A 114542-nucleotide genomic window follows, 5' to 3' on the forward strand; every position below is an offset into this window, starting at 1 on the left:
CGGCTTTGAGCGTGATGCGCGCAAAGGCCTTCTTGCCCGCCTGACAGACATGGCTCGAACCCACCTTGAACAGGAAGCCGCGATCGACCACTTCACCGTCGACGCGCACACCACCCGAACCCAGCAGGTCACGAGCAACCGCAGCGTTCTTCACCAGACCTGCCTTATTAAGGACGGATGAGATCGGCATATCTTCAGCAGACGCCAGCTCGACCTCCGGCAGGTCCTCCGGCAGCTCGCCATCTTTCATGCGATTGCCAGCGGAGCGGTGTGCATTGGCAGCCGCCTCCTCACCATGGAAACGCGCAACGAGCTCTTCAGCCAGCTTGATCTTGATGTCACGCGGATTCGCACCCTGCTCGACGTCACGCTTGAACTGCTCGATCTCTTCCATGGAACGGAAGCTGAGCAGCTCGAAGTAACGCCACATCAGCGCATCGGGCATGGAGACGAGCTTGTTGTACATCACGCCCGGCGCTTCCTGAATACCGACGTAGTTGCCCAGCGACTTGGACATCTTCTTCACGCCATCGAGACCTTCCAGCAACGGCATGGTGACGATGCACTGAGACTCCTGGCCATAGGCGCGCTGCAGCTCGCGCCCCATCAGAAGGTTGAACTTCTGATCGGTGCCACCCAGCTCGACATCAGCCTTCAGCGCCACGGAGTCGTAGCCCTGCACCAAGGGGTAGAGGAACTCATGAATAGCAATGGGTTGATTGCTGGTGTAGCGCTTGTCGAAGTCATCGCGCTCGAGCATGCGCGCCACCGTGTACTGCGAGGCCAGACGAATGAAGTCAGCCGGTTTCAGCTGATCCATCCAGGTAGAATTGAAGGCGACTTCGGTCTTGGCCGGGTCGAGGATCTTGAAGACCTGCTGTTTATACGTCTCGGCGTTATCCAGCACCTGCTCGCGAGTCAGCGGCGGACGGGTAGCGCTCTTGCCACTCGGATCACCGATCATCCCGGTGAAGTCACCAATAAGGAAGACCACCTGGTGACCGAGCTCCTGGAACTGGCGCAGCTTATTAATAAGCACGGTGTGACCGAGATGCAGGTCCGGCGCAGTAGGGTCGAAACCCGCCTTGATCCGCAGCGGCTGACCACGCTTGAGCTTTTCGATCAGCTCAGCCTCAACCAGAACCTCTTCCGCACCGCGCTTGATCAGCGCCAGCTGCTCTTCAACCGACTTCATAAAATGACTCGCAATAACCGTATTCAGAAAGGGAACCAACCATACAAGAACGCCGACAAATCACAAGTTTTGCTCAGCGTGAGACAACCCAGGCGTCGATGATTGTCTGCAGGGTTGCCTCAGGGCGGTTTTGGTTATATTTTATACAGTTAGTGCATATTCATCATGCTCTTCTTTTAATTTTCGCCTTTTCACTTCAAAAGCAGCCCTATGACCTCTACATCTAAAGCGCCGCCACTCTATCCAAAATCCCATATTCTGGCAGCGAGCGGCGTTGCCGCGCTGCTTAGCCTGGCTCTGCTGGTGTTTCCTTCGCGTGAAGTCGAAGCGCAGAAGACCTTCCTCGACCTTGATCTGGGCAACGATGCCGAGATGGTCCTGCAGGAAAAGGACGATCTCCGAGCGGGATTGCCAGTCCCAGGTGCCGCCTCGCCATTCGCCGATATCGAGCAAGGCACCGACACCGCCGATAACAGCGCAGAAGACGCTGACGAAGCCTCCTTAGAAACAGCCGACACCACTCCTCCCTCCGATCCCAACCACCACAACATCACGGTCAGTAACGGCGACACGCTTTCTACCGTGTTTGCCAAGGTTGGCCTGAATGCCAACGACCTGCATGAAGCGCTCAATAGCAGCAAAGACGCGAAGCAGTTCAGTCGCCTCAAAGTCGGCCAGGTGCTGGACTTCGAACTGAACGAAGAAGGCAAGCTCAAGAGCCTGCAGAGCAAGCTCAGCGACCTGGAAACCATCCGCCTCAGCCGCACCGACAAGGGTTTCGACTTCCAGCGCGACCAGGTCAAGCCGGAAGTGGTCACGGCCTACAGCCGCGGCGTGATCAACAGCTCGCTGTTTCTCTCGGCCAAGCGTGCCGGGCTGTCGCATAACCTGACCATGGAGCTGGCCAACGTATTCGGCTACGACATCGATTTCGCCATGGATATTCGCGAAGGCGACGAGTTCGAAGTCATTTATGAAGAGAAGGTGGTGAACGGCAAACGCGTCGGCACTGGCGACATTCTCTCCGCGCGCTTCACCAACCGCGGCAAGACCTACACCGCCGTGCGCTACACCAGCAAACAAGGCACCACCAGCTACTACAGCGCCGATGGCGAAAGCATGCGCAAGGCCTTCATTCGCACGCCAGTGGACTTCGCTCGTATCAGCTCGCGCTTTTCCACCGGTCGCAAGCACCCGATCCTGAACAAGATCCGCGCGCACAAAGGCGTCGACTATGCAGCTCCGCGCGGCACGCCGATCAAAGCGGCAGGTGATGGACGAGTAATGCTGGCAGGCCGCAATGGTGGTTACGGCAATACCGTGATCATCCAGCATGGTCAGCGCTATCGCACTCTCTACGCACACATGCAGGGCTTTGCCAAAGGTGTTCGTAACGGCGTCAACGTCAAGCAGGGGCAGATCATCGGGTACATCGGCACTACCGGCCTGTCCACCGGACCTCACCTGCACTATGAGTTCCAGGTCAATGGTGTCCACGTCGACCCACTCAGCCAGAAGCTGCCGATGGCAGATCCGATCGCTGCGAGCGAGAAGCAGCGCTTCATGCAGCTCAGCAAACCGCTGATGGCACGTATGGACCAGGAAAAAGCCACCATGCTGGCCGCTAATCAGCAGTAAGCCATGCCTCTCTATATTGGCGTGATGTCCGGTACCAGCCTGGACGGACTGGACATCGCGCTGATCGATCAGGGTCAGCGCCCCAAGCTGATCGCCACACTCTACCGCCCCATGCCAGAACAGCTGCGTTGCGAGCTGCTGGCGCTGTGCGCCTCGGGCGATGACGAGCTGGCTCGGGCGGCCATTGCCGAACAGCACTGGGTCGAGCTAGCTGCCGCCGCTATCAACGAGCTATTGCTGCAACAGAACCTGACCGCACAACAGATTCGCGCCATAGGCAGCCACGGCCAGACCGTGCGCCATGAACCCGCACGCGGCTTCACCATTCAGATCGGCAACCCGGCACTACTGGCCGAGCTCACCGGCATTTGCGTGGTCGGCGATTTTCGTCGTCGCGATGTAGCCGCTGGCGGCCAAGGCGCCCCCTTGGTGCCCGCCTTTCATCATGATCTGTTCGGCAGCAGTCAGCGCCAGGTCGCCGTGCTGAATGTCGGCGGCTTCAGCAACCTCAGCCTGCTGTCCCCCGGAAAGGACGTTCTGGGATTCGACAGTGGCCCCGGTAACGTGCTGCTCGATGCCTGGATTCAGCATTGCCAGGGTCTGACCTATGACCGTGACGGCGCCTGGGGAGCCAGCGGTAAGGTGCAGCCCGAGTTGCTGGCGCGACTGCTGAGCGACCCGTTCTTCGCCACTCAGGGCCCGAAAAGTACAGGCCGCGAACTGTTCAACCTCGAGTGGCTGCTTGGCCACCTACAAGCCCTTCCGGCGCTGCCCAGCGAGGACGTCCAGGCCACGCTGGTCGAGCTCACCGCATGCAGCATTGTCACCGCCTTGCGCAACGTACAGGCACATACAGACGTCCTGCTGGTGTGCGGCGGCGGCGCCCATAATGCCTGTCTGATGAAGCGCCTGAGCAAAATGCTGAGTAACACCCAGGTGAGCAGCACCGAGGCTGAAGGCGTAGATCCGGACTGGGTCGAAGCCATGGCTTTCGCCTGGCTGGCCCATTGCGCACTGGAAGGTATTGCCGGCAATCGTCCGAGCGTGACAGGCGCCAGAGGCCTGCGCGTACTCGGCGCCATCTATCCGGCCTGAAGCACTGCGCACAAACGAAAACGCCGCGCATAGTGCGCGGCGTTTCTTGCCAGGCCAGGCCTCAGATCGAGAAGGACGAGCCGCAACCACAGGTGGTGGTGGCGTTGGGGTTCTTGATCACGAAGCGCGAACCTTCCAACCCTTCCTGATAGTCGACCTCGGAGCCCGCCAGGTACTGGAAGCTCATGGCATCGACCACCAGGCTCACACCCTCGCGTTCGACGATGGTGTCATCTTCGGCCACATCCTCATCGAAGGTGAAGCCGTACTGGAAACCCGAGCAACCACCGCCCGTGACGAACACGCGCAGCTTCAGGCGCGGATTACCCTCTTCATCGACCAGATTCTTCACCTTGCTGGCCGCGCCTTGGGTGAAGTGCAAGGGGGCAGGGGTGAAGGTTTCGACGCTCATGCTATAACTCCCGGCGCCATGCGCCACACTGCGTTAGCAGGGTCATGAAAACAACCTGCGTGCCTGGCCGTCGACAACGACAGCCTGCTAGACGCGCATTATCCGCTTGCCCTACAAAATTGGTCAACTATTGCTCGACTTCCAGCGCAGCCGGAAGCTCGAGCGGTCGCTCGCCATCCTTGAGGTGGCAGAGACGCCCTTCGATCTGCGCCCCCCTGGCCATTTCCATCAGGCCGTAATGCAGGTTGCCGCGTACCCGCGAACGGGCGCCCAACTCCAGATGACCAGTGGCGAACACATCACCATTGACCTCTCCGTCGATCACGATATGGGGGGCACGTATCTCGCCTTCAACTACGCCACCAACACTGACGCGTACCAGCCCCTCGGTGGCCAGCAGATTACCGCTGACCCGACCATCCACCTGCACGGCGCCCTGGAAGCGCATGTCGCCTACCAGCTCGGCACCAGCGGCGATCAGGCTGGTCTTGCCGCTGAAGCGCTGCAAGTCGGGTTTGGTCTTGTCTTTACTCCACATGGGTGGCTATCGCTCCTGTTTTTATCCATTCAAATGTACGGCTCAGCGGCTTGTCGCCCTGGACCTCTGCCTGAACCTTGACCTGGCGCGGCTCGAAGCCATCAGGCAGCTGCAGTTCGCCGAAGCGGCCGGCTCCGGGGAAAGACTGGAAGTGCTTGAAGGAGAACGGAATGCTGCTCTCGCTCACCTGCTCTGAAAGCGCCGCCAGTTCCAACGTCGCCGGTTTGCCGTTCTGCTGACCTTCCACGGTGATACGCAAGCGCCCCTGCAATGCCTCATCACTGGCACCGACTCGGCTCATCAGCAACTTGTAGCGAAAGCGCTGCGGCACGTCCGTGGCTTGCAGCTCGAAGGTGCGGATGCGCAGGCCTTCGCGACGACTGGCAGGCGCCAGCACGCCTTTGTAGAAGGCCAGGTCCTGTTGCTGCTTGAAGATCTGTTCCTCCAGCAGCTTGATGGTCTGTCGGTTCTGCTCCATGGCCTGCTGGGTGACCTTGTCGCTACTGCCGACAACGGCCAGGCGCTGGCGCAACAGCTCCAGCTCCTGCTCCTGCTCGGCAACGCGGGTCAGCAGTGCATGTGCCTCCTCGGACGTCTGCTGCGGCTGCGCCTGCGGCCAATACCAACCCAGGGCAAAAGCCAGCGGGATGCACAGCACCAGCAGCAACAGACGCCAGCGGCGCCTGCGCTCGCTACGCGGATCGCTGAGGCGAACCTCCCAGCCCGGTGTCACGGCAACAGGGCCGCGTGCGACAGGCCGAGGCGCTCGTCGAGACCGAAGAGAATGTTCATGTTCTGCACGGCCTGACCAGAGGCGCCCTTGACCAGATTGTCGATCACCGACAACACCACCACCAGGTCGCCGCCCTGTGGACGGTGCACGGCGATGCGGCATACGTTGCCGCCGCGCACGCTACGGGTTTCCGGATGGCTGCCGGCCGGCATCACGTCGACGAAAGGCTCGCCGGCGTAGCGCTTCTCGAACAGCGCCTGCAGATCGACCGAGGTATCGGCCACGCGCGCATAGAGGGTCGCGTGGATGCCGCGAATCATTGGCGTCAGGTGTGGGACGAAGGTCAGGCCGACATCATTGCCCGCCGCCTGGCGCAGCCCCTGGCGAATTTCCGGAAGGTGGCGGTGCCCCTTGACCGAGTACGCCTTCATGCTCTCGCCGGCCTCACAGAACAGCGAGCCGACACTGGCGCCACGGCCAGCGCCGCTGACGCCGCTCTTGCAATCGGCGATCAGGCTACCTGCATCCGCCAACCCGGCCTCGAGCAGCGGGATCAGTCCGAGCTGAGCGGCAGTCGGATAGCAGCCGGGCACGGCGATCAGACGCGCCGTCTTGATCGCCTCGCGATTGACCTCGGGCAGCCCGTACACCGCCTCGCTCAGCAACTCGGGCGCGCCGTGCGGCTGGCCGTACCACTTGGCCCACTCCTCGGCGTCCTGCAAGCGGAAGTCGGCGGACAGGTCGATCACTCGCGTTCCCGCAGCCAGCAGCTCGCCGGCCAGGGCATGCGCCACACCGTGCGGAGTGGCGAAGAACACCACATCGCAGGCACCCAGCGTGGCGACATCCGGGACGCTGAAGGCGAGATCCGGATAGTGGCCGCGCAGGTTGGGATACATCTCATCGACGCGCAGGCCGGCTTCGGAGCGGGAAGTGATCACCGTCACCTCTGCCTGCGGATGTTGCGCCAGCAGACGCAGCAGTTCGACACCCGTGTAGCCCGTGCCGCCGACGATACCGACCTTGATCATCACATGCCCCTTTGCAAAAGCCATTGGAAAGCTGCCGATGATAAAGCCGCATCGGCCAAGCTCCAACCACGGAGGTGACGCCAGCCATCAGCAGCCTCTACTATCGAGGCCATTTTTCAGCGTGGGAAGCGAAAATGCTCTATCTCTGGCTCAAGGCTCTGCACATCATCGCCATGGTCTGTTGGTTCGCCGGCCTGTTCTACCTGCCGCGCCTGTTCGTCTATCACGCCATGAGCAGTGACGCGGCCAGCCACGAACGCTTCTGCATCATGGAGCGCAAGCTGTATCGCGGCATCATGATCCCGTCGATGATCGCCACGCTGGGTCTGGGTATCTGGTTGCTCAGCCTCAATTCGGCGTACTACCTCACGCAAGGCTGGATGCACGCCAAGCTCACGCTGGTCGTGGCGCTGGTGATCTATCACCACCTGTGCGGCGCTCAGCTCAAACGTTTTGCCCGCGGCGGGAACAGCCGCAGTCACGTGTTCTATCGTTGGTTCAACGAAGCGCCGGTGCTGGCCCTGCTGGGCATCGTCATTCTGGTCGTCGTCCGCCCCTTCTGAGGAGTTCGCCATGTCTCTGCCTGCCCTGCTCGAACAACGCCTGCGTCTGCCCCTGGTGGCTGCACCGATGTTTCTGGTGTCCAACCCGGCGCTGGTCAGCGCCTGCTGCAACAGTGGCATCGTCGGCAGTTTCCCGGCATTGAATCAGCGAGACAGTGCCGGCTTCTGCGCCTGGCTCGAAGAGATCGCAGCCAGCCTCACGACTGACGCCGCACCTTATGCCGTCAATCTGATCGTTCACCACAGCAACCCACGCCTGCAGGCGGACCTGGCCATCTGCGTGGAACGCCGCGTGCCTATCGTCATCACCAGCCTGGGCGCGGTGAAGGAAGTGGTCGACGCCGTACACAGCTATGGCGGCCTGGTGTTCCATGACGTGACCACTCGCCGCCATGCGGAAAAGGCCGCCGAAGCCGGCGTGGACGGCCTGATTGCCGTGGCCGCCGGTGCCGGCGGCCATGCCGGCACCTGGAGCCCCTTCGCGCTGCTGGCGGAGATTCGTCAGTTCTTCGACAAGACCGTGCTGCTGTCCGGCTGCCTCAACCACGGCCATGAGATTCTCGCTGCCCAACTACTCGGAGCCGATCTCGCCTATATGGGTACACGCTTCATCGCCACTACCGAGAACAACGCATCGGCCGACTACAAGGCGATGATTCTCGGTGCCCAGGCCGCCGATATCATCCACACGCCGGCAGTGTCCGGCATCCCCGCGAGCTTCATGCGCCAGAGTCTGGAGCGGGCCGGCTATGACCTGAAGCAGCTGCAGAACAAGGCCGACGTCAACTACGGCGAAAAACTCAAGCCGGTGGACGACGAGGCCAAGGCCTGGAAGACCGTCTGGTCGGCCGGCCAGGGCGTCGGCGGCATCGACGATCTGCCCTCGGTGCAAGAGCTGGTGGCGCGACTCGACCGCGAATACCGCGCCGCGCTGACACGCAGCCAGCGACTGGGACAACGCTGGCCACGATGAAACGCCGTCACCTGCTCGGTCTGGGAGCGCTGGGCCTGCTTGGCGGCTGGGCGCTGCGTCCGCATGACCGGGGGCAGGCACATGACGCCTACTTCGCCGCGCTCAATCGACAGCTGCAACGCGACAGCGAGGGTGCACCAACCCTGCTGCTCGACCTCGACCGACTCGACGCCAATGCCGACCTGCTGGCGACTCGGCTCGCCGGCCGCCTGCAGCTGCGCCTGGTCGCCAAGTCGCTGGCCAGCACCGGCCTGCTGGAGTACCTGGCCAAGCATCTGCAAACCCAGCGTTTCATGGTCTTCAATCAGCCGCAGCTGGATCACCTGGCAAGAAACTTTCCCCAGGCCGACCTGCTGCTCGGCAAGCCCATGCCGGTCGCGGCGGCGCTGAACTTCTATCGCCAGTTGCCGCACCATTTGGATTTCGCTCCCGGCCGCCAGGTGACCTGGCTGATCGACAGCCAGCAGCGCCTGCTGCACTACGCCGAACTGGCCAAGGCGCTGGGTCGGCCGCTGCGTATCGCACTGGAAATCGACATCGGCCTCGAGCGTGGCGGCTTCGCCACGCCACAGGCTCTGACGCAGGCGCTGCATCAGCTGCGCCAACTGCCGACTCTGCAGCTGCAAGGGCTCATGGGGTATGACGCCCATGTCGCCCACAACCCAATCTGGCAAAGCCAGACCCAGGCATTCAATGAGGCGGATGCACGCTACCGCCAGTTCATCGCTAGCGCGCAGGCATTCACCGGGCTCTGGCCGAAGGAAGCGCTGCTCAACGGCGGCGGCAGTCTGACCTACCCGCTGCACGTCCAGCAGAACAGCGCGCTCAATGAAGTCGCCGTCGGCTCTGCACTGCTCAAGCCGGCAGAGTTCGACACGCCACTGCTGCAGGCGCATCAGCCGGGGCTATGGATCGCCAGCCCGGTGCTCAAGGCCGTCAAGGGCGCCCTGCCCTACCTGCAGCCGCTACAGCCGGTGCTCGAAGCCTGGAACCCCAACCGGCAGAACGCCTATTACCTCTACGGCGGCCGCTGGCCGGCGCAGCCGATTTCCCCCGCAGGGCTCGACTACGACGAGCTATACGGCCGCAGCGCCAATCAGGAACGCCTGATCGGCAGCCGCGGCACGCAACTCAGCACTCAGGACTGGGTATTTCTGCGCCCTGCGCTCAGCGAAGGATTGCTGGGTGATTTCGGCGAAATACGTCTACTACGCCGCGGCCAGCTGGTCGGCCGCTGGAGCACAATAGGCAACGCCTGAAAATGCTCCGCCCCTGCGCTTCAGGCCGCTTGTATATTGGCCTCGCGGCACTCTAGGCTTACGCCTCGCCTGCTGCTGAACGGGCACTTCACTCACTCCCCTTCCGCCGACAAGGAAGCTCGCATGAATCAACCGCGCTACAAGATAGTGTTCGACGGCCAACTGATGCCCGAGGCCTCGTTGGAAACGGTCAAGACCAACCTGGCCCGCCTGTTCAAGAGCGACCTTGCTCGCATCGACAGCTTGTTCAGCGGAGCCCCGGTGGCACTCAAGCGTGATCTGGGCGAAAGCGAGGCTGAGCAGTATCTGACCGCCTTACAGAAGGCCGGTGCAAAAGTGCGCAAGGAGCTGGACCAGACAGCCAACCTCAGCCTGGTGCCGACCGAAGCGGAAACCGTGCAGGCCGAACAGGCCGCGGCCCCCACCATGACCTGCCCGAAATGCGGCCATGAACAGGCCAAGGCGGCCGAGTGTTCCGCCTGCGGCATCATCATCGAGAAATACCTCGCGCGCCAGGCGCAGCTGACCGAAACCGCGCCCGCGCCAGCCTCCGCCCCAGTTGCGGCTGCGGCATCGCCCTATGCACCGCCGCAGGCCAGCGTCGCCGAGCAGTTACCGCAATACTGCGAACTCAAGGTATTCAGCGTCAACGGCCGTATAGGCCGCGTGCGCTATCTGGGCTGGACCATGGCCATGCTGCTGTGCATGCTGCCACTGATGCTGCTGTTTGCCGGTGCCTCGGCCATGTCCAGCGTTCTGGGCACCCTGATACTGGGCGTCGCGGTGATCGCCATGATCGTGATCGGCGTGTTCATCGGCGTTCAGCGCCTGCACGATATGGGCTGGTCTGGCTGGCTGTGGCTGCTCAATTTCGTGCCATTCGTCGGCAGCGTCTTCGCCCTGCTGATGCTGATCATCCCCGGCACCCAGGGTGTCAACCGTTACGGCCCACCGCCACCGCCGAACAGCACTGGCGTCAAGTTACTGGCCTGGTTGTTCCTGCTGGTACCAGTGACCGGCATCGTCGCCGCCATCGCCATTCCTCAGTATCAGGGCTATGTAGAGCGCGCCAGCGAGTATCAGGAGCAGTAATCCCCCGACCATGCGCAGCTATGCACTGATCACCGGCGCCTCCAGCGGCATCGGCCTGGCCCTGGCCGAAGCCCTGGCGCGCCGGGGGCGCAATCTGATCCTGGTGGCGCGCCGACGTGACGCCCTGGAAAGCATTGCCTACGAACTGGCCCAGCGCTTCGGCGTCGAGGTGCTGTTTCGCCTCTGCGACCTGAGCGAGCCGTTGCAGTTATCTGGCCTGCTGTTGGAGCTGGAAGAAGGTCAGTGGCACGTCGACCTGCTGGTGAACAACGCCGGTCTGGGTTGTGCTGGTGCCTTCCTCGAACAGGACTGGAGCCGCGAGCAGGAGCAGTTGGAGGTCAATGTGCTGGCACTGACCCGCCTAAGCCACGCACTCGGCCAGCGCATGGCCGAGCACGGAGCCGGGCAGATCCTCAACGTCGCCTCGCTTGCCGCCTTCCAGCCAGGCCCTTGGATGAGCAGCTACTACGCCAGCAAGGCCTATGTGCTGCACTTTTCCGAGGGGCTGCGCGAGGAGCTGAAGGGTCGCGGCGTGCGCGTGTCGGTACTCTGCCCGGGGCCGACGCACAGCGCCTTCTTCCGCGCGGCGCAGATGGACGTCACGCGCCTGGCTGGCAGCAAGCTGATGATGAGCGCCGAGGAAGTCGCACTGATCACCGTTCGCGCGCTGGAAAAGAACCGCGCCATCATCATCCCCGGCTGGCGCAACCGCCTGCTGGCCCTGAGCCCGCGCCTGGCACCACGCTGGCTGGTGCGTAAGCTTAGCGCCCGCCTGACCCGCCCCTTCACCGGCGCCTGATCAACCCGCGTTGACCGTTCGCCCATCCGCCCACGCGCGCAACGCAGCCAGACGCTCGGCCATCACCACCGACAGCGGCGCGGTGCCCTGCAGCGCGCGCAGCACCAGCGACTGATCGACCGCCTGCTGTTGCGCCTGACCGGCGTACAGCGCGCTGACCACCGCCTGCTCGATCTCAGCTCCGGAATACCCCTCACTGGCCGCTGCCAGTTGCGCCAGATCGAAACCGGCAGGCTCGAGCTCGCGGCGCTGCAGGTGGATACGGAAGATCTCGGCACGCACCTCGGCACTGGGCAGGTCGACGAAGAACAACTCATCGAAACGCCCTTTGCGCACCAGCTCCGGAGGCAGGCGGTCGATGGCGTTGGCCGTGGCGACGACGAACACCGGCGCCTTGCGCTCGGCCATCCAGGTCAGCAGCGTGCCGAGTACGCGCTGGCTGACGCCGCCGTCATGGTCACCGCTGGCCAGGCCCTTCTCCACTTCGTCCATCCACAGCACGCAGGGCGCCATCTGTTCAGCCAGACGCAGCGCCTCGCGCAGGTTGCGCTCGGTCTCGCCAAAGAACTTGTTGTACAGGCAGGCAAAATCCAGACGCAGCAGCGGCAGGCCCCAGAGTCCCGCTACGGCCTTGGCGGCCAGACTCTTGCCGCCGCCCTGCACGCCCACCAGCATCACGCCTTTCGGCGCATCCATCAGCTTGCCTTCGAGAAAACCGGCCTGGCGCTCGCCCAACCAGCGCTTGAGATTGACCAGCCCGCCGACTTCGGCAAAACGCGCCGTGTCGTACTCGAAACTGAGCACGCCCTCCAGATCCAGCAGTTGGAACTTGGTCTTGTTTAGCTCGGGGATGTCCTCCTGAGTGATCGCCCCGTCATCGCAAATGACGTTGCGCGCCAGCGCTCGCGCCTCGGCATGACTCAGGCCGCGCAGGTTCTTCACCACCTGCTGCAGCGTCCGGTTGTCGGTGCGTACCCGCGCCCCGCGATTGCCCTCGCTCCAGCGCGTCGCCTCGTCACGCACGATGCTCAGCAGTTCGTCCTCCGACGGCAGCGCGAGACTGAAGCGGGCGGCGAAACGCTGCACTTCGGCCGGCAGCTTGAGCGCATGCGACACCAGCACCAGCGTCGGCTTGTGCGCCGCCTCGCTCATGGCGATTTCCTTGAGCAAACGCACCAGCCGAGGGTTGTCATCGAGGAAAGGATGCAAGTCGCACATCACGTAGAGGTTCGGCTGCGGATCGGCCTTGATCAAGCGCAGCGCCGCCTCCGGCTCCAGGGTTGGCGACTCGTCCACCGGCGCCCCACCGAAGCCCAGGCGCTGCAAACCTTCGGTGACCGACCAGGTATGCAGGCCGAGACCGCGCCTGACTGCCAGACCGGTCAGGGTTTCCAGCACGCGCAATTCATCCCAGGACTCGATGACCACCAGTTTGACCTTGGAATCCAGCACCAGGCCAAGATCATGAATATCGTTCTTCAACACCCGCTCCTTGTGAAGTTTGGCCAGCCAGGCAAGCAGGGTTACCATCCGCGGTTTAGCAGAATCGGGAGCTCACAGCATGGACCGTCTGAACACGCAGATCGTCGCCGGAGGCCTCGCGCCGTGCAAGTGCTGAAAGCGCACCGCGTGACAGTCGCCGCCATTGCCATCACTGCCAGCGTCCTACTGGCGAACCGACCGGCAGTCGCCACCGAGATCATCAGCGATCCGCTGCCCGGCGGCGGCCAAGGCCCCGACATGGTGGTTATACCCGCCGGCGAGTTTCGCCTGGGCGATGCCAGCGGTCGCGGCAACGACAACGAGCGCCCACCGCGTACCATCGTCTTCGCCCAACCTTTCGCCATGGGCCGCTACGAAGTCACCTTCGCCGACTGGCAGAAATATGCCGAAGCCAACAAGCTGCCCATGCCCGACAACGAAGGTTGGGGCCTTTCCGCTCAGCGTCCGGTGATCCACGTGTCCTGGCGCGACGCTCACGCCTACGCCCAGTGGCTGTCACGCGAGACTGGCGCGCGTTATCGCCTGCCCACCGAAGCCGAATGGGAATATGCCGCACGCGGCGGCAGCCACAGCTACTACTGGTGGGGCGAGGAACTCGACAGCGATGAACGGGCACCTCGTGCTCATTGCCGTGGTTGCGCCAGCTCACGCCTGCTGCGCAACAAGACGGCGGCCGTCGGTCAGTTTCCGGCCAATGGCTTCGGCCTGTACGACACGGCAGGCAATGTCTGGGAGTGGACGGCCTCGAACTTCACCCAGCACTTCGACGGCAGCGAAACACAGAGCGCCGCCCTGCTCGACAATAGCCCGCGCGTGGTGCGCGGCGGCGCCTGGAACAGCGGCCCGGTCTACCTGCGCAGCAGCATGCGCGACCTCAAGCAACCGCATCATCGCGACTATGCCCTGGGGTTTCGCGTGCTGCGCGAGCTGCCCTGAGCGCGGACGCTCGCGCAACTTTGCAGTAGACTAGGGCGTCGTTCCACCCGGAGGTGCCCCATGGCCAGCGAACGCCAGTATTCCCCCGTCGACCGCCTGCTGCTGCAGGCCGATGCCGCCCTGCGCACCCTGCTGCCCTTCAGCGGCGCCTCGGGTCGTCCCTCGCCCGCCATCGTGCAGAACGAGAGCGAGATGAGCAGTGATGAGTCCCGTCATGTCGCCGGCCTGATGCGCATCAACCACACCGGCGAAGTCTGCGCCCAGGCCCTCTACCAAGGCCAGGCACTGACTGCCAAACTGCCGGAGGTGCGCAGCGCCATGGAGCATGCGGCCGATGAGGAAACCGACCACCTGGCCTGGTGCGAGCAACGCATTCGTGAACTCGGCAGCCACCCGAGCGTACTGAATCCGCTGTTCTACGGCCTGTCGTTCGGGGTTGGTGCCGTCGCTGGTCTGGTCAGTGATCGGGTCAGCCTTGGCTTCGTCGCCGCCACCGAAGATCAGGTGTGCAAGCACCTGGACGAGCACCTGGAGCAACTGCCCGAACACGACGCCAAGTCACGGGCCATCCTCGAACAGATGCGCGTCGACGAACAGCAGCATGCCAATAGCGCAATGGCCGCTGGCGGCGTGCGCTTCCCGGCGCCTGTCAAATTTGGCATGACCTTGCTGTCGAAGGTCATGACCAAGAGCACCTACCGCATCTGAAACGAACAAGGGCGCCAATCGGCGCCCTTGTCGTCTGCAGCGAAGCTGTTCAGCCCAGCTCGATGATTTCGTAATCGTGGCTGATGTCGACACCAGCACGGCCCAGCATGATCGAGGCCGAGCAGTACTTCTCCGCTGAAAGCTCCACCGCGCGCTTGACCTGGGCTTCTTTCAACCCACGCCCCTTGACCACGAAGTGCAGGTGGATCTTGGTGAATACCTTGGGCTCCTCGCCAGCGCGCTCGGCGTCGAGGAACACTTCGCAGCTTTCTACCGGCTGGCGGCCCTTGCGCAAAATACTCACTACATCGAAGTTGCTGCAGCCACCAAGCCCGATCAACAACATCTCCATAGGCCGAATGCCGAGGTTACGGCCACCGGCTTCGGGTGGGCCATCCATCACCACGGCATGGCCACTACCGGACTCGCCGAGGAACAGAGCTTCACCGGCCCATTGCACACGCGCTTTCATCGATCTTGGCTCCCAGAGTGGAAAAGGTCCGCAGATTAGCACAGGCGAACTGCAGGCTGATGTGCTCTAAATGGGGTAAAGTTCCCCAGGATTATGTTACTCAGGTCGCAAAACGCGCCCTACCTCCCCCCCTCCTGTTAAGCTGACGCCGGATTGCTGGCACACTGGTACGGATAACCAATAAGAAATTGCCTGCGGGACAAAGGCCTACCATTTATTTTTTCCGGGACTCGGGCATGGTTGCTATCACCCTTACACCTAAAATCAAGAACCTCGACAAGCTTCTCGCGCACTGTCATCGCCGCCGCTACACCGCCAAAAGCACCATCATCTATGCGGGCGATCGTTGCGAAACGCTGTTCTTCATCGTCAAAGGCTCGGTCACCATCCTCATCGAAGATGACGACGGCCGGGAAATGATCATTGCCTACCTCAATGCCGGGGACTTCTTCGGCGAGATGGGCCTGTTCGAAAAAGAAGGCACGGAGAAGGAACGCAGTGCCTGGGTGCGCGCCAAGACCGAATGCGAGGTCGCGGAAATCAGCTACACCAAGTTCCGCGAACTGACCCAGCAGGACCCGGACATTCTGTTCGCCCTGGGCAGTCAGATGGCCGAGCGTCTGCGCAACACCACACGCAAAGTCGGTGATCTGGCCTTCCTCGACGTCACTGGTCGCGTTGCGCGCACCCTGCTCGACCTGTGCAAACAGCCGGACGCCATGACTCACCCGGACGGCATGCAGATCAAGATCACCCGTCAGGAAATCGGCCGCATCGTCGGTTGCTCGCGCGAGATGGTCGGTCGCGTACTCAAGTCCCTGGAGGAACAGGGCCTGGTGCACGTCAAAGGCAAGACCATGGTGGTGTTCGGCACGCGCTGAACCAGCCCCACAAAAAAGCCGGCTTGATTGCCGGCTTTTTTATGCGCGTTATTCGGGGTCGGTACCGATCACTGCGGGCCGGCCACGCTCGGGAAAGAACAGACGCTGCAATTCGCTGCCCGGACTTTCCGCACGCATGAAGGCTTCACCGACGAGGAAGGCATACACCTCGTTGATTTCCATCAGCTCGACATCGGCGCGATTGAGAATGCCGCTCTCGGTCACCACCATGCGATCACGCGGGATGCGCGGCAGCAGGTCGAGGGTGGTTTCCAGGCTGACATCGAAGGTGTGCAGGTTACGGTTGTTGATGCCCACCAGCGGCGTGTCCAGGGTATTGAGCGCACGTTCCAGCTCATCGCCGTCATGCACCTCGACCAGCACGTCGAGGCCGAAATCCTTGGCCACCGAGGCCAGCTCGGCCATGCGCACGTCATCCAGGCAGGAGACGATCAGCAGCACGCAGTCGGCGCCAAGGGCACGAGCTTCGACGATCTGGTACGGATCAACCATGAAATCCTTGCGGATCACCGGTAACGCACAGGCGGCGCGCGCCTGCTGCAGGTACTGATCGGCGCCCTGGAAGAAATCGATGTCGGTCAGCACCGACAGGCAGGTGGCGCCACCTGCCTCGTAACTGCGGGCGATATCGGCGGGGACGAAGTCGGCACGCAGCACGCCCTTGCTCGGCGAGGCCTTCTTGATCTCGGCGATCACCGCCGGCTGCTTGCGTGCCGCCTGCTCCTGCAGCGCGCGGGTAAAACCACGCGGAGCATCGGCACTACGCGCGGCGGCCTCGACCTCGGCCAGGCTGACCTGAACACGGCGCGCCGCCACTTCCTCGAACTTACGGGCGACGATCTTCTCCAGTACGGTTGGTACGCTCACCCTTCGTTCTCCTGTTTGAATACCGCAGTAAAGGACACCAGCTCTTCCAGCTTCTCGCGCGCCAGGCCGGTGTGCAGGGCATCATGCGCCAGCTGCACGCCTTCGCGCAGGCTGCTGGCATGATCGGCGGCATACAACGCCGCACCGGCGTTGAGCACGATCATGTCGGCGGCCTTCTGACCGTTTTCGGTCTTGCGCCGACCCAGCGCATCACGGATCAGCTCCAGCGACTGCTCGGCGTTGTCGACGGTCAGACCGATCAGGCTCTGGCTCTTGATGCCGAAGTCCTCCGGCTGGATGCGGTACTCGGAAACCACGCCGTTGTTCAACTCGGCGATGAAGGTCGGCGCGGCCAGGCTGACCTCGTCCAGGCCATCCTGGGCGTGCACCACCAGTACATGCTCGCTGCCCAGGCGCTGCAGCACTTCGACCATAGGACGGCACAGCGCCTGGCTGAATACGCCGATCACCTGATGCCTGGCGCCGGCCGGGTTGGTCATCGGGCCGAGCATGTTGAAGATGGTGCGCAAGCCCAGCTCGCGGCGCGGGCCGATGGCATGCTTCATCGCGCCATGATGGGCCGGAGCGAACATGAAACCGACACCCACGCTCTCGACGCAGCGCGCCACCTGCTCGGGCTTGAGACCCAGGTAAACGCCGGCAGCCTCGAGCAGATCAGCACTGCCGCTCTTGCCGGAGACCGCGCGGTTACCATGCTTGGCCACCTTGCCGCCGGCCGCCGCTACGACGAAGGCCGCTGCAGTGGAGACATTGAAGATATTCATACCGTCGCCGCCGGTGCCACAGGTATCGACCAGGCGCTCGGCATCGATCACCACAGGCGCGGCCAGCTCGCGCATGACGCTGGCGGCACCGACGATCTCGTCGATGGTCTCGCTCTTCATGCGCATGCCCATGAGGAAAGCGCCGATCTGCGCGTCGGTGCACTGGCCGGTCATGATCTCGCGCATCACCGCCTGCATTTCCTCGGTGCTCAGATCGAGCTGAGCGACGATCCGATTGAGGGCTTCCTTGATATTCATGCGCGCACGCCTCCGGTCTGCTTGAGGAAGTTGGCGAACAGTTCGTGGCCCTGCTCGGTGAGGATGGACTCGGGGTGGAACTGCACGCCCTCGACGTTCAGAGTCTTGTGGCGCAGGCCCATGATCTCGTCGACCGAGCCGTCTTCATGCTGGGTCCAGGCTGTGATTTCCAGACAGTCCGGCAGGGTTTCGCGCTTGACCACCAGAGAATGATAGCGGGTCACGGTGAGCGGGTTGTTGAGGCCGGCGAACACGCCCTTGTCCTCATGGAACACCGGGCTGGTCTTGCCGTGCATCACCTGACGCGCACGTACCACGTCGCCGCCATAGGCCTGGCCGATGCTCTGGTGACCCAGGCAGACGCCGAGAATCGGCAGCTTGCCAGCGAAATGCAGGATGGCCTCAATGGACACGCCTGCTTCGGTCGGCGTGCAGGGGCCGGGCGAGACGACGATGCGCTCGGGCTTGAGCGCTTCGATCTCGGCGATGCTCAGTTCGTCGTTACGCACCACCCGTACATCGGCACCCAGCTCACCCAGGTACTGCACGACGTTGTAGGTGAAGGAGTCGTAGTTGTCGATCATCAAAAGCATGGTACGGCTCCTCTTATTCCTGGGCCTGGACGGCAGTCTGTTCGGCTAGCGCAACGGCGCGGAACATGGCGCGGCGCTTGTTCAGGGTTTCTTCCCACTCCAGCGCGGGCACCGAGTCGGCAACGATGCCGGCACCGGCCTGCACATGCAGCTCGCCGTCCTTGATCACCGCAGTACGGATGGCGATGGCGGTGTCCATGTTGCCGTTCCAGGCGTAGTAGCCGACCGCGCCGCCATAGACGCCGCGTTTGACCGGTTCCAGTTCGTCGATGATTTCCATGGCGCGGATCTTTGGCGCACCGGACAGGGTGCCGGCCGGCAGGATCGCGCGCAGCGCGTCCATCGCCGACAGCTCAGGCTTGAGCTGGCCGGTGACGTTGGAGACGATGTGCATGACGTTGGAATAGCGCTCGATGACCATTTTCTCGGTGAGTTTGACCGAACCGATCTGCGACACGCGGCCAGTGTCGTTACGGCCCAGGTCGATGAGCATCAGGTGTTCGGCGACTTCCTTGGCGTCTGACAGCAGATCCTCTTCCAGTGCCTTGTCCGCTTCTTCGCTGGCGCCACGCGGGCGCGTACCGGCGATGGGGCGCACGGTGACTAGGCCATCCTCGACGCGCACCAGCACCTCCGGCGAGCTGCCGACCACATGGAAGTCGCCGAAGTTGAAGAAGTACATGTAAGGCGTCGGATTGATGCAGCGCAGTGCGCGGTACAGATCGATCGGCGCAGCCTGGAAGGGAATCGACATGCGCTGGGAGATCACCACCTGCATGCAGTCACCGGCCAGGATGTAATCCTTGATCGAGCTGACCGCGGCCTCGTAGTCGCCCTGGCTGTAGCTGGAGCGGAACGCCGGCTCCTCGCCTTGCGGCGCGGACAGATCCACACCCAGGCGCGGAGTGATCGGCTGACGCAGCTTGTGCTGGATTTCACGCAGGCGCGCTTGGCCTTGCTCGAAGGCGTCCGCCTGGGCCGGATCGACGAGAACGATGCCGTGCATCTTGCCGGCCAGGTTGTCGAATACCACCACGGCGTCGGAGACCATCAGCAGGATGTCCGGGGTGCCCAGCGCATCGGGATTGACGCCGGCGGCCAGCTTGGGCTCGACGTAACGCACGCTGTCGTAACCGAAGTAGCCCACCAGGCCGCCGTTAAAGCGCGGCAGGCCGGGGATGGTCGGCACCTTGTAGCGCGCCTTGAACTGCTCGACGAACTCCAGCGGGTCGGCACATTGGTGGCGCTCGACCTCGACGCCGTCGGTGCTGACCACGACGTCATGGCCATGCACGCGCAGCACGGTGCGCGCCGGCAGGCCGATGATCGAATAGCGGCCCCATTTCTCGCCGCCCTGCACGGATTCGAGCAGGTAGGAGTTGGGCGCGTCGGCCAGTTTCAGGTAGATGGACAGCGGCGTGTCGAAATCCACCAGGGTTTCGCAGGCCAGGGGAATGCGGTTATAGCCTTCAGCGGCTAAACGCAGAAATTCTTCATGGGTCATGATCAGCCTCATGGCTCGGGGAAAACGGTCGGGTGCAAACGGGCCGCGCGCAGCGGCAGGACGAGATCAGGCGCGCCAGCGCCAACGGGCCAGGGCCTTGATCACTTTCATCCAGAGTTTGCAGCTAACCACCACGGTGCGATCTCGACAGGCGGGGGAATAAAGAGAGCGGCCAAGGTAGCAGCTACAAGCCAAGCGCTGCAAGCGGGGCAAAGCGATAGCTTGGCGGGAGCGGATCTATCCGCGATATTCATCGCTGATTTCGCGGATAAATCCGTTCCTGCAAAAGCACAAAGAGCCCATCGACAGTTGAAGACTGGTCAGAGCAGCTCGGCGAGGCTATCGACCACCAGGTTCGGCTTTTCTTCGACAATCGGCCGGCCATGGTTGTAGCCATAGCTGACTGCAACGCAGGGCACGCCCGCCGCGTGAGCGGCCAGCACGTCGTTGCGCGAGTCGCCGACGAACAGCGACTGACCAGCCTCGACACCTGCCAGGTGCATCACTTGCAGCAACGCCGCTGGGTCAGGTTTCTGCTGCGGCAGGGTGTCGCCGCCGATGATCCAGCGAAAGTAACCGCCCAGGCCAACCTGCTCCAGCAGCGGCGCGACGAAGCGCTCCGGCTTGTTGGTCACCACTGCGAGTTCGACAGCCGCCGTGCTGAGAGCCTCAAGCAGTTCGTGCACGCCTGGGTAGAGCGCGGTCAGGCTGTGGCAGTCGGCGTAGATATCGAGAAAACGCGTCAGCGCCTGCTCCGTCTCCGCTTCGCCCACCGCCGCGTGATCCAGGCCGCCAGCCAGAGCACGGCGCACCAACACCCGCGCGCCATTACCGACCCAGTCGCGAACCTTCTCGACACCGGCCGGCGTACGACCCAGCTCGACCAGCATGCGGTCGACGGCTTCGGCCAGATCCGGCACCGAGTCGATCAGCGTGCCGTCGAGATCGAACATCACCAGGCGCGGCAACTCGTCGCCGCACAGCTCGCGCAGCGGTTTCATCCACGCACCTGGGCCAGTTCGGCGCGCATGGCGTCGATCACGGCCTTGTAGTCCGGCTGATTGAAGATCGCCGAGCCGGCGACGAAGGTGTCGGCGCCCGCTGCGGCGATCTCACGAATGTTCTGCACGTTGACGCCACCGTCGATCTCCAGACGGATTTCGCGACCGCTGGCGTCGATCAGCGCGCGGGCCTCGCGCAGCTTGTCGAGGGTGCCGGGGATGAACTTCTGCCCACCAAAACCGGGGTTGACGCTCATCAGGAGGATCATGTCGACCTTGTCCATCACGTACTTGAGCACGTCCAGCGGCGTGGCCGGGTTGAACACCAGGCCAGCCTTGGCGCCGCCGGCCTTAATCAGTTGCAGCGAACGGTCGATGTGCTCGGACGCTTCCGGGTGGAAGGTGATGTAGGAGGCGCCCGCCTCGATGAAGTCGCCGATGATGCGGTCCACCGGCTTGACCATCAGGTGCGCGTCGATGGGTGCGGTGATGCCGTACTTGCGCAGCGCCGAGCAGACCATCGGACCGATGGTCAGGTTGGGCACGTAGTGGTTGTCCATGACATCGAAGTGGACGATGTCCGCCCCGGCGGCGAGTACGTTATCCACTTCCTCACCCAGGCGGGCGAAGTCGGCGGACAGGATCGACGGGGCGATGGCGAAGGGTTGCATGGCGCACCTCTGAGTGCTTGATCACGGTGGCGGGCATTGTAACGGCTCAGAGGCTATCTGGCAGCGCCGCCTGACGACGGCGCACCAGGACAGGCAAGCCCTGCAGAGTGGGACGCGCTTCAGCGGCGAGCGTTGGCGGCTAGTGCCGATAGCAGTCGCGGCCAAAGCCCCTCCCACCGTGAGCCTGCGGCCTCAGATACCGCCGAGACAGAGGTATTTGATCTCCAGGTACTCATCCAGCCCGTACTTGGAGCCCTCGCGGCCCAGCCCCGAGGCCTTCATGCCGCCAAACGGCGCCACTTCGTTGGAGATCAACCCGGTGTTGATGCCGACCATGCCGTATTCCAGCGCCTCGCCGACGCGAAAGGCGCGGCCCAGATCGCGGGTATATAAGTAGCCAGCCAGGCCGAACTCGGTGTCGTTGGCCTGGCGCACCACCTCGGCTTCGTCACTGAAGCGAAACAGCGGCGCCAGCGGGCCGAAGGTTTCCTCACGCGCCACACACATGTCCGCCGTCACGTCGATCAGCACGGTGGGTTCGAAGAAGTTGCCGCCCAGCGCCTGGCCGCCCTGCAGCACCTTGGCGCCTTTATCCAGCGCATCGGCCAGATGCGCCTGCACCTTGGCCACGGCATTGGCGTCGATCAGCGGGCCGGTGGTCACGCCCGCTTCGCTGCCCTGCCCGACCTTCAACCTGGCCACCGCCGCCGCCAGCTTCTCGGCGAAGACGTCGTACACGCCGTCCTGCACGTAGATGCGGTTGGCGCAGACGCAGGTCTGCCCGGCATTGCGGTACTTGGCGACCATGGCGCCCTCGACCGCCGCGTCCAGGTCAGCGTCGTCGAAGACGATGAACGGCGCATTGCCACCCAGCTCCAGGGACAGCTTCTTCAGCGTCGGCGCACACTGCTCCATCAGCTTGATGCCGACGCCAGTGGAGCCGGTGAAGGACAGCTTGCGCACGATGGGGTTGGCGCACAGCTCGGAGCCGACCTCACGAGAACGCTCGGCATCGGCCGGCAGTACGCTGAACAGCCCGGCAGGAATGCCGGCGCGCTCGGCCAGCACGGCCAGCGCCAGCGCGCTGAACGGCGTCTGCGGCGCCGGTTTGAGCACCATGGCGCAGCCGGCGGCCAATGCCGGGCCGGCCTTGCGGGTGATCATCGCCGCCGGGAAATTCCAGGGGGTGATCGCTGCTGTCACACCCACCGGTTCCTTGGTCACGATCAGGCGCTTGTCCGGCTGATGACCGGGAATGGTGTCGCCATAGACCCGCTTGCCCTCCTCGGCGAACCACTCGATGAAGGACGCGGCATACAGCACCTCGCCCCGCGCCTCGGTCAGCGGCTTGCCCTGCTCGGCGGTCATGATCTGCGCCAGGTCTTCCTGATGGGCGAGCATCAGCTCGTACCAGGTGCGCAAACGCGTGGCGCGCTCCTTGGCGGTCAGCGCACGCCAGGCCGGCTGCGCGGCCTGGGCTGCGTTGATGGCGCGGCGGGTTTCGGCCGCGCCCATGTTCGGCACACAGCCCAGGGATTGACCATTGGCCGGGTTGAAGATTTCCGTGACGCTGCCGTCAGGCGCGTCGCACCACTGGCCGTCGACATAGGCCTGATGGCGCAACAAATCGGGGTCGATCAGTTTCATGTACAACTCCTACAGCCGAAGGAGCGCCTCCGGCTGCTCAACTCGAAAGAATCACTCAGCCGGCGGCAGATCCTTGGTGAAGGTCTGGTCGTTCTCGCCACGGAACATCCGCGCGCCGTAGATCAGCGCACACAGGCCGACGCCAATGGCGAAGGCCCAGCCGGCGCCCTTGATCGCCAACACCGCACCAATCACCCCGGCGATGCCCAGGTCGCGCTGGCTGCGCGCCTCCATGATGCCCAGGCGTACGCTGACATAGCCCTGGATCAGCAGGGTCAGCGCCAGCGCCACACCGAGAATCGGCTGCAACAGGGTTACCACCGGCAACAGCAGCAAGCCGGTGTTGGTGCCCCAGCGGAACCAGCCGACACCACCGTAGATGGACTTCATCGCCTTGGCGCCGCCCTTGAAGCGCTCGGTGATCACCACTTGCATGGCCGACCACTGCGGGCCGCACATGGCCACGTCCGGGCCGAAGATGCTCATGAAAGCGTTACGCCCCCCGAAGATCATGTGCGAGCGGTTGGGGTTGAAGTCGACCTTCTCGTCACTGCGCACATGATCGGCCTCGGAGAGAATCGCCCTGGCGCCGAGCACATCGCCGAACACCACCAGATAGGCGGCCAGCACGGTGGGAATGGCGGTGACGAACATCATGAGCGGCGGCATGCCGAGGCCGAACACGGTGTACTCACGCCACAGGGTGGCGAAGTCCGGCTTGCTGATGCCCCACTCGATGCTCGGCCACGGCGCCTCACCGAAGATCGGTGCAACCACCACGGCCAGCAGGATGATCGGGAAGATGCCCAGCTTGGCGAAGTTCCACCAGAAGCGGCTGCGCTTCTTCAGCTCCTGGAAGTGCATGGAGAACACCAGGTAGAAGGCGATACCGACGGCGATGGAGATGGTCCAGGGGAAGATGTCGAAGCGACCGCCCTCCTTGAACACCGTCACCACCGCACTGAGGCCGGCACCCATGATGATGCCGGCCTTGAGCGCCGAGGGCACCAGCGACACCACCTTGCGCGCCATGCCCGTCACTCCCAGTCCGATGGAGAACGCCCCCAGCATCAACTGGAAGGCAATCAATGCATGGATGCGCTCCTGCCCCTCCGGGAACTGGCTGCAGTAGGCCATCAGCAGCGGAATCGCCGGGGTGATCCAGCCCGGCACCACCGGGTCGCCGAGCAGGTGGTGGGTCAGATACAGCAGGCCGTTGAGCATGACCACCGCCAGCGCTACCTCGAAGGGCATGCCGAGAAATTCGGTCATCAGCGGGATAGCCGCCAGGTCCACCGCACACATGAGCAGGCCCTGCATGTAGTCGGAGGCTTCGAAGCGGTAATGAATGAACGGCAGACGCACCTTGAATGGCCCCAACGGCCAGTAAGGGGCTTCCACACCCAGTTCTTGTTGATGCAGTTCGGACATTTGAGTCACCCAGCTTTATTAGAGTTGTAAGCAGCGAGCCCCGGCATGAGCGGGGCTGTCCATCGGTTGTTGCAGAGAAATCAGTAGGCCGCGCGGTAGATCTGCTCGATGTCGCCGGCAGTCAGGCGACGCGGATTGTTGCGCATCAGGCGGTCGATCTTGCTGGCCTCTTCGGCCATCGCCGGGATGGCGTCCTCGGGCACGCCGAAGCTGCGCATGCCCTTGGGAATGTCGACGCTGGCGCACAGCTCGGCCATGGCCTCGACCGCCAGGTCGGCTGCCGCCTTGTCGCTCAAACCATGGGTTTGCACACCCAGGGCGGCGGCGATCTCGGCCATGCGCTCGACGCAGGCCAGTTTGTTCCAGGCCATCACGTAGGGCAGCAGCAAGGCATTGCTGACCCCGTGGGCGATGTTGAAGCGCCCGCCCAGCGGATAGGCCAGGGCGTGCACGGCGCCAACGCCGGCATTACCGAAGGCCATGCCGCCCATCAGACTGGCGGTGGCCATGTCCTCGCGCGCGGCCAGATCCGCCGGGTTGGCATAGGCCTTGGGCAGCGCCCTGGCGATCAGCTTGATGGCGCCAATGGCCAGCGCGTCGGTAATCGGCGAGGCATTGACCGACAGGTACGACTCCACCGCGTGCACCAGGGCATCGACGCCACTGGCAGCGGTGACGCCACGCGGGCAGGTCAGGGTCATCACCGGGCTGACCAGAGCCACGTCGGGCAGCAGGTAATCGCTGACGATGCCCTTTTTCAGCTGCGCCTGCTTGTCCGACAGAATCGACACGTTGGTCACTTCCGAACCGGTCCCAGCGGTAGTCGGAATGGCAATCAGCGGCGGCCCCTTGCGCTTGACCTGATCGACGCCGAACAGCTCTTCCAGCGCACCGTCGTGGCCTGCGTAACCGGCCACGGCCTTGGCGATGTCGATGGCGCTGCCACCGCCCACGCCGATCAGGCCGTCGTGGCCGCCGTCACGGTAGGCCTTGGCACAGGCTTCGACGATGGCGATTTCCGGCTCCGGCTCGACACCGTCGAAGATGCCATAAGCCCGCTCGCCCAGATGCTTGAGCACGTGATCGACCGTACCGGACTTGATCAGGATGGCGTCGGTGACGATCAGCGGGTTGGTGATATTCAGTCGAGGCAGTTCGACCGCCAGTTGCTCCACGGCGCCCTGGCCGGTCAGCAGCTTATTGGCGATCTTGAATGCGGCAATACTCATCAGCAGGCCCCTTATGCGTTGTTATGCTGAACGGGTTCGGGGCTTGCCATAGCCATTCCTGTGCCAGCTCGCTGAAAGCGGCGTGGCAGAAGGCTTGCGTCGATTTGCCACAGCGCGCTGCGGGCCGCGCTTGATCAGAAAACCAATCAGAACACCCTGATCTGATCCATTTTTCAATCAATCCTGTTCCCAGCGTTTCATCTTCTGCACCAGTGTCGCCTGGCTCAGGCCAAGCACCTTGGCCGCTTCGCGGGTGGTCTTGTGCTGCATCAGCGCCCGGCGGATAAGACGCCGTTCGAGGTTTTCCACCTGTTTGCGCAGTGGCAACAGGTCGTCGCCACCGGCATCACCGCGAGTGACGCGCATCTCCTCCGGCAGGTCGAACAGCTCTATGCGCTCGCCGCTGCTGGTGACCACCAGGCGCTCGACCAGATTGATCAACTCGCGGATGTTGCCGGGCCAGGCATAGTCGGTCAGGGCGTCGAGCGCCTCCAGCTCCCAGCTCAGCGCCCGGCCATAGCGCTGGTTGAACTCGGCCAGGTAGAAATCCAGCAGCGGTTGAATTTCCTCGGGACGCTCGCGCAAGGCCGGAATGTGGATCGGCACGACGTTGAGCCGGTAGTAGAGGTCGGCGCGGAAACGGCCCTCGGCGACCATCTTGCGCAGGTCGTGATGGGTGGCGGTAATGATGCGCACGTCCACCTCCTTCAACTCCAGCCCACCGACCGGAATGAAGCGGCTCTCCTCGATCACCTTGAGCAGCTTGACCTGCAACGCCAGCGGCAGATCGCCGATCTCATCGAGAAATACCGTGCCCTGGTGCGCCAGTTCGAGCAGACCGCGCTTGCCCTTGCTGCCGGCGCCGGTAAAAGCCCCCGGCACATAACCGAACAGCTCGGCCTCGATCAGGTTCTCCGGCAGCGCCCCGCAGTTCAGCGCCAGAAACGGCTGCGCCGCACGCGGGCTGCTCTTGTGGATGTAGTGGGCGATCAGGGTCTTGCCGACGCCGGTTTCCCCTTGCAGCAACACCTTCACATCACTGCCGGCGACCTGCCGGGCCTGCATGAACACACGCCCCGAAGCGGGCTTGTCGGCAACCGGCGAGGCATCGAGCAAATCGTCACGCTGCCCGGCATGCAGCTTGGCCGTGCTGTTGCGCAGCTGTTTCAGCTGCTGCAGCTCGTCGCGTTCATGCTTCATGCGCAGCAGCTCGGTCATGTCGCGCACGGTGCTGACCACATAACGCACCCGGCCATCGGCAGCGAAGATCGGCGTACCGCTGACCAGCAGGCGTTTGCCCTGGCTGACGCTCTGCATCAACGACAGCGCCTTGCCTTCCTTGAGCACGCGCAAGGACACCGACTGCGAGATCACGCCCTGCTCCACCAGCGCCTGCATGTGCTGGCCGACCACGTCCTCGGCACGCAACCCGGTCAGGCGCTCATAGGCGCTGTTGACCTTGAGGGTAATGCCGTCGGCATCGGTGATGTAGAGGCCGTCATGCAACGCGTCGATCAACTCGCGAAAACCGGGATCATCGAAGTCCATCTGGCCGCCTTGTTACGCCGGTAAAACGGAACATTCTACGCCCAGAAACGAACAAGGCCTCGCTGGTTTCACGGCGAGGCCCTGGTCTTGCAGTTGCGGTGATCTATTCCGGCGTCGAGGTACGCAGCTTCTCGCTACGCCCGCGCAGCCACTCCAGAGTCAGCAGCAGCAGCACCGAAAAACCGATCAGCAGCGTGGCGGCGGCGGCGATGGTCGGCGACAGGTTCTCGCGGATGCCGCTGAACATCTGCCGTGGCAGGGTGGCCTGCTCCGGACCGGCGAGGAACAGGGTCACCACCACTTCATCGAACGAGGTGGCGAAGGCGAACAGCGCGCCGGAAATCACCCCGGGCGCGATCAGCGGCAAGGTCACGCGGCGGAAGGTGGTGATCGGCGAGGCACCGAGGCTGGCGGCAGCGCGCACCAGGTTGTGATTGAAACCCTGCAGCGTGGCCGACACGGTGATGATGACGAAGGGTACGCCGAGCACCGCATGCACCAAAATCAGCGACAGGTAGCTGTTGCCCAGGCCCAGCGGCGCGAAGAACAGGTAGCTGGCGACACCGATGATCACCACCGGGACGATCATCGGCGAGATCAGCAGGCTCATCACCAGCGCCTTGCCGCGAAACTCGCCACGGGTCAGGCCGATGGCCGCCAGCGTACCGAAGCCCATGGCCAGCATCGTCGCCGCCGGGGCGATGATCAGGCTGTTCTTCAGCGAGCGCATCCAGTCGGCGGACATGAAGAAGTCCTCGTACCAGCGCAGCGAGAAGCCCTGCAGCGGGTAGACCAGAAAGGTGCCGGAGTTGAACGACAGCGGCACGATCACCAGCACCGGCAGGATCAGAAACAGCAGCACCAAGGCGCAGAAGATGCGCAGGCCGTAGTACCAGAGGCGCTCGACAGGTGACATGTAGGGGCTGAGCATGGCTGTGACTCCATTTAGCTTTTAGCTCCCCTCTACCGCTGGCGGGAGAGGGGTTGGGGGAGAGGGTTTGCTAAACAGCCGCCCTCTCCCGCCCTTCGGGCACCCTCTCCCGCAAGCGGGAGAAGGTCATCAGATGGCCTGCTACGCAGGCGTGTTCTATGGCCGCTTTTAGCCAAGCCTCAGCTTGCTGGCGCCGACCAGCCAGCTGTACACCACATAGAGCACCAGGGTCGCGGCCAGCAGCAGGCCGCCGAGGGCCGTGGCCATGCCCCAGTTGATGGTGGTGTTGGTGTAGAAGGCGACGAAGTAGCTGATCATCTGGTCGTTCGGGCTGCCCAGCAGCGCCGGGGTGATGTAGTAGCCGATCGACAGGATGAACACCAACAGGCAACCGGCGCCAACACCGGCCAGGGTCTGCGGGAAGTACACCCGCCAGAAACTGGCGAACGGATGACAACCGAGCGACACCGCCGCACGCATGTAGCTGGGCGAGATACCCTTCATCACGCTGTAGATCGGCAGAATCATGAACGGCAGCATGATGTGCACCATGGCCACATACACGCCGCTGCGGTTGAACACCAGTTGCAGCGGCTGCTCGATGATCCCCAGCGAGATCAGCGCGCTGTTGATCAGACCGCCCGACTGCAACAGCACAATCCAGGCGGCAACCCGCACCAGAATCGAGGTCCAGAACGGCAGCAGCACCAGAATCATCAGCAGGTTGCCGGAGCGTGTCGGCAGGTTGGCCAGCAGATAAGCCAGCGGATAGGCCAGTACCAGACAGATGGCGGTAATCACCAGGCTCATCCAGAAGGTACGGGCAAAAATGTCCAGATAGATGGCCTGATCCGGCGTGGCCTTGGCCAGTTCGCCCAGATCGTCGATGCGGTGATCGAGAGCAGCCAGCAGGTAATACGGCGTCACTGACGATGCATTACGGCGGATCACTTGCCAGTAGGCAGGGTCGCCCCAGCGCTCGTCCATATCGAGGAAGGCTTCCTGGTAGGACGCCGGCTCCTCGCGCAACGGCAGCTTGCGTGCGGTGCTGCTGACCAGGCTGCGAAAGCCCGCCAGCTCCATGTTCAGGCGCTTGGACAGATCGCCCAGGCTCTGGTTACGCCGCGCCTCGAGCATATCGCTGGCAATCGCCCGGTACGCTGCCTCATCCGGCAGACCACGGCCATCCCAGGCAGCAATCGCCTCGACGGTGCGCGGCAGGCTGCCAACCACTTCCGGGTTGTCGACGCTGCGCATCAGCAGCGCGCCGATCGGCAGCAGGAAGGTCAGCAGGAGGAACAGCAACAGCGGCAGGATCAGCGCCTTGGATTTCAGGCGATTGAAACGCTCGGCACGAGCCAGTCGCTGCTTCAGGCTCGGCCCGGGCAAATCGTTGGCAGGCAGTACGGCGGCCATGGACAACTCCGCAAGCAAGAGAGAAATTCAGACGGCCCCACCGCAGGGCGGGGCCGGATAGGCGACTTAGCAGGCCGTTGAAAAACGTAGACGAGGCTGGCTGGCCTAGGAAAAAACAGCCGAAAAAGCGCAGTTTACGTGCTGTAAATGAGCATTTTGACTGGGCTCGCACGCGAGGCTGTTTTTAACGACGGCCAGGCAACGCAGGTAGTTTTTCAACAGCCTGTTAACGCGCGGCCCAGGCGTTGAAACGCTGCTCCAGCTGCTCGCCGTAGTCAGCCCAGAAGGTCACGTCGATGGCCACCTGGTTGGCGATGTTTTCCGGGGTGGTCGGCATCAGGTTCAGACGTTCCGGCGCCAGCAGCTCGATGGCCTTCTTGTTGGCCGGACCGTAGGCGATGTTTTCCGAATAGGTCTTCTGCGCTTCGGGCTTCACCGCATAGGCAATGAACGCCTTGGCCACTTCGGCGTTCTTGGCGCCACGCGGAATGGCCCAGGAGTCGAAGTCGTAGATGCCGCCGTTCCACACCACCTGCAGGTTGCTCTCGGCCTGCACTGCCGCGATACGGCCGTTGTAGGCCGAGCTCATGACCACGTCACCGGAGGCGAGGTACTGCGGCGGCTGGGCACCAGCTTCCCACCACTGGATATTGGGTTTCAGCTCGTCGAGCTTCTTGAACGCGCGATCCTGGCCTTCCTTGGTGGCCAGCACCTTGTACACGTCCTTGACCGGCACGCCGTCGGCCATCAGGGCAAATTCCAGGGTGTACTTGGCGCCCTTGCGCAGACCGCGCTTGCCCGGGAATTTCTGTACGTCCCAGAAGTCGGCCCAGCTGGTCGGTGCCGTGCTCAGTTTGTCGGCGTTGTACGCCAGCACCGTGGACCAGACGAAGAAGCCCACGCCGCACGGCTGGATGGCGCCGTCGATAAAGTTGGCCTCGTCGCCGAACTGCGCCGGGTCGAGCTCCTCGAACAGGCCCTCGTCACAGCCACGGGCCAGCTCCGGCGACTCCACCTCGACCAGATCCCAGCTCACACTGCGGGTGTCGACCATGGCTTTGACCTTGGCCATTTCACCGTTGTATTCGCCGCCGATCACCTTGTTGCCGGTGTCCTTCTCGAAGGGTTCATAGAACGCCTTGACCTGCGCCGCCTTGTTCGCGCCGCCGAAGGAAACCGCTGTCAGATCCACCGCCAGTGCCGGCATGGCACAACTAACGCCCAAGGCCAAAGCCGCGAGCTTCAGGGATTTCGTCATTCTTATCAGCTCCTCTGTGTTACGGGGTAAAGGTGAAGCACTGCGCGAAAGGCTCACTCGACGTGGAGTGGATCCAGCGCGCGGACATGCTCGACAGACCAGCCGAGCGGAACCAGGTCACCAACCGTCAGCGCCGGATCGAGCTCGGCCACCGGTTGTTTGACGTAGAAATCGGATTGGCCGCAAACCTCCATGCGAATGCGCACGTGGTCGCCCAGGTAGATGAACTCGGCGATGCGCCCGGAGAAACGATTCGGGCAGGCCTCGCTGTGACCGTTCAGGCGAATGCGCTCGGGGCGAATCGACAGGCTCACCTGCTCGCCCACGGCACCGACGTTGACCGCCGTGGCCTTGATTTCCTCGCCACGCGCCAGGCGCACCACGCACTGCTCGCCATCGCGGCTGACCAGCTCGCCAGGCAGGCGGTTGTTCTCGCCGATGAACTGGGCGACGAAGGTGTTGTGCGGGGTTTCGTATAGCTCGCGCGGCGCGGCGATCTGCTGGATCTCGCCCTGATGGAACACCGCCACGCGGTCGGACATGGTCAGCGCCTCGCCCTGATCGTGGGTCACGTAGACCACGGTCACGCCCAGGCTCTGGTGCAGATGCTTGATCTCCATCTGCATGTGCTCGCGCAACTGCTTGTCCAGCGCACCGAGGGGTTCGTCCATCAGCACCAGCTGCGGCTCGAACACCAGCGCGCGGGCCAAGGCCACACGCTGCTGCTGACCACCGGAGAGCTGGCCCGGATAACGGTTGCGGAAGCTGTCGAGCTGCACCATCGACAGCGCGCGCTTGACCCGCTCGCTGATGTCGGTGCGCGACATGCCGCGCACGCTCAAGGGGAAGGCCAGGTTCTCCGCCACGGTCATGTGCGGGAACAGCGCGTAGTTCTGGAACACCATGCCGATGTCGCGCTTGTGCGGCGGCAGTTTGTTCAGCGAGCGGCCATCGAGGAGGATTTCGCCGGCGGTGGGCGTCTCGAACCCGGCCAGCATCATCAGGCTGGTGGTCTTGCCGGAACCGGACGGGCCGAGCAGAGTCAGAAACTCACCCTTGCGGATATCCAGGTTGAGGTCTTTGACGATCAGCGTTTCGCCGTCATAGCTCTTCTGCACGCCACGGAAGCTCACCAGTACATCGTTTGCCATCACACCACACCCTTGTTCTTGTCTCAGGCCGATGGCCAAGAGTAGGCCGGCGCGACAGGCTGAAAAATCGGGCGGGATGACAAGCTGATATCAGGCGCGAGGAGAATCTTGTGTAGGGCTCGCCCTACAAATTCCGAGCGATTGGCTCGGTTATCGAAGACACCCCATGGGTAGGGTGGACATCGCTTTTCATGTCCACCGATGCGGATGTACTCGTACCGCAACGGTGGATGAAAAGAGCGTCATCCACCCTACGCCGGCCATGCAACCGCGTGTTGCAGGAGCGCCCGATCAGACCAGGCGATGCTCCATGGCGTAGCGCACCAGGTCGGCCACCGAATGCGCACCGAGCTTCTGCATCAGGCGCGCCTTGTGCGTACTCACCGTCTTGTTACTCACCGCCAGGTGCAGGGCGATATCGTTGACGCCCTCGCCACGTACCAGGCGCTCGAACACCGAGAACTCGCGCTCGGACAGTTGCGCGTGGGGCGGGCGCGAATCGGTCAGGCCGACCTCGAAGACCATGCGGTCGGCCAGCGCCGGGTCGATGTAGCGACCGCCGCTGGCCACCTTGCGGATCGCCGTGATCAGCAGCGCCGGATCGCTGTCCTTGGTCGCGTAGCCGGCGGCGCCGGCCTTGAGCGCGCGCGCCGCCATCTGCGCTTCGTCGTGCATGGACAGCACCAGAATCGCAGGGGCGCCAGTCAGCGTACGGATCCGCGGAATGGCTTCCAGACCGTTGACGCCGGGCATGGAGATATCCAGCAGCACAACGTCACAGGGTGTGCGGCGCAGCACGTCGAGCAGTTGCTCGCCATTGCAGGCCTCACCCGCCACCTCGAGATCGCGGGCCATGCCAATCAGTTGCTTGATGCCTTCCCGCACGATGGTGTGGTCTTCGGCCACCAGTACCCGAATCACGCTGCGTTCTCCTCATCCAGGGTTATGCGCGCGCACAGGGTAGTGCCCTCGCCCGGCTGACTGTCAATCTGCAACTGGCCACCGAGCATGAGCATGCGCTCCTGCATGCCGACCAGGCCGAAGGATTGCCCCGGCTTGCGCAGCGCCGGATCGAAGCCCTTGCCATCGTCGGCCACCGACAGACACAGGGCGCCGCCCTCCTGCCACAGACGCACCTCGACGCTGTGCGCGCCGGCGTGACGCATGACGTTGGTCAGCGCCTCCTGGAGGATGCGGAACAGGCCGATGGCCTGGGCATCGGGCAAACGCGGCAGGTGCTCCGGCACCTCCACCAGACAAGGAATCTGCGTGCGTTCCTCGAAGCGGCGCACCTGCCATTCGATGGCCGAGGCAATGCCGGCATCGAGAATCGGCGGGCGTAGCGCCGTGGCGACATCGCGCACCAGCTGGAAGAGCTGGGCGATCAGGCGCTTCATGCTGGTCAGGCGCTCGTCCAGCTCAGGAATCTGCCCGGCGCAGACCAGCTCGCACATGGCGGTTTCCAGCTTGAGCACGGTCAGCACCTGGCCCAGCTCGTCATGCACTTCGCGGGCGATACGCGCCTTCTCTTCCTCGCGCACGCTTTCCAGGTGCGCCGACAGTTCACGCAGACGCCCGCGCGAATCGGCCAGGGCCAGCTCGGCCAGCTTGTTCTCGGTGATGTCCCAGAGAATCCCGTCCCAGACCACCCGGCCATTGCCCAGCGGGCGCGCGGTGGTACGGATATCGGCCCACAGCACCTCCTGCTCGGCGGTGAGGATGCGCCCCTGCCAGTACCAGTCGCTCTCGCCCTGCAGCGCCAGGGTCTGGCTGTTGAGGTAGCTGCTCAGATCCTGCGGGTGCACCAGGCTGCGGATACCGCGATCCTCACACTGCAGCTCGCGGGCCGGCCAGCCGACCATCTCCTGGCTGGCTTCGCTGATGTAGGCGAAATTGACCACCGCACCCGGCCCGGCACGTTCCAGACGAAACACCAGACCCGGCACGTTGCCAGCGATGCCCTTGAAGCGTGCCTCGCTCTCCTCCAGCGCGGCGCGGGCGCGGCGGCGCTCGGTGACATCGCTGAGAAACACCACCAGGTACTCGGCCTGGCGATAGCGCAGAAAACTCAGCGAGACGTCAGCCGGCATGCGGCTGCCATCGGCGCGCAGACAGTCCACCTCGAAGCTCGGTGAACCTTCATCCTGCTCACGCACGCGCTTCCACAGGTTGAGCCAGCGGTCCATGTGCAGGCCGGGCTCCAGCTGGCTCAACGGTTTGTCCACCAATTCGCCGCTGGCGTAGCCGAGCATGCGTTCGGCCGCGCGGTTGGCATACCGCAGGTGGCTGTCCCAGTTGACCCAGAGAATGCCCACGGTGCTGTGGTCAATGGAGAACTGGCTCAGGCGCAGCGCCTCGGCGGCCTGCTGGTGACGATCCAGCTCGCCACGCGCGCCAAGCAGCCCGCGCTCGAGCAGACGGGTCTGCTGGCGCTGCCGATACAGCGCCGTGCCGATGATCAGTAACAGCAGGCAGAGGAACAGTGCCAGGGTCTTCCAGAAGCCGACGAAGTCGGTGGATTGCGGATAACGCAGCGGCATCCAGGTGTCGCGCAGCTCCTCCAGCTCGCGTGCAGGCAGTGCTTGCAGGGCCCGGTCGACAATCCCGGACAACAGCGGCTGATCGCGGCGCGTGGCCAGACGCAGCAGCTGCGGCAAGCCGATATCCCCGACGATGCTCAGGTTGGAAAAGCGCGACTCGCGCAGCAGCAGGCTGAGGCTCGCTTCATCGAGCACCGCATAGCTGACCTCCTGATTCAGCACCAGCAGCAAGGCGGCGCGATCCGAAGGCGTTGCGCGCAAACGCAGGTTGCTATGGGTGCGCGCCAGATATTCGGCCGCCTGGCTCGGTGTGCGCAACGCCACCATCTGCTCCAGCGGCAGTTGGTCGAGATCCACCGCGCCACTGCCACTGCGCTCGCCAACCACCAGATGCGGCACACGCAGATAGGGCATGGAGTAATGCCAGATACGCAGGCCGGCGGGCGTCTGCTGCAGGCCTGGCGCCAGGTCGACATCGCCGGCGCTGGCGGCCCGCTCCAGCGCCGCCAGGTCTGGATACACACGCCAGTCGGGGGCGACGCCCATGCCTTCGAGCAAACGCTGCATCAGCTCGACATTGGCGCCGGTCAATTGCCGGTTCTGCCCGCGCTGTACCCAGGGCGCCTGCTGGATCAGGCCCACGCGCAACTGTGGATGTTCCTTGAGCCAGGCGCGCTGCTCAGCATCGAAAGCCGGACGCAATGGCAGGCGCGCGCTCTCGGCCCAGACGCCGGAGGTAGCCAGTACCAACAGGAAGGAGAGGAAATGGAGAAGGGACTTCATGTACGGTGAATCCGCTGACGCGATCCCCTACCTTACTCCAGTCTTGTGCCAATGCCCTGACAAAAGCGGGGCTCGGCATTGGCAGGCCGTTGAAAAACTGCCTGCGCTGGCAATACTGCGTTAAATAACATCCTGGCGTGCGAGCCCAGGCAAAATGCTCATCCGCAGCTCGTGCAATCCGCTTGTTTGGCTATCTTTCGGCTCTGCCATCGGTCGCCTACGCTTTTCAACGGCCTGTCAGGCTCTGCAGCAGACCCCAAGGAGCTTCATCGATGCGTCTCAACTCACTCGCACTGTTCGGTTTCTGCCTGTTCTGCGCCGCCACGAGTTGGGCACAGGAGCCGACCCAGGACGCTCAGAGCACTGCGCCTGGCGAGGCCGGCACACCGTCATCGAACGAACGTGCGCCACTGCCCGAGCGGAGCGTCAGCGACGCACTTGCACTGGAGCAACGCCTGGACAAACGCGAGCAGCAGATGCTGCAGGCCGGCACCGAGAGTTTCCTCGCCCTGTGGCTTCCGGCCAACGTTGGCGAGCCCAGTGGGGCGGTGATCCTGGTGCCTGGTGACGTGGAAAACGCCGACGGTGCTGCGGCCGTCGGTCCGTTGCGGCGCAAGCTGCCGGACGCTGGCTGGCACAGTCTGAGCCTGACGCTGCCGGACCCCGATGGCGACCCGCTGCCGCTGCGTGATGCCAGCGCCGAAGCTGCAGCTGCGCAAGGTGAACCTGCCACGACCGAGAACGCTCCCGCAGCCGATAGCAGGGCTCCTGCGGCGGACGGCGCACAGCCCACGGACAGCCCGGAGCAACGGCGTCAGGCTCACGTCGAGCGTGTGATGGCGCGCATCGACGCCGCCATTGCCTTCGCCAGCCAGCAGCAGGCCAAGGAAATCGTCCTGCTCGGCCACGGCAGCGGCGCCTACTGGGCCGCGCGCTACCTGAACGAACGCAAGCCCGCGAATGTGCAGAACCTGCTGATGGTGGCGGCCGAACTGCCCACAGGCTTCGCTCCACCGCTGGACGAGTTGGTCGCGCAACTGCCGGTGGCCACCGGCGACTTCTTCTACAAGGACCAGGCCACCGATCGCAGCGCAGCCCTGAAACGCCTGCAGGCCAGCAAGCGGGCCAAGCTGCCCACTTATATACAGGTGGCGATGAAGGCGCTGCCGGGCAATCTGGATGTCCAGGAAGAGCAGCTCTACCGCCGCATACGTGGCTGGCTGAAACTGCATATACGCGCCGCCGGCAGCTAGCAGGGCAAAAAAGCTCGACTAGCGCATCCCCCGACGCTGACGAATCAGCGCATAGGCCTGATGCAGTTGTCGCGTGATGTCGGTCGCCTCACGAATGCGCTCAGGTGAAGCGCCTGAACCTGCCAGCTTGTCCGGGTGATGACGACTGAGCAGGCGCCGGTAGGCACGCTTGATCTGCTCAGGCTCACTACTTTCGTCCACGCCCAGCAGCCGCAGCGCCTCCTGGTAACTGCCCCCGGCAGGCGTGGGTTGCTGACTGCGGCGCGGTGCGTATTCGTCGCCCAGGCTATCGAGTCGGGCACTGTCCCAGCCGAGCCATTTGCCCCAGAGCAGAATCAGCTCATGCTCACTGGCCGACACTCGCCCATCGACCCAGGCCATGCGCCAACAGGCTCGCAGCATGGCATCCGCGCGTTCGCGCTGACGCTGCAGAGGAGCACGCAGATTGTCACGCCCGGTCTTGCCTCGAGCGAAAGCTTCGATGGCGCGCCGCTGAGCCAGCGGGTCCAATCCCAACCGTTGCATTTCCGAGCGCGCCTGCTGGATATGGCTCTGCACCACCCGGCCGTCGCTCTTGGCCAGACGCCCCAGCATCAGAAACAGCAGCTCGTCATCCGCCGGCGCAGCACGACCCCCCAGACGCTCGCGCAGGTTGTCCCAACCATGCAGGCGCAGTCGGCGATCCAGCACCTGGCCAAGCAACCCGCCCAGCAAGGCACCTGGAATGCTGGCCAGAGCGAGTCCGGCCGCGGCGCCGAGCATAGTGGCCGGCCACAACACCTAACGAGCCTCCTGCAACAAACGCTCGACCTCGGCCAGGCGCTCGTGGGTACCGACATCGACCCAGCAGCCGCCATAACGCTCACCACTGACCTGCCCTGCCGCCATGGCCTCACGCAGCAGCGGCGCCAGCTTGAACGCGCCAGGCGTAGCACCAGCAAAGAGACGCGGATGCAGTACGGCGAGACCGCTGTAGGTCAACCGCTCCCCCGCCTCGTCTGCATCACTCACCTGCCCCTCTGTCACGACGAAATCGCCCTGCGGGTGATGCGCCGGGTTATCCACCAGTACCAGGTGCGCCAGGCCGGCGAGCGGTTTGCGTAACGCAGCGAAAGGGTAGTCGGTGAAGACGTCGCCATTGACCACCAGAAACGGCTCAGCGCCCAGTAGCGGCAGCGCCTTGAAGATGCCGCCGCCGGTCTCCAGCGGCTCTCCCTCGGGTGAATAGACGATCCGTACGCCAAAGCGCGAACCATCGCCCAGATGGTCCTCGATCTGCTGGCCCAGCCAGGCGTGGTTGATCACCAGCTCGGTGAATCCCGCCGCCGCCAGTGCCCGGATGTGGTACTCGATCAACGGCACGCCGGCCGCCTTCACCAGCGGTTTCGGCGTATGCAGGGTCAGCGGGCGCATGCGCTCACCCTTGCCCGCTGCGAGGATCATCGCCTTCATGCACGCGCCCCTTCATCCACTGCCAGAGTGGCCAACAGTTCACCCAGCTCGGCCAACTCCGGTCGGCGAGCCAGCACGGCCTCGATATAAGCGAAGAAACGCGGCACGTCGCCCAGGTACTTGGGCTTGCCATCGCGGTGACAGATGCGCGCGAAGATGCCGATGACCTTGAGGTGGCGCTGCACACCCATCAGGTCGCTGGCGCGCAGAAAGTCCTCGAACGCTGGCTGCACCGGGATACCCGACGCTTTCGCGCGCTGCCAGTAATCCTGCAGCCAATCCTGCACTCGCGCTTCGGGCCAACTGAGAAACGCATCCTTGAACAGGCAGGTGATGTCGTAGGTAACCGGGCCGTTGACCGCGTCCTGGAAATCCAGCACCCCAGGATTAGGCGTGCTCTGCATCAGGTTGCGCGGCATGAAGTCGCGGTGCACCACCACCTTGGGCTGCGCCAGGGCGCTGTCGATCAGCAACTGGCTGATGCGCTGCCAGGCGGCCTCTTGTTCAGGTGTAAAGGTACGCTGCAGATGGCGCTGCACATACCACTCTGGAAACAGCTGCAACTCACGACGCAGCAAGGCATCGTCGTAATGCGGCAGGTTGCCATCGAGCGGCAGGCGCTGCTGCTGCAGCAAGGCATTGATGGCGTCGTCGAACAGCTTGTCGGCGTTGTGTTCATTTATGACGTCCAGATAGGTCTGCTGGCCCAGATCGTCGAGAATCAGGAAACCCTGTTGCAGATCGGCAGCCAATACCTGCGGCACATGCACACCTGCACTGGCCAGCAGGGCAGCGATACGAACGAACGGCTCGCAGTTTTCCTGCGGCGGCGGTGCATCCATCAGAATCAGGCTGCGCGCACCCGCCTGCCAGCGAAAATAACGGCGAAAACTGGCGTCACTACTGGCCGCAGTGAGCTCGGCGGCAGGCACCGCCCCCCAGTCGCGCGCGGCGAACAGAAGGGGCAGTTGCTCGGCGAGCCAGGTGTGCAGCTGTTGCAGACGTACATCGTGTTCAGACATCAAGGGGTCTCCGACGGCGCTAGCCGTTGCGCGGGTCATGCTTTATTATCCAGCATCTTTTTCAGCCCATCGAGAGGCGTGCGGCCCCTGGGCCGATAACGCGCAGGAAGCCCGGACTAACAAGATGGCAGTAAAACATCCCGCGTTCCGCAAAAAATTCCCACTGCTGGTTACCGGCAGTTTCCTGGCCTTACAGCCCGTATTCAGCCTACAGTCCTTTGCCGCCGAGCAATATGATTGCCAGGCTTCGCCAACGGGCAGCTGGGCCTGCGCGCCGAAATCAGCGGCCAGCGCCCTGCCTCCGCGCCCGGTGCACAGCCGCGATGCTGTCAGCACGGGCGGCGCCACCAGCGAGGCCGTAGCCAAGCAGGACGCGGCACCGGTGCTGGTTACCGAGAGCAAGGGCCGCGCCCTCGCCTCGCGTAGCCCTGACTACAGTCACCTGGACTGGGTTCCGCGCGACAAGTTGACTGCCGCGCAACTGGCCGAGGCCGGTCCGTACTGTGCAGGTGCCTATGTCGAGCCGCTGCGTCCGGGCATGGATGACACCACGCCGCTGGACGAGTCGCCGATGTTCGTTTCAGCCAAGGCCTCGCGCTTCGAGCAGGAAAAGCAGATCGCCACCCTCGCGGGCGACGTCGTGCTGCGTCAATCCGGCCTGCAGGTCGAGGCCGACGAAGCCAGCCTGCATCAGACGGAAAACCGTGGCGAACTGGTCGGCAACGTGCGCCTGCGCGACAAAGGCACGCTGGTGGTCGGTGATCGCGCCGAGCTGCAACTGGACAACGGCGAAGCCAAGATCGACAACGCCGAGTACGTCATGCACCAGGCCCACGTACGCGGCAGCGCGCTCTACGCCAAGCGTGAAGAGACCGCGATCATCCGCCTCAAGGACGGTACCTATACCCGCTGCGAACCCGGTGACAATGCCTGGCACCTGAAGGGCAACAACATCACCCTGAACCCGGCGACCGGCTTCGGCACCGCGACCAACGTGACGCTGCGGGTCAAGGACATTCCGGTGTTCTATACCCCGTACATCTATTTCCCGATCGATGACCGTCGCCAGTCCGGCTTCCTGCCGCCGAGCCTCGGCACGTCGAGCAGCAACGGTTTCTCGCTGCAAACGCCGTATTACTTCAACCTGGCGCCGAACTACGACGCCACGTTGTACCCGACCTATATGGCCAAACGCGGCCTGCTGATGGAAGGAGAGTTCCGCTACCTGACCGAAAGCAGCGAAGGCCAGGTCGGCGGTGCATGGCTGAATGACGAGGACGACGAGCGCAAACTGCAGTCCGAGTACGAAGATCAGCGCTGGATGTACAGCTGGCAGCACAAGCAGGGCCTGAACTCGCGTCTGCTCGCCGAAGTCGACTACACCGATATCAGCGACCCCTACTACTTCCAGGATCTGAATACCGACCTGGGCATCGACAAGCAAACCTACGTCGACCAACGCGGCACCCTGACCTATCGCGGCGACAGCTACACCGCACGCTTGAATCTGCATGCATACAAGCTGGCCAATATCACCGACGTAACGCCTTATGATCGCCTGCCGCAGATCAACTTGGACGGCAAACTGCCCTTCAATCCGGGCGGCCTGGACTTCACCTATGGCACCGAATACGTGCGTTTCGATCGCAACCTGCGCTCGGGCTTCTTCGTCGACAAAGACGGTGTGACGGGGCGCCCGCAAGACCTCTGGTACGACGAACGACTGGTTGGCCTGGCAAGAGCCGATGGCGAGCGTCTGCACCTCGAGCCTGGTGTTAGCCTGCCGCTGGACTGGTCCTGGGGCTACATCAAGCCGCAGGTCAAGTACCTGCAGACCAACTACGACCTCAGCCTGGATCAGCAGGGCAAGAACACCCTTCTTGCCGAGCAGGAGTACAAGGGTACGCAGAGTCGTGGCGTCGGCCTGTTCAGCCTCGACAGCGGCCTGTACTTCGACCGCAACACCCAGCTGTTCGGCAAGGACTTCCGTCAGACCCTGGAACCGCGCGCCTTCTACCTCTATGTTCCGGAAGAAGACCAGACCGATATCCCGGTATTCGACACTGGCGAACCGACCTTCAGCTACGCCTCGCTGTGGCGCGAGAACCGCTTCAGCGGCAAGGATCGCATCGGCGACGAGAACAAGTTGTCGCTGGGCGTGACCAGCCGCTGGATCGAGCCGAACGGCTTCGAGCGTCAGCGTTTCAGCATTGGTCAGGCCTTCTACTTCGAAGACCGCAAGGTGCAACTGCCAGGCATCGATTACCGCACCCGCGAGGAAGCCACCGCGGACGTGTCGCCTTACGCGTTGGCGTACCTGTATCGCTTCAACCGCGACTGGCGCTTCTCGTCGACCTTCAACTGGGATCCGGACCAGCACGCTACCCGTTCGGGCAGCGCGATGTTCCACTACCAGCCAGAAGACAACCCGGGAAAGATCGTCAACTTCGGCTATCGCTATCGTAACGACACCGTGCGTTATGACCGTGACAGCGGTACCTGGACCACCAACCCGGACTACGGCAACGCGACCCTGGACAACGGGCAACCGAACCCCAACTACATCAAGAACTACTACAAGATCGACCAGCATGACTTCTCCGTCATCTGGCCGCTGGCTCCGCAGTGGAGCCTGATCTCGCGCTGGCAGTACGACTATGGCCGCAACCGCACGCTCGAAGCCTTCGGTGGTTTCGAATACGACAGTTGCTGCTGGAAGCTGCGCCTGATCAACCGCTACTGGATCGATTACGACGAAGTCAGCCTCGACCCATCGCGCAACGACGAGCCAGACCGCGGCATCTTCCTGCAGATCGTCCTCAAGGGCCTCGGCGGCGTTGTTGGCAACAAGGTGGAAACTTTCCTCGACCAAGGCATTCAAGGTTACCGTGAACGTGAAGACCAAGCTTTCTGATTGCCTGCGCCCCCTGCTGTTGGGCGCAGTCCTGCTGGCGGCAACGGCTCAGGCCCAGGTTCGCCCACTGGATCGCGTCGTGGCCATCGTCGACAACGACGTGGTCATGCAGAGCCAACTCGATGCTCGCCTGCGTGAAGTGCAACAAACCATCGACAAGCGTGGCGGCTCTCTGCCGCCCGAGCATGTACTCAGCCAACAGGTGCTCGAACGTCTGATCATCGAGAACATCCAGCTGCAGATCGGTGAACGCTCCGGCATCCGTATCACCGACGAAGAGCTGAACCAGGCCATGGGCACCATTGCCCAGCGCAACGGCATGAGTCTGGAGCAGTTCCGCGAAGCGCTGGCACGTGACGGCCTGTCCTATGCCGATGCGCGTGACCAGGTTCGCCGCGAGATGATCATCAGCCGCGTGCGCCAGCGTCGTGTGGCCGAGCGCATCCAGGTCACCGACCAGGAAGTGCAGAACTTCCTCGCCTCCGACCTGGGCAAGATGCAGCTGTCGGAAGAGTTCCGCCTGGCCAACATCCTGATTCCGGTTTCCGAGGGGGCATCCTCCAGCGAAATCCAGGCGGCCGACCGTCAGGCGCAGGAGCTGTACCAGCAACTGCAGCAGGGCGCGGACTTCGCTCAACTGGCGGTCTCCCGCTCTGCCAGCGAGAACGCCCTGGAAGGCGGCGAAATGGGCTGGCGCAAAGCCGGTCAGCTGCCGCCGCCATTCGACACCATGATCAGTCAGCTGAACCCGGGCGAAGTTACCGAGCCGGTGCGTACACCGGGCGGCTTCATCATCCTCAAGCTGATCGAGAAGCGCGGCGGCGATACCCAGGTGCGCGACGAAGTGCATGTGCGCCACATCCTGATCAAGCCCAGCGAAATTCGCAGTGAAGCAGAAACCCGCCGATTGGTGGAGCGCCTGTATCAGCGTATTCTCGCCGGGGAAGACTTTGCCGAACTGGCGAAGAATTTCTCCGAAGATCCAGGCTCTGCGCTCAATGGTGGCGACCTGAACTGGATCGACCCGAACGCATTGGTGCCCGAGTTCCGCGAGGTGATGAACAACACCGCCAGTGGCGAGCTGTCCAAACCGTTCAAGAGCCCTTACGGCTGGCATGTGCTGCAGGTTCTGGGGCGCCGCGCCACGGACAACAGCGAGGAGTTCCGCAAGCAACAGGCTGCCAATCTGCTGCGCAACCGCAAGTACGACGAAGAGCTGCAGGCCTGGCTGCGCCAGATCCGCGACGAAGCCTACGTCGAGACCAAGCTGTAACAGCGTTATCGCGTAGCAAAGCCCGGCCCCAGTGCCGGGCTTTTTCGTTATTGGCCCGCCAGCGTAAACTGGCCCTCCGCGCCCATACAGACAGAGAACGACCATGACTGCGCAGCAATGCTTTGCCCTCACCCCAGGCGAGCCCGCCGGCATCGGCCCCGATCTCTGCCTGCTGCTGGCTCAGCAGGCCCAGCCCGCGCCCCTGGTCGCCATCGCCAGCCGCCACTTGCTGGCAGAGCGCGCCCAGCAGTTGGGTTTGTCCATCGAACTGCTCGCGGTCGATGCGCAGCAATGGCCCGAGCGACCTGCAGCGGCAGGCACCCTGTACGTCTGGGATACGCCACTGGCAGCCCAGGTAACCCCAGGCCAACTGAACCCCACCAACGCCGCTTACGTGCTGGAAACCCTCACCCGCGCGGGTCAGGGCTGCCTGGATGGCAGCTTTGCCGGAATGATCACGGCGCCCGTGCACAAAGGCGTGATCAACGAAGCGGGCATCGCCTTCTCCGGCCACACCGAGTTTCTCGCCGAACTGACCCATACCCAGCAGGTAGTGATGATGCTGGCGACCCGTGGCTTGCGCGTGGCACTGGTCACCACGCACCTGCCACTGAAGGATGTCGCTGCCGCCATCACCGCCGAGCGTCTGGAACGCGTCACCCGCATCCTGCATGCGGATCTGCAAGACAAGTTCGGCATCGCCCAGCCGCGCATTCTGGTCTGCGGGCTCAATCCACACGCAGGCGAAGGCGGCCATCTGGGCCGCGAGGAAATCGAGATCATCGAGCCGACGCTGGAGCGCCTGCGTGCGCAAGGCATGAACCTGATCGGCCCGCTGCCAGCCGACACCCTGTTCACCCCGAAGTATCTGGAACATGCCGATGCCGTATTGGCCATGTACCACGACCAAGGCCTGCCGGTACTCAAGTTCAAGGGCTTCGGCGCCGCGCTGAACGTCACCCTGGGCCTGCCGATCATCCGCACCTCGGTGGACCATGGCACGGCGCTGGATCTGGCCGGCACCGGCAAGGTGGACATCGGCAGCCTGCAGGTCGCACTGGAAACCGCCTACCAGATGGCCGCCAGCCGCAGGCAATGACCCGCTGAGACCAAGGCCCGCGCCCGCAGGGCCATTCGCTGGTAGACTGTGCGACTTTCTTTTTTGCATCCAGCCTCGAGCACCACGCCTCGAGGCGCTGCGCGGAGCCGTACATGTCCGAATACCAACACCGCGCGCGCAAGCGCTTTGGCCAGAACTTCCTGCATGACGCCGGGGTGATCGACCGCATCCTGCGCGCCATTCGCGCCAAGGAAGGCGAGCGCCTGCTGGAGATCGGCCCTGGCCAGGGCGCCCTGACCGAAGGCCTGCTGGGCAGCGGCGCGCAACTCGACGTGATCGAACTCGACCTCGACCTGATCCCGATCCTGCAAGCCAAGTTCGGCAGCAACCCGCGTTTTCAACTCAATCAGGGCGACGCGCTGAAGTTCGACTTCGCCCGCCTCGACGCGGCGCCACGCAGCCTGCGCGTGGTCGGCAACCTGCCCTACAACATCTCCACACCGCTGATTTTCCACCTGCTGGACAACGCAACGCTGATTCGCGACATGCACTTCATGCTGCAAAAGGAAGTGGTCGAGCGTATGGCTGCAGGCCCGGGCGGCGGCGATTGGGGCCGTCTGTCGATCATGGTGCAGTACCACTGCCGCGTGGAACACCTGTTCAACGTTGGCCCTGGTGCCTTCAACCCGGCGCCGAAGGTCGACTCGGCCATCGTGCGCCTGGTGCCGCATGAGACGCTGCCACATCCGGCCAAGGACCACCGCCTGCTCGAACGCGTCGTGCGCGAAGCCTTCAACCAGCGCCGCAAGACCCTGCGCAACACGCTCAAGCAACTGATGCCGGCCGACGCCATCGAGGCAGCGGCTGTCGACGGCAGCCTGCGCCCCGAGCAGCTGGACCTGGCCGCCTTCGTTCGTCTGGCCGATCAACTGGCTCTGCAGCCTTCTGCTGCGCAGGACTAAACTGCAATCACGCCCAACGGATCATTCGCATGTCCGACCCTCGTTATCAGATCGACGTCAGCGTCACCACTCGCTACCTGGCCGCGCAATCGCAGCCGGAGCAGAACCGCTACGCGTTCTCCTACACCGTGACCATCGTCAATAACGGCGAGCTAGCGGCCCAGTTGCTGTCGCGTCACTGGATCATCACCGACGGTGACGGTCGCGTGCAGGAAGTCCGCGGCGCTGGCGTAATCGGCCAGCAGCCGCACATTGAGCCCGGCGCCAGCCACACCTACAACAGCGGCACCGTCATGGCCACCCAGGTCGGCACCATGCAGGGCAGCTACCAGATGCTCGCCGAGGACGGCAAACGCTTCGACGCGACCATCGCGCCGTTCCGCCTGGCTGTACCGGGGGCACTTCACTGATGGCGGTGTACGCCGTCGGCGACCTCCAGGGTTGCCTGAAGCCGCTCAAGTGCCTGCTCGAGCAGGTGTCTTTCGATCCGACGCATGACCAGCTGTGGCTGGTGGGTGATCTGATCAACCGCGGCCCGCAGTCGCTGGAAACCCTGCGTTTTCTCTACTCCATTCGCCATGCAGTCACCTGCGTGCTGGGCAACCACGACCTACATCTGCTGGCGGTGGCGCACAACATCGAGCGACTGAAGAAAGGCGATACCCTGCGCGAGATACTCGACGCCCCGGATCGCAACGACCTGCTCGACTGGCTGCGCCGGCAGAAACTGGTACACCACGACGCCGAGCGCAAGGTGACCCTGGTGCATGCCGGCATCCCGCCGCAATGGACACTGAGCAAGGCGCTGCGCCGCGCCGCCGAAGTCGAAGAGGCGCTGCGTGACGATGCCCGCCTGCCACTGTTTCTCGATGGCATGTACGGCAACGAACCGGCCAAGTGGAACAAGGAACTGCACGGCGTAACCCGCCTGCGGGTGATCACCAACTATTTCACCCGTATGCGCTTCTGCAAGGCCGACGGCACGCTGGACCTCAAGAGCAAGGAAGGCGTCGGCAGCGCACCGCCAGGCTTCGCCCCCTGGTTCAGCCATCCGCAGCGCAAGATGCGCGGCGAGAAGATCATCTTCGGCCACTGGGCATCGCTGGAAGGCAACTGCGCGGAGCCCGGCCTCTATGCACTGGACACCGGCTGCGTGTGGGGCGGTGCGATGACCCTGCTCGACGTCGACAGCGGAGAACTTCGCCGCTGCACCTGTCCCAAGGAATAAGCGCCCGAGGCGCCCCCAAGAATCACGCAAAGGCCACGAACATGAGCGAATTCAAGCGAATCTCCCCGCAACAGGCACAAGAGTTGCGCGCCCAGGGCGCCGTGGTGGTCGACATCCGCGACCCCCACAGCTTCGCCAATGGCCATATCAGCGGCTCGCGCCACCTGGACAACCACTCGCTGCACGACTTCATCAGCCACGCCGACCTCGACGCGCCGCTGATCGTCTCCTGCTACCACGGCAACTCCAGCCAGAGCGCGGCGGCCTATCTGGTCGGCCAGGGCTTCTCCGAGGTCTACAGCCTCGACGGCGGCTTCGAGCTGTGGCGCGCTACCTACCCAAGCGAGACCGCACAAAGTTCCGAAGAATAAATTTGTGCAGGCGGTAAGCCGCGCCCGCTCTGGCCTGCCGCCACTTCCCGACGTACGGTAACATCCAGTTATCGTTGTCCTGCCCTTGACGCTCTGCAGAACGAACTATTCTGTTACTCAGGCCATCCCACTGAAGGTAGAGCCGGCAAACCGGCATCGGGCCATCGGTAACGACTTTTAGGTTTTGGGGGATTCTTCCCGACTCATATCCGAGCCGGGGTTACCCAGCACCTGCACGCACGACCGATCCCGAGCCAGCTTTCAGCATCGAGCGAGGTGAAGTCATGAGCATTTTCAGTCACTTCCAACAACGTTTCGAGGCGACCCGCCAGGAGGAGTACTCGCTGCAGGAGTACCTCGAACTGTGCAAACAGGATCGCAGCGCTTACGCCACTGCGGCCGAACGCCTGCTGATGGCCATTGGCGAACCGGAACTGCTGGACACCTCCAGCGATTCGCGGCTGTCACGCATCTTCTCCAACAAGGTCATCCGCCGTTATCCGGCCTTTGCCGACTTCCATGGCATGGAAGAATGTATCGACCAGATCGTCTCCTACTTCCGTCATGCCGCGCAGGGCCTGGAAGAGAAGAAGCAGATCCTCTATCTGCTCGGCCCGGTGGGCGGCGGCAAATCCTCGCTGGCCGAGAAGCTCAAGCAACTGATGGAGAAAGTGCCCTTCTATGCCATCAAGGGCTCGCCGGTCTTCGAGTCGCCGCTGGGACTGTTCAACGCCACCGAGGACGGCGCGATCCTCGAAGAGGACTACGGCATCCCGCGCCGCTACCTCAGCTCGATCATGTCGCCCTGGGCCACCAAGCGCCTGCAGGAGTTCGGCGGTGACATCAGTCAGTTCCGCGTGGTCAAACTCTACCCGTCGATCCTCAACCAGATCGCCGTGGCCAAGACCGAGCCGGGCGACGAGAACAACCAGGACATCTCCGCCCTGGTCGGCAAGGTGGATATCCGCAAGCTGGAGGAATACCCGCAGAACGATGCCGACGCCTATAGCTACTCGGGTGCGCTATGCCGGGCCAACCAGGGCCTGATGGAATTCGTCGAGATGTTCAAGGCACCGATCAAGGTGCTGCACCCCCTGCTGACCGCCACCCAGGAAGGCAACTACAACAGCACCGAAGGCCTCGGCGCGATTCCCTACAGCGGCATCCTGCTGGCCCACTCCAACGAATCGGAGTGGCACAGCTTCCGCAACAACAAGAACAACGAGGCGTTCATCGACCGTATCTACATCGTCAAGGTGCCGTACTGCCTGCGCGTGACCGACGAGATCAGGATCTACGACAAGCTGCTGATCAACAGCTCGCTGGCCAAGGCCCATTGCGCGCCCGACACCCTGAAGATGCTCGCCCAGTTCTCCACCCTGTCGCGCCTGAAAGAGCCGGAGAACTCCAACATCTACTCGAAGATGCGCGTCTACGACGGCGAAAACCTCAAGGATACCGACCCGAAAGCCAAGTCGATCCAGGAATACCGTGACAGCGCCGGCGTCGATGAAGGCATGAACGGTCTGTCGACCCGCTTCGCCTTCAAGATCCTGTCCAAGGTGTTCAACTTCGACCCACACGAAATCGCCGCCAACCCGGTGCACCTGCTCTACGTGCTGGAGCAGCAGATCGAGCAGGAACAGTTCCCCGCCGAGGTCCGCGAGCGCTACCTGCGCTACATCAAGGAATACCTGGCGCCGCGCTACATCGAATTCATCGGCAAGGAAATTCAGACCGCTTACCTGGAGTCCTACAGCGAGTACGGGCAGAACATCTTCGACCGCTACGTGCTGTACGCCGACTTCTGGATTCAGGATCAGGAATACCGCGACCCGGAAACCGGCGAAATCCTCAACCGTGTGGCGCTCAACGAGGAGCTGGAGAAGATCGAGAAGCCAGCTGGCATCAGCAACCCGAAGGATTTTCGCAACGAGATCGTCAACTTCGTGCTGCGCGCCCGCGCCAACAACAACGGCAAGAACCCCACCTGGCTCAGCTACGAGAAGCTGCGCGTGGTGATCGAGAAGAAAATGTTCTCCAACACCGAGGACCTGCTCCCGGTCATCAGCTTCAACGCCAAAGGCAGCAAGGAGGATCAGCAGAAACACAACGACTTCGTCAAACGCATGGTCGAGCGTGGCTACACCGAGAAGCAGGTGCGCCTGCTGTCGGAGTGGTACCTGCGGGTTCGCAAGTCTCAGTAAGCCCTGTCCGGCGCGCGCGGCGCGCTGGGTCATTCGCTGCCCGCCTGTGTTTACGGGCGGGCTAGGGAGATGTCATGAGCTACGTGATCGACCGGCGCCTCAACGGCAAGAACAAGAGCACGGTGAACCGCCAGCGCTTTCTGCGGCGTTATCGTGAACACATCAAGAAGGCGGTGGAGGACGCCGTCAGCCGACGCTCCATCACCGATATGGAGCACGGCGAGCAGATCAGCATTCCCGGACGCGATATCGACGAGCCGGTGCTGCATCATGGTCGCGGCGGCAAGCAGACCATCGTCCACCCCGGTAACAAGGAGTTCACCACCGGCGAACGCATTCCGCGCCCGCAAGGCGGTGGCGCGGGGCGTGGCAGCGGCAAGGCGAGCAACTCCGGCGAAGGCATGGACGAGTTCGTGTTCCAGATCACCCAGGAGGAGTTCCTCGACTTCATGTTCGAGGACCTGGAGCTGCCCAACCTGGTCAAGCGCCACCTGACCGGGGCAGAAACCTTCAAGACCGTGCGCGCCGGCATCAGCAACGAGGGCAACCCCTCACGCATCAACATCGTCCGCACCTTGCGCTCAGCCCATGCACGGCGCATCGCCCTGTCCGGCTCCAGCCGCGCCAAACTGCGCGAAGCCAAGGCCGAACTGGAACGTCTGCGCAGGGAAGAGCCAGATAACTTCGGCGATATCCAGGCGCTGGTAGAGGAGATCGAACGGCTCAGCGCCCGCATTCACCGCGTGCCCTTCCTCGACACCTTCGACCTCAAGTACAACCTGCTGACCAAGCAACCCAACCCCAGCTCCAAGGCGGTGATGTTCTGCCTGATGGACGTGTCCGGCTCCATGACCCAGGCCACCAAGGATGTGGCCAAGCGCTTCTTCATCCTTCTGTACCTGTTCCTCAAGCGCAACTACGACAAGATCGATGTGGTCTTCATCCGCCACCACACCAGTGCCAAGGAAGTGGACGAGGAAGAGTTCTTCTACTCCCGCGAAACCGGCGGCACCATCGTCTCCAGTGCGCTGAAGCTGATGCAGGAAGTGATGGCCGAGCGCTACCCGATCAACGAGTGGAATATCTACGCCGCCCAGGCGTCGGACGGCGACAACTGGAACGACGACTCGCCGGTATGCCGGGATATATTGATCAACCAGATCATGCCGTTCGTGCAGTACTTCACCTACGTCGAGATCACCCCACGTGAGCACCAGGCGCTGTGGTTCGAGTACGAACAGGTGGCCGAGGCCTACGCCGACAGCTTCGCCCAGCAGCAACTGGTGTCCGCCGCGGACATCTACCCGGTATTCCGCGAACTGTTCCAGCGTCGCCTGGTGAGTTAAGAACCTGCTCAGGACCTTGCGGGCTAGAGGCATGCAAGGCACGAGCAGGCGAGAAAGCGCAGCAGGTCGTAAATAGGTTCTGAGAGGGCCACGCCATGAGCGCCACCGCCAAGAAACGTCAACCGATCTCCACTGGGTCGGAGTGGACCTTCGACCTGATCCGCCAGTACGACAAGGAAATCGCGCGCATCGCCGAACGCTATGCGCTGGACACCTACCCCAACCAGATCGAAGTGATCACCGCCGAGCAGATGATGGATGCCTACGCCTCGGTCGGCATGCCGCTGGGCTATCACCACTGGTCGTACGGCAAGCACTTCCTGGCCACCGAAAAAGGCTACAAGCGCGGGCAGATGGGCCTGGCCTACGAGATCGTGATCAACTCCGACCCCTGCATCGCCTACCTGATGGAGGAGAACACCATCTGCATGCAGGCACTGGTGATCGCCCACGCCTGCTACGGCCATAACAGCTTCTTCAAGGGCAACTACCTGTTCCGCACCTGGACCGACGCCAGCTCGATCATCGATTACCTGGTCTTCGCCAAGCAGTACATCATGCAGTGCGAGGAGCGTTACGGTATCGACGCGGTGGAAGAACTGCTGGATTCCTGCCATGCCCTGATGAACTACGGCGTCGACCGCTACAAGCGCCCCTATCCCATCTCCGCCGAGGAAGAGCGGCGGCGCCAGAAGGAGCGCGAGGAGCACCTGCAGAAACAGATCAACGACTTGTGGCGCACCATTCCCAAAAGTGCGGACAAGGGCGGCGAGAAGGACAACAAGCGTTTCCCCGCCGAACCGCAGGAAAACATCCTCTACTTCCTGGAAAAACACGCGCCCCTGCTCGAACCCTGGCAGCGCGAAGTGATCCGCATCGTGCGCAAGATCGCCCAGTACTTCTACCCGCAGCGCCAGACCCAGGTGATGAACGAAGGCTGGGCCACCTTCTGGCACTACACCCTGATGAACGACCTGTACGACGAAGGCCTGGTTACCGACGGCTTCATGATGGAGTTCCTGCAGTCGCACACCAGCGTGGTCTACCAGCCACCGTTCGACAGCCCCTACTACAGCGGCATCAACCCCTACGCGCTGGGTTTTGCCATGTACCGCGACATCCGCCGTATCTGCGAGGAACCCACCGAAGAGGACAAACGCTGGTTCCCGGATATCGCCGGCAGTGACTGGCTGACTACGCTCAAATTCGCCATGAACAGCTTCAAGGACGAGAGCTTCATCCTGCAGTTCCTCTCACCCAAGGTGATCCGCGACTTCAAGCTGTTCGGCATCCTGGACGACGACCAGAAGGACGAACTGCTGGTGCCGGCCATTCACGACGAGCCCGGCTACCGCACCATCCGCGAGTTGCTCGCAGCACAGTACAACCTGGGTAACCGCGAGCCCAATGTGCAGATCTGGAACATCGACCGCCGTGGCGACCGCTCGCTGACCCTGCGCCACCAGCAGCACGACCGCAAGCCGCTGGGCGAGTCCACCGGCGAGGTGCTCAAGCACCTGCATCGGCTCTGGGGTTTCGATATCCACCTGGAGGTGTGTCAGGGTGACCAGTTGATCACCACCCAACATGTTCCACCGCGTAGCAACTCGGAGAACGACAGCGAATACCCGCGGCTGGATCTGATCATTCCACCCATTTGATCGGTTGCCGGGTATGGCTGAGGCCATCAGCATCGAGGCAGACTCCGCGAGATGCCGTGCATGCGCCTATTTCTTGTCATTCTCCTGTGCCTGGGGCTGGCCACTTGTACCAGCCATATCCCCCAGGCACGCATCCTCAACCCTGGCGACGCCTCACTCGCCGGGCGTCCCAGTTTCGAGCTGATCGATCCGCAGGCCAGCCTGGAGGGCGACGCGCCCTTCCCCGAGCGCTATCACCAACTGCCGCGCCTGTTGCGTCATGGTCTTTCCACCCGCGGCTATCACGAGAGCCAGCAGCCGCAACTGCGTGTCTATTACTGGCTGGCCGTGCAGGACGGCCCGCTGCTGTTCAAGGCCGACGTTCCGCCGCCCAACCCGCTCGGCCCTTATCAGGCCATCCATCGCTTGCGTGACGAGACCGGCACCTTGCGCCTGCGCCTGACCGATCTCAATGGGCGCATCCTCTGGGAAGGGCTGATCAGCACTGGTCTGAGCCCAGCACGCGACAGCGCCGAACTGCTGGGGCGTGCCGTTCAGGTGCTGACGGAACAGATCCCCCTGGCCAGGCCTTAGCGCGGCGCAGCGTGCCGCGTTCTTCGGTATCCTCTGCGCTCAGTGGAGGAACACACATGCAGATCTACAAAGTTGGCGGCGCAGTCCGTGATCGCCTGCTCGGCCGCCCTGTCAGTGAAGTGGACTGGGTCGTGGTCGGCGCCAGTGCAGAACAGATGCAGGAACTCGGCTACCGCCCGGTTGGCGCCGATTTCCCGGTATTCCTGCACCCGCAGACGGGCGAGGAGTACGCCCTGGCCCGCACCGAGCGCAAGAGCGGCCGTGGCTATGGTGGCTTCACCTTCCACGCCAGCCCCGACGTCACGCTGGAGCAGGACCTGATCCGCCGCGACCTGACCGTCAATGCCATGGCCGAGGACGATGCAGGCAACCTGATCGATCCCTACGGCGGCCAGCAGGACCTTGCCGCTCGCCTCCTGCGCCACGTTTCCCCGGCATTCGCCGAAGATCCGCTGCGTGTTCTGCGCGTCGCCCGCTTCGCCGCGCGTTATGCGCCGCTCGGTTTCAGTGTCGCGCCAGAAACTCTCGAACTGATGCGCCAGCTGGCCGATTCCGGCGAACTGGGCCACCTCACCGCCGAGCGTAGCTGGAAGGAAATATCCCGCGCGCTGATGGAGCCGCGCCCCGAGGTATTCGTCCAGGTGCTGCGCGACTGCGGCGCATTGGCCGCCCTGCTGCCGGAAGTGAACGACCTGTTCGGCGTGCCGCAACCGCAGGCGCATCACCCGGAAGTGGATACCGGGGTGCACGTGCTGAGCGTGCTGTACCAGTGCGCAGAGCACGACCAACCGCTGAACGTGCGCTGGGCGTGCCTGCTGCATGACGTGGGCAAAGGCCTGACGCCAGAGGACGAGTGGCCACGTCATATCGCCCACGAGCACAGAGGGCTTGCCCTGATCCAGGCGGTCAACGAACGCTGCAAGGCACCACGCGACTGCGCCGAACTGGCACTGCTGGTCGGCGAGTTTCACACCCATGGCCACCGCGCCCTGGAGCTACGCCCTTCGACACTCCTGGAGCTACTACAGCGCTTCGACGTGTTCCGCCGCCCGCAACGTTTCGCCGAGTTCGTCGCCGCCTGCGAGATGGATGCACGCGGTCGCCTGGGCTTGGAGCAACGCCAGTACCCGCAGGCCGCCTACCTGTTGGGCGCCGCCGAGAGCGCACGCCAGGTGCCGGTCAAACCGCTACTGGAGAAGGGATTCAAGGGCGCGGAGTTGGGCGAAGCGCTCAATCGCGAGCGTCTGAATGCACTCAAGGCCTACAAGGAACAGCACTCCTCGTAGGAGCGGCTGGGCGGCATTCCGTTTCAGCCGCGATCACCACAGCTCCGCGGCCCGCTTTTTCGCGGATAAATCCGCTCCTACCGATCGTGCTCCCAAGCACATACGGTGTAGGAATGGCTCTTGTGTAGGAGATTCATTCGCGATCCTGGCGGGCACTCTGTCGCCAATTTTCGCGGATAAATCCGCCGCCACCGGTCGAGTCCGGCTACGACGAGTGCGCCTGCAACAGCTCAGCGGGCGTCAGCTCGGCGCCACGCCACTGGAAGGCCGCCGGCCACAGCTGCTGATCGATCTGCGCAGACGCCCACAACTGCGCGAACGAACGCCCATCGACTGGATGGCATACCTCGGGAGCCAGCAGAGCCAGCGGTCTGAGCACGAAAGCATTCTTGAGAATTTCCGCGCGCGGCAGGATCAGGCCGTTGTAGTTGCCGACCTGCTCGCCATACAGCAGCACGTCGATGTCCAGCGGCAGCCCCTTGCGCTCCGGCGCGTAGCGGCCATTGTCGGCCTCGATGAACTTCAACCGGCGGTCCAGCTCCAGCAACGGCAGCTCCGTCTCACCCACCACCACCAAATTGAAGAAGTTGCCGCTCTTGATGCCCACGGCGTGGCTCTCGAACACCGGCGAGCAGCGCATATCGCAGAGCAGCCCGGCCAACGCCTCGAGGCCGGCGACAAGATGAGCCTCGCGCTCGATGTTGCTGCCGAGGCCGAGAAACACCCGAGTCAGAGGCATCCGCGCTCGATCTCCACGCCCACACCACCGCGTGCAGCGGGAACCGCACCAGGCTTGGTCAGTTTCAGGCGCATCCAGGGAATGTTGAATTCTTCCATCAGGGTCTGAACCAGACGCTCGGCGAAGGTTTCGACCAGGATGAACTGCGAATCGGCGGCGAACGCCTGAATGCGCGTGGACACGCTGGCGTAGTCGAGCGCCAGGTTGAGGTCGTCACCGGCTGCAGCCGGCCGGTTGTCCCAGCCCATCTGCAGGTCCAGGCGCAGGCACTGGCGAATGTCGCGCTCCCAATCGTAGGCGCCGATCACCGTATCGACCTCCAGCCCCTCGATAAATACTCTGTCCACCCGCACTCTCCGCGCCACGACAAGGGCGCTGCACCTCGTTAGAATCGGACCACCCCATGCCTAGGAATGGCCCCCATGTTCTGGCTTCTGGCAATCCTTGCCTACCTGCTCGGTTCGTTGTCCTTCGCCATCCTGCTCAGCCGACTTGCAGGCGGGCCTGACCCGCGCGCCAGTGGCTCGGGCAACCCCGGCGCCACCAACATGCTGCGCGTCGCCGGCAAGAAGCTCGCCGTCATGACGCTGATCGGCGATCTGTTCAAGGGTCTGCTCCCGATCCTGATCGCCAAGCTGCTCGGCCTCAGCCTGCATCAGCAAGCCTGGATCGGCCTGGCAGCCGTCGTTGGCCACCTCTACCCGCTGTACTTCCGCTTTCGCGGCGGCAAGGGCGTAGCCACTGCCGCCGGCATGCTGCTAGGCCTCTATCCGCCGGCCGCCTTGCTCGCCCTGACGGCATGGGCCCTGGTGTTCCTGCTCACCCGCACCAGCTCGCTGGCCTCACTGATCGCCACGCCGCTGACGCTCCCCCTGCTGGCCTGGCAGCAACCAGCCGCCTTGCTGCCAGCTTGCGTGCTGACCGCACTGATCGTCTGGCGACATCGCCGCAATCTGCGCGATCTGTTCGCCGGTAGCGAACGGCGTTTTTAAGCAACCTGCTGGAAAGAAAATCGCGGCTGAAGCCGCGCCCACAGGGCTTAGGCTCAATTAAATCGCCGGCAGCGACTCCATCGGCCAGCGCGCCTGCACCTTGATCGCCAGGTCCTCATGCTGCCCGGCCAGCAAACGCTGGCAACCGGCGTAGGCGATCATCGCGCCATTGTCGGTACAGAAACGCGGCCGCGCATAGAACACCTTGCCCTTCATCTCGCCCAGCATGCGCTCCAGATGCTCGCGCAACGCCTTGTTGGCGCTCACGCCGCCGGCGATCACCAGGCTCTTCAGCCCGCTCTGCTTGAGCGCGCGCTTGCACTTGATGGTCAGAGTCTCGACTACTGCCTGCTGGAAGGCCAGCGCGATGTCGCGACGGGCTTGGTCGAGGTCGTCACTGCTGTCGCGGCATTGTTGCCAGGTATTCAGGGCGAATGTCTTCAGGCCGCTGAAGCTGAAATCCAGGCCCGGACGATCAGTCATCGGCCGCGGGAAGACGAAACGCCCCGGCGTGCCCTGCTCGGCCAGCTTAGCTATTTCCGGCCCCCCCGGATAATTCAGCCCCATCAGCTTGGCAGTCTTGTCGAAGGCTTCACCGGCGGCGTCGTCCAGCGACTCACCGAGCAACTGGTACTGACCGATGCCATCGACTCGTACCAGCTGGGTGTGCCCGCCGGACACCAACAAGGCGACGAACGGAAAGGCTGGCGGCTGCTCTTCCAGCATCGGTGCCAGCAGATGACCTTCCATATGGTGTACGCCAACCGCCGGCACGCCCCAGGCAAAGGCCAGCGCCTGGGCGCAGGACGCACCGACCAGCAGCGCGCCGACCAGCCCGGGGCCCGCCGTGTAGGCCAGCGCGTCGATATCGCTGGCCTGCTTGCCCGCCTCATCCAGCACCTGGCGGATCAGCGGCAACATGCGTTTGACGTGGTCGCGCGAGGCCAATTCGGGCACTACGCCACCGTAAACGCGATGCAGGTCGATCTGGCTGAACAGGGCGTCAGCCAGCAGGCCGCGCTCACTGTCATAGAGTGCGACACCGGTTTCATCGCAGGAGGTTTCCAATCCCAGTACGAGCATGGAGCTTGAGCCTTGATTTGCCGCGTGGAACAAAGGCGCGCATGATAAGCGCCGCCCGGCGGAGCGGCCAGTGCTTTTCGATCAGAGGCCTTTGCATTCCTCGGCTCGAAACGGTAACATCCGCAACCCTTAAAAACCGACGCACCCCGAGCCACATTGCCGGGTACGCGTTAACCCGGTAATTAAAGATAGGTACGACCTGGATGCCAGCCGTCAAAGTTAAAGAGAACGAACCCTTCGACGTAGCCCTGCGTCGTTTCAAGCGCTCCTGCGAAAAAGCCGGTGTACTGGCTGAAGTTCGTAGCCGCGAATTCTACGAAAAGCCGACCGCTGAGCGTAAGCGCAAGGCCGCTGCCGCTGTTAAGCGTCACGCCAAGAAAGTGCAGCGCGAGCAGCGCCGCAGCGTTCGCCTGTACTAATACAGTACAAGCAGCGCTCGAATGCCCGGCTTCGGCCGGGCATTGCATTTACAGAACTCCGCTTCGCCAGCCGGCGAATGGTCGGAGTTTTTTGCATTTGTACCAATCCGCTGTCCGGCGCCCGTGCCGAGCAGTATCCTGAGCGCCTATGGCCGGCCTGATTCCGCAATCCTTCATCGATGATCTGCTCAACCGCACCGACATCGTCGATGTGGTGAGTTCGCGCATCCAGCTGAAAAAGACCGGCAAGAACTACAGCGCCTGCTGTCCTTTCCACAAGGAAAAGACCCCCTCCTTCACCGTCAGCCCGGACAAGCAGTTCTACTACTGTTTCGGCTGCGGCGCCGGCGGCAATGCCCTCGGCTTCGTCATGGACCACGATCAACTGGAGTTCCCCCAGGCGATCGAGGAACTGGCCAAGCGCGCCGGCATGGACGTACCGCGCGAAGAAAGCGGGCGCGGACACAAACCCCGGCAGCCGGTGGACTCACCGCTCTACCCGCTGCTCAATGCCGCCGCCGAGCACTATCGCCAGGCCCTGAAAAGTCACCCGCAGCGTAAATACGCCGTGGACTACCTCAAGGGCCGCGGCCTGACCGGCGAGATCGCCCGCGACTTCGGCATCGGTTTCGCCCCGCCCGGCTGGGACAACCTGCTCAAGCAACTGGGCGCCGACGCCCTGCAGCAGAAAGTGATGATCGACGCCGGCCTGCTGATCGAGAACGCCGAGAACGGCAGGCGCTACGACCGCTTCCGCGACCGCATCATGTTCCCCATCCGCGACAGCCGCGGCCGGGTGATCGCCTTCGGCGGCCGGGTTCTGGGCGACGACAAGCCCAAGTACCTCAACTCACCGGAAACCCCGGTGTTCCACAAGGGCCAGGAACTCTACGGCCTGTACGAGGCACGCAAGCACAACCGCGACCTCGACGAGATCATGGTGGTCGAAGGCTACATGGACGTCATCGCCCTGGCCCAGCAAGGGTTGCGCAATGCCGTGGCAACCCTGGGCACCGCCACCAGCGAAGAACACCTCAAGCGCCTGTTCCGCATCGTGCCCAGCGTATTGTTCTGCTTCGATGGTGACGCTGCCGGGCGCAATGCCGCCTGGCGCGCCCTGGAGTCGACCCTGTCGAGCCTGCAGGACGGCCGCCGCGCGCGTTTTCTGTTCCTGCCCGACGGCGAGGACCCGGACACCCTGGTGCGCGCCGAGGGCACCGACGCCTTCCGCGCCCGCATCAACCAGCACGCCCAACCGCTGGCCGACTACTTCTTCCAGCAGCTTTGCGAAGAGGCCGACCCGCGCTCACTGGAAGGCAAGGCGCACCTGGTGACCCTAGCCGCACCGCTGATCGACAAGATTCCCGGCAACAACTTGCGCGCCCTGATGCGCCAGCGCCTGAGCGAGATCACCGGCCTGTCCGGCGAAGCCCTGAGCCAGGTCGTCAGCGCTCCGCGCAGCCACGCCCCCGCCCCCACCAGTCAGGCGACCGGCGGCGATTACCCGGATTACGGCGATATTCCCGACAGCGCCTACTACGACAACCTGCCGGACGTCGGCGGTTACGAGCAGCCCGCACCGCCCCAGCAGCACTACGAGCGCAGTAACGAAGGCGGCAAAGGCAGCTGGAAAAAAGATGCCAGCGGCAAGTGGAACAACAAAAAGGGCAAGGGTGACTTCGCCCCACGTGCCCCACGCACGGCGGTGAGCGTCGAATCACCGCACCTGATCGCCCTACGCACCTTGCTGCACCATCCGCACCTGGCGCAAAAGGTCGAAGATGTCAGCCATTTCGCCGACGAAGACGACACCTATGCCCAGCTTCTCGTGGCCTTGGTCGGCGCACTGCAGAAAGCGCCCAACCTGCGTTCGCTGCAACTGATCGCCCGCTGGCACGGCACCGAACAAGGTCGCCTGCTGCGGGCGCTGGCGGAGAAGGAATGGCTGATCCAGGGCGACAACCTTGAACAGCAGTTTTTCGACACCATTACTACACTTGCAAACAGTCAATCGCAGAGGCGGCGTGAAAAGGCGCTCCGCAGCATCATTCATAAAAGCCCCAGCGAGCTCACCGACGAGGAGAAGACATTGCTCAGAGAGCACTACAGCTTGACCTCCTCCCAGAGCAGCAAGTCCCCAACTGGCGCCTAAAGCGCAAGCTGAGGTATAATCCTCGGCTTGTTTTCAGCCCGCCAAGACCTTCAGTGGATAGGGTGTTATGTCCGTAAAAGCGCAGCAGCAATCTCGTATCAAAGAGTTGATCACCCTGGGTCGTGAGCAGAAGTATCTGACTTACGCAGAGGTCAACGACCACCTGCCGGAAGATATTTCCGATCCTGAGCAGGTGGAAGACATCATCCGCATGATCAATGACATGGGGATCCCGGTACACGAGAGTGCTCCGGACGCAGACGCCCTGATGCTGGCCGATGCCGACACCGACGAGGCTGCAGCCGAAGAAGCTGCTGCCGCCCTCGCCGCCGTCGAGACCGATATCGGCCGCACCACTGACCCGGTGCGCATGTACATGCGCGAAATGGGCACCGTGGAACTGCTGACCCGCGAAGGCGAGATCGAAATCGCCAAACGCATCGAGGAAGGCATCCGCGAAGTCATGAGCGCCATCGCTCACTTCCCCGGCACCGTCGACGGCATCCTCGCCGAGTACACCCGCGTCACCACCGAGGGCGGCCGCCTGGCCGAAGTACTCAGTGGCTACATCGACCCGGATGACGGCAACGTGCCTGACGAAGCCGCCGCCCCCGTTCCCGTCAAGGAAGGCGCCGCCGCTGAAGAAAGCGACGACGAAGAAGAGGACGACAGCGGCGACGACGAGGAAGAAGAAGGCGATGGCGGCCCGGACCCGGAAGAAGCGGCTCGCCGTTTCAATGCCGTGGCCGAGCAGCAGGACAAAGTCCAGAAGGCCCTGAAGAAGCATGGTCGTGGCAGCAAGCAGGCCATCGAAGAGCTGGCCGCACTGGCCGAGCTGTTCATGCCGATCAAGCTGGTGCCCAAGCAATACGACGCACTGGTCATTCAGGTCCGCGACGCGCTCGACCGCCTGCGTACGCAAGAACGCGCCATCATGCAGCTGTGCGTACGTGATGCGCGCATGCCGCGTGCCGACTTCCTGCGCCTGTTCCCGGGCAACGAAGTCGACATGGACTGGGCCGGTGATCTGGCCAAGGGCAAGGCCAAGTACGCCGAAGCCCTGGGCAACCTGCAGGCCGATATCAAGCGCTGCCAGCAGAAGCTTGCCGATCTGGAAGCCGAGTGCAGCCTGACCCTGGCCGAGATCAAGGACATCAACCGCCGTATGTCCATCGGTGAGGCGAAAGCTCGCCGCGCCAAGAAGGAAATGGTCGAGGCCAACCTGCGCCTGGTCATCTCCATCGCCAAGAAGTACACCAACCGCGGTCTGCAGTTCCTCGACCTGATCCAGGAAGGCAACATCGGCCTGATGAAGGCGGTGGACAAGTTCGAATACCGTCGCGGCTACAAGTTCTCGACCTACGCCACCTGGTGGATTCGCCAGGCGATCACCCGCTCGATCGCCGACCAGGCGCGCACCATCCGTATTCCGGTGCACATGATCGAGACCATCAACAAGCTCAACCGCATCTCCCGTCAGATGCTGCAGGAAATGGGTCGCGAGCCCACGCCCGAAGAGCTGGGTGAGCGCATGGAAATGCCCGAGGACAAGATCCGCAAGGTATTGAAGATCGCCAAAGAGCCGATCTCCATGGAAACCCCGATTGGCGACGACGAAGATTCGCACCTGGGCGACTTCATCGAGGACAGCACCATGCAGTCCCCGATCGACGTAGCCACGGTCGAAAGCCTCAAGGAAGCCACTCGCGAAGTGCTGGCCGGCCTCACTGCCCGTGAAGCCAAGGTCCTGCGCATGCGCTTCGGTATCGACATGAACACCGACCACACCCTCGAGGAAGTGGGCAAGCAGTTCGATGTCACCCGTGAGCGTATCCGTCAGATCGAAGCCAAGGCGCTGCGCAAGCTGCGCCACCCGACGCGAAGCGAGCATCTGCGCTCCTTCCTCGACGAGTGATACCAAACCCCCGGCCCAGGCCGGGGGTTTTGCTTTGCGGGCAATCGCCGCGCAATGACGCTCACACACAGTGGCCGCGCAGCAAGTGCGATCAAACTGCCATCCGTGCATCGACCGGTCTACACTGCGACGATACTGATCTCGAAACGAGGCCGTTATGCCCCGCTTGCCGGCCATTGTGCTGTTGTGCCTGGCGTACTGGATGACCCCGGCTCTAGCCCTGACACTCACCGAGGAAGAGCGCAGCTGGCTGGCAGCTCACCCCCAACTGCGCCTGGGTGTCGATGCTTCCTGGCCCCCCTTCGAATTTCGTGACGCGCAGGACAATTATCAGGGCCTGACCGCCGACTATGTCCGACTGATCGAAGCGCGCCTTGGCGTCGAGCTGCAACCCGTCGAGGCCAGCAGTTGGAGCTCGACACTGGAGCAGACGCGCAGGGGCCAGATTGACCTGCTTCCCGGCGTGATGTCCACGCCCGAACGCCAGGAATACCTGAGCTTCACCCGTCCCTACCTGGACTTCCCCATCATCATCCTGTCCCGCTCCGGCGGGCCACAGCCCAAGCAGCTCCAAGACCTGTATGGCCTCAAGGTTGCCGTCGTCCAGGACTACGCGCCACACGAACTGCTGCGCCAGCGACACCCCGACCTCAGCCTGCTGCCAATGCGCAGTGTCGCCGCAGCGCTGCAGACACTGGCGACCGGCCAGGCCGACGCGATGGTCGGCGACCTCGCCTCCAGCGTCTGGAGCCTGCGCCAGCTCAAGCTCGACGGTCTATACATCAGCGGCGAGACACCCTATCGCTATCAGCTGGCAATGGCCACTCCACGTGGCGAAACCACGCTGATCGGCATTCTCGACCGCCTGTTCGCCGAGCTCAGTGCCGAGGAAATCGCCCGTCTGCAGCAGCCCTGGGTCGGCAGCGTGCTGGACCAGCGCGCGCTCTGGCATCGGGCCCTGCTCTATGGCCTGCCCGCCCTGCTTGCGCTGCTGGCCGTCATCGCCATCATCCTGCGCATCAACCATCGCCTGAAACGGGAGATGCGCAACCGTGAAGCGCTGGAACAGGAACTGCGCAGCAGCGAAAAGCACTTTCGCGACATGGTCGAAAGCCTCTCGGCCATTACCTGGGAAACCGAGTCCAGCGCGCTCACCTACACCTACGTCTCGCCTCACGCGGAAACACTGCTCGGCTACCCTCTGCACGAATGGCTCGAGCCCGGTTTCTGGCAACGCCACCTGCACCCGGACGATTACCAGCACACCCTGCGCAGCTGCCTGGAACAATGCGCGGCCGGCAAGGACCACACCCTGGAATACCGCCTGCTCGCTGCCGATGGGCGCACCGTCTGGGTACGCGACATCGTCACCCTGCTGCAACGTGACGACCGCCAGGTCATACGTGGCCTGATGATCGACATCAGCGATGCCAAGCAGACCGAGCAGGCCCTGCGCCTGTCGGAACAGAAGTTCGCCTCGGTATTCCAGCAGTGCCCGGACATCCTGCTCATCTCCCGCCGAGACGACGGCGTACTGCTGGAGACCAACGCCGCCTTCACCGAACAGACCGGCGTCAGCGCCGAACAGGCCGTCGGCAAGACCGCCACAGAACTCGACCTGTGGGGCGTGCCCGGCATCGGCCCGAGCATGCGCCTGCGCTTGCAGGAAGAAAGCCTGCGCAACCTGGAAATGCCCTTCCGCCGCGCCGATGGCAGCCTGTTCACCGGCCTGCTCTCGGCCAGCCCATTCGTCCTCGACAACACCCCGGCACTGGTCGTGGTGGTGCGCGACATCAGCCAGCTCAAGGCCACCCAGCAGCAACTGCAGATATCCGAGGAGAAATTCGCCAAGGCCTTCCATGCCTCGCCTGACGGCCTGCTGATCACCCGCCTGCGCGACGGCATGCTGGTGGAGGCCAACGAAGGATTCAGCCATATCACCGGCTACAGCCTCGACGAGATCGGCAAGCACAGCACCCTCAGCCTGGGTATCTGGGCCGATCCGCAGGACCGTGAACGCCTGGTCCGGCAGATTCGCGAACAGGGCAGTGTGCGCGACATGATCGCCCCGGTACGCAACAAGAGCGGTCAGTTGCGCCTCTGCGAACTCTCGGCGCAGCCGCTGCCCATCGGCGGCGACGAATGCCTGCTGACCATCGCCCGCGACATCACCGACCGCCAGCAGATGCAGGAAGAGCTGCTGCAGGCTGCCACCGTGTTCGAGAGCACCGCCGAAGGCGTGCTGATCACCGACCTCGAACAGCGCATCACCGCGGTCAACCGCGCCTTCACCCAGATCACCGGTTACAGCGAGGCCGAAGCACTCGGCCAACGCCCCACCCTGCTCTCCTCTGGTCAGCACGACAACGCCTTCTACGCCGCCATGTGGCACAGCCTCGCGGCTAACGGTCACTGGCAAGGGGAAATCTGGAACCGACGCAAGAACGGCGAGCTGTATCCCGAATGGCTGACCATCAGCGCCGTGCGCAACAGCGACAACCAGATCACCCACTTCGTCGGCGTGTTCGCCGACATCTCCAGCCTCAAGCACGCCCAGGCGCGCCTCGATCATCAGGCCCACCATGACCCGCTGACCGGCCTGCCCAACCGCCTGCTGTTCGAAACGCGCCTGCGCAGCGCCCTCGATGGCTCGCGCGCGGACGACCAGCTCGGCGCCGTGCTGTTCCTCGACCTCGACCGCTTCAAGCAGATCAACGACAGCCTCGGCCATCCGGTCGGCGACCAGCTGCTCAAGGCCATTGCCGCACGCCTGAAGCTGCAACTGCGCGACATCGACACCGTGGCCCGCCTCGGCGGTGACGAGTTCATCATCCTGCTGCCCGGCCTGGCCCAGCCGCAGGACGCCGAACAGGTCGCGCAGAAACTGCTCGAATGCTTTCGCGCACCGTTCCAGCTCGATGACCACGAGTTCTTCATCAGCGCCAGCATCGGCATCAGCCTCTATCCCAAGGACGGCCTCGACGTCGCCACCCTGGTCAAGAACGCCGATGCCGCCATGTACCAATCCAAGGCCAAGGGGCGCAACCGCAGCGAGCTCTACACCCGTGCGTTGACGTTCGAGGTCAACGAACGCATGGCCATGGAACAGGAGCTGCGCCGCGCCCTGGAGCGCAACGAACTGCACCTGCACTACCAGCCCAAATTCTGCCTGCGCAGCCAGAGCCTGGTGGGTGCCGAGGCGCTGGTACGCTGGCCGCACCCGGTATTCGGCGAAATCCCGCCGGACCGCTTCATTCCCGTAGCGGAAGAAAGCGGGCTGATCCTGCCGCTGGGCGACTGGGTACTGGAAGAAGCCTGCCGCCAGCTGCAGCAATGGCAGGAAAGTGGGCACAACTTCGGCACCCTCTCGGTCAACCTCGCCGGCGCCCAGTTGCACCAGCCGAGCCTGCTGCCGCGCATCAGCGAACTGCTGCAGCGCTACGACCTGGCGCCGGAGCTGCTACAGCTGGAGATCACCGAGAACTTCATCATGAACCAGGCGGGCGAAGCGCTGGACCTCCTCCACCGCCTCAAGCAACTCGGCGTACAACTGGCCATCGACGACTTCGGCACCGGTTACTCTTCGCTCAGCTACCTCAAGCGCCTGCCACTGGATGTGCTGAAAATCGACCAGTCATTCATTCGCGGCCTGCCGGACGACCCGCACGACCTGGCGATCACCCGCGCCATCATCGCCCTGGGCAACAGCATGCAACTGACGGTCATCGCTGAAGGCGTGGAAACCAAGGCGCAGGAGCTGTGCCTGGCCGCCGAAGGCTGCCTGCAGATTCAGGGCTACGTGGTCAGCCGCCCGCTCTGTGCAGAGGCCTTCACCCGTAAATTTCTCTCGCCCGGTCAAGCCGTTGGCGCTGACGAGAACGCGCCGGTATAATCCGCCGGCCTTCTGGGGGCCTATAGCTCAGTTGGTTAGAGCAGAGGACTCATAATCCTTTGGTCCACGGTTCGAGTCCGTGTGGGCCCACCACCTTCAAAGCCGCGCATTGCGCGGCTTTTGTGTTTTTGTGCTGAGACAAATTCACCGCTACAGCCCACCAACTTCACTCCTGCCGCCCACAGAGCGTCCACGCGCCCCATGGGCTATCAAAAGCTCCGGGGATGCCAGATCTGTCCCCGCGCAATATGGGGATGATTAGACAGTGAGCCGAATAGCCCGCATTATCGGCTCACTCAATGAGCCGAATAGGCTCGCTAATCGGCTCACAGACGCCCCCACCTTATGAATGACCCGCTCTGGATCTGGCAGCAGCCCAACTGGCCGCACTTCAGTTGGCAAGCCGAAACGCTTGCACCGCTGCTGCGCGCTTGCGGTCAGGCTCAGGGGCGCTTGTTGGGTATGCTCGGCGCGGTGGGCAGCGACACCGAAGTGCAGAGCAGCCTGGATGCCATGCTGCAGAACATCGTCACCTCTTCAGCCATCGAGGGTGAGCAGCTGAATGTCGGTTCGGTGCGTTCATCGCTGGCGCGGCGCTTGGGGCTGAACGAAGAAGGCCGCACCACCTCGCGCTCCGAAGGCCTGGCCGAGCTACTGCTCGATGCCACCCAGGCGCATCAAGAGCCGCTGAACGAACAGCGACTCTTTACCTGGCACCGTTGGCTATTCCCCACCGATGAGCAACTGCTGGCTCGGCCATTACACATCGGCAAACTGCGCGGCGAAGAGCCCATACAGGTCGTTTCCAGTCGCATCGACCAACCGACCGTACATTTCGAGGCCCCTCCCCGCGCAGGGCTGGAAGTGCAGCTGAAGGACTTTCTCGCCTGGCTCGAGAACAGCCGCAGCGATGCCAGTCTCGATCCCTTTCTGCGCGCCGGCATCGCCCACTTCTGGTTCGTTACCCTGCACCCCTTCGATGACGGCAACGGTCGCCTCACCCGCGCCATCACCGATCTGGCATTGGCTCAGGGCGAGCAGCAAGCCATTCGCTTTTACGCGATGTCTGCGAGCATCCTCGACGACCGCGCCGGTTACTACCGCATCCTCGAAGCCAGTCAGAAAGGCGCGCTGGATATCACCAACTGGCTGCAGTGGTTTCTCAAAACATTGCTCAATAGCCTGGAACAGGCGCTCGCTCGCATTGACCGCGTACTGGGCAAGGCGCGCTTCTGGCAAGCACACCGCAGCCAAACCCTATCGGCGGAGCAAGTCAAAGTGCTTAACCGCCTGCTCGATGACGGCGAAAGGGGTTTCGAAAACGGTACCAGCGCAGCCCAGTACCAAGCCGTGGCCAAGGTATCCAAAGCCACCGCAACCCGCCACCTGAACGACCTGCTGGAAAAGGGCTGCATCGAGCGGCTGCCCGGTGGCGGGCGCAGTACCCGTTACCAGATAGCACGCTGAACATCTGAGCCGGCCGAATTCGCCTTTGGTGCGTCATCGCGCCATAGGACAATGGTCGCGATCCCCTTGAGTCATTGAAATCAATTAGCCATTATCCGAAGCAGTGCCTGGCAACTGGATTTCGGCACATCTGCTCGCCCAGCCATCAAGCAGCTCTGCTCAAGGAAGAAAATGGATTACAGCCCGATAGTCGCCCAGGTCTGGGGCATGCTGGCCTGGTTTATCCCGGCAGCCCTGCTGATAGGCCTGCTCAAATCGCCTTGGGCCAAGGGGCAGATCGGTGAACTGCTGGTGCGGCTGTTCGCCCATTGGCAGCTGGACAAGCAAACCTACCGCCGCCTGCACAACGTCACCCTGAACACGCCGGACGGCACCACGCAGATCGACCACGTATTTCTCTCGCCCTACGGCATCTTCGTACTGGAAACGAAGAACATGAGCGGCTGGATCTTCGGCAGCGAGAAGCAGGCGCAGTGGACGCAGAAACTCTACAAACGCAGCTTCAAATTCCAGAACCCGCTACGTCAGAACTACAAACACCTCAAAGCCCTGGAAGCCACCCTTGGCGTTAACCCCGAGCACCTGCACTCGGTCATCACCTTTGTCGGCGGCAGCACCTTCAAAACCGAGGTGCCGGCCAACGTGACTCAGGGCATCGGCTTTATCCGCTATATCCAGTCATTCCAGCAGCCGGTATTCAGCGAGGCTGAAGTCGACGCCATGCTGCACACCCTGCAAACCGGCCGCCGCGCGCCAACCCTCGCCACCCATCGCGAGCATGTGCAAAACCTCAAGCGCCGGAGTGACCCGACAGCTGAGCGACAGTGCCCGAAATGTGGCAGTGCGCTGCTGATCCGCACCGTGAAATCAGGTGCGAAAGCGGGACAGCAGTTTTGGGGCTGTTCGGCGTTTCCCAAGTGCCGGACTATGCAGGGGCTTTGAAATGCATGTGAGAACAGGAAATCGTGGTCTGCTCCCTATTGTCGTTGTAGAAATTTATAAATTAATCCACCCATCTGTAAGGATATTAAATGCACCTAACTCCCTCTGACCCTGATATCGCCACGTTGTACCGGAAGATAAAAAATAGCCGCTTAGACTTGCAGCCAAATTTTCAGAGGGGGGAGGTATGGGGCAAAAATAAAAAGCAACGACTAATAGATACAATCTTACGAGGCTGGCATATCCCGCCGATCCACGTGATTGAAATCCCTGGCAGTAGTCGCCAAGAGGTATTGGACGGGCAGCAACGCTTAGCGGCAATCAGAGACTTTTTGGAAGATGAATTTTGCATTAATGGGGAGCAGGATCCATATGATACCTTTATAGATTCTCTTGATGGCCTGTATTGGAGTGAGCTTCCTGAGGAAATCACCTCCAAAATAGAGAATTTCACAGTTCGCGTTTTGACCATATCAGACTACAAGCCTCAAGAGCCTGGAGAGCTATTTTATCGATTAAATCAGCCAACCAACCTGACCTCAGCCGAGCAAAGAAATGCATACTTTGGTGAGGCTCGCCAGCAAATAAAAGACTTAGCCGAGTACATGGTTGAGCTAGGGTTTCGCAGAGAGGTATTGGGCTTTTCTAATTCAAGAATGGCCTATGATGATGTGCTGGCAAAATTCTTGTTAACCCTTGAAGAGGGCACACTTCTTAAAAAGATCACAGCAAACACAGTTACAACCAGGTATCGTAGCGCCACCGGCTTTGACAGTGAACTTATACGTTCAGCAAAGAACTGCCTTCGCACACTTAGCGAAGCATTATCTAAAAAAGAAGCTAGATTAAACAAGGCAACAATTAGTTCATGGCTTGTCTTTATACATCAGGCAGCCGATAAGTTTTATGACACTGAATTCATTCCTGATTTCTTTTTTTCTACTTTTGAATCTTTGCGAGAAAGCTCTACGGATTCTGATGAGATTAAGGACTTACCCAAGGGTATCACCAGCTCATTTTTATCTAAGCTGATGTATATCTATCAGGATCGTGCGAGTTCACGTGTTGCTGATACCTCGTCGGTAGTTCTGCGCGACATGATTCAGTGGGGCGTGCTTGTGCTGTATAGCCCTAATATAATTGATGCGGACGAAAAGCTTAAAAAGCTTTATTCCAGGCTTCACTACTTCAGCTCCAACCATGAGAGATTCAGCGAGCAAACCTTGTTAGAAATATCCAGGGATCTATCTTGGGGGGCAGGGATATGATGAACTTGCGGCAAGCTAGGCGAGAGGATTATTGGCGCAAACTGTTTAACAGAACATACCCTTTCATGATAGAAAGAATTTTATTTCAGGGAGGCGTTCTTTTTGATGGAATGGAGGTATCCTTAAAGCCTGGCATAAATGTTTTTGTTGGGCGTAACGGCATAGGGAAAAGCAATTTAATACGCTCGGTATACAATCTATTTTTTTGCGAACAAAGTAATCAAAGTCAGTTTTTAACACCTTTGGTTGAATCGAATGGAATTACTGCCAGACTGGCAACCAAGGATGACCCCATTGAATGCAGCGACGTGTCTGGCTTCATGTTTGACCCATGTTATCTTATCCCAGACATACAGCTTCTTTTCAACTCTCAGGAGAACTTAGAGGAGCTATTGGAGCAGTTCAGCCCCCAACCTATAGTTGGTGATGACTTGCAACTCCTTAACTATCTAACCAATAGCTCGTATGAGTCCGTAAACATTAGAAGTATTGAGGACGAATTTCAGGACTATGCCTATCTGCCATTTTTTGAAGTTTCTATAGGCGGGCGGAGTTATGATAGTCGCGGAATGGGTTTAGGTGAGCTTTCATTATTTTACTTTTTTTGGTTAATGACGCGAATCTCGCAGCTGGATGGGGCTCGAATAGTTTTCATTGAAGAGCCTGAAAGTTTTTTACCTCCCTCTATTCAATTGAGGTTAGTAGACGTGCTCGCTCTTTATGGCGCGAGCATCGGCTTACCAATAGTGCTCAGCACCCATTCAGAACATATTTTAAAGAGAGTAGAACGTTCTCATGTACATATTCTACGAAAGGAGCACGCTGGAGTAAGATGCGCTACTGCATCAGACGAGCTTGAACCGCTGAGACTACTAGGCTTGAGTTCTCCGAAGGTAGGCGTTTTAATGTATGAGGACTATGCAGCGGGATGCTTCATTAAAGCACTTCTGAAAAAATCAACTAAATATGTGGCTGACGGATTTTATTTTTACTGCTGCAACTCTAATGGGCAGATTCTAAATCGTTTAAAAAATTTTCATGACTCAAATTTAGCCCTGAAATTTATTGGGATTTTTGATGGTGACTGTAGGCACTCTATGGCTCGAGACCTAAGAGATATAAGTCATTTTGCTTTTCTACCAAGCGAAACCCCTCCTGAAAGCCTCCTAATAGATATGATCTCAAGAATGGAAGTATCTGAGATTTCAAATATTCTCTCATGCACTGACATCAAAGCCCATGACGCCCTAGATCGTACCGCGGGGGCAGATATTCATGACTTTTTACCAGAATTTGCAAGAGCAATCGAGATGGATACTGGCTCTTTACTGCCAAGATTATGTGATACTTGGGTTCTGAAAAATGAAGAGTTATCACAGACTTTTTTAAGCGATTTTGAACAGCTTATGAGCTAATAGTAGCTTAGATCACCATCTTTCAAGCCGCGCAACGCGCGGCTTTTATGTTGTTTACTCCGCGGCCTAGCTGCTTATCGTTGCCACCTATGAACCTTTGCCCTTCTGGCACAGCCCGCTTTTAGAACCGTCACGAAATCAGGGTCAGATTTATTTTCCTCTGTGGCAGCACATCGCCTTGGGTGTACCAATAGCCCTAGCTCTTACCCTTTGTCCTTATTACCACTATTGCCAACCAACTCCTCCTCAAAGCGCTGCACAAAGCTACTCAAGCTAATGCCGAGCACCTGACAAATATCCCGTAGTTGGATCAGATCCAGCCGGCGGACCCCGCGTTCTACGTCGCTGACAAAGGACTGTGGGCGGTCAAGAGAGGAATCAGAGGAATCAGTGCGGCAGAGGAATCAGGGACAGACCACGATTCCCCTGCGGAATACAACTCCAGGCTACGCTTCGCAGGCCTATGCCGTGCACGAGCGGCATAAAGAACAGCCTGCTCGTCACGCCAAAACAGGACGCACGAGGCCACCGCCTCCGCCCCCTGCCATGTAAACGCCACATTTTTCCTTGAACCTTTGCCCCTATTAGCCAGTCGGCTTTTAGAACCGTCGCGCTACGCGGCGCCAGCAAAGGATGCGTGTTATGCGAGACCGCACCAGCAGGATCGCCGTTTCACCGCCGCACCTCGAACCGCTATGGCAGCGCTATCAGCGGGTACGCACCGCCAGTGAGCGGCTTTGCCAGCCGCTGGAGGCTGAGGATTACGTAATCCAGAGCATGCCGGACGTCAGCCCGCCGAAATGGCATCTGGCGCATGTCACCTGGTTCTTCGAGGCCTTCGTGCTGCAGCCCTTTCTGCCGGGCTATCGCCCGCTGGATGAGCGCTACGACCATCTGTTCAATTCCTACTACAAGACCCACGGCACGCCCTTCGAGCGGGCGCAGCGCGGGTTGTTGTCGCGGCCGACGGTGCGTGAGGTGTACGCCTATCGCCGCCATATCGATCTGGCCATGGCGCAGTTGCTCGACCAGCGCGATGTTGAGCTGGCCGACGAGGTGTTGCAACGTATCGAGCTAGGGCTAGAGCACGAGCAGCAGCATCAGGAGCTGCTGCTGATGGATATCAAGCACATCCTGGCGCAGAACCCATTGCGACCGGTTTACCGCCACGACCTCAAGCCGGGCGGCGCGGCCGCAAGCGAACTGCGCTGGATCGAGTTTCCCGCCGGGTTGCGCCAGGTCGGCCATGCCGGCGAGGGCTTTGCCTTCGATTGCGAGCGGCCGCGCCATCGGGTGTTCGTCGAGGCCTTTCAGTTGGCCAGCCGACCGGTGAGCAACGGCGAATATCTTGAGTTCATCCGCGATGGCGGTTATCGCAGCACGGCGCTGTGGCTGGCCGACGGTTGGGATCATATCCAGCGTGCCGGCTGGCAGGCGCCGCTGTACTGGCTGCGCGAGGGCGATGACTGGCTGGAGCTGACCCTGGGCGGCCCGCGCGAGCTGGATCTCGATGCGCCGGTTTGCCACCTGAGCTACTTCGAGGCCGAGGCCTTCGCCACCTGGGCGCAGGCGCGCTTGCCACGTGAGGAAGAGTGGGAAGTCGCCGCGCAGGACGAACCGCTGCGGGGCAACTTCGTCGAGAACGATCATCTGCAACCGGTGGCTGCCGGTGCGGGCGATGGCTTGCAGCAGCTGTATGGCGATGTCTGGGAATGGACCGCCAGCGCCTATCGGCCCTACCCCGGCTTTCGCCCGCTGGGCGGCAGCCTGGGCGAGTACAACGGCAAGTTCATGTCCGGGCAGATGGTGTTGCGCGGCGGTTGCTGCGCCACGCCGACAGACCACGTTCGCCCCACCTATCGCAACTTCTTCTACCCCACCATGCGCTGGCAGTTCTCCGGCCTGCGCCTGGCCAAGGAGCTCTGAGCATGGCATTGGCAATCCGTACCCACGAACAAATCCTCAGCCCAGAACAGGACGCCCTGCGCGAGGAAGCGTTGCGCGGCTTCGCGGCCAGTCCGAAGGCGATGTCGCCGAAGTTCTTTTACGATCATCGCGGCTCGCAGCTGTTCGAGATGATCTGCCTGCAGCCGGAGTACTACCCGACGCGCACCGAGGAAACCATCCTGCGCCTGGCCGCGCAGGATATCGCCGAGCTGGCCGGGCGCAACGCCAGCCTGGTGGAGCTGGGCAGCGGTGCCAGCCGCAAGATTCGCCTGTTGCTCGAAGCCCTGCGCCCGGCGCGTTACCTGGGCATCGATATCTCCCGCGAGTTCCTGCATAGCTGTACCCGCCGTCTGGCCGCCGACTATCGCTGGCTCGATGTGCACGCGCTGTGCGCCGATTTCAGCCAGCCCCTGAAGCTACCTGCTGAGGCGCTGGGGCAACGTCCGCTAGCGTTCTTCCCCGGCTCCAGCATCGGCAACTTCGACCCGAGCGAGGCGCGCGCCTTTCTGCGCAACCTGCATCAGGCGTTGCCGGCAGGTAGCGGTCTGCTGATCGGTGTGGATCTGGTCAAGGACCGTCAGGTACTGGAGCGCGCCTACAACGATCAGGCTGGGGTCACCGCGCTGTTCAACCTCAACCTGCTCGAGCGCATCCGCAACGAGCTGCACAGTGATATCGACCCTCGCCGTTTTCAGCACCGGGCCTTCTACAATGAAGCCGAGTCGCGCATTGAAATGCATCTGGTAAGCCGGCAGGCGCAGCGAGTGCGCATCGAGGATCGCGTGTTCGACTTCGCCGCTGGCGAAACCCTGCACACGGAGAACTCCTACAAGTACACGCCCAGTGGCTTTCGTGAGTTGGCCGGGGCGTGCGGCTTCACCTCGGTCGCCATGTGGCGCGACCCGGCGCAGTTGTTCAGCGTGCATTTTTTGCGGCGGGAGTGAAGGAACTTCGCCAGGGAGAAATGGCGAGCCGTCGCCAGGGGTGGGATAAGCAAATTGCTGCGTGATTTTCTGCCCTCTCCCCCAGCCCCCACCCTGTGCCCCAGCCCTTCGCAGAGCTCAGGTCGCGACAGCGGGCGGAGCGGTGCTTCGCTGTTTCCGCTGTAGCCCCATGAATGGGAGAGGGGAGAAAAGCGCGTTCAACATTAGTAGGCGAGCAAGCTCGGGACAGGCCTCAGCGTTTGGCGATGATGTACACGGCGTGGACGATACCGGGGATGTAGCCGAGCAGGGTGAGCAGGATGTTCAGCCAGAACGCGCCGCCGAAACCGACCTGGAGAAATACGCCCAGCGGTGGCAGCAGGATGGCGATGAGGATACGAATAAGATCCATGCGGTACTCCTCTACATTCCATAAGTGGTACATGAACAGACTGCGGCTACCGCTTTGCAGTTCATTCCGGGTGACGAAGCCGGCGGCAATACTGAGAACCAGACGCTGGCGCCACCGCAGATATGACCTTAGTCTGGCGACACGATGGAAATATCCAGCATGTCTGAACAATCACGACAAGAACGCATCATCGTCGCCGACGATCATCCGGTTTTCCGCGACGGTCTGTGTCGTATCGCCCAGCGCGTCTTCCCCCAGGCGTGCATCCTCGAAGCCGGAGACATGGATGAGGTGCTGAGCCTGGCGCATGCTGGCCCGGCGCCGAACCTGTTCATGCTCGACCTGCTGTTCCCCGGTCAATCGCCGCAGGCCATCAGCGCATTGCGCCAAGGCTTTGCGCGCAGCTCGATCGTGATCGTGTCGATGGTCGACAACCGCGAGCTGATCGATGAGGTGATGGCCGCAGGTGCCGACGGTTTCATCGGCAAGGCGACGCCGCCGGATGAAATCGCCGATGCGTTGCTGGCCGTAAGCGCCGGGGAGTTCATCCTGACCCTGGGCCCATCCGGCGTACCGGCCCTGGTCGCGGACCGCCATCTGCTCGAGCAGTTGACGCCACGCCAGCAGGAGGTACTGCGGCTGGTGGTACGCGGCCTGTCGAACAAGGAAATCGCCCGTGAACTGGCGATCTCGCCCTTTACCGTGCGCATCCATGTGTCGTCGCTGCTGCGCACGCTCGACGTCAGCAGCCGCGCCGCAGCCGCCGCCAAGGGCGCCAAGGCCGGGCTGGTGTAAGCATCACGCAGTCTTGAGCTTGAGCTTCAAGGCCACCAGCAGCGAACGCAGCTCGGCGGGCTGCACCGGTTTCGACAGGATCGGAATATCGCTGTCACCCACCTGCTCCTGCACACGACGCACGTCGTGCCCGGTCATGATGATCGCCGGCACCTTGCGCCCACTGCTGCGCCGCACGTGCTGGATGCAGTCGGCCCCCGACGCTTCGGTGCCGAGGTCGAAGTCGGTCACCACCAGATCGAACTGCGCAGAGGTATCGGGCAGCGTGCTGAAGGTGGCGACTTCGCAGCCCCATTTCTGCAGCAAGGTGGCGGTGGCCAGCAGCACGTTCTGATCGTCCTCGATCAGGCACACGCGCAAGCCATCGAGCATGCGTGGCGCCTGCAGGCTGCTGCCCTTTGCCGAGGACAGCACGCTCGGCGCCTCGACGCGTTGCAGGCCGTCGATCACCGCCCGCGTACCGCGTGCCTCCACGGAGCGAATGCTCACGCGCATGTCCATCAGCGCACCCAGGCGTCTGACGATGGCCAGGCCCAGGCCCATTCCCTCGACGTCGCTGTCTCGATCCTGCCGCACGCGATAGAACTCCTCGAAGACGCTGTCGAGATGGCCGGCGGCGATGCCGCGTCCCTTGTCGTAGACCTCGATGGCGACGCCTGTCCCGCGACGCCGACAGGCGATCAGCAGCGGTTTACCCGGCGCGTATTTCAGGGCATTGGACAGCAGGTTCTGCAGCATGGTGGTGAGTAGCACCGGGTCGGCATGCACGTGCAGCGGCGGGCAATGCAGGCGGATTTCCACTCCGGCCCAGCGCGCCGCCTCGGCATTCTGCTGGATGAGTTGCTGCAGCAGGCCGCGCAGTTCCAGCGGCTCCAGTTGCGGCACCACCTTACCGCTGTCGAGCGAGTACATGTCGAGAATCGTGCGGAACAAACGCGCGACGCTGTGCAGTGATTTGTCGATGTTCTCCACCAGGCGCCGCTGCTCGGTATCCAGGCTGCTGTCGCGCAGGCAGGCGGTGAACAGGCTGATGGAATGAATGGGTTGTCGCAGGTCATGACTGGCCTGGGCGAGAAACTGCGACTTGGCGCGGTTGGCAGCCTGCTCGGCCTCAGCCGCCTGGCGCGAGCGCTTGAGCAGCGCGTGCATGTAGGCCGGTGCCATCAGAGTGGTGAGCAACAACGTGACGATCAGATAGGGCTGGGACTGCCAGTACGCCGACAGGCTGGCGGCCACGGTCAGCGACAGCAATGCCATCACGGTGGCCAACAACAGGTAGCCTGAGCCGTAGCGCAAGCCATAGCCGATGGTGACCCAGAGCAGAATCGCATAGACCGGCAGCATGGCCGCGCCACCGTGTGCCATGGCTACCGTTATACCGGCGTAGTCGGTAAGCATGGTGATCAGACGCCGCCCACGATAGCTGCCTGGACGTCGCCGGATATCGAACCAGATCAGTGCGGCGGCGACGCTGAAAACGCCTTCGAGAACGAAGATCTTCCATACCAGCGCCGGATTGATCAGCGAAAGATGGTAGAGGATCACGATGTAGCAGGCCGCGACCGACATGAAGACCAGGCGCACCCCAGCCTGAGCGCGTTCGGTGTCGTAAGCGGCGGTGGCGTTCGCGGACATGCCGTTTCCCTGCTGATCACAGCTCGTGTGGTGTGCCGGCACCTTAGGCCGGAGCCCCCGAACGGCGCAAGGCACGGATGGGCAGGCAAAGAGGCACTAGTACACCCGTACTATTTAAGCCTGCATCAGCCCTTCCTAGAATCCGGGCAACCCCTCGGCATTGGGCTGGGGCACGGTCTTGGAAGGGAGTGTCTGATGAACATCAAAGGAACCCTCGGAGTCATTGCGAGCGCCACGCTGCTGGTCTCTCTGAGCGGATGCCTGGCGCAGAACACGCAAACCCAGGGTCTGCAGAACGCCCAGCTGGCCAACGATCCCTGCGCACCGAGCGCGACCAGCGACCTTATCGCCACCGGACGTAGCCTGCTGCAGATGGCCAATACCGTGCTGGAAACGCAGCAGAGCTTCAATGGCAACAGCGCGACCTATGCCAAGCGTATGGAGGTCGCGCAAAACGCGCAGAAGGTCAACCAGAGCCAGAATGTACTGAACAACATAGAGAGCCTGGCGGGTGCCGGTCAGCAGCCATGCGTGCCAGCCGCACCTGCCAGCGCAGCACGCTGATAAGCAGCACTCAAAGCCGCACGTCGAACTTGTCCAGCAGCAGCTCGGTCGGCATATCGGCGCTGACCAGTTGATTGCGGCCGCGCTGCTTGCCGCTGTACAGGCGGCGGTCGGCGGCGCGATAGAGCTCGGCGGCGCTGCGACCGTCTCGCGGCCAGGCGGCCAGGCCAAAGGTGGCGGACAGTTCGATCTGCTCGCCGTCGTAGTCCAGCGGTTGCTCGGCGATCTGCCGGCGCAGCTTCTCCACCAGCGGGTCGGCGCCGGTGCTGTCGGTATGGCGCAGCAGCAGGCCGAACTCCTCCCCACCCAGGCGCCCGAGAAAATCGGTAACGCGCAGGCGCTGCTGCAGGGTCTGGCAGATGTGCTGCAAGGCCATGTCGCCAGCCTCGTGCCCCCACTGGTCGTTGACCTGTTTGAAGTGGTCGACGTCGAGCAGCACCAGTACCAGATGCCCATTGCTGCGCTCAGCCTCCTGGATGGCGCGCTGCAGCGCATGCTGAAAACTGCCACGGCTGGCGGCGCCGGTCAGCGAGTCGGTCTGCGCCTGGCGCTCCAGCTCCTCGTAGGCCTGCATGCGCAAGCCGTCGTAGATATGCACGAACACCAGGATCAGCACGCCACACAGGGCCGCGTTGCCGATATCGATCAGGCCGTGGGTGTCGAGGTTCACGCGGTTGTCGGCGAAGTACAGCAAAAGCCCCGCGAGCATGAAGGGAGCGGTGAGCAGGAAGGCACGCTGCTTGCCCAGCAGCAGGTAGGCCAGCAGCGGAATCATGTACAGCCAGACGAAAGCTCCCGATGAGGCATCCGGCATGACGATGATGTAGAGGATGAAGCAGAAGGTCGGGATCAGGTACAGGTAGATCCACAGGTACAGACGTCGAGCACGCTCGATGCGCCAGGCGCCGAACAGCAGCAAGGCGGTGCACAGCACCTCGATGATGGCGAACGGATAGTTGCCGGCCAGCGCCTGCAGGATGGAGAAGCCGCCCAGGGTCAGGCCGGTGGCGAGCAGGATGGTACGCATCAGCGCACGCTTGCCGGACTCACGCAGCCCTTCGCAGTGCCCTGCTACATCCCTGTGATCGTTATAGTCGCCATCGCCCATTTTATTGCCCAGTACCGCCGCCCTCGATACGCCCAGCAGGCCATTGAAAACCACTCACGCTGTTTCAACGACCTGCGCCCCCCGCAGCGCACCATCAGGCAACTATAGACGTCGTTGCCCGTTTTACACCGCGTAACCCAGAACGCGCGGCAGCCACAGGGCGATTTCCGGGAAGATCGCCACCAGCAGCAGGGCGCTGGACATCACCACGACGAACAGCGCGGCCCAGCCAACGGTCTGTTCCAGGCGGATCTTGGCGACTTCCGCCGTGACCATCAGGTTGATCGCCACCGGTGGGGTGAACTGGCCGATGGCGATATTCATCGCCAGCAGGATGCCGAACCACACCGGGTTCCAGCCGAAGTGCTGCATCACCGGAATCAGGATCGGCATCAGGATCAGGTAGATGGAGATGGCATCGAGCAGCATGCCGGCCAGCAGCACGGCGAGCATCACCAGCGCCAGCAGCACCCAGCCGTTGTCCGACAGCGAGATCAGCCATTCGGCCAGATGGCGGAAGGTGCCGAGCATGGTGCCGGCCCAGGCGAAGATGCCGGCCAGGGCGATGATCAGCATCACCACACCGGAGATCACGCCCGCCTCGCCACACAGGCGCCAGAGGCTGCGCCAGTCCAGCTCACGGGTGACGAACAGGCCGACCAGCACGCCATAGGTCACCCCGACCACGGCCGCTTCGGTCGGCGTGAACAGGCCGCTGCGCAGGCCGCCGAGGATCAGCACCGGGGCGAACAACGCTGGCAGCGCCTGCTTGAAGCTTGCGCCGATAGCCGGGCGCTCGCCCTCTTCCGGGCTCTCCCAACCATAGCGACGCGACAGCAGCCAGGCTGGTAGCAACAGCACCAGGCCGGCGAGGATGCCGGGGAACAGGCCGGCGGCGAACAACGCGCGCAGGTCCACGCCCGGCACCACGATGGAGTAGAGAATCAGCGCAATCGACGGCGGAATCAGGATCGCGGTCGAGGCGGATGCCGCGATCAGCGTGGCCGAGAACGGCTTGGGGTAACCGGCCTTGGTCATGCTCGGCAGCATCACCATGGCCACGGCGGCGGCGTCGGCCGGGCCGGAACCGCTCATGCCGCCCATGATCAGGCACACCAGCACCGCGACCAGGGCCAGGCCGCCATGCCGTGGGCCGATCAGCGCCTGGGCGAAGCGTACCAATCTGAGCGCCACGCCGGCTTTCTCGAACACCAGGCCGGTGAGGATGAACAGCGGAATGGCGATCAGCGGGTACTTGGCCACGCCGTTGTAGGTGTTGGTGCCGAGGGTGGCGAGCATGTCCGGCGACAGGCCGGCGATGATTCCGATGGCCCCGGACAGGCCGAGGGCGAACGCCACCGGCACACCGAGCGCCAGCAGCACGACGAAACTGAGGATCAGCCAAAGATCAGGGCTCATCGCTGATCCTCCCGCGCAGGCGATCGACGGTCATCTGGGTCAGGCGCACGAACACCAGCAGCGCCAGGACCGGCAGCCAGATCACGTACCACCAGTTGGGCAGACCGAGGCCGGGCGACTCGGAATCCCACTGGAACTCCTCCCAGGCGAACTGCCCGCCGTACCAGCACACCAGCCCCAGTACCAGCACGCCGGCCAGCCACTGCAGCAGGATCAGCGGCGTGCGCAGGCGCGGGAACAGGCGCTCGAGCAGGCCGATACGGATATGCCGGTTGCTGCGCATGGCCACCGAAGCACCGGCGAAGGTGAGGATGACCAGCAGGAACACCGAGATTTCCTCGGTGAAGGCGAAAGATGCATCGGTGAAATAACGCACCACCACGTTGGCCAGGCTGATCAGGCTGATGATCACCAGGGCCAGGGTGGCGAGCACGCGCTCCAGCGGCGCGTCGACTTGCTTGCTCATAAGAACCTCGAATGACCGGAACAATGCGCTCATGCGGTGGCGCCCCCCCGCCCTCTCCCCCGGCCCCTCTCCCGCAAGCGGGAGAGGGGAGCAGAGCAGGCTGGGAGAGTTTCCGGTCAGATAAAACGAATCAGGGCTGGGCCACGGCCTTGCGCGCGGCTTCCATCAGCGCGTCGCCGATGCGCGGTGCCCATTTCTCCTGCACGCTGGCGGTAGCCTCGACGAACGCGGCGCGCTCGGCGTCGGTCAGTTCGATCACTTCCACGCCGCGCTCACGCACGTCGGCCAGGCGTTGGGCCTGAGCGCCACGCGACAGCTCGATCTCCCACTTGCCGGCGTCGATGGCGGCCTGGCGCAGCAGTTCGCGATCTTCCTCGGGCAGGGATTTCCACACGCGCTGGTTGACGGCGAACACCAGTGGGTCGGCCATGTAGTCCCACAGGGTCAGGTACTTCTGGCCCACCTGGTCGACACGTGCCACGTCGAACACCGACAGCGGGTTTTCCTGGCCGTCCACCGCGCCGGTGGTCAGTGCCGGCTTGGCGTCGGCCCAGCTCATTTGCGTCGGGTTGGCGCCGAGGGTGGTGAAGGTGTCCTGGAACAGCGGCGAGCCGACCACGCGGATCTTCAGGCCTGCCAGGTCGGCCGGGCTGCGCACCGGCTTGGCCGAGTTGGACAGCTGACGGAAACCGTTCTCGCCCCAGGCCAGCGGCACGATGCCGCGCTGCTCGATGGCGGCGAAAGCCAGCTTGCCGGCTTCACCTTGGGTGATGGCGTCGAGGTCGGCATCGTTTTTCATCAGGAACGGCAGGGAGAACAGGTTGAGTTCCGGCACCTGCGGCGACCAGTTGATGGTCGAGCCCACGGCCATGTCGATCAGGCCCGAGCGCATCGCGGAGAACTCCTTGGTCTGGTCGCCGGCGACCAGCTGCGCGTTGGGGTAAACGCGCAGGGTGATGCGCCCTTCAGAGCGCTCGTTGACCAGATCGGCCCACTTCTGTGCGGCCTGGCCCCAGGGGAAAGCGTCGGAAAGTACGGTGGAAACGGAGTATTCACGCGCCTGCGCGGTGGCGCACAGGGCGGTCAGCGCAGCGCCAGCGGCGAGCGCGGAAAAGAGTCGCTTGAGTTTCATCGGGGCGTCCTTGTGTGGATCTTGGAGTTGTCGTTGTGGCACCGACACAGCGGTGCGGATCCAGCGGCGGGCGGTTGGCTCGCCTGGCACGCCAGGTCGGCATGCAAAAGGGACACGGCAGGTGTCACAGCTGCCGGGCAGGCCTTGTGGGCGATCGGCAGATGCCGGCGGGTTACGCGCAGCCGCCCAACTATTCCAGAAGCGCGCGGCGATTGCCATTGTCCGATGACTGTTGACGTTGCCCGCCTGGAACGGCGCTGCCCATAATCACCGGCACCTCACTTCCGGACATTCGCCCATGGCCATCTCCCGCGACGACCTCGACCAGCACGGCCTGATCATCGGCGTCTCGCCCGAGCGCTTTCGTGCGGTGGCCATGCCGCTGCTGTTCGATCACCTGAACGCGCAGTGCGAGGGCACCATCGCGGTCAACCGCCAGGCGCGCATCGTCTGGATCAACGACAAGTACGCACAGAAGGTCGGCATCGCCGATGCGCGCACCGCGCTGGGCAAGGAGATCGAGGAGGTGCTGCCAGCCAGCCGCCTGCGCGAGGTGGTGGAAAGCGGCCAGCCGAGCATGCTCGACCTGATGGCCTTCGGCAGCGAACACTTCGTGGTCACCCGGATTCCGCTGCGCGACGAGGACGGCACCCTGGTCGGCGCGCTGGGTTTCGTTTTGTTCGACCGCGCCCGCCATCTCAAACCGCTGATGGCCAAGTACAACAACCTGCAGAGCCAGTTGCTCGCCACCCAGCACGAGCTGGCCAAGGCGCGGCGGGCGCGCTACACCATTGCCGGGTTCATTGGCGCCAGTGCTGCGGCCAGTGAGGTCAAGCGCCAGGCCCGCCGTGCTGCGCAACTGGACGCCACGGTGCTGATCCGTGGTGAGACCGGCACCGGCAAGGAGCTGCTGGCCCAGGGCATCCACAACCTGTCGCCACGGGCCAACGGGCCATTCGTCGCGGTCAACGTCGCGGCGATTCCGGAAACCCTGGTCGAGGCTGAGCTGTTCGGCACCGCACCGGGCGCCTTTACCGGCGCCGAGCGCAAGGGGCGTATCGGCAAGTTCGAGGTGGCCAACGGCGGCACGCTGTTTCTCGACGAAATCGGCGATCTGCCGCTGCCGTTGCAGGCCAAGCTGCTGCGCGTGCTGCAGGAGCAGGAGGTGGAGCCGCTTGGCTCCAACCAGGTCAAACCGCTCAATGTGCGGGTAATCGCGGCGACGCATATCGACCTGGAAGCCAAGGTGGCCGCCGGGCAGTTCCGCGATGATCTGTACTACCGTCTCAACGTGCTGGCCCTGCGCGTACCGCCGCTGCGCGAGCGGGCCAGCGATATTCCGGCGCTGATCGAACACCTGCTCGATGACCTGGCCAACCGCTCCGGCCTGGCGCCGCTGGAGCTGAGCGACGACGCCCTGGCCCTGCTCTGCGCGCAGCCGTGGAAGGGCAACGTGCGTGAGCTGCGTAACCTGCTGGAGCGGGCACAATTGGCGGTCGATGGGCGGCTGGATGGTGAGGCCTTGCGTGGCTTGCTGGTCGACCCGGTCGCGCCGAGTGAGCCGTCGCCCGTTGCTCCGGTGATGACGAGTACGACGCAGACATTGGCCGAACAGCTGGCGCAGGCCGAGCGCCAGGCGCTGCAGGCGGCATTGGTGGCAACGGGCGGCAATCGACAGTTGGCCGCCGAACGCCTGGGCATTTCCCGCGCCGGGTTCTACGCCAAGCTGGCGCAGCATGGGCTGGGGCGACGGGGCTGAGCATCGTCGCAGGAGCCTAGTTGCTGGCGATGCTCCATCCGCAACGTTTCCCCCACAACAGTCGCGGCTAAAGCCCCTCCCACAAAAAGCGTGGTGGGCCGCAATCACGTAGCCCGGATGAAATCCGGGGAGCAGGCACCCACAAAAGCCCCCGGATTGCATCCGGGCTACGGGACTGGTCGTAGGAGCGGCTTCAGCCGCGATTGTCACCGAGCCGGAAATCGCTTCGCGGCTGAAGCCGCTCCTACAAATACCGTTGTCGGCTACGTGTCCATATTTCTGGAATTCCCTCCAAATAAAATCCAAAAAAATGGAATAAATCCAGAAAACTGGACACTTATCTACGTCCGGTCTACCTACCCCGCACTCGGCACGAAAGCCTGAAATCCCCTGCCCACAAGCCTTCCAGCCCCATCGACCAAGGTCTTACCCCACCCTGGCACGACTCTGGCTCTATATCCGGCAAAGGTGCGCTGCCGTATCCGCGCCTTTCCGATAAAACGGCCTCGAGCCGCTAGAACAACAACAAAAGGAATCACCCATGGGTACCCTCGGTATTCTGCTGTCCCTCGCCTTGTTGATGTACCTCGCCTATCGCGGCATCAACGTCCTGATCCTCGCCCCGCTGCTGGCCCTGCTGGCGTTGCTGTTCGCCGGTGACATCGGCCTGCTGCTGCCCACCTACACCCAGGTGTTCATGAAGGCCATGGGCGGCTACGTGATCCAGTTCTTCCCGCTGTTCCTGCTCGGCGCGCTGTTCGGCAAGCTGATGGACGATTCGGGATCAGCCCGCGCCATCGCCCACGGCATAGTCGCGAAAGTCGGCAGCGAGCGCGCCATCCTGGCCATCGTGCTGGCCTGCGGCATCCTCACTTACGGCGGCGTGTCGCTGTTCGTGGTGGCCTTTGCCGTGTATCCGATCGGCGCCGCGCTGTTCCGTGAAGCGGGCATTCCCAAGCGCCTGATCCCCGGCGCCATCGCCCTCGGCTCGTTCACCTTCACCATGACCGCCTTGCCCGGCACCCCGGCGATCCAGAACGCCATCCCCAACCCCTTCTTCGGCACCGACGCCTTCGCCGCGCCAGGCCTGGGGGTGATCGCCGGGCTGATCATGTTCGGCCTCGGCACCTGGTGGCTCACTGCGCAGTCGCGCAAGCTGATGGCCGCAGGTGAAGGCTATGGCGAGCACCGTGACGATCCGGTCGTCGAAGAGCGCCGCGACATTCCCGGTTTCTGGCTGGCACTGCTGCCGATCTTCGTGGTGATCGCGCTGAACTTCCTGATGGCCAAGCAGATTCTGCCGACGATGGATACCAGCTACCTGGCCAAGCCGGAATACGGCGGCCTGCAGGATGCCAAGTCGCTGATCGGCATCTGGTCGATCATCGTCGCCCTCGGCGCCGCCATCGTGCTGCTGATCGCCCTACACTGGAAACGCTGGATGGACCTGAAGAAGAGCGTCAACGACGGCGCCTTCGGCTCCATGCTGCCGATCCTCAACACCGCTGCCGAAGTGGGCTACGGCACCGTGATCGCCTCGCTGGCTGGCTTCGTCGTCATCCGTGATCTGGTGCTGGGCGTGTCCAGCAACCCGCTGATTTCCGAAGCGGTGGCAGTGAATATTCTCGCCGGTATCACCGGCTCGGCCTCCGGCGGCATGTCCATCGCGCTGAAGACCCTCGGCGAGCAATACCTGACCCTGGCCAACGCCGCCGGCATCAGCCCCGAGCTGCTGCACCGCGTCGCCGCCATGGCCTCGGGCTGCATGGATACCCTGCCGCACAACGGCGCGGTGATCTCGCTGCTGGCGATCTGCAAGCTCACCCACCGTGAGTCGTACAAGTTCATCTTCATCAACACCGTGGCTTTCCCGATGGTGGCGCTGGCGGTAGTGATTACCCTCGGCACCCTGTTTGGAAGCTTCTGATGACCGCTGCAGGAGCGGTCGTGGCTGAAGCGAAACGCCGCCCGGCCGCTCCTACAGTCCTCTGCCATTCACGAGTACCCGCAATGAGCAAGATCATGACCGCCCCCGACGCCGTGGCGCGCATTCCGGACGACGCCAACCTGGCCACCGGTGGCTTCGTCGGCATCGGTTTCGCCGAGCAGATCGCCATCGCCCTGGAGCAGCGTTTCGTCGCTGAGCAGGCGCCACAGGGCCTGACCCTGGTGTATGCCGCTGGCCAGGGCGACGGCAAGGGCCGTGGCCTCAACCACCTGGCCCATGAAGGCCTGGTGCGCCGGGTGATCGGCGGCCACTGGGGCCTGGTGCCGGGGCTGCAGAAGCTGGCGGTGGACAATCGCATCGAGGCCTACAACCTGCCGCAGGGGGTGATCTCCCAGCTGTTTCGCGATATCGCCGCCGGCAAGCCGGGGCAGCTGTCGCGTGTCGGCCTGGGCACCTACGTCGACCCGCGTCATGGCGGCGGCAAGCTCAATGCGCGTACCACCAGCGATCTGGTGCGGCTGATGCCCATCGATGGCGAAGACTATCTGTTCTACCCGAGCTTCCCGATCCACGTCGGCATCGTCCGCGCCACCAGCAGTGATCCCGACGGCAACCTCAGCTTCGAGCGCGAGGCGCTGACCATCGAGAGCCTGGCCATCGCCATGGCTGCACGCAACAGCGGCGGGCTGGTGATCGCCCAGGTCGAGCGCATCGTCGAGCGCGGCTCGCTGAATGCGCGCCAGGTGAAGATCCCCGGCATTCTGGTCGACTGCGTGGTGGTGGCCGAACCGGGCAATCACCAACAGACCTTCGCCACCGCCTACAACCCGGCCTTCGCCGCCGAGACCCGGGTGGAGATGGACAGCCTGGCGCCGATGCCGCTGGACGTGCGCAAGCTGATCGCCCGCCGCGCCGCGCTGGAGCTCAAGGCCGGCGCGGTGGTCAATCTTGGTATCGGCATGCCCGAGGGCGTCGCCGCAGTGGCTGCCGAAGAAGGCGTGATCGAGCGCCTGACCCTGACCGCCGAACCCGGCGTGATCGGCGGCGTGCCGGCCTCGGGCCTGGACTTTGGCGCGGCGAGCAACCACAGCGCCTTGCTCGACCAGCCTTATCAGTTCGATTTCTACGATGGCGGCGGCCTGGACATCGCCTTTCTCGGCCTGGCCCAGGCCGATGCGGCGGGCAACCTAAATGTGTCCAAGTTCGGCAGTCGCCTTGCGGGGGCTGGCGGTTTTATCAACATCAGCCAGAACGCCAAGCAGGTGGTGTTCGTCGGCACGTTCAGTGCGGGCGCGCAGGATATCCGCATCGAAAACGGTCAGCTACTCATCGTTCAGGACGGCGACGTGCGCAAGTTCGTCGCCGAGGTGGAGCACCGCACCTTCGCCGGGCGCCTGGCCGCCGAACGCGGCCAGCCGGTGCTCTACGTCACCGAGCGTTGCGTGCTGCGTCTGACCCGTGAAGGCCTGGAACTGATCGAAGTGGCGCCGGGCGTGGACATCGAGCGCGACATTCTCGCGCGCATGGACTTCGCCCCCATCGTGCGCGAGCCGAAACTGATGGACGCGCGGCTGTTCAGGCCCGAGGCCATCGGCCTGGCGCACTGCCTGGGCTGACACCAGGACAACTTTGAGCGTGAACTTACGGGCCCGATCGGCCCGTTTTTTTTGCTCCGCCGCTGTGACGCAAGACAGTCAGCGGGCTCGACCAGACGCATCCAGCGCCCTGATGGCGCCCAAGACCAGCACCTGCTGAAAAATCCGAGGTCTATAGTGGTGGTTCCTTCCTCACCACAGCCTCTGGAGTAAACATGAGCAAGACCTACAACGTCGCCGTACTGGTCGGTAGCCTGCGCAAAGCCTCCATCAACCGCAAACTGGCCCTGGCGCTGGCTGATCTGGCACCCGCCTCGCTTAACCTGGAAATCATCGAGATCGGCGACCTGCCGCTGTACAACGAAGACGCCGACGGCGACAGCGCCCCGGCCTCCTACGCGCCGTTTCGCAGCAAGCTCAAGGCCGCCGACGCGGTGCTGTTCGTCACCCCGGAATACAATCGCTCGATTCCCGGCGCGATGAAGAACGCCATCGATGTCGGCTCGCGCCCCTATGGCCAGAGCGGTTTCAGCGGCAAGCCCGGCGCCGTGCTCAGTGCCTCGCCAGGCGCCATCGGCGGCTTCGGCGCCAACCACCACCTGCGCCAGTGCCTGGTGTTCCTCGACGTGCATGTGCTGCAGCAGCCGGAAGGTTATCTTGGCGGCGCCGGCAACTTCTTCGACGACAACGGTGCGCTCAGCGACAGCATCAAACCCTTCCTGCAGAAATTCATCGACGCTTACGCCGCCTGGGTCAGCAAGCATGTCGGCTGAACCCGCATAAACAACGCCCCGCCGTTGACCGGCCGGGGCGTCGCGACAGACTCGAAAAGGGTGCTCAGGTCATATGGGCGTGAGCACCTGAAAGATAATCGAGCAGACGCAACAGGGGGCGTTGGCCGGAGCGGCATGCGGCGCGCCGTCGCGAATGCAGGGTCCAGGCAGGCGATGATCGATCTGCTGCGCACGGCGCTCGATGGCGCCTGGGACACGCCCTGAGCCGAGTGCGCGTTGCCGATATGCCCTGATCCATGTCCTGAATGGCACTCGCCACTAGACCGACCGGTCTACATAATCCTGGCCATGACCAAGACCACACGCGACAAACTGATCGACGCCATGATCGATGCCCTGCAGCGCAAAGGCCTGCATGGCGTCGGCCTGAGCGAACTGCTGGCCGCCGCCGAGACGCCCAAGGGCAGCCTCTATCATCACTTCCCGAACGGCAAGACCGAGCTGGCGGTAGCCGCTATCGAACGCGTCGGCCAGCGCGCCGGGCAGGCGTTCGCCACGCTCTTCGAGTGTCAGGCCGATCCACTCGATGCGCTGACCACCTGGCTGCACGGCGCTCTCGGGCAGTTGCAGGACAGCGCCTTCGAACGCGGCTGCCCGCTGGCCGCCGTCGCCCTGGAAAGCGGCCCGGAAGATCATGAAATTCGTGCAGCCCTGGCCAATGCCTTCGTCACCATCCGCCAGGCGCTGCAGCAGCAGTTACAGCGCCACGGCTATCCACAGCCGGAGGGGCTGGCCGCGTTGTTCGTCGCGCTCTACGAAGGGGGTTTGCTGCAAGCACGCGTCGCCGGCAGCAGCGAGCCACTGAAACAGGCCGTCACCACCCTGCTCCATCTGACCCGCCAGCAGCACACGGAGTCCACGCCAGCATGAATGCGCCAATCCGCAGTGAAACACTGCCCCTGCTCGCCCTCGACGACTACCCACTGGCCGCCACGCGCTACCACGCCGAGCAGCCCCGAGCGCAGTTGCTGATCGCCGGAGCCACCGGGGTGCCGCAAGGCTTCTACCGCCGCTTTGCCGAATACGCCGCCGGCCGCGGCTTCAACACCCTGACCTTGGACTATCGCGGCATCGGTCAGTCCAGGCCGGCCAGCCTGCGCGGCTTCGAGATGGAGTACCTGGACTGGGCTCACCTCGACCTGGCTGCTGCCGTGGATCAGCACCGGCATGCCGAGCGCCCGCTGTTCATGGTTGGCCACTCCTTCGGCGGTCACGCCTTCGGTCTGCTGCCCAATCACAATCAGGTCGCCGGCTTCTACACCTTCGGCACCGGCGCCGGCTGGCATGGCTGGATGCCCAAGAGCGAGCAGTTGCGCGTGCTGGCCATGTGGCGGGTGATCGGCCCGTTGATGACGCGCTACAAGGGCTATCTGGCCTGGAGCAAGCTGGGCATGGGGGAGGATCTGCCGCTGGGCGTCTACCGCCAGTGGAAACGCTGGTGCCGCTTCCCCCGCTACTTTTTCGACGACCCGCAGATGCCGGGGCTGGCCGAGCGCTTCGCCCAGGTGAACACGCCGATGGTGGCGCTCAACAGCCTGGACGACCTGTGGGCGCCACCCGCCTCACGCGATGCCTTCATGGCCGCTTACGGCAACGCGCCCTACCAGGCGCGCACGCTCGACTCACAAGCTGAGGGCCTGGGCGACATTGGTCATATGGGGTATTTCCGCCCTGCGGCGCAGCGCCTGTGGGACGAGACTTTGGATTGGTTCGAGCTGCGCATGGCCGAGCGAGTGGCGGCCTGAAGATTTTCAAGCGCAGAAAAAAGAAAACCCCGCGATTGCGGGGCCTTGCAGACTGTTTGTCCTGACATCCTTGATCTGCTCACCATCCTGGCGGCTGTCCAGCGTGTCCTTGTTCGTCTAGGCGCTTCCTGCGCTGAATCCATGCTGTGCAGAGTACGCTCGTACCTGATCGGCCAACAGTGGCGATAATCGGGACATCATGTAAGCCATGGCTTACACGGCGCCATCCGCTGCCTGCAGCCCCACTTTGCCCTGGCTATCTCAAGTTGGGAGGCGTCAGGTGGCTGTGTTTTTTGTGACGTACGTCTTGCTAGACTCCAGCTTGTCCTACAAAAACAACAGACCCCGACAACGGCGGTCACTGGGGCTAGAGTATGCGCGCAGTTACCCTGCTTCTCGGTTGCCTGGCAACCTGCATCAGCACCGTCTCCCTGGCCGGCGGTCAGACTCAGCTAGGCGACCCCAAGCAGGCCATCGAGCAGGCGTTCTGGAAAGACCTGTACGGCAATGGCGGCACCACGCTCTATTGCGGCCAGAGCTTCGAACGCGAGAGCGGGGCTCTGACCGCCAGCCCAATCTACAGCAGCAAGCAGCTCAAGAGCGCGATGCGCTGCATCACCGACCGCCAGTGCACCATCATGAACCCGCGCTATCCGTTCATAGTCGCCGACCTGCACAACCACTATCCGGCCCTGAGCCGCGTCGAGCTGGTCAGGCGCAATGCGCAGTTCGGCGAGTTGGCCGATGAGCTGCCGAGCAAGTTCGCCGATATCGGCTGCGACATGAGAACCAGCTTCCAGCTGGTGGAGCCGCGTGACGAAGCCAAGGGCAACATCGCCCGCGCGATCTTCTACATGCATGTCGAATACGGCTTGCCCATCGTCGGCCTGGTGCCGATGTACAAGGCCTGGCACCGCCTGGACCCGCCGGACGACGAAGAGCGCGCACGCAACGACAGGATCGAAACGTTGCAGGACACCCGCAATCGCTTTATCGATGATCCGTCGCTGGTGGATCAGTTGATCAGCGATTAGAGCCCTGGGGCGCGCCGCGCGCACCGGGCAATCTGGCGAACATCGCTGTTGTTCAGAACCTCTCGGTGCGCCCGGCGCACTTACCCCCGCCGCTTGTGCAGCGAGCGCAGCTTGTAGCGCTCACCGGGATGAATCAGCCGTGCGTAGCTGATCAGGTGATCGCCGGACCAGGTACGGCGGATCACGCTGAGGCAAGGCATGGCCGGGTCGATCTGCAGGTGTTCGGCGGTACGCGCGTCCACCAGCACGGCCTCGACCACATGCTCGACATCCGACATCGGGCTACTCGCCACCAGCACCTCGTTGGGCGTGCGCTGGCTGAAATCAGTCGCCAGGTAATCGGGCACCCAGCGCGGATTGACGAAGCGGTCCTCGAGCTGGATCGGCAAGCCGTCCTGCAGGTGCACCAGCACGCTGTGAAACACCTCGGTGCCCAGGCGCACGCCCAGACGCAGGGCCACTTCATCGTCGGCGGCAATGGCTTCGCAACGCAGCACGCGGTTGGCGTAGGCGTGGCCGCGACCGCGCACTTCGCTGGCGATGTTCATCACCTCGTGCAGCGGCGATTCGGCCTTGCGGTCGGTGACGAAGGTGCCGAGGCCGGCCTGGCGCATCAGGTAGCCCTGCTGCACCAGGTTCTGGATCGCCTTGTTGGCGGTCATGCGGCTGACGCCGAAGTCGCGCGCCAGCTGCTCCTCCGGCGGGATCTGGTGGTTGACCGGAAACGCGCCGCCCTGGATGCGCTCCAGCAGGAAGGCCTCGATGGCTTTGTAGCGCGGGGTGGTGGTCACGAAAGCTCCTTGGCAAGACCGGGTGCGCGGATGATAGCGGAGCTAAGCGCTCCGCTCCCAGCGCCGTAGCCCGGATGCAATCCGGGAGCCTCAAAACCCAGGCCCCGGATTGCATCCGGGCTAAGCAGTTCAGCTCAAGGAAGGCAACATACCGGCCGGCAGCAGTGGCGTCAGCACGCGTTCGGCCAGTAGCTCGTCGGCGGCGGCGATGTCCGGGGCGAAGAAGCGGTCCTCGACGTAGTACGGCACCTTGGCGCGCAATGCCTGGCGCGCCTGCTCCAGGGCCGGCGTGCTTTTCAGCCCCTCGCGGAAGTCCAGGCCCTGGCAGGCGCCGAGCCATTCCACGGCGAGCACACCACGGGTGTTCTCGGCCATGTCCCACAGACGCTTGCCGGCGTTCGGCGCCATCGACACGTGGTCTTCCTGGTTGGCCGAGGTGGGCAGGCTGTCGACGCTGTGCGGGTGAGCCAGGGCCTTGTTGTCGCTGGCCAGTGCGGCAGCGGTGACCTGGGCGATCATGAAGCCGGAGTTGACCCCGCCGTTGGCCACCAGGAACGGCGGCAGTTGCGACATGTGCTTGTCCATCATCAGCGAGATACGGCGCTCGGACAGCGAGCCGATCTCGGCGATGGCCAGGGCGATGTTATCGGCGGCCATGGCCACCGGCTCGGCGTGGAAGTTGCCGCCGGAAATCACCTCGCTCTCGGCAGCGAACACCAGCGGGTTGTCGGATACCGCGTTGGCCTCGACGGCTAACACCTCGGCAGCCTGGCGCAGCTGGGTCAGGCAGGCGCCCATGACCTGCGGCTGGCAGCGCAGCGAATACGGGTCCTGCACCTTGTCGCAGGCGGCGTGGGAGCGGCCGATTTCACTGCTGTCGCCGAGCAGATGGCGGAAGGCAGCCGCCGCGTCGATCTGCCCGCGCTGACCGCGAGCGGCATGGATGCGTGCATCGAAGGGCGAGCGCGAACCCAGCAACGCCTCGACGCTGAGCGCGCCGCAGACGCTGGCCGCGGCGTACAGGTCTTCACCCTCGAACAGCCCGCGCAGGGCGTAGGCGGTGGACACCTGGGTACCGTTGAGCAGGGCCAGACCCTCCTTGGCGGCCAGGGTCATCGGCTCCAGGCCGGCGATGGCCAGCGCCTCGCTGGCCGGCAGCCATTGGCCCTGGTGCCGCGCCTGGCTTTCGCCGAGCAGCACCAGCGACATATGCGCCAGCGGCGCCAGATCACCGGAGGCACCGACCGAGCCTTTCAGCGGGATATGCGGGTAGACCTCGGCGTTGACCAGGGCGATCAGCGCCTCGATCACCTGGCGGCGAATGCCGGAGAAGCCGCGCGCCAGGCTGTTGATCTTCAGCAGCATGATCAGACGCACCAAGGCGTCATCCAATGGCTGACCGATGCCGGCGGCATGCGACAGCACCAGCGAACGCTGCAGCTTTTCCAGGTCGTCGTTGGCGATGCGGGTCGAGGCCAGCAGGCCGAAACCGGTGTTGATGCCGTAGGCGGTGCGGCCTTCGGCGATGATCTGGTTGACGCAGGCAACACTGGCGTCGATGGCTTCGTGAGCGTTGGCGTCCAGAGTCAGGTGCACGGGCGCCTGGTAGGCGGCGCGCAGGTCGGCCAGGGTCAGTTGGCCGGGTTTCAGGTTCAGGGTGGTCATGTTCTGTTCTTCCACGGAGTGAGTTCGCGCCTGGCGAATCAGAGCCGAATAATGGCTGAAATCGCGGTACTTGCAGTGATTGATGCGCCGGCCCATCGGGCCGGCGTTGAGCCTTAGCCGATCATCGGCAGGTTCAAACCCTGCTCGCGGGCACAGTCAATGGCAATCTGGTAGCCAGCATCGGCGTGACGCATCACCCCGGTGCCCGGGTCGTTGGTCAGTACGCGGGCGATGCGCGCGGCGGCTTCATCGGTGCCATCGCAGACGATGACCATACCCGAATGCTGGGAGAAGCCCATGCCCACGCCACCGCCGTGGTGCAGCGAGACCCAGGTGGCGCCGCTGGCGGTGTTGAGCAGGGCGTTGAGCAGCGGCCAGTCGGACACGGCATCGGAGCCGTCCTGCATCGCTTCGGTCTCGCGGTTGGGGCTGGACACCGAGCCGCTGTCCAGGTGGTCGCGACCGATGACGACGGGGGCGCTCAGCTCACCGGAGCGCACCATCTCGTTGAACGCCAGGCCAAGCTTGGCGCGCTGCCCCAGACCGACCCAGCAGATGCGCGCCGGCAGGCCCTGGAAGGCGATGCGCTCGCGGGCCATGTCCAGCCAGCGGTGCAGGTGGGCGTCGTCCGGGATCAATTCCTTGACCTTGGCGTCGGTCTTGTAGATGTCCTCGGGGTTGCCGGACAGCGCCGCCCAGCGGAACGGGCCGATGCCGCGGCAGAACAGCGGGCGGATGTAGGCCGGGACGAAACCGGGGAAGTCGAAGGCATTACTCACGCCCTCTTCCTTGGCCATCTGACGGATGTTGTTGCCGTAGTCGAAGGTCGGCACGCCCATTTTCTGGAAGTCGAGCATGGCCTGCACGTGCACGGCCATGGACTGCTTGGCGGCCTTGACCACGCCAGCCGGGTCGGTGGCTGCGCGATCCTTGTACTCGGCCCAGCTCCAGCCAATCGGCAGGTAACCGTTGAGCGGGTCGTGGGCGCTGGTCTGGTCGGTGACCATATCCGGGCGCACGCCACGGCGTACCAGTTCCGGCAGGATCTCGGCGGCATTACCCAGCAGAGCGACGGAGATAGCCTTGCCTTCGCTGGTGTAGCGGGCGATGCGCGCCAGGGCGTCATCCAGATCAGTGGCCTGCTCGTCGACGTAACGGCTGCGCAGGCGGAAATCGATGCTGGTCTGCTGGCATTCGATGTTCAGCGAGCAGGCGCCGGCCAGTGTCGCGGCCAGCGGCTGGGCGCCACCCATGCCACCCAGGCCTGCGGTCAGCACCCAGCGGCCCTTGAGGTTGCCGGCGTAGTGCTGGCGACCGGCTTCGACGAAGGTTTCATAGGTGCCCTGAACGATGCCCTGGCTGCCGATGTAGATCCAGCTGCCAGCGGTCATCTGGCCGTACATGGCCAGGCCCTTGGCATCCAGCTCGTTGAAGTGCTCCCAGCTCGCCCAGTGCGGCACCAGGTTGGAGTTGGCGATCAGCACGCGCGGGGCGTTGCTGTGAGTCTTGAACACCCCGACGGGCTTGCCGGACTGCACCAGCAGGGTCTCGTCGTCATTGAGGTTGGTCAGGCTCTCAACGATCTTGTCATAGCACTCCCAGTTACGCGCGGCACGGCCGATGCCGCCGTACACCACCAGCTCCTTGGGGTTCTCGGCCACGTCCGGGTCGAGGTTGTTCATCAGCATGCGCAGCGGCGCTTCGGTCAGCCAGCTCTTGGCGGTGAGCGTATTGCCGCGTGGGGCGCGGATTTCGGTGTCGCGGAACTTGGTCATGTTGCGGGCTCCTGTAGGAACGGGTCAGGGGTGGGCGGTCAGAGCCAGCCCAGAAATTGGGCGAGGTAGGCCAGCGGAATGGCCAACAGCAGGCTGAGCAGGGTGCGCTGCAGCCAGATCAGCAGCAGGTGGCCCAGGCTCAGGGGAATCCGCGTGGCCAGCACGCAGGGAATCGAGGCAGAGAGAAACAGCACGCTGCTGACCGAGACGATGGCGGTGACGAACTTCACCAGCACCTCGGCGTCCTTGAGCAGCATCGCCGGCAGGAACATCTCGGCCAGCCCGGCAGACATGGCGCGGGCCACCTGCATCGGCTCGTCCAGACCGAACAGCCAGGTCAGCGGGTAGAGCAGCACGCCGAGGGCGTCGAACAGCGGCGTGTACTTGGCAGCAAGCAGCCCGAGCAGGCCGACGGCGAGAATGCTCGGCAGGATGGCAGCGGTCATGCGCAGGCCATCGACGAAGGTTTCACGCAGGGCCGACCACAGCGACGGCGCATTACCGGCCTGCTCCATCCCGGCGCGCCAGGCACTGCCCAGGCGGCTTTCGCCGGGCAGCAGTTGCGCCTCGGGCGTGGACTCGGACGGTAGACGCGACAGTGGATAGATGCGCGCGCTGATCGCGGTGACGGCGAAGGTCACCGCCATGGCGCTCCAGAAATACAGGTTCCACTGGCCCATCAGGCCCAGGGTCTTGGCGATGATCACCATGAACGGCGCCGACACGGTGGAGAAGCCGGTGGCGATGATCGCTGCCTCACGCACGCTGTAATGGCCCTGCTGGTACATACGGTCGGTGATCAGCAGGCCCACCGAGTAGCTGCCGACGAAGGACGCCACGGCATCGATAGCCGACTTGCCCGGCGTGCGCCAGATCGGGCGCATCACCGGCTGCATCAGCACGCCGATCAGTTCCAGCAGGCCGAAGCCGATCAGGAACACCAACGCCAGCGAACCCAGCGGCACGATCAGCGCCAGGCTGAGCACCAGCTTGTCGAACAGGAACGGCAGCATGCCCGGCTGGTAAAGCGCCTGCGGGCCGAGCTGCAGCAGGTAGGCGGCGCCGATCAGCAGGCCGCACACCTTGAGCACACTGAATACGCTGTGGGTCAGGCTGCGCCGCCAGCTGCCGTCGAGCCAGGGCGCCAGCGCACCGTAGAGCATGAACAGCAGTGCCACGCCGATCACCAGTGGCCGCGCATGCAATTGCAGGGCGCTGGCCGCGTGGTCGAGGAGGATGGTCGAACGCCCGGCGATCTCGAACGGCACGAAGAACAGCAGCAAGCCGATCAGGCTGTAACCCAGCAGGCGCGCCAGGGCGCGCGGGCGCGACACGCCGCCGCTCAAGGACAGTGACTCAGGCATGGCGCGGCTCCTGGCCGCAGCGGCGGACGGTGATGAACATCGGGGTTTCCTCGTAGTTGTTGTTGTGCGGGAAAGCGTCGAGCTCAGAGGCTGAGCAGATGAATCAGCCGCGCCGCCACCTTGGCGGTGCGGTTGTCGATGTCGTATTCGGGGTTGATCTCGGCCAGGTCGGCCAGGCGCAGCTTGCCGCTGGCCTTGAGCCGTTCGAGCAGCGGCTCCAGCAGCTCCAGGCGCACGCCACGGGCGGCCGGCGCGCTGACGCCCGGCGCCTCGCAGGCCGGCAGCACGTCGATGTCGATGGTCAGGTAGAGCGCGTCGCACTCGGCGGCGAAGGCGTCCAGCTCGGCGCCGATGGCATCGAGGGTCGACTCGCGAATCTCATGATCCTCGCGCACCAGCACGTTCAGCTCAGCGGCGCGGGCGAATAGCGCGCGGGTGTTGCTGGCGCGGCTGACGCCGAGGCAGGCGTAGCGGAACGGCCAGCCGCGCGCGGCGCACTGCTCAGCGATCTGCGCGAAGGGCGTGCCGGAGGAATGCACATGGGCCGGGTCGCGCAGGTCGAAATGGGCGTCGAAGTTGACGATGCCGATTTTGGGAGCGGGGTTGCCGGACAGGTGCTCGGCCAGGCCCGACCAACTGCCGAAGGCCACTTCATGACCGCCGCCAATCACCAGCGGCAGATGGCCGGCGTCCAGCAGCGCGCAGACGTTACGACCGAGACGCGCCTGGGCGGCTTCCAGATCGCCGTCCTCGCAAGTGACGTCACCGGCGTCATAGGCTGGCGCCTGACGATGCCAGGCCAGGTTGGCCAAGGCCTTGCGCACGCTTTGCGGCGCAGCAGCGGCGCCGACACGGCCATGGTTGCGGCGCACACCTTCGTCGCAGGCAAAACCCAGCAAAGCCAGGCCGGGCTGGCTGTCTTCGGTAAGCGAGCGAATGCGCTGGTGCCAGCGCGCGCTATCGGCTTCCGGGTCGGTGCGACCACTCCAGGCGGCCATGCTGTGACGATCAGCGAGCATAGGTCACAACTCCATTGAACACGCGCTGGCGCAGACGCCCGGCCTGCACCGCGTAGGCCAGTTCGGCCGGTTGCCGGATATCCCACAGGCACAGATCCGCCGGGGCTCCGACAGCGATGCGGCCGAGGTCGGGTAGGCCGAGGGCGCGGGCGCCGTGGGCGGTCATGCCGGCCAGGGCTTCGCGTGGGGTGAGACGAAACAGGGTGCAGGCCAGGTTGGCCATCAGCGTCGGCATGCAGATTGGCGAGGTGCCGGGGTTGGCGTCGCTGGCCACGGCCATCGGTACGCCGTACTGGCGCAATAGCGCGATGGGCGGCAACTGGGTTTCGCGCAGCACGTGGAAGGCACCGGGCAGCAGCACGGCAACGGTGCCGGCCTCGGCCATGGCGCGCACGCCGGCCTCGTTGAGGTATTCGATATGGTCGGCCGACAGCGCGCCATAGCGTGCGGCCAGGGCACTGCCGCCCAGGTTGGACAGTTGCTCGGCATGGGCCTTGATGGCCAGGCCGTGAGCCTGAGCTGCCTGATAGATGCGTTCGCACTGCGCCGGGGAAAAGCCGATGCCTTCGCAGAATACGTCCACCGCATCGGCCAGTCCTTCACGGGCAGCGGCCGGGATCATCGCCTCGCAGACCAGGCTGACGTAGTCGTCGGCGCGGCCGGCATATTCCGGGGGCAAGGCATGGGCGCCGAGCAAGGTGGTGAGCACCCGCACCGGGCGCAGCTCGCCGAGGCGACGGGCCACACGCAGCATCTTCAATTCGTCGGCGACGGTCAGGCCATAGCCGGACTTGATCTCCAGCGTGGTCACGCCATCGGCCAGCAGCGCATCGAGACGCGGCAGGCTGGCGGCGATCAGCTCGTCTTCGCTGGCGGCACGGGTAGCGCGCACGCTGCTGAGGATGCCGCCGCCGTTGCGGGCGATGGTTTCGTAGCTGACGCCTTCCAGGCGCTGCTCGAATTCACCGGCGCGGTCACCGGCGTAGACCAAGTGGGTGTGGCAATCGACCAGTCCCGGGGTCATCACGCCGCCACACCCGGCTTCGACTGCGCCTTGCGCCAGCGCCTCGTCGAAAGTGCGCGACGGCCACAGGCCGGCAATGCAACCGCCATCGACCAGCAGGTTCATCGCCTCGTCCAGCTGCGCCAGGCCATCGAAGACCTGCACATCGCGCCAGAGCTGTTTCGAGGTGGAATGCATCGGCATGGGATTCTCCCGGCTTGTTTTGTATATACAATATGAGTGGATTCAATCGGCGTCAAGCCAGCACAATCCGCATAAGTTCATGATCATGGGCATTAGCGAAGCGCTCCATGTCTATGCAAATAGCGCGCGATCCAGCTAACGGCCGCTATTCAGAGACTCCACTATCATCTGCGGGATCAAAGCCGCTCGTCGCCCCGGCTATTATGTATATACATTTGGAGAATCCATGCCTTTCACCCTGCTCGATCCCGCAACTGCCCTGGCCATGCCCTGGAAGAACGGCGGCGGCATGACGCTGCAACTGGCCATCTCGCCAGCAGGCGCCGGCCTGGAGGATTTCGCCTGGCGCATCAGCAGTGCTCAGGTGGCGGTGGGTGGTGCCTTTTCCAGCTTCCCGGGCATCGACCGCAGCCTGGCCGTGCTCGCCGGCAACGGCTTGCACCTGCAACGCGAGGATGGCCAGGTCGAGACGCTGCATAGCGCTGGCGCCATAGCGGTTTTTGCTGGCGAAGAGGCCATCGACGCGCAACTGCTGGACGGCCCGATCACCGACCTCAATCTGATGACCCGAAGAAGCGCCTGGACGCATCAGGTGCAGTTGCTGAAATGGCAGGGAACCCAGGGGCTGGAGAACGATGCCGCGGTACTGCTGCTGTGGAATGCAGCGCAGAGCGCAGTCGACGTGAATGCAGGCGGCGCGATGCACCACCTGGCGGCGGGCAATGGCCTGCTGATCGAGAACGAGCGCGGCCAGCTGTACCTGCAAGCGCAACGCCCCGCCCTGCTCTACCTGGCCAGGCTGAACCCGTGCACCTGCTGAAATGAAAAGCCCCGGCACGCGGGCCGGGGCTCATTTGGACGATGCCGCGTGATCAGAACTGCGCAGCGTCCAGCAGGTACAACGATTCACTACCGGCCTTGACCGAGGCACTGAGCGAATGAATGCGCGGCAGCAGGCGAGCGAAGTAGAAGCGCGCGGTGCCCAGTTTGCTGGCGTAGAACTCGTCCTCGCCTTCCTTGCCCAGCGCAGCTCGCGCCATCAAGGCCCACATGTAGGCGTAGGCGGTGTAGCCGAAAGCCTGCAGATACTCGACCGAGGCCGCGCCGATCTCGTTGGGGTTACCCTTGGCCTGCTCCAGCACCCAGGCGGTCAGCGCGTCGAGGTTGTCCACGGCAGCCGCCAGCGGCTGGGTAAATTCGGCCATGGAAGCATCGGCCGAGGCAACGAAGGCCCTGATCTCGTCGGCGAAATGCTTGTAGTAGCTACCGCCGCTGCCGACGATCTTGCGCCCCATCAGATCCAGCGACTGGATGCCGTTGGTGCCTTCGTAGATCTGGGTGATGCGACAATCCCGGACAAGCTGCTCCTGGCCCCACTCGCGAATGAAGCCATGGCCGCCGAAGATCTGCTGGCCATGCACGGTGGTTTCCAGCGCCATGTCGGTCAGGAAGGCCTTGGCCACCGGAGTGAGCAGCGCTACCAGTTCGTCGGCACGCTGGGCGGTTGCCTTGTCCTCGCTGTACTTGGCGGTGTCGAGCTGCATGGCAACGTAGCTGGAGAAGGCGCGACCGCCCTCGTTCAGCGCCTTCATGGTCAGCAGCATACGGCGCACGTCCGGGTGCACGATGATCGGATCAGCCGCTTTGTCCTTGGCCACCGGGCCGGTCGGGGCGCGGCTCTGGATGCGCTCGCGGGCGTATTCGATGGCGCTCTGGTAGCTGCGCTCACCCAGCGACAGCCCCTGGATGCCAACGCCCAGACGCTCGTAGTTCATCATGGTGAACATGGCCGCCAGGCCCTTGTTCACTTCGCCGATCAGGTAGCCGGTGGCGCCGTCGAAATTCATCACGCAGGTGGCCGAGGCCTTGATGCCCATCTTGTGCTCGATGGAGCCGCAGCCCAGGGCGTTCTTCTCGCCCAGCGAACCGTCGGCGCCCACCATGATCTTCGGCACCAGGAACAGCGAGATGCCTTTCGGGCCAGCCGGTGCGTCCGGCAGCTTGGCCAGCACCAGGTGGATGATGTTCTCGGTCAGGTCGTGTTCGCCGCCGGTGATGAAGATCTTGGTGCCACTGATCTTGTAACTGCCATCGGCCTGCGGTTCGGCCTTGGTGCGGATGATGCCCAGGTCGGTACCAGCGTGCGGCTCGGTCAGGCACATGGATCCCGCCCAGACACCGGCATACATGTTCGGCAGGTACTGCGCCTTCAGCTCCTCGCTGGCGTGATTGAGGATCGACAGGCAAGCGCCAGCGGTCAGCATCGGATACAGGCCGAAGGACAGGCTGGCCGAGTTGACCATCTCCTCGACCTGCGCACCGATCACCTTGGGCATGCCCATGCCGCCAAAGTCAGGCGCGCCACCGACACCCACCCAGCCACCTTCGGCGTAGGTGCGGTAGGCCTCGGGGAAGCCAGCCGGGGTTTTCACCACGCCATCTTCCCAGGAGCAGCCTTCTTCATCGCCGCTGCGGTTCAGCGGGGCGATGCTGCCTGCGGTGACCTTGCCGGCCTCTTCGAGAATGGCGTTGGCAGTGTCTTCATCCACCACCTCAGCCAGGGCCGGCAGCTCGGCCCAGAGCTTGGAGACTTCGAATACTTCATTGAGCACGAAGCGCATGTCGCGCAAGGGGGCTTTGTAATCGGCCATGGCACATCCTCGAAAACGGACTTACGTGAGATGACCGAGTTTACTTGAACAACTTTATAGACACATAGGGTCGTGTTGTGACCAATGATTCACGACAGGTCAGCAACTGTCTGATGTGAAAACACCTCTGCAGAACGACCAGTATTCCGTCACGACCATTCGTCCGCCAGGACCTCATTGGCCCCCTGACGCCAGCTTGACGGCGCCACGCCGATGCGAGGCGCTGCGTATGCAGTTGCGCCCGGCGGCCTTGGCGCTGTAGAGCGCCTTGTCCGCTTCCTTGATCACCTCCTGCGGCGTGCGCTGCTCGGCCTGCCGCTCGGCAACCCCCATGCTCACGGTCACCGAGACTTCGCTGGCTGTCTTGCCGGCGCGGCGCTGCTTGCCCTCACGATCATCACGCGGCCGGCTCTGCGAGTCGCGCAGCTGCATGCGGTATTGCTCGATGGCCACGCGCACGGCCTCGATATGCGGCACGCATTGCTCCACGCTCTTGCCGGGAAACAGCAGGGTGAACTCCTCGCCACCATAGCGATACGCCTTGCCGCCGCCACCGACCTTGCGCAGCTGGCTGGCGACCAGACGAAGCACCTGATCGCCCACGTCGTGGCCGTGGGTATCGTTGAATTTCTTGAAGTGATCGACATCGACCATAGCGATCACGTAATCACGCCCCAGGCGTTGCAGGCGCTCGTTGAGCGCGCGCCGTCCAGGCAACCCGGTGAGCTCGTCACGGAAGGCCATCTGGTAAGCCTCGTGCGCCACCGCCGCCACCAGCATGAGCATCACCAGGCTGATCATCACCTGCAGCGCGTTGGCCAGGATGAACACTTGCGGCAGCATCCACAGCAGGCCGAACAAACCCACCAGCTGCGCCGCATGCAGCGGGCGGGGGCGGCGCAGGTACTGCGCCAGCAGCGCAATGAACGCCAGCAGGAAGACCAGGTAGGACAGCTGCGCGAGACTCATCCAGGCACCGTGCAGCGAAGGCCAGTGGATCTGCGCCAGCCATTCGGCGATGCCCTGTGGATAACGCCGCGCGAGCCCGACGGCCACCGCGCTGACGGCCAGCAGCACGAGCGAGCGGGCGAAGATGTCCTGCAGCAGATGCGAGCGCTCCTCCCAGCAACCGTAGAGGGCATAGAGCAGCGGCAGCAGCAGACAGATCAGATGGAAGACCAGCGCCGCATCGTCACGCACCTGACCATTGTTACGAAAGTGATCGACCTGGATATCCAGCAGGAAGTAGCCGACATACAGCGCCAGCAGCAGAAACACTTCACGCTGACGACCATAGACCAGACAGAAGGCGCCGCCGAGCAACAGCAGCAGGGTCGGCAGTACGTTGAACAGGGAGATGAAGAACTCGCTCAATACCGGCAAGCGCGCAGCCAGCAATGCCCCTACCAGCAACGGCAGCGAGGAGAAGAAGTGGCTGAGGCGCAAATTGGCCAGACGTATCACGCTGACATCCTTGGCGAGAGATGCAGGCATTCTGCCTGCTTCGCCTGTTGAAAACAGCGACAGGATGCGACATTCGCTTCAGTACCCGGCGCAAAAACGACAACGCCGCCCGAAGGGGCGGCGTTGTCGTTCAACCTAACGGATAGGGCATCGAGCCGATCTTAGAAGCCCAGAGCGAAGTGCTCTTCGTCCATGTCCATCAGGTTGCTGGCGCCGGACAGCATGGCTTCGACGTGCGTACGGGTACGCGGCAGGATACGTGCGAAGTAGAAGCGCGCGGTCTGCAGCTTGGCCTTGTAAAAAGCCTCGTCGTCGGTACCAGCTGCCAGTTTCTCGGCAGCCAGGCGCGCCATGTCGGCCCAGAAGTAGGCCAGGCAGGCGTAGCCGGAGTACATCAGGTAGTCCACCGACGCGGCACCGACTTCCTCGCGATCTTTCATCGCCGCCATACCGATCTTCATGGTGATGTCACCCCACTCCTTGTTCAGCTTGGCCAGCGGCTCGACGAACTCCTTGACGGCATCGTTGCCTTCGTTGGCCTGGCAGAACTTGTGCACGATCTTGGTGAAGTTCTTCAGGGCGCCGCCCTGCGTCATCAGCACCTTGCGGCCCAGCAGGTCCAGCGCCTGAACGCCGGTGGTGCCTTCGTACATCATGGAGATGCGGCAGTCGCGCAGATTCTGCTCCATGCCCCACTCGCTGATGAAGCCGTGGCCACCGTAGATCTGCATGCCATGGGAAGCGGACTCGAAGCCCACCTCGGTCATGAAGGCCTTGGCGATCGGAGTCAGGAAAGCCAGCAGTTCGTCAGCGGCTTTCTTCTCTTCTTCGTCCTGGCTGTGCTGAACGATGTCCACCTGCTTGGCGGTGAAGTAGACCATGGCGCGGTTGCCTTCGGCGAACGCCTTCATGGTCAGCAGCATGCGGCGTACGTCAGGGTGCACGATGATCGGGTCAGCCGCCTTGTCCGGCGCTTTCGGGCCAGTCAGCGAACGCATCTGCAGACGCTCGCGAGCGTACTTGATGCCACCCTGGAAGCCGACTTCGGCGTGGGCCAGGCCTTGCAGCGCGGTACCCAGACGAGCGGTGTTCATGAAGGTGAACATGCAGTTCAGGCCCTTGTTGGCCGGGCCGATCAGGAAGCCGGTGGCGCCATCGAAGTTCATCACGCAGGTGGCGTTACCGTGGATGCCCATCTTGTGCTCGATCGAGCCACAGGACACCGCGTTGCGCTCACCTACGCCGCCTTCGGCATTGGGTAGGAACTTGGGCACGATGAACAGCGAGATCCCCTTGGTACCAGCCGGTGCATCGGGCAGACGGGCCAGAACGATATGGACGATGTTGTCGGCCATGTCGTGCTCACCCGCGGAGATGAAGATCTTGGTACCGCTGACCTTGTAGCTGCCATCGGCCTGCGGTTCTGCCTTGGTGCGCAGCATGCCCAGGTCGGTGCCGCAGTGCGGCTCGGTCAGGCACATGGTACCGGTCCACTCGCCGGAGACCAGCTTGGTCAGGTAGACGTGCTGCTGCTCGGCGGTGCCGTGGGCGGAAATGGTGTTCATCGCGCCGTGGGACAGGCCCGGGTACATGCCCCACGACCAGTTGGCCGAACCGACCATCTCGCTGATGGCCAGGCCGAGGGATTCCGGCAGACCCTGGCCGCCGTGCTCGACGTCATGGGCCAGGCTCGGCCAACCGCCTTCGACGAACTGCTGATAAGCCTCTTTGAAGCCGGTCGGCGTCTTCACGCCGGACTCGCTCCAGGTGCAGCCTTCGGTGTCACCCACACGGTTCAGCGGTGCCAGAACCTGCTCGCAGAACTTGGCGCCTTCTTCGAGGATGGCGTCGACCATGTCCGGAGTGGCGTCCTGGCAGCCTGGCAGGCTCTGGTAGTGCGCTTCATAACCCAGCAGCTCGTCACGAACGAAACGAATGTCACGCAAGGGGGCCTTGTAGTCAGGCATAACGGTAAACCTCTGCGGTGGATTCCTAGTAGTTGGGGTGACCGTCTTGGCGGTCGCTCTCGGGATCACTCCCGGCTGCCCGGCCACGAGGTTGCGGCCAAAGCAATCAAACAGTCGTTTGAAACATACGTTTACGCCAACCCCTTGTCAAGCGCTGCCAATCGGCCAGCTACGCGACCAGATCGATGCGAGGCTGCGGCGCGGGCAATTCGCCCAGACGCCGATACAGATCAAGATTAGGCGCTGGCGGCGAAGCCTGCTGCGGCTGCTCGGTAGGCTGTTCATCGGCGGGGCGAGACGCGTCATCGGCCACCGCCTCCTCGCTGGCGCTGGTGGCCTCTGCACGCCGCAGCTCGGCCAGTTCGACGCGGGCCTGCGCCGCTTGCGCCTGGGCCAGAGAGGCTACGCGCATGTCCTGAGGGGAAGGTTCGATGGGCGCAAGCGCCGCGCGCAGGACGATCTCCATCTTGCGCAGCGTCGCTTCGGGGTCGTTGGGGACGGGGGAGGTATCGATGCCGACTTCACCGGAAACGGCATAACGCTGCCCATCGGGGCCGCGCTTGAAACTGTAGGTCGGCGCCCCCGCGTATTGCCCGCCGACGGCAGCATGCGCCTGCTCGTGGGTGCGCACCTCTCGGTCACGCTGAACGAGATCGGTGATTTCCAGCTGTTGCTGGCGCTGCTCCTGGGGGCTGGGCTCAGGCTCGCCTGCACGGCTCGATGGGCTGGCATCGCGATCCGCCTCGTCTCGACCGGAGGCCGGGGAGTCGGCCTGCTGCTCTTGCGACGCAGCGACAGGTGCCTGGTCGGCACGGGCAATGTCAGGGGAAACTTCGGGCGACAGCGGCCTTGCCGTACTGGCGGACGGCGCGGGAGTGAAAGGTGGCAGGCTGCTGCCGATCTGCATGAGCGCCCTCCTGCCCCGCTGCTGGCCGCATCCGCGCGGCCGGGGTGAGACGACTTAAGCGCGGGTATCGATCAGGGTGCCCAGCACTTCGTCGGCCGTGTCGACGACGCGCGCATTGGCGCGCACTTCGTTTTCACCGACACGCAGTGCCACGAGGCTTTCGGTCAGGTCCGGGCGGCTACGCTCGGAAACCTGCGAACTCGGATTGACCTGATTCTGCGGCGGCGTCTGAGTGGTCTGTTGCGCGGGGTTGATGCTGCCGCTGGCGATATCACCGGCTGCCTGTTCGACACGGCGTTGCCCGGCCTGAATACCGTTCAAACCCGAATTGAATGCGTTGGCGGAGATTTCCATCGGCAGCCCCCAGGGGGAAGTAGAACCTTGATACCTGTATTGAAGCAGAAACCGGCTAAAAAACGTACAGACAAAAGGCTATGGTCAGTTTGCTGGTTATTACCAGCCGGCCAATAACTCGAGATTGAGGTGCTCCGCCACCGCCGCTGGCGTCGCCTCGGCCAGATGCGGCACACGCCCCAGACAGGGAGCCGGCAGGCGCTCGCTGAGAGTCGCCAGATTGTCTTCCAGGCGTGAGGTCTTCGGCTCGACGATATTGGCCACCCAGCCGGCCAACCTCAGGCCGTCACGCTCGATCGCCTCTGCACTCAGCAGCGCATGGTTGATGCACCCCAGGCGCACACCCACCACCAGAATCACCGGTATGCCCAGTGCGATGGCCAGGTCCGACAGGTTCGCCTCACCGGCCAGCGGCACACGCCAGCCGCCCGCACCCTCCACCAGGGAGAAGTCCGCGCCCTTGTCCAGGATCGCCCGTACCGGCTGCAGCAGGCTGCTGACATCCAGTGCGATACCCACTTCGCGGGCCGCCAGGTGCGGGGCAATGGCCGGCTCGAAGGCCAGCGGGTTGACCTCCTCATAGCGCAGCGGCAATGAACACTGGGCGAACAGGGCCAGCGCGTCGTCGTTGCGCAGCCCGTCGGCGGTTCGCCTGCAACCCGAGGCAACCGGCTTGGCCGCTGCGGTGCTCAGGCCCTGCTGGCGCGCCGCATGGAGCAGGCCGGCGGCGATGGTGGTCTTGCCGATTTCGGTGTCAGTGCCGGTGACGAAGTAGGCTTGGGTCATTGCAGGTACTCCAGTCAATAAGCGCACAACGGCTTCTGCAGCACGCCATATACCACCTGATAGGTGGCCGGCAGCCCCTGCGGCTGGCGAAACTGCTCGTAGGCCTCGATCAGCGCGCGAATGCGCGCGCGCCCGGTCAGGCCGCCCGGACGGCCGGGGTTGAGATTGTGCGCGCCGAGGTCCTTGAGCGAAGTGGTCAGGCTGCGCAGGTCAGGGAAGTGCAGCGTTTCGGCCTGGCGCTGCACAGCCAGCGCCTGCAGACCACTGGCCGTGCAGATCTGCTGGTAGTCCTCGAAACGACGAAAACGATTGACGTGGACTAGGCCGTCGACCGCCTGCCAGCTGTCACGCAACTCCTGCAACGTACCGACGCACAGGCTGGAGAACGCCAACACGCCACCGGGGCGCAACACCCGCCGCGCTTCGCTCAGCACGCGCGGGAAATCTGCACACCATTGCAGCGCCAGACTGGAGAACAGCAGGTCGACGCTGGCGTCCTGCAACGGCAGGGCTTCGGCATCGCCGGCAATGAAATAGGCAGCGCCACCCAGCGGACTGGCGTGACGCAGCATGCCTTCGGCGATGTCCACCGCCAGCCCTTCACCCAGTGCATAACGTTCGGCCAGGGCACGGGTGAAATGCCCCGTGCCGCTGCCCAGATCCAGCCAGCGACAGGGCTGCAGCGAAGCCGGCAGGCGCGCCAGCAACTGCGTGCCGACGCTGCGCTGCAGCTCGGCCACCGCATCGTAACTCGCGGCCGCGCGGGAGAACGACGCAGCGACCTGGCGCTTGTCCGGCAAGGCGTAGGGAGTTGCCGGACCGCCAGGGCCACGCGCATCGGGTTCGGCACGCTCATGGGCGCTGCACCGGCTACGCAGCTCAGACATCACAGACCTCGCGGATGAAATCGAGCATCAGGGTCGCCACGACATCCGCCTGCTCACGCACGAAGGCGTGGCCACAGGCTTCCAGCACATCCACCTCACCCGTTGGCAGCAGCGCCAGCAGCGCGTCGCCAGCCGCAGCCGGCACCAGGCCGTCGTGCTCGGCCAGCAGGTGCAGCTGCGGCCCGGCGAACGTGGTCAGCGCAGCGCGATTGTCGAGGCTCGCCAGCAGACGCAGCCCGGCCAGCAGAGCAGGCTCTTCAGCGGCCGCCAGATGGCCTTGTAGTTGCCTTGACAGGCCACGTGCATCGGCACCGCCCTGGGCACAGAGCATGGCGAAACGTTTGAGCGTAGCGCTGGCGTTGTCCTGGCAGCCCTCATAGAAGGCTGCGTAGGTCTGCGTCGGCATCGCCGTCGGCCAGGTCTCGCTGGCAACGAAACAGGCATTGCTGGCCAGGGTAATCAGGCCCCGGCAGCGCTCGCCACGACGTGCAGCCAGGGCAGCGGCGAGCATGCCGCCAAGTGACCAGCCAGCCAGCCAGCAATCATGCGGCAAGCGCGTATCCAGCTCGTCGAGCCAATCGGCTGCAGCCGCACTGCCCAGTCGCGGCAGTGCCGGCACCTGCACATGGACCTGCATGTCAGGGTTCAGAGCCGCGGCCAGGGGCTGCAGCACGGCGCCGTCCAGGCCCCAGCCTGGCAGCAGAATCAGCGTCTCACGCATCGTTCTGCACCTGCGGCCAGCACTCGGCCAGCGCCTCGAGCAACAGTTCGAGCTGCGCCTCGCTGTGCGCGGCAGACAACGTCACCCGCAAGCGGGCACTGCCCGCCGGCACGGTCGGCGGGCGGATGGCACCGACCAGCAGACCGCGATCCTTGAGCAGTGCCGACAATTTGAGCGCACGGGCACTGTCGCCGACCAGGATCGGCTGAATCGGCGTGGGACTGTCCATCAGGCTCAGGCCGATTTCGGCAGCACCCTGACGAAAGCGGCCGATCAGCCACTGCAAGTGTTCGCGCCGCCAGCTTTCGCTGCGCAGCAATTCCAGGCTCTTCAATGTGGCGCAGGCCACGGCGGGCGGCTGACTGGTGGTATAGATGTAGGGCCGGGCGAACTGGATCAGCGTTTCGATCAGCTCCTCGCTGCCGGCGACGAAAGCGCCGGCAGTGCCAAAGCCCTTGCCCAGCGTGCCGACCAGCACCTGCACATCATCCTGCCCCAGGCCGAAGTGCTCGACGATACCGCCCCCCGTCGCCCCCAGCGCGCCGAAGCCGTGGGCATCATCGACCATCACCCAGGCCTGCGCAGCACGCGCCTCGGCGCACAGGGCCGGCAGGTCGGCCAGGTCACCGTCCATGCTGAACACGCCGTCGGTGACCACCAGGCAGTTGCCCGCAGCCTTGCGCAGGCGATTGGCCAGGCTCACCGCATCGTTGTGCAGGTAGCGTGAGAAGCGCGCGCCAGACAGCAGGCCGGCGTCGAGCAGCGAGGCGTGGTTGAGGCGATCTTCCAGCACGTAGTCGCCGTGCCCCACCAGTGCGGTGACGGCAGCCAGGTTGGCCATGTAGCCGGTGGAGAACAGCAGCGCCCGCGGCCGGCCGGTGAACTCGGCCAGTGCTTCTTCAAGCTCATGGTGCGGCGTGCTGTGACCGATCACCAGATGCGAGGCGCCGCCGCCGACGCCCCACTTCTCAGCGCCCTGCTGCATGGCGCGAATCACCTCGGGGTGATTGGCCAGGCCGAGATAATCGTTGGAACAAAACGCCAGCAACTCATGCTCATCGACCCGCACCTGCGGCCCCTGCGGGGTCTGCAACAGCGGGCGCCGACGGTAGAGACTGGCCGCCTGGCGCTCGGCCAAGCGCGTAGCGAGATCGAAGGACATGGAAGGCACCGGAGAACGTTGGATAACCGCAAGCGGGTTAGCCACCCTACGCACGGCCTCGGCGGCGTAGGGTGGATAACGCTTCAGCCATCCACCAGGGAAAGATCAGGCCGAAGCGGCGTTGTAGAACAGCTTGGAATCACGCTGCTCGACCAGCGCCTGCTCGATGGCGGCCTGGTGCACCTCGTCTGCATGCTCTTCGCGCTCTTGCGGCTTGATACCGAGGCGTTTGAACAGGGCCATGTCCTTGTCCGCCTGCGGGTTGGCGGTGGTCAGCAGCTTCTCGCCGTAGAAGATCGAGTTGGCGCCAGCCATGAACGCCAGGGCCTGCATCTGCTCGTTCATCGCCTCGCGGCCAGCGGACAGGCGCACGTGGGATTTCGGCATCATGATCCGCGCCACGGCCAGGGTGCGGATGAAATCGAACGGATCGACGTCCTTCTCCTCGGCCAGCGGCGTGCCCTTGACCTTGACCAGCATGTTGATCGGTACGCTCTCCGGATGCTCCGGCAGATTGGCCAGCTGAATCAGCAGGCCGGCGCGGTCGTCCACCGACTCGCCCATGCCGAGGATGCCGCCGGAGCAGATCTTCATCCCCGCCTCACGCACGTAGGCCAGGGTCTGCAGACGCTCGCCGTAGGTACGGGTGGTGATGATGTTGCCGTAGAACTCCGGCGAGGTATCGAGGTTGTGGTTGTAGTAGTCCAGCCCTGCGTCGGCCAGCGCCTGGGTCTGCTCCTGATCGAGGCGACCGAGGGTCATGCAGGTTTCCAGGCCGAGCTTCTTCACGCCTTTGACCATTTCCAGCACGTAGGGCATGTCCTTGGCGGACGGGTGCTTCCAGGCCGCGCCCATGCAGAAGCGCGTGGAGCCGATGGCCTTGGCCTCGGCGGCCGCCTCCAGCACCTTCTGCACCTCCATCAGCTTTTCCTTGTCCAGGCCGGTGTTGTAGTGGCCAGACTGCGGGCAGTACTTGCAGTCTTCGGGGCAGGCGCCGGTCTTGATCGACAGCAGGGTCGAGACCTGCACGCGGTTCGGATCGAAATGCTGGCGATGGACGCTCTGCGCCTGGAACAGCAGGTCGTTGAAAGGCTGCTCGAACAGCGCGCGAACCTCGGCGAGGCTCCAGTCGTGGCGGGTGGTGATTTCAGCGGTTGCGCTCATCTGAGAAGTCCTTCGACGCTTGGCGGCATCTGTTGTCAGGCCCACTGGGGGCATTCAGGCTTTGGCCATCATAAGTGGCGATTGGATACTGTCAACCACAACAAAGACACAGGTTTACATCTGATCATAAATCACCCAATAGAACTTATGTCATGGCATAAGGCCAAATGCTTACCCCTCCAACAGGATGTTCTGCATGCAGGTAGAAGGTTTTTTCGAAGGACTCGGCGAAGCGCTGGGTCGTGCCATCCGCTTCATCGTCGATTTGCTTTCCGGTGTGCTGGGCGCCATGGCGGACGCCATTGATGACTTTTTCCATGGCCTGGCCAGGGCCATCGGCATGGACGTTTCGATCTTCAGCATCATCCTGCTGATCATCGGCCTGCTGTTTCTGTTCAGTGGTGCTCGATCGCTGCTGCGCGGCTCGATCATCGGCGGGGTGATCTGGCTATTCTTCGGTCTGATCGTCATGGGCTGGCTGATCCGCTGAAACCGACTAGAGGCCCGCGGCAGATTCTGCCTGCTAAGCTTCAGGCACCATCGCTCATGGACGAGCCAGCATGCCGCCGTTCGACCTCTCCTTTCTGCAACGCCTGCCGTGGCTGCGAACGCACCGCCGTTGCCAGCTGTGCGACGATCCGACGGACCACCCCACACACGCGATCTGCACCGCCTGCGAGACCGAACTGCCGTGGCTCGGTGCACATTGCCAGGTCTGCGCCGTGCCATTGCCGGCAGCGGGCATGATCTGCGGCGCCTGCCAGCACAAGCTGCCAAGCTTCAGCCGCGTGGAAGCGCCCTGGCGCTATGCCTTCCCCGTGGACAACCTGATCACCCGCTTCAAGCACCAGGCGCAATGGCCACAGGGGCGTCTGCTCGCCGAGCTACTGGCCGAACACCTGCGCCACGCGTTCGATGAAGGACTGCCCCGTCCCCAGGCGCTGCTGCCGGTGCCGCTGGCTCGCAAGCGCCAGCGGCGGCGCGGTTTCAATCAGGCGCAGATGCTCGCCGGCTGGCTCGGCGCCAGCCTCGATCTGCCAGTGCAACCTGACTGGCTGCTGCGCCGCGTCGATACGCCAGCGCAGCAGGGCCTGGATGCGGCAACGCGCAAACGCAATCTGCGCCAGGCCTTCAGCCTTGAACTGCAAGCCAGGGTCAGCGGCGCCCACCTGGCGTTGGTCGACGATGTGCTCACCACCGGCGCCACGGCAGGCGTACTCGCCCACCTGCTGCGTCGTGCCGGCGCGCTGCGCGTCGACGTCTATTGCCTGGCCCGCACGCCACGGCCGGGCGATGGCTGACTTGACGCGCCAGGCGCAGTCGCGCACCTTGCCCAGCATCCTTCCTGGCCATGCCTGAATCATGTCGCAGCTCGATCCCCTCGCCCAATTGCTCAGCCGCCGTCCGAAACGCCTGGCCCTGCTCGAGCAGATCGCCGAACAAGGCTCCATCACCCGCGCCGCCAAGGCCGCCGGGCTGAGCTACAAGGCCGCCTGGGACGCTATCGACGAGTTGAACAATCTCTCGGAGCAGCCCCTGGTCAGCCGCAGCGTCGGCGGCAAGGGCGGCGGCGGCGCACGTCTGACCGCGGCCGGTGAGCGCCTGCTGGCCTTGCAGCAACGCCTGCAGGCGCTACAGGTGCAGCTGCTGCAGGCCGCCGGAGACGATGCCGACCTGCAACTGCTTGGCCGCCTGATGCTGCGTACCAGTGCGCGCAACCAGCTGACCGGCCGCGTGCGCGCGATTCACGCCCACGGACACAACGACCTGATCGATATCGAGCTGCCGGGCGGCGGCCACCTGCAGGCGCAGATCACCCATGACAGCACCGAGAACCTGCAACTGAGCGAAGGCAGCAGCGTGGTCGCCCTGATCAAGGCTGGCTGGCTGGAGCTGCAGCCACTGCAGGCTGTCCTCCCCGAAAAGCACAACGGTCTCGAAGGCCGCATCGAACAGATTCTGCCGGCCAGCGACGGCCCCAGCGACGTGCGCATCGGCCTGCCCGGTGGCCAGACCCTGTGCGCGCATATCGAGCCCGCACGACTGACTCAGCTGAACCTGCAAACGGGCGACCCGGTGCGTGCGCAGTTCGCCGCCAGCCAGGTATTGCTCGGCACTCAGCTATAGCGTGTGTGCACGGCAACCCGGGTTACGCCCGCCCTAGGCTTCGCACAAGTCGGTAGACTGAGCGCCCCCTCACGCGGAGCTGTTCATGAGCCATCCTTTTTCCACCCTCACTCCGGATCTGGTGCTCGATGCCGTGGAGAGCCTCGGCTATCTTAGCGATGCCCGCGTATTGGCCCTCAACAGCTACGAGAACCGCGTCTATCAGGTGGGTATCGAGGGCGAAACGCCGCTGATCGCCAAGTTCTACCGACCGGACCGCTGGAGCGATGCGGCAATCCGCGAGGAACACAGCTTCAGCGCCGAACTGGCCGAGCATGAAGTCCCGGTGGTGGCGCCGCTGGTACGCGATGGCGAGACGCTGTTCGAGCACGGTGACTTCCGCTTTGCCCTGTTCCCGCGCCGGGGCGGCCGTGCGCCGGAGCCGGGCAACCTCGACCAACTGTACCGCCTTGGCCAGTTGCTCGGGCGCATGCACGCCATCGGCGCCAGCCGCCCCTTCCTGCACCGCGAGACCCTGGCGGTGGCCAACTTCGGGCATGCCGCCCTGGCCTCCCTGCTCGACGGCGGTTTCGTGCCGCGCAGCCTGCTGCCAGCCTACGAGTCGGTAGCACGCGATCTGCTCAAACGCCTCGACGAGTTGTTCGCACGCGTGCGCTACCAGCCGATTCGCCTGCATGGTGATTGTCACCCCGGCAACCTGCTGCACCGCGACGACGCCTTCCACATGGTCGATCTCGATGACTGCAGGATGGGGCCGGCGGTGCAGGACCTGTGGATGATGCTGGCTGGCGAACGCCATGAACGCCTCGGCCAGCTGGCCGAGCTGGTCGATGGCTATCAGGAGTTCCATGACTTCGCCGCCCGCGAGCTGCCGTTGATCGAAGGCCTGCGCGCCCTGCGCCTGATGCACCACAGCGCCTGGATTGCACGGCGCTGGGACGATCCGGCGTTCCCCCTGGCCTTCCCCTGGTTTGCCGGCGAGCGCTACTGGGGTGACCAGATTCTCGCCCTGCGCGAGCAACTTGCTGCGCTGGACGAAGAGCCGCTGCGCCTGTTCTGAGGATTCGTGCGGGTGACACGCGACACCGCAGCTCCCGGATTGCATCAGGGCTACGCGACTGCGCGCAGTGCCGCCCAGCCGCTCCTGCAGGTGTTCACCTGCCCGGTAGGAGCGGCTTCAGCCGCGATGCTTTCCGCTCCAGGCCCCGGATTAGATCCAGGCTACTCACCGACTGCAGAAACCCCGCCGACCGATACAGTTACGCATACCTCGTAAAGTTTTCCTTACAACTTCGCCAGCGCTTCGGTATACAAAAAAACTGAACGAACAGACAAGCCTGGGACCAGAGCGCTAGAATTTCGCGACAACCGTTAGCAAGCTGTTGAAAAACCACCTGCGTTGTCATTGCTGCGTTAAAAACAGGCTCATGCGCAAGTCCGATCAGAATGCTCACTTACAACGCCTAAAGTCGGACGCGCCCCCCGGTCGTTTCTCGCCTGTTTTTGCAGGGCCGCCATCGGTGTTGCGCCGGCTGCCTCGCCTACGTTTTTCAACGGTTCGCCACCTGCCTAACCAAGGATTCTCGATGGCTACCGCCAACCCGCAACGCGGGTACGTTCTGGGCCTTACCGCCTACATCATCTGGGGCCTGTTCCCGCTCTACTTCAAAGCCCTGCAGAGCGTGCCGGCGATGGAAATCATCGTGCATCGCGTGCTCTGGTCGGCCCTGTTCGGCGGCCTGCTTTTGCTCGTCTGGAAGCACCCCGGCTGGTGGCGCGAACTGCGCGAAAACCCCAAACGCCTGGCGGTCCTGGCCGGCTGCGGCCTGCTGATCGCGACCAACTGGCTGGTATACGTCTGGGCGGTAAACAACGACCGCATGCTCGAAGCCAGCCTGGGCTACTACATCAACCCGTTGATCAACGTACTGCTCGGGCTGCTGATCCTCGGTGAGCGCCTGCGTCGCTTGCAGTGGCTGGCCGTTGGCCTGGCTGCGCTGGGTGTGCTGCAGCAACTGTGGCAGGCCGGTAGCCTGCCCTGGGTGTCGCTGGTGCTGGCGCTGAGCTTCGGCTTCTACGGCCTGATCCGCAAACAGGCGCCCGTGGCTGCGCTGCCCGGGCTGGTGGTGGAGACCTGGCTGCTGGTGCCGGTGGCATTGGTCTGGCTGGCCCTGCACCCGACGGCGATGAGCAGCCAGGCGAGCTTCTGGACCAGCAGCGAAGCACTGTGGTTGGCGGCAGCCGGGCCGATCACCCTGGTTCCGCTGGTGTGCTTCAACGCCGCGGCGCGGCATCTGCCCTACACCACGCTGGGTTTTCTGCAGTACCTGGCACCGACCCTGGTGCTGCTGCAGGCCGTCCTGTTGTTCGATGAACATTTCTCGCCCAGCACCCTGCTGGCCTTCGCCTGCATCTGGGCCGGGCTTTTTGTATACAGCCTGGATATCTGGCTGAATCTGCGCAAGCGCTCGACGCTGTAAACGGCTGGTGCGCCATGCGCACCGGCGTAAAGAAGGCGCTGAGCAGAAAATGCTCAACCATGCCCAGGCCGCGTCAGCCCTGAGGCAGCACCCGTCACCCCCGGCTTATCCACAGATCCATCCCCGGCATTTGTGCACAAGCCCTTGATCCCGCTGATTTTTTGCTCAGATATGGAAAAGCCCCGGGGCGCTAGGCAGTGCGCCGGGGCTCCCCAGCTTACTCACAGGCTGATCCACGCCTGCCGTGGATATCAGTCCTCGGCGCGCAGATTCAGCTCCACCATCAGATCATCGGCCAGGGTTTCCAGACGCGCCTGCAGCTGCTCCAGGGCCAAGGTCTCCGGCACGGCCAGCAGCGCTTCGGCGGTGAACAGCAACTCGCCGCTCATCGGCGCTGGTGACACCTCGGTGAGCAGGCTCT

Annotated in this window: 100 protein-coding genes, 1 tRNA gene and 1 pseudogene (1 of these 102 running past the window's edge); 50 read left to right on the forward strand and 52 right to left on the reverse strand. The window is 63.3% G+C overall.

From position 1 onward, the window contains the following. On the reverse strand, window positions 1-1195 hold a 1195-nt coding region (tyrS, locus tag PCLY_RS22695), incomplete at its 3' end, for a tyrosine--tRNA ligase (protein ID WP_061242566.1). A gap of 210 nt (window positions 1196-1405) precedes the next feature. Here tyrS and PCLY_RS22700 point away from each other — a divergent pair. Together PCLY_RS22700 and PCLY_RS22705 are read left to right on the forward strand one after the other, a co-directional pair. After that, window positions 1406-2833, forward strand: a complete 1428-nt coding sequence (locus PCLY_RS22700; protein ID WP_061242568.1) for a peptidoglycan DD-metalloendopeptidase family protein — start codon at window positions 1406-1408, stop codon at window positions 2831-2833. A gap of 3 nt (window positions 2834-2836) precedes the next feature. After that, a complete protein-coding gene (locus PCLY_RS22705; RefSeq protein WP_061242569.1) occupies window positions 2837-3928 on the forward strand; it encodes an anhydro-N-acetylmuramic acid kinase in 1092 nt (363 codons plus the stop codon). 61 nt (window positions 3929-3989) lie between these two features. Here the strand turns inward: PCLY_RS22705 and erpA are convergent, their stop codons facing one another. From erpA to argC, 4 genes are all read right to left on the reverse strand, one after another. Next, a complete protein-coding gene (gene erpA / locus PCLY_RS22710) occupies window positions 3990-4340 on the reverse strand; it encodes an iron-sulfur cluster insertion protein ErpA (protein WP_003463426.1) in 351 nt (116 codons plus the stop codon). 127 nt (window positions 4341-4467) lie between these two features. Next, entirely contained in the window at window positions 4468-4878 is a 411-nt protein-coding gene (locus PCLY_RS22715; protein ID WP_061242571.1) for a bactofilin family protein, read from the reverse strand. After that, the gene (locus PCLY_RS22720) at window positions 4868-5611 is read right to left on the reverse strand and encodes a DUF6776 family protein (RefSeq protein WP_231740208.1); all 744 of its coding nucleotides are present in this window, start codon (window positions 5609-5611) and stop codon (window positions 4868-4870) included. The genes PCLY_RS22715 and PCLY_RS22720 overlap by 11 nt, the downstream gene beginning before the upstream one ends. Continuing rightward, complete coding sequence (gene argC / locus PCLY_RS22725) at window positions 5608-6642, reverse strand: N-acetyl-gamma-glutamyl-phosphate reductase (RefSeq protein WP_061242573.1); 1035 nt, start codon at window positions 6640-6642, stop codon at window positions 5608-5610. The genes PCLY_RS22720 and argC overlap by 4 nt, the downstream gene beginning before the upstream one ends. Window positions 6643-6776: 134 nt before the next feature. Between argC and hemJ the strand changes: the two genes are divergently transcribed. The 5 genes from hemJ (at window position 6777) to PCLY_RS22750 (ending at window position 11328) form a co-directional block, all read left to right on the forward strand. After that, window positions 6777-7205 (forward strand): protoporphyrinogen oxidase HemJ, encoded by a 429-nt coding sequence (gene hemJ / locus PCLY_RS22730; protein ID WP_061242575.1) that lies wholly within the window; start codon window positions 6777-6779, stop codon window positions 7203-7205. Window positions 7206-7215: 10 nt separating this feature from the next. Further along, window positions 7216-8178, forward strand: a complete 963-nt coding sequence (locus tag PCLY_RS22735) for an NAD(P)H-dependent flavin oxidoreductase (protein WP_061242578.1) — start codon at window positions 7216-7218, stop codon at window positions 8176-8178. Continuing rightward, the gene (locus PCLY_RS22740; protein WP_061242579.1) at window positions 8175-9437 is read left to right on the forward strand and encodes an alanine racemase; all 1263 of its coding nucleotides are present in this window, start codon (window positions 8175-8177) and stop codon (window positions 9435-9437) included. The genes PCLY_RS22735 and PCLY_RS22740 overlap by 4 nt, the downstream gene beginning before the upstream one ends. 123 nt (window positions 9438-9560) lie before the next feature. Continuing rightward, window positions 9561-10529, forward strand: a complete 969-nt coding sequence (locus tag PCLY_RS22745) for a DUF805 domain-containing protein (RefSeq protein WP_061242581.1) — start codon at window positions 9561-9563, stop codon at window positions 10527-10529. 10 nt (window positions 10530-10539) lie between these two features. Beyond that, the gene (locus PCLY_RS22750; protein ID WP_061242583.1) at window positions 10540-11328 is read left to right on the forward strand and encodes an SDR family NAD(P)-dependent oxidoreductase; all 789 of its coding nucleotides are present in this window, start codon (window positions 10540-10542) and stop codon (window positions 11326-11328) included. Here the strand turns inward: PCLY_RS22750 and PCLY_RS22755 are convergent, their stop codons facing one another. Beyond that, window positions 11329-12810 carry an AAA family ATPase gene (locus tag PCLY_RS22755; RefSeq protein WP_156458647.1) on the reverse strand — a complete coding sequence of 494 codons (1482 nt, stop codon included), beginning with the start codon at window positions 12808-12810 and terminating at the stop codon, window positions 11329-11331. Between the two features lie 123 nt (window positions 12811-12933). On the opposite strand from PCLY_RS22755, the gene PCLY_RS22760 reads away from it, so the two are divergent. Next, a complete protein-coding gene (locus tag PCLY_RS22760) occupies window positions 12934-13767 on the forward strand; it encodes a formylglycine-generating enzyme family protein (protein WP_061242587.1) in 834 nt (277 codons plus the stop codon). Window positions 13768-13827: 60 nt separating this feature from the next. Further along, window positions 13828-14475, forward strand: coding sequence for a 2-polyprenyl-3-methyl-6-methoxy-1,4-benzoquinone monooxygenase (gene coq7, locus PCLY_RS22765; RefSeq protein ID WP_061242589.1), 648 nt, complete (start codon window positions 13828-13830; stop codon window positions 14473-14475). A gap of 49 nt (window positions 14476-14524) precedes the next feature. Here coq7 and PCLY_RS22770 read toward each other — a convergent pair whose 3' ends face one another. Continuing rightward, a complete protein-coding gene (locus PCLY_RS22770) occupies window positions 14525-14947 on the reverse strand; it encodes an OsmC family protein (protein WP_061242591.1) in 423 nt (140 codons plus the stop codon). Window positions 14948-15183: 236 nt separating this feature from the next. On the opposite strand from PCLY_RS22770, the gene crp reads away from it, so the two are divergent. After that, window positions 15184-15828: a cAMP-activated global transcriptional regulator CRP gene (gene crp / locus PCLY_RS22775; RefSeq protein ID WP_037000119.1), complete on the forward strand. Its 645-nt coding sequence runs from the start codon at window positions 15184-15186 to the stop codon at window positions 15826-15828. Between the two features lie 48 nt (window positions 15829-15876). Here crp and trpC read toward each other — a convergent pair whose 3' ends face one another. The 16 genes and pseudogenes from trpC to PCLY_RS22855 form a co-directional block, all read right to left on the reverse strand. Further along, window positions 15877-16716, reverse strand: a complete 840-nt coding sequence (gene trpC, locus PCLY_RS22780; protein ID WP_061242593.1) for an indole-3-glycerol phosphate synthase TrpC — start codon at window positions 16714-16716, stop codon at window positions 15877-15879. Next, window positions 16713-17759 carry an anthranilate phosphoribosyltransferase gene (gene trpD / locus PCLY_RS22785; RefSeq protein WP_061242595.1) on the reverse strand — a complete coding sequence of 349 codons (1047 nt, stop codon included), beginning with the start codon at window positions 17757-17759 and terminating at the stop codon, window positions 16713-16715. The genes trpC and trpD overlap by 4 nt, the downstream gene beginning before the upstream one ends. Continuing rightward, window positions 17756-18352: an aminodeoxychorismate/anthranilate synthase component II gene (locus PCLY_RS22790; protein ID WP_061242597.1), complete on the reverse strand. Its 597-nt coding sequence runs from the start codon at window positions 18350-18352 to the stop codon at window positions 17756-17758. The genes trpD and PCLY_RS22790 overlap by 4 nt, the downstream gene beginning before the upstream one ends. Before the next feature lie 13 nt (window positions 18353-18365). After that, window positions 18366-19856 (reverse strand): anthranilate synthase component I, encoded by a 1491-nt coding sequence (gene trpE / locus PCLY_RS22795; RefSeq protein ID WP_061242598.1) that lies wholly within the window; start codon window positions 19854-19856, stop codon window positions 18366-18368. Between the two features lie 66 nt (window positions 19857-19922). Next, a pseudogene (locus PCLY_RS22800) lies at window positions 19923-20857 on the reverse strand (phosphoglycolate phosphatase). Next, a complete protein-coding gene (rpe, locus tag PCLY_RS22805; protein ID WP_061242602.1) occupies window positions 20854-21528 on the reverse strand; it encodes a ribulose-phosphate 3-epimerase in 675 nt (224 codons plus the stop codon). The pseudogene PCLY_RS22800 and the gene rpe overlap by 4 nt, the downstream one beginning before the upstream one ends. 192 nt (window positions 21529-21720) lie before the next feature. Next, entirely contained in the window at window positions 21721-23175 is a 1455-nt protein-coding gene (gene gabD, locus PCLY_RS22810) for an NADP-dependent succinate-semialdehyde dehydrogenase (protein ID WP_061242604.1), read from the reverse strand. A gap of 51 nt (window positions 23176-23226) precedes the next feature. Beyond that, window positions 23227-24606 carry a hypothetical protein gene (locus tag PCLY_RS22815; protein WP_061242606.1) on the reverse strand — a complete coding sequence of 460 codons (1380 nt, stop codon included), beginning with the start codon at window positions 24604-24606 and terminating at the stop codon, window positions 23227-23229. An 80-nt stretch (window positions 24607-24686) separates the two neighbouring features. Further along, window positions 24687-25835 (reverse strand): iron-containing alcohol dehydrogenase, encoded by a 1149-nt coding sequence (locus PCLY_RS22820; protein WP_061242609.1) that lies wholly within the window; start codon window positions 25833-25835, stop codon window positions 24687-24689. A gap of 177 nt (window positions 25836-26012) precedes the next feature. Beyond that, window positions 26013-27383 carry a sigma-54 interaction domain-containing protein gene (locus tag PCLY_RS22825; RefSeq protein WP_061242612.1) on the reverse strand — a complete coding sequence of 457 codons (1371 nt, stop codon included), beginning with the start codon at window positions 27381-27383 and terminating at the stop codon, window positions 26013-26015. Between the two features lie 103 nt (window positions 27384-27486). Next, the gene (locus PCLY_RS22830) at window positions 27487-28314 is read right to left on the reverse strand and encodes an ABC transporter permease (RefSeq protein WP_061242613.1); all 828 of its coding nucleotides are present in this window, start codon (window positions 28312-28314) and stop codon (window positions 27487-27489) included. A 168-nt stretch (window positions 28315-28482) separates the two neighbouring features. Continuing rightward, window positions 28483-29730, reverse strand: coding sequence for an ABC transporter permease (locus tag PCLY_RS22835; RefSeq protein ID WP_061242615.1), 1248 nt, complete (start codon window positions 29728-29730; stop codon window positions 28483-28485). A 226-nt stretch (window positions 29731-29956) separates the two neighbouring features. Then, window positions 29957-30988, reverse strand: coding sequence for an ABC transporter substrate-binding protein (locus tag PCLY_RS22840; RefSeq protein ID WP_061242618.1), 1032 nt, complete (start codon window positions 30986-30988; stop codon window positions 29957-29959). Window positions 30989-31041: 53 nt separating this feature from the next. Further along, entirely contained in the window at window positions 31042-32139 is a 1098-nt protein-coding gene (locus PCLY_RS22845) for an ABC transporter ATP-binding protein (RefSeq protein ID WP_061242620.1), read from the reverse strand. Window positions 32140-32430: 291 nt separating this feature from the next. Further along, the gene (locus PCLY_RS22850; RefSeq protein ID WP_061242622.1) at window positions 32431-33060 is read right to left on the reverse strand and encodes a response regulator; all 630 of its coding nucleotides are present in this window, start codon (window positions 33058-33060) and stop codon (window positions 32431-32433) included. Continuing rightward, entirely contained in the window at window positions 33057-35462 is a 2406-nt protein-coding gene (locus PCLY_RS22855; protein ID WP_061242625.1) for a PAS domain-containing sensor histidine kinase, read from the reverse strand. Before PCLY_RS22855 ends, PCLY_RS22850 begins: the two co-directional genes overlap by 4 nt. A 272-nt stretch (window positions 35463-35734) precedes the next feature. Between PCLY_RS22855 and PCLY_RS22860 the strand changes: the two genes are divergently transcribed. Beyond that, the gene (locus tag PCLY_RS22860; RefSeq protein WP_061242627.1) at window positions 35735-36715 is read left to right on the forward strand and encodes an alpha/beta hydrolase family protein; all 981 of its coding nucleotides are present in this window, start codon (window positions 35735-35737) and stop codon (window positions 36713-36715) included. An 18-nt stretch (window positions 36716-36733) separates the two neighbouring features. Here the strand turns inward: PCLY_RS22860 and PCLY_RS22865 are convergent, their stop codons facing one another. Genes PCLY_RS22865 through PCLY_RS22875 form a run of 3 tightly spaced genes read right to left on the reverse strand, consistent with a single transcriptional unit; the run spans window position 36734 to window position 39189 of the window. Then, window positions 36734-37495 (reverse strand): DnaJ domain-containing protein, encoded by a 762-nt coding sequence (locus PCLY_RS22865; RefSeq protein WP_061242629.1) that lies wholly within the window; start codon window positions 37493-37495, stop codon window positions 36734-36736. Beyond that, window positions 37496-38167, reverse strand: coding sequence for an N-acetylmuramate alpha-1-phosphate uridylyltransferase MurU (murU, locus tag PCLY_RS22870; protein ID WP_061242631.1), 672 nt, complete (start codon window positions 38165-38167; stop codon window positions 37496-37498). After that, entirely contained in the window at window positions 38164-39189 is a 1026-nt protein-coding gene (locus tag PCLY_RS22875) for an aminoglycoside phosphotransferase family protein (protein ID WP_061242633.1), read from the reverse strand. Before PCLY_RS22875 ends, murU begins: the two co-directional genes overlap by 4 nt. A 124-nt stretch (window positions 39190-39313) precedes the next feature. Between PCLY_RS22875 and PCLY_RS22880 the strand changes: the two genes are divergently transcribed. The 12 genes from PCLY_RS22880 (at window position 39314) to PCLY_RS22935 (ending at window position 54070) form a co-directional block, all read left to right on the forward strand. Then, window positions 39314-42103, forward strand: a complete 2790-nt coding sequence (locus tag PCLY_RS22880; RefSeq protein WP_061242635.1) for an LPS-assembly protein LptD — start codon at window positions 39314-39316, stop codon at window positions 42101-42103. Beyond that, window positions 42084-43376, forward strand: coding sequence for a peptidylprolyl isomerase (locus PCLY_RS22885; RefSeq protein ID WP_156458649.1), 1293 nt, complete (start codon window positions 42084-42086; stop codon window positions 43374-43376). The genes PCLY_RS22880 and PCLY_RS22885 overlap by 20 nt, the downstream gene beginning before the upstream one ends. A 103-nt stretch (window positions 43377-43479) precedes the next feature. After that, a complete protein-coding gene (gene pdxA / locus PCLY_RS22890; RefSeq protein WP_061242639.1) occupies window positions 43480-44475 on the forward strand; it encodes a 4-hydroxythreonine-4-phosphate dehydrogenase PdxA in 996 nt (331 codons plus the stop codon). 113 nt (window positions 44476-44588) lie between these two features. Then, entirely contained in the window at window positions 44589-45398 is an 810-nt protein-coding gene (rsmA, locus tag PCLY_RS22895) for a 16S rRNA (adenine(1518)-N(6)/adenine(1519)-N(6))-dimethyltransferase RsmA (RefSeq protein WP_061242641.1), read from the forward strand. 29 nt (window positions 45399-45427) lie between these two features. Then, window positions 45428-45808: a Co2+/Mg2+ efflux protein ApaG gene (apaG, locus tag PCLY_RS22900; RefSeq protein ID WP_061242643.1), complete on the forward strand. Its 381-nt coding sequence runs from the start codon at window positions 45428-45430 to the stop codon at window positions 45806-45808. Further along, entirely contained in the window at window positions 45808-46626 is an 819-nt protein-coding gene (locus tag PCLY_RS22905) for a symmetrical bis(5'-nucleosyl)-tetraphosphatase (protein WP_061242645.1), read from the forward strand. The genes apaG and PCLY_RS22905 overlap by 1 nt, the downstream gene beginning before the upstream one ends. Before the next feature lie 41 nt (window positions 46627-46667). Next, window positions 46668-46997 carry a thiosulfate sulfurtransferase GlpE gene (glpE, locus tag PCLY_RS22910; RefSeq protein WP_061242647.1) on the forward strand — a complete coding sequence of 110 codons (330 nt, stop codon included), beginning with the start codon at window positions 46668-46670 and terminating at the stop codon, window positions 46995-46997. Window positions 46998-47281: 284 nt separating this feature from the next. Further along, window positions 47282-49204, forward strand: coding sequence for a PrkA family serine protein kinase (locus PCLY_RS22915; RefSeq protein ID WP_061242649.1), 1923 nt, complete (start codon window positions 47282-47284; stop codon window positions 49202-49204). Between the two features lie 74 nt (window positions 49205-49278). Further along, window positions 49279-50550, forward strand: coding sequence for a YeaH/YhbH family protein (locus tag PCLY_RS22920; RefSeq protein ID WP_061242651.1), 1272 nt, complete (start codon window positions 49279-49281; stop codon window positions 50548-50550). A gap of 95 nt (window positions 50551-50645) precedes the next feature. Continuing rightward, window positions 50646-52211 (forward strand): SpoVR family protein, encoded by a 1566-nt coding sequence (locus tag PCLY_RS22925; protein ID WP_061242653.1) that lies wholly within the window; start codon window positions 50646-50648, stop codon window positions 52209-52211. A 60-nt stretch (window positions 52212-52271) separates the two neighbouring features. Then, complete coding sequence (locus tag PCLY_RS22930; protein WP_061242817.1) at window positions 52272-52784, forward strand: hypothetical protein; 513 nt, start codon at window positions 52272-52274, stop codon at window positions 52782-52784. Between the two features lie 56 nt (window positions 52785-52840). Continuing rightward, window positions 52841-54070, forward strand: coding sequence for a multifunctional CCA addition/repair protein (locus PCLY_RS22935; protein WP_061242655.1), 1230 nt, complete (start codon window positions 52841-52843; stop codon window positions 54068-54070). 205 nt (window positions 54071-54275) lie between these two features. Here the strand turns inward: PCLY_RS22935 and folK are convergent, their stop codons facing one another. Both folK and folB read right to left on the reverse strand, forming a co-directional pair. Then, entirely contained in the window at window positions 54276-54809 is a 534-nt protein-coding gene (folK, locus tag PCLY_RS22940) for a 2-amino-4-hydroxy-6-hydroxymethyldihydropteridine diphosphokinase (RefSeq protein WP_061242657.1), read from the reverse strand. After that, the gene (folB, locus tag PCLY_RS22945; protein WP_061242659.1) at window positions 54800-55156 is read right to left on the reverse strand and encodes a dihydroneopterin aldolase; all 357 of its coding nucleotides are present in this window, start codon (window positions 55154-55156) and stop codon (window positions 54800-54802) included. The genes folK and folB overlap by 10 nt, the downstream gene beginning before the upstream one ends. Before the next feature lie 75 nt (window positions 55157-55231). On the opposite strand from folB, the gene plsY reads away from it, so the two are divergent. Further along, window positions 55232-55801, forward strand: coding sequence for a glycerol-3-phosphate 1-O-acyltransferase PlsY (plsY, locus tag PCLY_RS22950; RefSeq protein WP_061242661.1), 570 nt, complete (start codon window positions 55232-55234; stop codon window positions 55799-55801). A 57-nt stretch (window positions 55802-55858) separates the two neighbouring features. Here the strand turns inward: plsY and tsaD are convergent, their stop codons facing one another. Continuing rightward, the gene (tsaD, locus tag PCLY_RS22955; RefSeq protein WP_061242663.1) at window positions 55859-56884 is read right to left on the reverse strand and encodes a tRNA (adenosine(37)-N6)-threonylcarbamoyltransferase complex transferase subunit TsaD; all 1026 of its coding nucleotides are present in this window, start codon (window positions 56882-56884) and stop codon (window positions 55859-55861) included. A gap of 203 nt (window positions 56885-57087) precedes the next feature. On the opposite strand from tsaD, the gene rpsU reads away from it, so the two are divergent. From rpsU to egtD, 11 genes are all read left to right on the forward strand, one after another. Beyond that, window positions 57088-57303: a 30S ribosomal protein S21 gene (gene rpsU, locus PCLY_RS22960; protein WP_003290642.1), complete on the forward strand. Its 216-nt coding sequence runs from the start codon at window positions 57088-57090 to the stop codon at window positions 57301-57303. Between the two features lie 148 nt (window positions 57304-57451). Continuing rightward, window positions 57452-59455: a DNA primase gene (gene dnaG, locus PCLY_RS22965; protein ID WP_061242665.1), complete on the forward strand. Its 2004-nt coding sequence runs from the start codon at window positions 57452-57454 to the stop codon at window positions 59453-59455. Between the two features lie 67 nt (window positions 59456-59522). Continuing rightward, window positions 59523-61370, forward strand: a complete 1848-nt coding sequence (gene rpoD, locus PCLY_RS22970; protein ID WP_061242668.1) for an RNA polymerase sigma factor RpoD — start codon at window positions 59523-59525, stop codon at window positions 61368-61370. A 157-nt stretch (window positions 61371-61527) separates the two neighbouring features. Then, window positions 61528-65262 carry an EAL domain-containing protein gene (locus PCLY_RS22975; protein WP_061242670.1) on the forward strand — a complete coding sequence of 1245 codons (3735 nt, stop codon included), beginning with the start codon at window positions 61528-61530 and terminating at the stop codon, window positions 65260-65262. Window positions 65263-65278: 16 nt separating this feature from the next. Further along, window positions 65279-65355, forward strand: a tRNA-Ile gene (locus tag PCLY_RS22980). Window positions 65356-65607: 252 nt separating this feature from the next. Further along, a complete protein-coding gene (locus PCLY_RS22985) occupies window positions 65608-66729 on the forward strand; it encodes a Fic family protein (protein ID WP_061242672.1) in 1122 nt (373 codons plus the stop codon). Between the two features lie 171 nt (window positions 66730-66900). Further along, window positions 66901-67671, forward strand: coding sequence for a nuclease-related domain-containing protein (locus tag PCLY_RS22990; RefSeq protein WP_061242674.1), 771 nt, complete (start codon window positions 66901-66903; stop codon window positions 67669-67671). A gap of 89 nt (window positions 67672-67760) precedes the next feature. Continuing rightward, window positions 67761-68939 carry a GmrSD restriction endonuclease domain-containing protein gene (locus PCLY_RS22995; protein WP_061242676.1) on the forward strand — a complete coding sequence of 393 codons (1179 nt, stop codon included), beginning with the start codon at window positions 67761-67763 and terminating at the stop codon, window positions 68937-68939. A gap of 65 nt (window positions 68940-69004) precedes the next feature. Beyond that, window positions 69005-70354 carry an ATP-dependent nuclease gene (locus PCLY_RS24930; RefSeq protein ID WP_197432231.1) on the forward strand — a complete coding sequence of 450 codons (1350 nt, stop codon included), beginning with the start codon at window positions 69005-69007 and terminating at the stop codon, window positions 70352-70354. A 642-nt stretch (window positions 70355-70996) separates the two neighbouring features. Then, window positions 70997-72280, forward strand: coding sequence for an ergothioneine biosynthesis protein EgtB (egtB, locus tag PCLY_RS23000; protein ID WP_061242678.1), 1284 nt, complete (start codon window positions 70997-70999; stop codon window positions 72278-72280). Between the two features lie 2 nt (window positions 72281-72282). Further along, the gene (gene egtD / locus PCLY_RS23005; RefSeq protein WP_061242679.1) at window positions 72283-73245 is read left to right on the forward strand and encodes an L-histidine N(alpha)-methyltransferase; all 963 of its coding nucleotides are present in this window, start codon (window positions 72283-72285) and stop codon (window positions 73243-73245) included. A 232-nt stretch (window positions 73246-73477) separates the two neighbouring features. Here egtD and PCLY_RS24690 read toward each other — a convergent pair whose 3' ends face one another. Next, a complete protein-coding gene (locus PCLY_RS24690) occupies window positions 73478-73636 on the reverse strand; it encodes a YqaE/Pmp3 family membrane protein (protein ID WP_003084988.1) in 159 nt (52 codons plus the stop codon). 159 nt (window positions 73637-73795) lie between these two features. Here PCLY_RS24690 and PCLY_RS23010 point away from each other — a divergent pair, with 159 nt between their 5' ends. Further along, window positions 73796-74431: a LuxR C-terminal-related transcriptional regulator gene (locus PCLY_RS23010; protein WP_061242681.1), complete on the forward strand. Its 636-nt coding sequence runs from the start codon at window positions 73796-73798 to the stop codon at window positions 74429-74431. A 3-nt stretch (window positions 74432-74434) separates the two neighbouring features. On the opposite strand, the gene PCLY_RS23015 is transcribed toward PCLY_RS23010, so the two are convergent. Continuing rightward, complete coding sequence (locus PCLY_RS23015; RefSeq protein WP_061242683.1) at window positions 74435-76066, reverse strand: hybrid sensor histidine kinase/response regulator; 1632 nt, start codon at window positions 76064-76066, stop codon at window positions 74435-74437. A 195-nt stretch (window positions 76067-76261) separates the two neighbouring features. Between PCLY_RS23015 and PCLY_RS23020 the strand changes: the two genes are divergently transcribed. Then, window positions 76262-76630 carry a hypothetical protein gene (locus PCLY_RS23020; protein ID WP_061242685.1) on the forward strand — a complete coding sequence of 123 codons (369 nt, stop codon included), beginning with the start codon at window positions 76262-76264 and terminating at the stop codon, window positions 76628-76630. A 10-nt stretch (window positions 76631-76640) separates the two neighbouring features. On the opposite strand, the gene PCLY_RS23025 is transcribed toward PCLY_RS23020, so the two are convergent. From PCLY_RS23025 to PCLY_RS23040, 4 genes are all read right to left on the reverse strand, one after another. Beyond that, entirely contained in the window at window positions 76641-77738 is a 1098-nt protein-coding gene (locus tag PCLY_RS23025) for a GGDEF domain-containing protein (RefSeq protein WP_061242687.1), read from the reverse strand. Between the two features lie 123 nt (window positions 77739-77861). Further along, on the reverse strand, window positions 77862-79157 hold the full coding sequence (locus PCLY_RS23030; RefSeq protein WP_061242689.1) for a TRAP transporter large permease: 1296 nt from the start codon (window positions 79155-79157) through the stop codon (window positions 77862-77864). After that, on the reverse strand, window positions 79147-79623 hold the full coding sequence (locus PCLY_RS23035; RefSeq protein ID WP_021490336.1) for a TRAP transporter small permease: 477 nt from the start codon (window positions 79621-79623) through the stop codon (window positions 79147-79149). Before PCLY_RS23035 ends, PCLY_RS23030 begins: the two co-directional genes overlap by 11 nt. A 130-nt stretch (window positions 79624-79753) precedes the next feature. Then, the gene (locus PCLY_RS23040; RefSeq protein WP_061242691.1) at window positions 79754-80755 is read right to left on the reverse strand and encodes a DctP family TRAP transporter solute-binding subunit; all 1002 of its coding nucleotides are present in this window, start codon (window positions 80753-80755) and stop codon (window positions 79754-79756) included. A 298-nt stretch (window positions 80756-81053) separates the two neighbouring features. Between PCLY_RS23040 and PCLY_RS23045 the strand changes: the two genes are divergently transcribed. From PCLY_RS23045 to PCLY_RS23075, 7 genes are all read left to right on the forward strand, one after another. Continuing rightward, entirely contained in the window at window positions 81054-82514 is a 1461-nt protein-coding gene (locus tag PCLY_RS23045; RefSeq protein ID WP_061242693.1) for a sigma-54 interaction domain-containing protein, read from the forward strand. A gap of 541 nt (window positions 82515-83055) precedes the next feature. Beyond that, a complete protein-coding gene (locus PCLY_RS23050) occupies window positions 83056-84441 on the forward strand; it encodes a GntP family permease (protein WP_061242695.1) in 1386 nt (461 codons plus the stop codon). A gap of 83 nt (window positions 84442-84524) precedes the next feature. After that, entirely contained in the window at window positions 84525-86078 is a 1554-nt protein-coding gene (locus PCLY_RS23055) for an acyl CoA:acetate/3-ketoacid CoA transferase (protein WP_061242698.1), read from the forward strand. A 194-nt stretch (window positions 86079-86272) separates the two neighbouring features. Continuing rightward, complete coding sequence (locus PCLY_RS23060) at window positions 86273-86830, forward strand: NADPH-dependent FMN reductase (RefSeq protein ID WP_061242700.1); 558 nt, start codon at window positions 86273-86275, stop codon at window positions 86828-86830. A 309-nt stretch (window positions 86831-87139) separates the two neighbouring features. Then, on the forward strand, window positions 87140-87721 hold the full coding sequence (locus tag PCLY_RS23065) for a TetR/AcrR family transcriptional regulator (RefSeq protein ID WP_061242703.1): 582 nt from the start codon (window positions 87140-87142) through the stop codon (window positions 87719-87721). Then, window positions 87718-88596 (forward strand): alpha/beta hydrolase family protein, encoded by an 879-nt coding sequence (locus PCLY_RS23070; protein ID WP_061242704.1) that lies wholly within the window; start codon window positions 87718-87720, stop codon window positions 88594-88596. The genes PCLY_RS23065 and PCLY_RS23070 overlap by 4 nt, the downstream gene beginning before the upstream one ends. Window positions 88597-88970: 374 nt before the next feature. Continuing rightward, window positions 88971-89630, forward strand: coding sequence for an endonuclease (locus tag PCLY_RS23075; protein WP_061242706.1), 660 nt, complete (start codon window positions 88971-88973; stop codon window positions 89628-89630). 80 nt (window positions 89631-89710) lie between these two features. Here PCLY_RS23075 and hutC read toward each other — a convergent pair whose 3' ends face one another. The 6 genes from hutC to hutI form a co-directional block, all read right to left on the reverse strand. Further along, complete coding sequence (gene hutC / locus PCLY_RS23080) at window positions 89711-90421, reverse strand: histidine utilization repressor (protein ID WP_061242708.1); 711 nt, start codon at window positions 90419-90421, stop codon at window positions 89711-89713. A 129-nt stretch (window positions 90422-90550) separates the two neighbouring features. Then, window positions 90551-92086 (reverse strand): histidine ammonia-lyase, encoded by a 1536-nt coding sequence (gene hutH / locus PCLY_RS23085; protein WP_061242820.1) that lies wholly within the window; start codon window positions 92084-92086, stop codon window positions 90551-90553. Between the two features lie 113 nt (window positions 92087-92199). Further along, on the reverse strand, window positions 92200-93861 hold the full coding sequence (gene hutU, locus PCLY_RS23090; RefSeq protein ID WP_061242711.1) for a urocanate hydratase: 1662 nt from the start codon (window positions 93859-93861) through the stop codon (window positions 92200-92202). A gap of 38 nt (window positions 93862-93899) precedes the next feature. Next, window positions 93900-95225 (reverse strand): YjiH family protein, encoded by a 1326-nt coding sequence (locus PCLY_RS23095; RefSeq protein ID WP_061242712.1) that lies wholly within the window; start codon window positions 95223-95225, stop codon window positions 93900-93902. 83 nt (window positions 95226-95308) lie between these two features. Further along, window positions 95309-96244: a formimidoylglutamase gene (gene hutG, locus PCLY_RS23100; RefSeq protein ID WP_061242714.1), complete on the reverse strand. Its 936-nt coding sequence runs from the start codon at window positions 96242-96244 to the stop codon at window positions 95309-95311. After that, window positions 96234-97451, reverse strand: a complete 1218-nt coding sequence (hutI, locus tag PCLY_RS23105; protein WP_061242717.1) for an imidazolonepropionase — start codon at window positions 97449-97451, stop codon at window positions 96234-96236. The genes hutG and hutI overlap by 11 nt, the downstream gene beginning before the upstream one ends. A 226-nt stretch (window positions 97452-97677) precedes the next feature. Here hutI and PCLY_RS23110 point away from each other — a divergent pair, with 226 nt between their 5' ends. Further along, window positions 97678-98271 carry a HutD/Ves family protein gene (locus PCLY_RS23110; protein WP_061242719.1) on the forward strand — a complete coding sequence of 198 codons (594 nt, stop codon included), beginning with the start codon at window positions 97678-97680 and terminating at the stop codon, window positions 98269-98271. Between the two features lie 52 nt (window positions 98272-98323). On the opposite strand, the gene PCLY_RS23115 is transcribed toward PCLY_RS23110, so the two are convergent. The 10 genes from PCLY_RS23115 to bioB all read right to left on the reverse strand — a co-directional run bounded on the left by PCLY_RS23115 (window position 98324) and on the right by bioB (window position 109514). Further along, on the reverse strand, window positions 98324-100102 hold the full coding sequence (locus tag PCLY_RS23115) for an acyl-CoA dehydrogenase C-terminal domain-containing protein (RefSeq protein ID WP_061242721.1): 1779 nt from the start codon (window positions 100100-100102) through the stop codon (window positions 98324-98326). 174 nt (window positions 100103-100276) lie between these two features. Beyond that, entirely contained in the window at window positions 100277-101596 is a 1320-nt protein-coding gene (locus PCLY_RS23120) for a GGDEF domain-containing protein (protein WP_394326862.1), read from the reverse strand. 131 nt (window positions 101597-101727) lie between these two features. Further along, a complete protein-coding gene (locus tag PCLY_RS23125) occupies window positions 101728-103533 on the reverse strand; it encodes a phenylacyl-CoA dehydrogenase (RefSeq protein WP_061242723.1) in 1806 nt (601 codons plus the stop codon). A gap of 169 nt (window positions 103534-103702) precedes the next feature. After that, window positions 103703-104440, reverse strand: a complete 738-nt coding sequence (locus tag PCLY_RS23130; protein WP_061242725.1) for a putative metalloprotease CJM1_0395 family protein — start codon at window positions 104438-104440, stop codon at window positions 103703-103705. A gap of 54 nt (window positions 104441-104494) precedes the next feature. Continuing rightward, window positions 104495-104794, reverse strand: coding sequence for a hypothetical protein (locus PCLY_RS23135; RefSeq protein ID WP_061242727.1), 300 nt, complete (start codon window positions 104792-104794; stop codon window positions 104495-104497). 99 nt (window positions 104795-104893) lie between these two features. Then, on the reverse strand, window positions 104894-105580 hold the full coding sequence (gene bioD, locus PCLY_RS23140) for a dethiobiotin synthase (protein WP_061242729.1): 687 nt from the start codon (window positions 105578-105580) through the stop codon (window positions 104894-104896). A gap of 14 nt (window positions 105581-105594) precedes the next feature. Beyond that, window positions 105595-106467, reverse strand: a complete 873-nt coding sequence (gene bioC, locus PCLY_RS23145; RefSeq protein WP_231740209.1) for a malonyl-ACP O-methyltransferase BioC — start codon at window positions 106465-106467, stop codon at window positions 105595-105597. Next, a complete protein-coding gene (locus PCLY_RS23150; protein ID WP_061242730.1) occupies window positions 106460-107188 on the reverse strand; it encodes an alpha/beta fold hydrolase in 729 nt (242 codons plus the stop codon). The genes bioC and PCLY_RS23150 overlap by 8 nt, the downstream gene beginning before the upstream one ends. Further along, the gene (bioF, locus tag PCLY_RS23155) at window positions 107181-108350 is read right to left on the reverse strand and encodes an 8-amino-7-oxononanoate synthase (RefSeq protein WP_061242733.1); all 1170 of its coding nucleotides are present in this window, start codon (window positions 108348-108350) and stop codon (window positions 107181-107183) included. Before bioF ends, PCLY_RS23150 begins: the two co-directional genes overlap by 8 nt. Window positions 108351-108455: 105 nt before the next feature. Beyond that, window positions 108456-109514 carry a biotin synthase BioB gene (gene bioB / locus PCLY_RS23160; protein WP_061242735.1) on the reverse strand — a complete coding sequence of 353 codons (1059 nt, stop codon included), beginning with the start codon at window positions 109512-109514 and terminating at the stop codon, window positions 108456-108458. Between the two features lie 196 nt (window positions 109515-109710). On the opposite strand from bioB, the gene PCLY_RS23165 reads away from it, so the two are divergent. From PCLY_RS23165 to rarD, 5 genes are all read left to right on the forward strand, one after another. After that, the gene (locus PCLY_RS23165; protein WP_061242737.1) at window positions 109711-110004 is read left to right on the forward strand and encodes a hypothetical protein; all 294 of its coding nucleotides are present in this window, start codon (window positions 109711-109713) and stop codon (window positions 110002-110004) included. Between the two features lie 70 nt (window positions 110005-110074). Next, window positions 110075-110815, forward strand: a complete 741-nt coding sequence (locus PCLY_RS23170; RefSeq protein ID WP_061242739.1) for a ComF family protein — start codon at window positions 110075-110077, stop codon at window positions 110813-110815. 61 nt (window positions 110816-110876) lie between these two features. Then, complete coding sequence (locus PCLY_RS23175) at window positions 110877-111641, forward strand: TOBE domain-containing protein (protein ID WP_061242741.1); 765 nt, start codon at window positions 110877-110879, stop codon at window positions 111639-111641. A gap of 85 nt (window positions 111642-111726) precedes the next feature. Further along, window positions 111727-112701 carry a serine/threonine protein kinase gene (locus PCLY_RS23180; protein WP_061242743.1) on the forward strand — a complete coding sequence of 325 codons (975 nt, stop codon included), beginning with the start codon at window positions 111727-111729 and terminating at the stop codon, window positions 112699-112701. Between the two features lie 526 nt (window positions 112702-113227). Then, a complete protein-coding gene (gene rarD / locus PCLY_RS23185) occupies window positions 113228-114121 on the forward strand; it encodes an EamA family transporter RarD (RefSeq protein WP_061242745.1) in 894 nt (297 codons plus the stop codon). Window positions 114122-114372: 251 nt separating this feature from the next. Here the strand turns inward: rarD and PCLY_RS23190 are convergent, their stop codons facing one another. Continuing rightward, window positions 114373-114542: the 3' portion of a glycine cleavage system transcriptional repressor gene (locus tag PCLY_RS23190; protein WP_061242747.1), read on the reverse strand. The gene runs 349 nt beyond the window's last position; 170 of the gene's 519 nt are visible here — the last part of the coding sequence; the start codon falls outside the window, past its right edge — the gene reads right to left on this strand; its stop codon occupies window positions 114373-114375.

The organism is Ectopseudomonas composti (genome assembly GCF_001567565.1).
Taxonomy (GTDB): Bacteria; Pseudomonadota; Gammaproteobacteria; order Pseudomonadales; family Pseudomonadaceae; genus Aquipseudomonas; species Aquipseudomonas composti_A.

Excerpts from the sequence above, each read along its gene's own strand:
- PCLY_RS22915 (WP_061242649.1), top strand. The coding sequence starts at position 47,282 with ATGAGCATTTTCAGTCACTTCCAACAACGTTTCGAGGCGACCCGCCAG.
- PCLY_RS23130 (WP_061242725.1), bottom strand. The coding sequence starts at position 104,440 with ATGCAGATCGGCAGCAGCCTGCCACCTTTCACTCCCGCGCCGTCCGCC.
- pdxA (WP_061242639.1), top strand. The coding sequence starts at position 43,480 with ATGACTGCGCAGCAATGCTTTGCCCTCACCCCAGGCGAGCCCGCCGGC.
- hutU (WP_061242711.1), bottom strand. The coding sequence starts at position 93,861 with ATGACCAAGTTCCGCGACACCGAAATCCGCGCCCCACGCGGCAATACG.
- hutI (WP_061242717.1), bottom strand. The coding sequence starts at position 97,451 with ATGCCGATGCATTCCACCTCGAAACAGCTCTGGCGCGATGTGCAGGTC.
- PCLY_RS23030 (WP_061242689.1), bottom strand. The coding sequence starts at position 79,157 with ATGAGCCCTGATCTTTGGCTGATCCTCAGTTTCGTCGTGCTGCTGGCG.
- PCLY_RS22860 (WP_061242627.1), top strand. The coding sequence starts at position 35,735 with ATGCGTCTCAACTCACTCGCACTGTTCGGTTTCTGCCTGTTCTGCGCC.
- rsmA (WP_061242641.1), top strand. The coding sequence starts at position 44,589 with ATGTCCGAATACCAACACCGCGCGCGCAAGCGCTTTGGCCAGAACTTC.
- PCLY_RS22830 (WP_061242613.1), bottom strand. The coding sequence starts at position 28,314 with ATGCTCAGCCCCTACATGTCACCTGTCGAGCGCCTCTGGTACTACGGC.
- PCLY_RS23180 (WP_061242743.1), top strand. The coding sequence starts at position 111,727 with ATGAGCCATCCTTTTTCCACCCTCACTCCGGATCTGGTGCTCGATGCC.
- PCLY_RS22935 (WP_061242655.1), top strand. The coding sequence starts at position 52,841 with ATGCAGATCTACAAAGTTGGCGGCGCAGTCCGTGATCGCCTGCTCGGC.
- PCLY_RS22995 (WP_061242676.1), top strand. The coding sequence starts at position 67,761 with ATGCACCTAACTCCCTCTGACCCTGATATCGCCACGTTGTACCGGAAG.
- PCLY_RS22715 (WP_061242571.1), bottom strand. The coding sequence starts at position 4,878 with ATGTGGAGTAAAGACAAGACCAAACCCGACTTGCAGCGCTTCAGCGGC.
- PCLY_RS23170 (WP_061242739.1), top strand. The coding sequence starts at position 110,075 with ATGCCGCCGTTCGACCTCTCCTTTCTGCAACGCCTGCCGTGGCTGCGA.
- PCLY_RS22770 (WP_061242591.1), bottom strand. The coding sequence starts at position 14,947 with ATGAAAGCGCGTGTGCAATGGGCCGGTGAAGCTCTGTTCCTCGGCGAG.
- erpA (WP_003463426.1), bottom strand. The coding sequence starts at position 4,340 with ATGAGCGTCGAAACCTTCACCCCTGCCCCCTTGCACTTCACCCAAGGC.
- trpE (WP_061242598.1), bottom strand. The coding sequence starts at position 19,856 with ATGACCCATGAAGAATTTCTGCGTTTAGCCGCTGAAGGCTATAACCGC.
- PCLY_RS23095 (WP_061242712.1), bottom strand. The coding sequence starts at position 95,225 with ATGCCTGAGTCACTGTCCTTGAGCGGCGGCGTGTCGCGCCCGCGCGCC.
- PCLY_RS22745 (WP_061242581.1), top strand. The coding sequence starts at position 9,561 with ATGAATCAACCGCGCTACAAGATAGTGTTCGACGGCCAACTGATGCCC.
- crp (WP_037000119.1), top strand. The coding sequence starts at position 15,184 with ATGGTTGCTATCACCCTTACACCTAAAATCAAGAACCTCGACAAGCTT.
- PCLY_RS22790 (WP_061242597.1), bottom strand. The coding sequence starts at position 18,352 with ATGCTTTTGATGATCGACAACTACGACTCCTTCACCTACAACGTCGTG.
- PCLY_RS22740 (WP_061242579.1), top strand. The coding sequence starts at position 8,175 with ATGAAACGCCGTCACCTGCTCGGTCTGGGAGCGCTGGGCCTGCTTGGC.
- murU (WP_061242631.1), bottom strand. The coding sequence starts at position 38,167 with ATGAAGGCGATGATCCTCGCAGCGGGCAAGGGTGAGCGCATGCGCCCG.
- PCLY_RS22905 (WP_061242645.1), top strand. The coding sequence starts at position 45,808 with ATGGCGGTGTACGCCGTCGGCGACCTCCAGGGTTGCCTGAAGCCGCTC.
- PCLY_RS22705 (WP_061242569.1), top strand. The coding sequence starts at position 2,837 with ATGCCTCTCTATATTGGCGTGATGTCCGGTACCAGCCTGGACGGACTG.
- PCLY_RS24690 (WP_003084988.1), bottom strand. The coding sequence starts at position 73,636 with ATGGATCTTATTCGTATCCTCATCGCCATCCTGCTGCCACCGCTGGGC.
- PCLY_RS22820 (WP_061242609.1), bottom strand. The coding sequence starts at position 25,835 with ATGAGTATTGCCGCATTCAAGATCGCCAATAAGCTGCTGACCGGCCAG.
- bioB (WP_061242735.1), bottom strand. The coding sequence starts at position 109,514 with ATGAGCGCAACCGCTGAAATCACCACCCGCCACGACTGGAGCCTCGCC.
- PCLY_RS22835 (WP_061242615.1), bottom strand. The coding sequence starts at position 29,730 with ATGGCCGCCGTACTGCCTGCCAACGATTTGCCCGGGCCGAGCCTGAAG.
- gabD (WP_061242604.1), bottom strand. The coding sequence starts at position 23,175 with ATGAAACTGATCGACCCCGATTTGTTGCGCCATCAGGCCTATGTCGAC.
- PCLY_RS23125 (WP_061242723.1), bottom strand. The coding sequence starts at position 103,533 with ATGCCTGACTACAAGGCCCCCTTGCGTGACATTCGTTTCGTTCGTGAC.
- PCLY_RS22930 (WP_061242817.1), top strand. The coding sequence starts at position 52,272 with ATGCGCCTATTTCTTGTCATTCTCCTGTGCCTGGGGCTGGCCACTTGT.
- PCLY_RS23060 (WP_061242700.1), top strand. The coding sequence starts at position 86,273 with ATGAGCAAGACCTACAACGTCGCCGTACTGGTCGGTAGCCTGCGCAAA.
- PCLY_RS22845 (WP_061242620.1), bottom strand. The coding sequence starts at position 32,139 with ATGGCAAACGATGTACTGGTGAGCTTCCGTGGCGTGCAGAAGAGCTAT.
- PCLY_RS23070 (WP_061242704.1), top strand. The coding sequence starts at position 87,718 with ATGAATGCGCCAATCCGCAGTGAAACACTGCCCCTGCTCGCCCTCGAC.
- PCLY_RS23035 (WP_021490336.1), bottom strand. The coding sequence starts at position 79,623 with ATGAGCAAGCAAGTCGACGCGCCGCTGGAGCGCGTGCTCGCCACCCTG.
- PCLY_RS22975 (WP_061242670.1), top strand. The coding sequence starts at position 61,528 with ATGCCCCGCTTGCCGGCCATTGTGCTGTTGTGCCTGGCGTACTGGATG.
- apaG (WP_061242643.1), top strand. The coding sequence starts at position 45,428 with ATGTCCGACCCTCGTTATCAGATCGACGTCAGCGTCACCACTCGCTAC.
- PCLY_RS23110 (WP_061242719.1), top strand. The coding sequence starts at position 97,678 with ATGCCTTTCACCCTGCTCGATCCCGCAACTGCCCTGGCCATGCCCTGG.
- PCLY_RS22875 (WP_061242633.1), bottom strand. The coding sequence starts at position 39,189 with ATGTCTGAACACGATGTACGTCTGCAACAGCTGCACACCTGGCTCGCC.
- PCLY_RS22925 (WP_061242653.1), top strand. The coding sequence starts at position 50,646 with ATGAGCGCCACCGCCAAGAAACGTCAACCGATCTCCACTGGGTCGGAG.
- egtB (WP_061242678.1), top strand. The coding sequence starts at position 70,997 with ATGCGAGACCGCACCAGCAGGATCGCCGTTTCACCGCCGCACCTCGAA.
- hemJ (WP_061242575.1), top strand. The coding sequence starts at position 6,777 with ATGCTCTATCTCTGGCTCAAGGCTCTGCACATCATCGCCATGGTCTGT.
- PCLY_RS22840 (WP_061242618.1), bottom strand. The coding sequence starts at position 30,988 with ATGACGAAATCCCTGAAGCTCGCGGCTTTGGCCTTGGGCGTTAGTTGT.
- PCLY_RS23025 (WP_061242687.1), bottom strand. The coding sequence starts at position 77,738 with ATGGGCGATGGCGACTATAACGATCACAGGGATGTAGCAGGGCACTGC.
- PCLY_RS22880 (WP_061242635.1), top strand. The coding sequence starts at position 39,314 with ATGGCAGTAAAACATCCCGCGTTCCGCAAAAAATTCCCACTGCTGGTT.
- rpe (WP_061242602.1), bottom strand. The coding sequence starts at position 21,528 with ATGCAACCCTTCGCCATCGCCCCGTCGATCCTGTCCGCCGACTTCGCC.
- PCLY_RS24930 (WP_197432231.1), top strand. The coding sequence starts at position 69,005 with ATGATAGAAAGAATTTTATTTCAGGGAGGCGTTCTTTTTGATGGAATG.
- PCLY_RS23015 (WP_061242683.1), bottom strand. The coding sequence starts at position 76,066 with ATGTCCGCGAACGCCACCGCCGCTTACGACACCGAACGCGCTCAGGCT.
- tsaD (WP_061242663.1), bottom strand. The coding sequence starts at position 56,884 with ATGCTCGTACTGGGATTGGAAACCTCCTGCGATGAAACCGGTGTCGCA.
- PCLY_RS23065 (WP_061242703.1), top strand. The coding sequence starts at position 87,140 with ATGACCAAGACCACACGCGACAAACTGATCGACGCCATGATCGATGCC.
- hutH (WP_061242820.1), bottom strand. The coding sequence starts at position 92,086 with ATGACCACCCTGAACCTGAAACCCGGCCAACTGACCCTGGCCGACCTG.
- bioD (WP_061242729.1), bottom strand. The coding sequence starts at position 105,580 with ATGACCCAAGCCTACTTCGTCACCGGCACTGACACCGAAATCGGCAAG.
- trpD (WP_061242595.1), bottom strand. The coding sequence starts at position 17,759 with ATGAATATCAAGGAAGCCCTCAATCGGATCGTCGCTCAGCTCGATCTG.
- PCLY_RS22990 (WP_061242674.1), top strand. The coding sequence starts at position 66,901 with ATGGATTACAGCCCGATAGTCGCCCAGGTCTGGGGCATGCTGGCCTGG.
- rpsU (WP_003290642.1), top strand. The coding sequence starts at position 57,088 with ATGCCAGCCGTCAAAGTTAAAGAGAACGAACCCTTCGACGTAGCCCTG.
- folK (WP_061242657.1), bottom strand. The coding sequence starts at position 54,809 with ATGCCTCTGACTCGGGTGTTTCTCGGCCTCGGCAGCAACATCGAGCGC.
- PCLY_RS23075 (WP_061242706.1), top strand. The coding sequence starts at position 88,971 with ATGCGCGCAGTTACCCTGCTTCTCGGTTGCCTGGCAACCTGCATCAGC.
- bioF (WP_061242733.1), bottom strand. The coding sequence starts at position 108,350 with ATGTCCTTCGATCTCGCTACGCGCTTGGCCGAGCGCCAGGCGGCCAGT.
- PCLY_RS23175 (WP_061242741.1), top strand. The coding sequence starts at position 110,877 with ATGTCGCAGCTCGATCCCCTCGCCCAATTGCTCAGCCGCCGTCCGAAA.
- PCLY_RS23045 (WP_061242693.1), top strand. The coding sequence starts at position 81,054 with ATGGCCATCTCCCGCGACGACCTCGACCAGCACGGCCTGATCATCGGC.
- egtD (WP_061242679.1), top strand. The coding sequence starts at position 72,283 with ATGGCATTGGCAATCCGTACCCACGAACAAATCCTCAGCCCAGAACAG.
- PCLY_RS23135 (WP_061242727.1), bottom strand. The coding sequence starts at position 104,794 with ATGGAAATCTCCGCCAACGCATTCAATTCGGGTTTGAACGGTATTCAG.
- PCLY_RS22920 (WP_061242651.1), top strand. The coding sequence starts at position 49,279 with ATGAGCTACGTGATCGACCGGCGCCTCAACGGCAAGAACAAGAGCACG.
- PCLY_RS23120 (WP_394326862.1), bottom strand. The coding sequence starts at position 101,596 with ATGCCTGCATCTCTCGCCAAGGATGTCAGCGTGATACGTCTGGCCAAT.
- bioC (WP_231740209.1), bottom strand. The coding sequence starts at position 106,467 with ATGTCTGAGCTGCGTAGCCGGTGCAGCGCCCATGAGCGTGCCGAACCC.
- PCLY_RS23040 (WP_061242691.1), bottom strand. The coding sequence starts at position 80,755 with ATGAAACTCAAGCGACTCTTTTCCGCGCTCGCCGCTGGCGCTGCGCTG.
- PCLY_RS23165 (WP_061242737.1), top strand. The coding sequence starts at position 109,711 with ATGCAGGTAGAAGGTTTTTTCGAAGGACTCGGCGAAGCGCTGGGTCGT.
- dnaG (WP_061242665.1), top strand. The coding sequence starts at position 57,452 with ATGGCCGGCCTGATTCCGCAATCCTTCATCGATGATCTGCTCAACCGC.
- PCLY_RS22825 (WP_061242612.1), bottom strand. The coding sequence starts at position 27,383 with ATGGACTTCGATGATCCCGGTTTTCGCGAGTTGATCGACGCGTTGCAT.
- PCLY_RS23150 (WP_061242730.1), bottom strand. The coding sequence starts at position 107,188 with ATGCGTGAGACGCTGATTCTGCTGCCAGGCTGGGGCCTGGACGGCGCC.
- hutG (WP_061242714.1), bottom strand. The coding sequence starts at position 96,244 with ATGCTCGCTGATCGTCACAGCATGGCCGCCTGGAGTGGTCGCACCGAC.
- glpE (WP_061242647.1), top strand. The coding sequence starts at position 46,668 with ATGAGCGAATTCAAGCGAATCTCCCCGCAACAGGCACAAGAGTTGCGC.
- PCLY_RS23020 (WP_061242685.1), top strand. The coding sequence starts at position 76,262 with ATGAACATCAAAGGAACCCTCGGAGTCATTGCGAGCGCCACGCTGCTG.
- PCLY_RS22855 (WP_061242625.1), bottom strand. The coding sequence starts at position 35,462 with ATGAAGTCCCTTCTCCATTTCCTCTCCTTCCTGTTGGTACTGGCTACC.
- PCLY_RS23050 (WP_061242695.1), top strand. The coding sequence starts at position 83,056 with ATGGGTACCCTCGGTATTCTGCTGTCCCTCGCCTTGTTGATGTACCTC.
- PCLY_RS23055 (WP_061242698.1), top strand. The coding sequence starts at position 84,525 with ATGAGCAAGATCATGACCGCCCCCGACGCCGTGGCGCGCATTCCGGAC.
- plsY (WP_061242661.1), top strand. The coding sequence starts at position 55,232 with ATGTTCTGGCTTCTGGCAATCCTTGCCTACCTGCTCGGTTCGTTGTCC.
- PCLY_RS23115 (WP_061242721.1), bottom strand. The coding sequence starts at position 100,102 with ATGGCCGATTACAAAGCCCCCTTGCGCGACATGCGCTTCGTGCTCAAT.
- PCLY_RS23010 (WP_061242681.1), top strand. The coding sequence starts at position 73,796 with ATGTCTGAACAATCACGACAAGAACGCATCATCGTCGCCGACGATCAT.
- argC (WP_061242573.1), bottom strand. The coding sequence starts at position 6,642 with ATGATCAAGGTCGGTATCGTCGGCGGCACGGGCTACACGGGTGTCGAA.
- PCLY_RS22735 (WP_061242578.1), top strand. The coding sequence starts at position 7,216 with ATGTCTCTGCCTGCCCTGCTCGAACAACGCCTGCGTCTGCCCCTGGTG.
- coq7 (WP_061242589.1), top strand. The coding sequence starts at position 13,828 with ATGGCCAGCGAACGCCAGTATTCCCCCGTCGACCGCCTGCTGCTGCAG.
- rpoD (WP_061242668.1), top strand. The coding sequence starts at position 59,523 with ATGTCCGTAAAAGCGCAGCAGCAATCTCGTATCAAAGAGTTGATCACC.
- PCLY_RS22700 (WP_061242568.1), top strand. The coding sequence starts at position 1,406 with ATGACCTCTACATCTAAAGCGCCGCCACTCTATCCAAAATCCCATATT.
- PCLY_RS22985 (WP_061242672.1), top strand. The coding sequence starts at position 65,608 with ATGAATGACCCGCTCTGGATCTGGCAGCAGCCCAACTGGCCGCACTTC.
- PCLY_RS22815 (WP_061242606.1), bottom strand. The coding sequence starts at position 24,606 with ATGTCCGAACTGCATCAACAAGAACTGGGTGTGGAAGCCCCTTACTGG.
- rarD (WP_061242745.1), top strand. The coding sequence starts at position 113,228 with ATGGCTACCGCCAACCCGCAACGCGGGTACGTTCTGGGCCTTACCGCC.
- PCLY_RS22750 (WP_061242583.1), top strand. The coding sequence starts at position 10,540 with ATGCGCAGCTATGCACTGATCACCGGCGCCTCCAGCGGCATCGGCCTG.